At 59.8% G+C, this 112,797-nt stretch carries 101 protein-coding genes and 2 pseudogenes (2 of these 103 running past the window's edge); 50 read left to right on the plus strand and 53 right to left on the minus strand.

The window, feature by feature from the left end; translation table 11 throughout:
• Positions 1-296, plus strand: the 3' portion of a protein-coding gene (locus tag Q8X48_RS08835) for a hypothetical protein (RefSeq protein ID WP_008001428.1). Its footprint begins 13 nt before the window's first position; the window shows 296 of its 309 coding nt (coding positions 14-309); its start codon lies off the left edge, out of view; it ends in the stop codon at positions 294-296.
• 3 nt (positions 297-299) lie between these two features.
• On the opposite strand, the gene greB is transcribed toward Q8X48_RS08835, so the two are convergent.
• The 3 genes from greB to Q8X48_RS08850 are packed head-to-tail and all read right to left on the minus strand — an operon-like array spanning position 300 to position 4,019.
• Positions 300-797 (minus strand): transcription elongation factor GreB, encoded by a 498-nt coding sequence (greB, locus tag Q8X48_RS08840; RefSeq protein WP_407800481.1) that lies wholly within the window; start codon positions 795-797, stop codon positions 300-302.
• 34 nt (positions 798-831) lie between these two features.
• On the minus strand, positions 832-3,336 hold the full coding sequence (locus tag Q8X48_RS08845) for an ABC transporter permease (RefSeq protein WP_407800480.1): 2,505 nt from the start codon (positions 3,334-3,336) through the stop codon (positions 832-834).
• Positions 3,336-4,019 (minus strand): ABC transporter ATP-binding protein, encoded by a 684-nt coding sequence (locus Q8X48_RS08850; RefSeq protein ID WP_407800479.1) that lies wholly within the window; start codon positions 4,017-4,019, stop codon positions 3,336-3,338. Before Q8X48_RS08850 ends, Q8X48_RS08845 begins: the two co-directional genes overlap by 1 nt.
• 10 nt (positions 4,020-4,029) lie before the next feature.
• On the opposite strand from Q8X48_RS08850, the gene Q8X48_RS08855 reads away from it, so the two are divergent.
• The 3 genes from Q8X48_RS08855 to Q8X48_RS08865 all read left to right on the plus strand — a co-directional run bounded on the left by Q8X48_RS08855 (position 4,030) and on the right by Q8X48_RS08865 (position 6,932).
• On the plus strand, positions 4,030-4,635 hold the full coding sequence (locus Q8X48_RS08855) for an arylesterase (protein ID WP_095966393.1): 606 nt from the start codon (positions 4,030-4,032) through the stop codon (positions 4,633-4,635).
• A 56-nt stretch (positions 4,636-4,691) separates the two neighbouring features.
• The gene (locus tag Q8X48_RS08860; RefSeq protein ID WP_003226812.1) at positions 4,692-4,985 is read left to right on the plus strand and encodes a hypothetical protein; all 294 of its coding nucleotides are present in this window, start codon (positions 4,692-4,694) and stop codon (positions 4,983-4,985) included.
• 972 nt (positions 4,986-5,957) lie between these two features.
• Positions 5,958-6,932, plus strand: coding sequence for a L,D-transpeptidase family protein (locus Q8X48_RS08865; RefSeq protein ID WP_095966395.1), 975 nt, complete (start codon positions 5,958-5,960; stop codon positions 6,930-6,932).
• Between the two features lie 123 nt (positions 6,933-7,055).
• Here Q8X48_RS08865 and oprI read toward each other — a convergent pair whose 3' ends face one another.
• Positions 7,056-7,307, minus strand: a complete 252-nt coding sequence (oprI, locus tag Q8X48_RS08870; RefSeq protein WP_003199355.1) for an outer membrane lipoprotei OprI — start codon at positions 7,305-7,307, stop codon at positions 7,056-7,058.
• Positions 7,308-7,948: 641 nt separating this feature from the next.
• Between oprI and Q8X48_RS08875 the strand changes: the two genes are divergently transcribed.
• Positions 7,949-8,236, plus strand: a complete 288-nt coding sequence (locus Q8X48_RS08875; protein ID WP_007973562.1) for a GNAT family N-acetyltransferase — start codon at positions 7,949-7,951, stop codon at positions 8,234-8,236.
• A gap of 85 nt (positions 8,237-8,321) precedes the next feature.
• Here the strand turns inward: Q8X48_RS08875 and Q8X48_RS08880 are convergent, their stop codons facing one another.
• Positions 8,322-9,398 (minus strand): 3-deoxy-7-phosphoheptulonate synthase, encoded by a 1,077-nt coding sequence (locus Q8X48_RS08880; protein WP_007973561.1) that lies wholly within the window; start codon positions 9,396-9,398, stop codon positions 8,322-8,324.
• Positions 9,399-9,585: 187 nt separating this feature from the next.
• Positions 9,586-10,029 carry a PilZ domain-containing protein gene (locus tag Q8X48_RS08885; RefSeq protein ID WP_126049990.1) on the minus strand — a complete coding sequence of 148 codons (444 nt, stop codon included), beginning with the start codon at positions 10,027-10,029 and terminating at the stop codon, positions 9,586-9,588.
• Between Q8X48_RS08885 and Q8X48_RS08890 the strand changes: the two genes are divergently transcribed.
• The 5 genes from Q8X48_RS08890 to cysB all read left to right on the plus strand — a co-directional run bounded on the left by Q8X48_RS08890 (position 10,028) and on the right by cysB (position 13,982).
• Complete coding sequence (locus tag Q8X48_RS08890) at positions 10,028-10,414, plus strand: thioredoxin family protein (protein ID WP_015094026.1); 387 nt, start codon at positions 10,028-10,030, stop codon at positions 10,412-10,414. The genes Q8X48_RS08885 and Q8X48_RS08890 overlap by 2 nt on opposite strands.
• Complete coding sequence (locus Q8X48_RS08895; protein WP_407800478.1) at positions 10,411-11,364, plus strand: putative 2-dehydropantoate 2-reductase; 954 nt, start codon at positions 10,411-10,413, stop codon at positions 11,362-11,364. The genes Q8X48_RS08890 and Q8X48_RS08895 overlap by 4 nt, the downstream gene beginning before the upstream one ends.
• 25 nt (positions 11,365-11,389) lie before the next feature.
• A complete protein-coding gene (locus tag Q8X48_RS08900; RefSeq protein WP_407800477.1) occupies positions 11,390-12,295 on the plus strand; it encodes a 5'-nucleotidase in 906 nt (301 codons plus the stop codon).
• A gap of 95 nt (positions 12,296-12,390) precedes the next feature.
• The gene (locus tag Q8X48_RS08905) at positions 12,391-12,894 is read left to right on the plus strand and encodes a universal stress protein (protein ID WP_407800476.1); all 504 of its coding nucleotides are present in this window, start codon (positions 12,391-12,393) and stop codon (positions 12,892-12,894) included.
• 113 nt (positions 12,895-13,007) lie between these two features.
• The gene (gene cysB, locus Q8X48_RS08910) at positions 13,008-13,982 is read left to right on the plus strand and encodes an HTH-type transcriptional regulator CysB (RefSeq protein WP_046043380.1); all 975 of its coding nucleotides are present in this window, start codon (positions 13,008-13,010) and stop codon (positions 13,980-13,982) included.
• Between the two features lie 6 nt (positions 13,983-13,988).
• On the opposite strand, the gene Q8X48_RS08915 is transcribed toward cysB, so the two are convergent.
• On the minus strand, positions 13,989-14,471 hold the full coding sequence (locus Q8X48_RS08915) for a GreA/GreB family elongation factor (protein WP_015094030.1): 483 nt from the start codon (positions 14,469-14,471) through the stop codon (positions 13,989-13,991).
• Positions 14,472-14,473: 2 nt separating this feature from the next.
• Positions 14,474-14,884, minus strand: a complete 411-nt coding sequence (locus Q8X48_RS08920; RefSeq protein WP_407800475.1) for a hypothetical protein — start codon at positions 14,882-14,884, stop codon at positions 14,474-14,476.
• A 124-nt stretch (positions 14,885-15,008) separates the two neighbouring features.
• On the opposite strand from Q8X48_RS08920, the gene earP reads away from it, so the two are divergent.
• Together earP and Q8X48_RS08930 are read left to right on the plus strand one after the other, a co-directional pair.
• Positions 15,009-16,151 carry an elongation factor P maturation arginine rhamnosyltransferase EarP gene (gene earP, locus Q8X48_RS08925; RefSeq protein WP_126049999.1) on the plus strand — a complete coding sequence of 381 codons (1,143 nt, stop codon included), beginning with the start codon at positions 15,009-15,011 and terminating at the stop codon, positions 16,149-16,151.
• A 48-nt stretch (positions 16,152-16,199) separates the two neighbouring features.
• The gene (locus tag Q8X48_RS08930) at positions 16,200-16,769 is read left to right on the plus strand and encodes an elongation factor P (protein ID WP_007955690.1); all 570 of its coding nucleotides are present in this window, start codon (positions 16,200-16,202) and stop codon (positions 16,767-16,769) included.
• Between the two features lie 173 nt (positions 16,770-16,942).
• Here Q8X48_RS08930 and Q8X48_RS08935 read toward each other — a convergent pair whose 3' ends face one another.
• The 4 genes from Q8X48_RS08935 to Q8X48_RS08950 all read right to left on the minus strand — a co-directional run bounded on the left by Q8X48_RS08935 (position 16,943) and on the right by Q8X48_RS08950 (position 20,228).
• Complete coding sequence (locus tag Q8X48_RS08935; protein WP_407800474.1) at positions 16,943-17,956, minus strand: alpha/beta hydrolase; 1,014 nt, start codon at positions 17,954-17,956, stop codon at positions 16,943-16,945.
• A gap of 34 nt (positions 17,957-17,990) precedes the next feature.
• Positions 17,991-18,410: an organic hydroperoxide resistance protein gene (locus Q8X48_RS08940; protein WP_095966403.1), complete on the minus strand. Its 420-nt coding sequence runs from the start codon at positions 18,408-18,410 to the stop codon at positions 17,991-17,993.
• Between the two features lie 332 nt (positions 18,411-18,742).
• Positions 18,743-19,204, minus strand: a complete 462-nt coding sequence (locus Q8X48_RS08945; RefSeq protein ID WP_095966427.1) for a MarR family winged helix-turn-helix transcriptional regulator — start codon at positions 19,202-19,204, stop codon at positions 18,743-18,745.
• A gap of 67 nt (positions 19,205-19,271) precedes the next feature.
• A complete protein-coding gene (locus Q8X48_RS08950; RefSeq protein ID WP_217837550.1) occupies positions 19,272-20,228 on the minus strand; it encodes a LysR family transcriptional regulator in 957 nt (318 codons plus the stop codon).
• Between the two features lie 125 nt (positions 20,229-20,353).
• On the opposite strand from Q8X48_RS08950, the gene Q8X48_RS08955 reads away from it, so the two are divergent.
• Entirely contained in the window at positions 20,354-21,088 is a 735-nt protein-coding gene (locus Q8X48_RS08955) for a sulfite exporter TauE/SafE family protein (RefSeq protein WP_407800581.1), read from the plus strand.
• On the opposite strand, the gene Q8X48_RS08960 is transcribed toward Q8X48_RS08955, so the two are convergent.
• Complete coding sequence (locus Q8X48_RS08960; RefSeq protein ID WP_116580071.1) at positions 21,078-21,932, minus strand: LysR substrate-binding domain-containing protein; 855 nt, start codon at positions 21,930-21,932, stop codon at positions 21,078-21,080. The two genes, Q8X48_RS08955 and Q8X48_RS08960, sit on opposite strands and share 11 nt — an antisense overlap.
• 95 nt (positions 21,933-22,027) lie before the next feature.
• Between Q8X48_RS08960 and Q8X48_RS08965 the strand changes: the two genes are divergently transcribed.
• Together Q8X48_RS08965 and Q8X48_RS08970 are read left to right on the plus strand one after the other, a co-directional pair.
• A complete protein-coding gene (locus Q8X48_RS08965) occupies positions 22,028-22,243 on the plus strand; it encodes a DUF1127 domain-containing protein (protein ID WP_007973532.1) in 216 nt (71 codons plus the stop codon).
• Between the two features lie 80 nt (positions 22,244-22,323).
• Positions 22,324-23,553 (plus strand): winged helix-turn-helix domain-containing protein, encoded by a 1,230-nt coding sequence (locus Q8X48_RS08970; RefSeq protein WP_407800473.1) that lies wholly within the window; start codon positions 22,324-22,326, stop codon positions 23,551-23,553.
• Positions 23,554-23,640: 87 nt separating this feature from the next.
• Here the strand turns inward: Q8X48_RS08970 and Q8X48_RS08975 are convergent, their stop codons facing one another.
• Positions 23,641-24,987: a class II 3-deoxy-7-phosphoheptulonate synthase gene (locus Q8X48_RS08975; RefSeq protein WP_007973530.1), complete on the minus strand. Its 1,347-nt coding sequence runs from the start codon at positions 24,985-24,987 to the stop codon at positions 23,641-23,643.
• A 150-nt stretch (positions 24,988-25,137) separates the two neighbouring features.
• On the opposite strand from Q8X48_RS08975, the gene Q8X48_RS08980 reads away from it, so the two are divergent.
• Entirely contained in the window at positions 25,138-25,893 is a 756-nt protein-coding gene (locus Q8X48_RS08980; protein ID WP_217837552.1) for a spermidine synthase, read from the plus strand.
• A 124-nt stretch (positions 25,894-26,017) separates the two neighbouring features.
• On the opposite strand, the gene Q8X48_RS08985 is transcribed toward Q8X48_RS08980, so the two are convergent.
• Positions 26,018-26,809, minus strand: coding sequence for a crotonase/enoyl-CoA hydratase family protein (locus Q8X48_RS08985; RefSeq protein WP_407800472.1), 792 nt, complete (start codon positions 26,807-26,809; stop codon positions 26,018-26,020).
• A 423-nt stretch (positions 26,810-27,232) separates the two neighbouring features.
• On the opposite strand from Q8X48_RS08985, the gene Q8X48_RS08990 reads away from it, so the two are divergent.
• The gene (locus tag Q8X48_RS08990; RefSeq protein WP_007973525.1) at positions 27,233-28,906 is read left to right on the plus strand and encodes a DEAD/DEAH box helicase; all 1,674 of its coding nucleotides are present in this window, start codon (positions 27,233-27,235) and stop codon (positions 28,904-28,906) included.
• 89 nt (positions 28,907-28,995) lie between these two features.
• On the opposite strand, the gene Q8X48_RS08995 is transcribed toward Q8X48_RS08990, so the two are convergent.
• On the minus strand, positions 28,996-29,763 hold the full coding sequence (locus Q8X48_RS08995; RefSeq protein ID WP_407800471.1) for a DODA-type extradiol aromatic ring-opening family dioxygenase: 768 nt from the start codon (positions 29,761-29,763) through the stop codon (positions 28,996-28,998).
• Positions 29,764-29,865: 102 nt separating this feature from the next.
• On the opposite strand from Q8X48_RS08995, the gene Q8X48_RS09000 reads away from it, so the two are divergent.
• Complete coding sequence (locus tag Q8X48_RS09000) at positions 29,866-30,522, plus strand: thiopurine S-methyltransferase (RefSeq protein ID WP_126050011.1); 657 nt, start codon at positions 29,866-29,868, stop codon at positions 30,520-30,522.
• Positions 30,523-30,717: 195 nt separating this feature from the next.
• Here the strand turns inward: Q8X48_RS09000 and htpX are convergent, their stop codons facing one another.
• On the minus strand, positions 30,718-31,608 hold the full coding sequence (gene htpX, locus Q8X48_RS09005) for a protease HtpX (protein WP_007973520.1): 891 nt from the start codon (positions 31,606-31,608) through the stop codon (positions 30,718-30,720).
• Between the two features lie 317 nt (positions 31,609-31,925).
• Complete coding sequence (locus tag Q8X48_RS09010; protein WP_007973513.1) at positions 31,926-33,137, minus strand: pyridoxal phosphate-dependent aminotransferase; 1,212 nt, start codon at positions 33,135-33,137, stop codon at positions 31,926-31,928.
• 226 nt (positions 33,138-33,363) lie between these two features.
• Between Q8X48_RS09010 and msrB the strand changes: the two genes are divergently transcribed.
• From msrB to Q8X48_RS09025, 3 genes are all read left to right on the plus strand, one after another.
• On the plus strand, positions 33,364-33,759 hold the full coding sequence (gene msrB, locus Q8X48_RS09015) for a peptide-methionine (R)-S-oxide reductase MsrB (RefSeq protein ID WP_407800470.1): 396 nt from the start codon (positions 33,364-33,366) through the stop codon (positions 33,757-33,759).
• Between the two features lie 195 nt (positions 33,760-33,954).
• Complete coding sequence (locus Q8X48_RS09020; RefSeq protein ID WP_095966413.1) at positions 33,955-34,440, plus strand: glutathione peroxidase; 486 nt, start codon at positions 33,955-33,957, stop codon at positions 34,438-34,440.
• Positions 34,437-34,898, plus strand: coding sequence for a MarR family winged helix-turn-helix transcriptional regulator (locus tag Q8X48_RS09025; protein ID WP_102675394.1), 462 nt, complete (start codon positions 34,437-34,439; stop codon positions 34,896-34,898). The genes Q8X48_RS09020 and Q8X48_RS09025 overlap by 4 nt, the downstream gene beginning before the upstream one ends.
• Here the strand turns inward: Q8X48_RS09025 and Q8X48_RS09030 are convergent.
• Positions 34,882-37,203, minus strand: coding sequence for a hybrid sensor histidine kinase/response regulator (locus tag Q8X48_RS09030; RefSeq protein ID WP_407800469.1), 2,322 nt, complete (start codon positions 37,201-37,203; stop codon positions 34,882-34,884). The genes Q8X48_RS09025 and Q8X48_RS09030 overlap by 17 nt on opposite strands.
• Before the next feature lie 165 nt (positions 37,204-37,368).
• On the opposite strand from Q8X48_RS09030, the gene Q8X48_RS09035 reads away from it, so the two are divergent.
• Both Q8X48_RS09035 and Q8X48_RS09040 read left to right on the plus strand, forming a co-directional pair.
• Positions 37,369-38,259 carry an ATP-binding protein gene (locus tag Q8X48_RS09035; RefSeq protein WP_007973504.1) on the plus strand — a complete coding sequence of 297 codons (891 nt, stop codon included), beginning with the start codon at positions 37,369-37,371 and terminating at the stop codon, positions 38,257-38,259.
• Entirely contained in the window at positions 38,256-38,738 is a 483-nt protein-coding gene (locus Q8X48_RS09040; protein ID WP_095966417.1) for a GAF domain-containing protein, read from the plus strand. The genes Q8X48_RS09035 and Q8X48_RS09040 overlap by 4 nt, the downstream gene beginning before the upstream one ends.
• Here the strand turns inward: Q8X48_RS09040 and Q8X48_RS09045 are convergent, their stop codons facing one another.
• The 8 genes from Q8X48_RS09045 to Q8X48_RS09080 form a co-directional block, all read right to left on the minus strand.
• The gene (locus Q8X48_RS09045) at positions 38,739-41,684 is read right to left on the minus strand and encodes an HD domain-containing phosphohydrolase (RefSeq protein WP_407800468.1); all 2,946 of its coding nucleotides are present in this window, start codon (positions 41,682-41,684) and stop codon (positions 38,739-38,741) included.
• A gap of 49 nt (positions 41,685-41,733) precedes the next feature.
• Entirely contained in the window at positions 41,734-45,375 is a 3,642-nt protein-coding gene (locus tag Q8X48_RS09050) for a transporter substrate-binding domain-containing protein (protein WP_407800467.1), read from the minus strand.
• Between the two features lie 8 nt (positions 45,376-45,383).
• Positions 45,384-46,010, minus strand: coding sequence for a response regulator transcription factor (locus tag Q8X48_RS09055; protein ID WP_007973494.1), 627 nt, complete (start codon positions 46,008-46,010; stop codon positions 45,384-45,386).
• A 247-nt stretch (positions 46,011-46,257) separates the two neighbouring features.
• Positions 46,258-46,650, minus strand: coding sequence for a response regulator (locus tag Q8X48_RS09060; RefSeq protein ID WP_407800466.1), 393 nt, complete (start codon positions 46,648-46,650; stop codon positions 46,258-46,260).
• Positions 46,651-46,826: 176 nt separating this feature from the next.
• The gene (locus tag Q8X48_RS09065) at positions 46,827-48,155 is read right to left on the minus strand and encodes a deoxyguanosinetriphosphate triphosphohydrolase (protein WP_126050016.1); all 1,329 of its coding nucleotides are present in this window, start codon (positions 48,153-48,155) and stop codon (positions 46,827-46,829) included.
• A 216-nt stretch (positions 48,156-48,371) separates the two neighbouring features.
• Positions 48,372-48,716, minus strand: a complete 345-nt coding sequence (locus Q8X48_RS09070; protein ID WP_407800465.1) for a hypothetical protein — start codon at positions 48,714-48,716, stop codon at positions 48,372-48,374.
• Positions 48,713-49,102, minus strand: coding sequence for a phage holin family protein (locus tag Q8X48_RS09075; protein ID WP_015094055.1), 390 nt, complete (start codon positions 49,100-49,102; stop codon positions 48,713-48,715). Before Q8X48_RS09075 ends, Q8X48_RS09070 begins: the two co-directional genes overlap by 4 nt.
• Before the next feature lies 1 nt (position 49,103).
• The gene (locus tag Q8X48_RS09080) at positions 49,104-49,418 is read right to left on the minus strand and encodes a DUF883 family protein (RefSeq protein ID WP_007973485.1); all 315 of its coding nucleotides are present in this window, start codon (positions 49,416-49,418) and stop codon (positions 49,104-49,106) included.
• Between the two features lie 328 nt (positions 49,419-49,746).
• Here Q8X48_RS09080 and Q8X48_RS09085 point away from each other — a divergent pair, with 328 nt between their 5' ends.
• The 4 genes from Q8X48_RS09085 (at position 49,747) to Q8X48_RS09100 (ending at position 52,740) form a co-directional block, all read left to right on the plus strand.
• Complete coding sequence (locus tag Q8X48_RS09085) at positions 49,747-50,955, plus strand: ammonium transporter (protein ID WP_007973484.1); 1,209 nt, start codon at positions 49,747-49,749, stop codon at positions 50,953-50,955.
• A gap of 104 nt (positions 50,956-51,059) precedes the next feature.
• Positions 51,060-51,296: a glutaredoxin family protein gene (locus Q8X48_RS09090; RefSeq protein ID WP_407800464.1), complete on the plus strand. Its 237-nt coding sequence runs from the start codon at positions 51,060-51,062 to the stop codon at positions 51,294-51,296.
• A 172-nt stretch (positions 51,297-51,468) separates the two neighbouring features.
• Positions 51,469-51,786: a hypothetical protein gene (locus Q8X48_RS09095; protein WP_015094058.1), complete on the plus strand. Its 318-nt coding sequence runs from the start codon at positions 51,469-51,471 to the stop codon at positions 51,784-51,786.
• Positions 51,787-51,849: 63 nt separating this feature from the next.
• A complete protein-coding gene (locus tag Q8X48_RS09100; RefSeq protein ID WP_407800463.1) occupies positions 51,850-52,740 on the plus strand; it encodes a pseudouridine synthase in 891 nt (296 codons plus the stop codon).
• Between the two features lie 85 nt (positions 52,741-52,825).
• On the opposite strand, the gene Q8X48_RS09105 is transcribed toward Q8X48_RS09100, so the two are convergent.
• Positions 52,826-53,047, minus strand: a complete 222-nt coding sequence (locus Q8X48_RS09105) for a YgdI/YgdR family lipoprotein (protein WP_007973479.1) — start codon at positions 53,045-53,047, stop codon at positions 52,826-52,828.
• A 76-nt stretch (positions 53,048-53,123) separates the two neighbouring features.
• Entirely contained in the window at positions 53,124-53,738 is a 615-nt protein-coding gene (gene mobA, locus Q8X48_RS09110) for a molybdenum cofactor guanylyltransferase MobA (RefSeq protein ID WP_407800461.1), read from the minus strand.
• 81 nt (positions 53,739-53,819) lie between these two features.
• On the opposite strand from mobA, the gene moaB reads away from it, so the two are divergent.
• Positions 53,820-54,359: a molybdenum cofactor biosynthesis protein B gene (gene moaB, locus Q8X48_RS09115; protein ID WP_015094061.1), complete on the plus strand. Its 540-nt coding sequence runs from the start codon at positions 53,820-53,822 to the stop codon at positions 54,357-54,359.
• Positions 54,360-54,381: 22 nt separating this feature from the next.
• Positions 54,382-55,569: a molybdopterin molybdotransferase MoeA gene (locus Q8X48_RS09120; protein ID WP_407800580.1), complete on the plus strand. Its 1,188-nt coding sequence runs from the start codon at positions 54,382-54,384 to the stop codon at positions 55,567-55,569.
• Positions 55,570-55,634: 65 nt separating this feature from the next.
• Here the strand turns inward: Q8X48_RS09120 and Q8X48_RS09125 are convergent, their stop codons facing one another.
• On the minus strand, positions 55,635-55,940 hold the full coding sequence (locus tag Q8X48_RS09125; RefSeq protein ID WP_407800579.1) for a hypothetical protein: 306 nt from the start codon (positions 55,938-55,940) through the stop codon (positions 55,635-55,637).
• A gap of 155 nt (positions 55,941-56,095) precedes the next feature.
• Here Q8X48_RS09125 and yegS point away from each other — a divergent pair, with 155 nt between their 5' ends.
• The gene (gene yegS / locus Q8X48_RS09130) at positions 56,096-57,013 is read left to right on the plus strand and encodes a lipid kinase YegS (protein ID WP_407800459.1); all 918 of its coding nucleotides are present in this window, start codon (positions 56,096-56,098) and stop codon (positions 57,011-57,013) included.
• Here yegS and Q8X48_RS09135 read toward each other — a convergent pair.
• From Q8X48_RS09135 to Q8X48_RS09145, 3 genes are all read right to left on the minus strand, one after another.
• On the minus strand, positions 56,997-57,656 hold the full coding sequence (locus tag Q8X48_RS09135) for a response regulator (RefSeq protein WP_015094065.1): 660 nt from the start codon (positions 57,654-57,656) through the stop codon (positions 56,997-56,999). The genes yegS and Q8X48_RS09135 overlap by 17 nt on opposite strands.
• Positions 57,653-58,546: a sensor histidine kinase gene (locus tag Q8X48_RS09140; protein ID WP_407800578.1), complete on the minus strand. Its 894-nt coding sequence runs from the start codon at positions 58,544-58,546 to the stop codon at positions 57,653-57,655. The genes Q8X48_RS09135 and Q8X48_RS09140 overlap by 4 nt, the downstream gene beginning before the upstream one ends.
• 445 nt (positions 58,547-58,991) lie before the next feature.
• Positions 58,992-59,462, minus strand: coding sequence for a hypothetical protein (locus tag Q8X48_RS09145; protein WP_218482900.1), 471 nt, complete (start codon positions 59,460-59,462; stop codon positions 58,992-58,994).
• Between the two features lie 449 nt (positions 59,463-59,911).
• On the opposite strand from Q8X48_RS09145, the gene Q8X48_RS09150 reads away from it, so the two are divergent.
• Complete coding sequence (locus Q8X48_RS09150) at positions 59,912-60,847, plus strand: chemotaxis protein CheV (protein ID WP_407800456.1); 936 nt, start codon at positions 59,912-59,914, stop codon at positions 60,845-60,847.
• Between the two features lie 173 nt (positions 60,848-61,020).
• Entirely contained in the window at positions 61,021-61,827 is an 807-nt protein-coding gene (locus Q8X48_RS09155) for an MOSC domain-containing protein (RefSeq protein ID WP_407800454.1), read from the plus strand.
• Between the two features lie 86 nt (positions 61,828-61,913).
• Here the strand turns inward: Q8X48_RS09155 and ppnP are convergent, their stop codons facing one another.
• From ppnP to Q8X48_RS09195, 8 genes are all read right to left on the minus strand, one after another.
• Complete coding sequence (ppnP, locus tag Q8X48_RS09160; protein ID WP_007940055.1) at positions 61,914-62,198, minus strand: pyrimidine/purine nucleoside phosphorylase; 285 nt, start codon at positions 62,196-62,198, stop codon at positions 61,914-61,916.
• Between the two features lie 69 nt (positions 62,199-62,267).
• On the minus strand, positions 62,268-62,810 hold the full coding sequence (locus tag Q8X48_RS09165; RefSeq protein WP_407800451.1) for an exonuclease domain-containing protein: 543 nt from the start codon (positions 62,808-62,810) through the stop codon (positions 62,268-62,270).
• A 71-nt stretch (positions 62,811-62,881) separates the two neighbouring features.
• Positions 62,882-64,843 carry an acetyl/propionyl/methylcrotonyl-CoA carboxylase subunit alpha gene (locus Q8X48_RS09170; RefSeq protein WP_407800449.1) on the minus strand — a complete coding sequence of 654 codons (1,962 nt, stop codon included), beginning with the start codon at positions 64,841-64,843 and terminating at the stop codon, positions 62,882-62,884.
• A 110-nt stretch (positions 64,844-64,953) separates the two neighbouring features.
• Positions 64,954-65,751 carry an enoyl-CoA hydratase/isomerase family protein gene (locus tag Q8X48_RS09175; protein WP_407800447.1) on the minus strand — a complete coding sequence of 266 codons (798 nt, stop codon included), beginning with the start codon at positions 65,749-65,751 and terminating at the stop codon, positions 64,954-64,956.
• The gene (gene atuD, locus Q8X48_RS09180; protein ID WP_015094073.1) at positions 65,748-66,905 is read right to left on the minus strand and encodes a citronellyl-CoA dehydrogenase; all 1,158 of its coding nucleotides are present in this window, start codon (positions 66,903-66,905) and stop codon (positions 65,748-65,750) included. The genes Q8X48_RS09175 and atuD overlap by 4 nt, the downstream gene beginning before the upstream one ends.
• A 24-nt stretch (positions 66,906-66,929) precedes the next feature.
• Positions 66,930-68,546, minus strand: coding sequence for a geranyl-CoA carboxylase subunit beta (gene atuC, locus Q8X48_RS09185; protein ID WP_407800444.1), 1,617 nt, complete (start codon positions 68,544-68,546; stop codon positions 66,930-66,932).
• Between the two features lie 3 nt (positions 68,547-68,549).
• Positions 68,550-69,419 (minus strand): SDR family oxidoreductase, encoded by an 870-nt coding sequence (locus tag Q8X48_RS09190; RefSeq protein ID WP_007973449.1) that lies wholly within the window; start codon positions 69,417-69,419, stop codon positions 68,550-68,552.
• A gap of 12 nt (positions 69,420-69,431) precedes the next feature.
• On the minus strand, positions 69,432-71,234 hold the full coding sequence (locus Q8X48_RS09195) for an acyclic terpene utilization AtuA family protein (protein WP_407800442.1): 1,803 nt from the start codon (positions 71,232-71,234) through the stop codon (positions 69,432-69,434).
• A gap of 178 nt (positions 71,235-71,412) precedes the next feature.
• On the opposite strand from Q8X48_RS09195, the gene Q8X48_RS09200 reads away from it, so the two are divergent.
• The 3 genes from Q8X48_RS09200 (at position 71,413) to Q8X48_RS09210 (ending at position 74,041) form a co-directional block, all read left to right on the plus strand.
• Entirely contained in the window at positions 71,413-72,036 is a 624-nt protein-coding gene (locus Q8X48_RS09200) for a TetR/AcrR family transcriptional regulator (protein ID WP_217837574.1), read from the plus strand.
• A 156-nt stretch (positions 72,037-72,192) separates the two neighbouring features.
• Positions 72,193-72,951: a substrate-binding periplasmic protein gene (locus Q8X48_RS09205; protein WP_407800440.1), complete on the plus strand. Its 759-nt coding sequence runs from the start codon at positions 72,193-72,195 to the stop codon at positions 72,949-72,951.
• Between the two features lie 76 nt (positions 72,952-73,027).
• The gene (locus Q8X48_RS09210) at positions 73,028-74,041 is read left to right on the plus strand and encodes a GNAT family N-acetyltransferase (RefSeq protein ID WP_126050052.1); all 1,014 of its coding nucleotides are present in this window, start codon (positions 73,028-73,030) and stop codon (positions 74,039-74,041) included.
• Positions 74,042-74,167: 126 nt separating this feature from the next.
• On the opposite strand, the gene Q8X48_RS09215 is transcribed toward Q8X48_RS09210, so the two are convergent.
• A complete protein-coding gene (locus Q8X48_RS09215; RefSeq protein ID WP_407800438.1) occupies positions 74,168-74,716 on the minus strand; it encodes an RNA polymerase factor sigma-70 in 549 nt (182 codons plus the stop codon).
• Positions 74,717-75,098: 382 nt separating this feature from the next.
• Here Q8X48_RS09215 and Q8X48_RS09220 point away from each other — a divergent pair, with 382 nt between their 5' ends.
• Complete coding sequence (locus Q8X48_RS09220; protein ID WP_407800436.1) at positions 75,099-88,097, plus strand: non-ribosomal peptide synthetase; 12,999 nt, start codon at positions 75,099-75,101, stop codon at positions 88,095-88,097.
• A 421-nt stretch (positions 88,098-88,518) separates the two neighbouring features.
• Here Q8X48_RS09220 and Q8X48_RS09225 read toward each other — a convergent pair whose 3' ends face one another.
• Positions 88,519-88,863, minus strand: coding sequence for a helix-turn-helix transcriptional regulator (locus Q8X48_RS09225; RefSeq protein ID WP_407800434.1), 345 nt, complete (start codon positions 88,861-88,863; stop codon positions 88,519-88,521).
• A gap of 396 nt (positions 88,864-89,259) precedes the next feature.
• On the opposite strand from Q8X48_RS09225, the gene Q8X48_RS09230 reads away from it, so the two are divergent.
• Positions 89,260-90,108, plus strand: coding sequence for a fibronectin type III domain-containing protein (locus tag Q8X48_RS09230; RefSeq protein ID WP_407800432.1), 849 nt, complete (start codon positions 89,260-89,262; stop codon positions 90,106-90,108).
• 116 nt (positions 90,109-90,224) lie between these two features.
• Here the strand turns inward: Q8X48_RS09230 and Q8X48_RS09235 are convergent, their stop codons facing one another.
• On the minus strand, positions 90,225-90,410 hold the full coding sequence (locus Q8X48_RS09235) for a LuxR C-terminal-related transcriptional regulator (RefSeq protein WP_407802762.1): 186 nt from the start codon (positions 90,408-90,410) through the stop codon (positions 90,225-90,227).
• A 251-nt stretch (positions 90,411-90,661) separates the two neighbouring features.
• Between Q8X48_RS09235 and Q8X48_RS09240 the strand changes: the two genes are divergently transcribed.
• The 9 genes and pseudogenes from Q8X48_RS09240 (at position 90,662) to Q8X48_RS09280 (ending at position 100,010) form a co-directional block, all read left to right on the plus strand.
• Positions 90,662-91,528 carry a fibronectin type III domain-containing protein gene (locus Q8X48_RS09240; protein ID WP_407800429.1) on the plus strand — a complete coding sequence of 289 codons (867 nt, stop codon included), beginning with the start codon at positions 90,662-90,664 and terminating at the stop codon, positions 91,526-91,528.
• Positions 91,529-91,575: 47 nt separating this feature from the next.
• Positions 91,576-91,770, plus strand: a pseudogene (locus Q8X48_RS09245) (hypothetical protein); the annotation flags it as partial.
• A gap of 546 nt (positions 91,771-92,316) precedes the next feature.
• Positions 92,317-92,811, plus strand: coding sequence for a CS1 type fimbrial major subunit (locus Q8X48_RS09250; protein WP_407800427.1), 495 nt, complete (start codon positions 92,317-92,319; stop codon positions 92,809-92,811).
• A gap of 104 nt (positions 92,812-92,915) precedes the next feature.
• Positions 92,916-95,438, plus strand: a pseudogene (locus Q8X48_RS09255) (TcfC E-set like domain-containing protein).
• A gap of 50 nt (positions 95,439-95,488) precedes the next feature.
• On the plus strand, positions 95,489-96,709 hold the full coding sequence (locus Q8X48_RS09260) for a hypothetical protein (protein WP_407800425.1): 1,221 nt from the start codon (positions 95,489-95,491) through the stop codon (positions 96,707-96,709).
• A gap of 58 nt (positions 96,710-96,767) precedes the next feature.
• Positions 96,768-97,505: a molecular chaperone gene (locus tag Q8X48_RS09265; RefSeq protein WP_407800423.1), complete on the plus strand. Its 738-nt coding sequence runs from the start codon at positions 96,768-96,770 to the stop codon at positions 97,503-97,505.
• A gap of 269 nt (positions 97,506-97,774) precedes the next feature.
• Complete coding sequence (locus Q8X48_RS09270; RefSeq protein ID WP_407800422.1) at positions 97,775-98,587, plus strand: alpha/beta fold hydrolase; 813 nt, start codon at positions 97,775-97,777, stop codon at positions 98,585-98,587.
• A gap of 148 nt (positions 98,588-98,735) precedes the next feature.
• The gene (locus Q8X48_RS09275) at positions 98,736-98,942 is read left to right on the plus strand and encodes a hypothetical protein (protein ID WP_407800420.1); all 207 of its coding nucleotides are present in this window, start codon (positions 98,736-98,738) and stop codon (positions 98,940-98,942) included.
• Positions 98,943-99,020: 78 nt separating this feature from the next.
• The gene (locus Q8X48_RS09280) at positions 99,021-100,010 is read left to right on the plus strand and encodes a hypothetical protein (protein ID WP_407800418.1); all 990 of its coding nucleotides are present in this window, start codon (positions 99,021-99,023) and stop codon (positions 100,008-100,010) included.
• A gap of 96 nt (positions 100,011-100,106) precedes the next feature.
• Here the strand turns inward: Q8X48_RS09280 and dsbG are convergent, their stop codons facing one another.
• The 4 genes from dsbG to Q8X48_RS09300 all read right to left on the minus strand — a co-directional run bounded on the left by dsbG (position 100,107) and on the right by Q8X48_RS09300 (position 104,277).
• A complete protein-coding gene (gene dsbG, locus Q8X48_RS09285) occupies positions 100,107-100,874 on the minus strand; it encodes a thiol:disulfide interchange protein DsbG (RefSeq protein ID WP_015094090.1) in 768 nt (255 codons plus the stop codon).
• On the minus strand, positions 100,850-101,704 hold the full coding sequence (locus Q8X48_RS09290) for a prolipoprotein diacylglyceryl transferase family protein (RefSeq protein ID WP_407800416.1): 855 nt from the start codon (positions 101,702-101,704) through the stop codon (positions 100,850-100,852). Before Q8X48_RS09290 ends, dsbG begins: the two co-directional genes overlap by 25 nt.
• Positions 101,704-103,440, minus strand: coding sequence for a protein-disulfide reductase DsbD (dsbD, locus tag Q8X48_RS09295; RefSeq protein WP_407800414.1), 1,737 nt, complete (start codon positions 103,438-103,440; stop codon positions 101,704-101,706). Before dsbD ends, Q8X48_RS09290 begins: the two co-directional genes overlap by 1 nt.
• A 96-nt stretch (positions 103,441-103,536) precedes the next feature.
• Positions 103,537-104,277 (minus strand): hypothetical protein, encoded by a 741-nt coding sequence (locus tag Q8X48_RS09300; RefSeq protein WP_407800413.1) that lies wholly within the window; start codon positions 104,275-104,277, stop codon positions 103,537-103,539.
• A gap of 317 nt (positions 104,278-104,594) precedes the next feature.
• Between Q8X48_RS09300 and Q8X48_RS09305 the strand changes: the two genes are divergently transcribed.
• The 4 genes from Q8X48_RS09305 (at position 104,595) to Q8X48_RS09320 (ending at position 108,504) form a co-directional block, all read left to right on the plus strand.
• Entirely contained in the window at positions 104,595-105,275 is a 681-nt protein-coding gene (locus Q8X48_RS09305; RefSeq protein WP_015094094.1) for a response regulator, read from the plus strand.
• Positions 105,272-106,597 carry an ATP-binding protein gene (locus Q8X48_RS09310; protein WP_126050076.1) on the plus strand — a complete coding sequence of 442 codons (1,326 nt, stop codon included), beginning with the start codon at positions 105,272-105,274 and terminating at the stop codon, positions 106,595-106,597. The genes Q8X48_RS09305 and Q8X48_RS09310 overlap by 4 nt, the downstream gene beginning before the upstream one ends.
• A gap of 197 nt (positions 106,598-106,794) precedes the next feature.
• Positions 106,795-108,195: an aspartate aminotransferase family protein gene (locus tag Q8X48_RS09315; protein WP_407800411.1), complete on the plus strand. Its 1,401-nt coding sequence runs from the start codon at positions 106,795-106,797 to the stop codon at positions 108,193-108,195.
• A gap of 81 nt (positions 108,196-108,276) precedes the next feature.
• Positions 108,277-108,504, plus strand: coding sequence for an MbtH family protein (locus Q8X48_RS09320; RefSeq protein ID WP_015094098.1), 228 nt, complete (start codon positions 108,277-108,279; stop codon positions 108,502-108,504).
• 175 nt (positions 108,505-108,679) lie between these two features.
• On the opposite strand, the gene Q8X48_RS09325 is transcribed toward Q8X48_RS09320, so the two are convergent.
• The 5 genes in view from Q8X48_RS09325 to Q8X48_RS09345 are tightly spaced (at most 35 nt apart) and all read right to left on the minus strand, a layout consistent with a single transcriptional unit that may run on beyond the window.
• Positions 108,680-109,582: a metal ABC transporter substrate-binding protein gene (locus Q8X48_RS09325; RefSeq protein WP_407800410.1), complete on the minus strand. Its 903-nt coding sequence runs from the start codon at positions 109,580-109,582 to the stop codon at positions 108,680-108,682.
• The gene (locus tag Q8X48_RS09330; RefSeq protein WP_126050082.1) at positions 109,583-110,482 is read right to left on the minus strand and encodes a metal ABC transporter permease; all 900 of its coding nucleotides are present in this window, start codon (positions 110,480-110,482) and stop codon (positions 109,583-109,585) included.
• A complete protein-coding gene (locus Q8X48_RS09335) occupies positions 110,482-111,327 on the minus strand; it encodes a metal ABC transporter ATP-binding protein (protein ID WP_407800407.1) in 846 nt (281 codons plus the stop codon). Before Q8X48_RS09335 ends, Q8X48_RS09330 begins: the two co-directional genes overlap by 1 nt.
• A complete protein-coding gene (locus Q8X48_RS09340; RefSeq protein WP_407800405.1) occupies positions 111,324-112,250 on the minus strand; it encodes a metal ABC transporter substrate-binding protein in 927 nt (308 codons plus the stop codon). The genes Q8X48_RS09335 and Q8X48_RS09340 overlap by 4 nt, the downstream gene beginning before the upstream one ends.
• A 35-nt stretch (positions 112,251-112,285) precedes the next feature.
• Positions 112,286-112,797, minus strand: partial view of a DUF6162 family protein gene (locus Q8X48_RS09345; RefSeq protein WP_126053006.1) — the 3' portion only. Its footprint extends 61 nt past the window's final position; only the last 512 of its 573 coding nucleotides appear in the window; the start codon falls outside the window, past its right edge — the gene reads right to left on this strand; the stop codon is at positions 112,286-112,288.

Genomic DNA, 112,797 nt, shown 5'->3' on the forward strand with positions numbered 1-112,797 from the left:
ACCCGGTAGTACGTCCCGCGCCGATCACGGCACATCTCACCCAGCGCAATCCAAAAATCCTGCTTGGCGGCAAACATCAGCCGACGCTCTTGCGTTATCTCGATGGCTGGCCACGTCGTACCGGCGGTCCCGCTGCCTTTCTGATCCAGTTTGTCGAAGACGGTGAGTCGCTCGCCCGTTTCGCCGACGACAGTTTTGATCTGGCAGTGATTCAATCCCCCAGCCTCGAAGACGCTCCCGAAGTGATCAGGCAACTGACCCGCGTTGCCCGGCAAGGGCTGATCACTCGCCGTTGAATTTTACGGGTAGTCGATCGCCACGATATAAACACACTGTTCACCGGTCGGTGTCTGGACCCGGACTTCGGTGTCCAGTGCCTTGCCGATCAGGGCTCGGGCCAATGGCGAGTCAATGCTGATCAGGCCTTGTTTGAGGTCCAGTTCATCCGGCCCGACAATGCGGTAGCGCGACTCCTTGCCATCCTCGTCCTCGATCGTGACCCAGGCGCCGAAATAGACCTTGTTCGGATCGCTGGGCTTTTCGCTGACAACCTTCAGCGCTTCCAGGCGTTTTGTGAGAAAACGCACGCGGCTGTCGATTTCTCGCAGCATCTTTTTGCCGTAGGTGTACTCGGCGTTCTCCGAGCGATCACCCTGTGCCGCGGCTTCGCTGACCGCCTGGGTCACCTGGGGCCGACGCACATGCCACAGCTCATGGAATTCGGCGCGCATCCGCGCTTCACCCTCGGGGGTGATCAACGCGGTGCCGGCGGTGCGGGGAGGGCGGTAACGGCTCATGGCAACTTCTTGTGGTGGAGACGGCTGGAGTCTATCAACCCTCGCGCAGGACTGTCAGTGGGCTGGCGTTCAATGCCCGACGGGTGCCGAACACACCGGCACCGCCGATCAGCACCGCGCCCAGCAGTGGCAGCAGCAACAGCCAGGGATGGGGATGCCACGGCAGGTCAAAGGCATAGCGGTAGAGCACCAGGCTCACCAGTTCCGACCCCAATGCCGCCAGCAAACCGCTGACCGCCCCCAGCAAACCGAACTCGATGCGCCGCGCCTTGACCAGCAATTGCCGTTCGGCCCCCAGCGCGCGCAGCAGCGCGCCCTGGCGAATGCGTTCGTCCAGCGTCGCCTGCAGGCCGGAAAACAGCACAGTCATCCCAGCCGCCAACACAAACAACAATACGTACTCCACCGCCAGGGTGACCTGGGCGAGGATACTGCGCAATTGTTCCAGCAAGGCTTCGACCTGCAGGATCGTCACCGCCGGGAAGGCGCGGGACAGGTCGACAATCTGCTGGTCATGTCCCGCTGCCAGATAGAAGCTGGTCAGGTAAGTCGCTGGCAGATCCTTGAGGGTGCCGGGCTGGAAGATCATGAAAAAGTTCGGCTGGAAGTTATCCCAGTTGATCTCCCGCAGGCTAGTGACTTTCGCCTCGCGATTGACCCCGCCCACGCTGAAAACCAGATGATCGCCGAGCTTGATTTTCAGGCTTTCAGCGACCTTGCCTTCCACCGACACGCCGGGAACATTGTCTGGCGTTTGTTCGTTCCACCAATTGCCCGCCGTGAGCTTGTTGCCCTCCGGCAGGTCCGCCGCCCAGGTCAGGCTCAGGTCACGCTGGATCGCCCGGTCGCCGGCCGATTCCTTGGTGACGATCTGCTGCACCGGTTCGCCGTTGATACTGATCAAGCGCCCAGGCACCACCGGGTACAAGGGTGCCGATTTTGCCGACACGGCGATCAGGTGATCGGTGAAAGCCTGTTTATCCGCAGGCAGGATGTTCAGGGCGAAGTAATTGGGGGCGTTTTTCGGCAGCTGGTTCTGCCAGGTATCCAGCAATTCGCCGCGCAGCAGCGCAATCAGCGCCATCGACAGCAGGATCAGGCCGAACGCCAGGGACTGGCCCGCGGCAGCGAGCGGATGACGTAGCAATTGCCCGAGTCCCAGGCGCCAGGGCAAGGACGCACGCGCGAGCAAGCGCCGCAGGCTCTTCAACAGCAGCAACAACAAACCGCCCAGCACCAGCGCTGCAATCACGCCACCGCCGAGCAGGGCAAAGGTCAGCACCAGGTCCAGGCTCAGGCGCCACATGATCAGGGCGAGGGCGCCCAACGCTGCACCGTAGACCATCCAGGTGCTGGAAGGGATCGGCAGCATGTCCCGGCGCAGCACGCGTAATGGCGGAACCCGGCCCAGAGCCGCCAGCGGCGGCAAGGCGAAACCGGCCAGGGCCACCAGTCCGGTGCCGATCCCGGCGACGGCCGGAAACAGTCCGCCCGCAGGTACGTCGGTCGGCAGCAAGTCGTGCAGCAGGGCAAACAACCCCAGCTGTGCGAGCCAGCCGAGGAGGGCGCCGCTGATGCTGGCCAGCAGCCCGAGCACAGTCAGTTGCAGGCTGAACAACACCATGGTTTCCCGGCGCGATAGTCCGAGGCAGCGCAGCAAGGCACTGGCATCGAAGCGGCGGGTGGCGAAGCGGGTTGCCGACAACGCCACCGCCACGCCGGACAGCAACACCGCCACCAGGCTGGCCATGTTCAGGTAGCGTTCGGCCTTGCCCAAGGCTCCGCCGATCTGCCGGTTGCCATCCCGGGCGTCCTGTAAGCGCTGGTTGGCGGCGAGTCCCGGTTTGATCAGTTGCCGATACATCTCGAGTGCCTGGGCATTGCCTCGCCATAATTCGCGATAGCTGACCCGGCTGCCTGGTTGCACCACGCCGGTTGCCGCAAGGTCGTCGAGATTGATCAGCACCCGCGGCGTCAGGCTGTAGAAATTGCCGGCGCGGTCGGGTTCGTAGGTCAGCACCCGCGCCAGTTTGAGGGTTTTCATGCCGACATCGATGCTATCGCCGATCTTCAGGTCCAGGGCGGTCAGCAGGCGTGCCTCGACCCAGGCTTCACCGGGTTGCGGTCCGCCACCGGCGGTTTCCGTAGCGAATGGGGCGGGTGCGCTTTTCAGTTCGCCGCGAAGCGGGTAGGTGTCATCGGCCGCCTTGATGCTGGACAACTGGATGCCGTTGTCGGTGGCGATAACGCTGGAAAACTCCACCACCTGCGCATGTTGCAGTCCCAACTCTGTGCCGCTTCTTATCTGTTCGGGGCGTGCGGGCGAACTGCCTTCGAGGAGCAGGTCGGCGCCGAGAAACTCAGTGGCGCGCAGCATCATGGCGCCATTCAGGCGGGCGCCGAAATAGCCAATGGCAGTGCTCGCGGCCACGGCCACCAGCAAGGCAAAAAACAATACGCGTAATTCACCGGCGCGGGCGTCGCGCAGCAATTGGCGGATGGCGAGACTGAACAGGCGCAACAGCGGCAGGCGTGCCATCAAGGCTCCAGAGGGGCGACCAGCAGGCCGGCTTCAAGACGGATCAGGCGCCGGCACCGATGGGCCAGGCGTTCATCGTGGGTCACCAGCACCAGGGTCGTGCCGCGTTCCTTGTTGAGTTCGAACAGCAAGTCGCTGATGCGCTCACCGGTGTGACTGTCGAGGTTGCCGGTCGGTTCGTCGGCGAACAGCACATCGGGTTCGGCGGCAAACGCGCGGGCAATCGCCACGCGTTGTTGCTCACCCCCGGAGAGCTGGCGCGGCGAATGCGTCAGGCGCTGGCCGAGTCCAACACGCTGGAGTAATTCGGTGGCGCGTTCGCGGGCGTCCTTGCGGCCATCGAGCTCCAGCGGCAGCATGACGTTTTCCAGGGCATTGAGGCTGTCGAGCAGCTGAAACGATTGAAAGACAAAACCCACGTGCTCGGCGCGGATGCGCGCACGCTGGTCCTCATCGAGGTTGCTCAGGCCTTGCCCGGCGAGGGTGACTTCGCCGCTGCTCGGCAGGTCGAGACCGGCGAGCAGGCCCAGCAGGGTGGATTTGCCGGAACCGGAAGCGCCGACGATGGCAAGGCTGTCGCCCTTGTTCAGTTCCAGGCTGAGTTCGTGCAGGATGGTCAGATCACCTTCCGCGCTGGGAACCACTTTGCTAAGGTCCTTCGCGATGAGAATGCTTGCGCCCATGGAGAGTCCGATGCGTGTCTGGTTTTTGAGTGCTGGCCTGGCCTTGATGTGCATGGCCCAAAACGCAGCGGCGGGTACAGTCCTGATCGTTGGCGATAGTATCAGCGCCGGTTTCGGGCTGGATACCCGGCTGGGGTGGGTGTCGCTGCTTGAACAACGGCTCAGGCGCGAAGGTTTCGACGACAAAGTGATCAATGCGTCCATCAGTGGAGACACCAGTGCCGGAGGTCAGGCGCGCCTGCCCGCGCTGCTTGCAGAGCATAGACCGGAACTGGTGATCCTCGAGTTGGGGGGGAATGATGGCCTGCGCGGGTTGCTGCCAACTCAATTGCAACAAAATCTTGCTTCGATGATCGACAGCTCCCGGGCCAGCGGTGCCAAGGTGCTGTTGCTCGGCATGCAATTGCCACCCAATTACGGTGCGCGTTACACCAAGGCGTTCGCCGAGGTCTACAGCAACCTGGCCGATGAGAAAAAGATCCCGCTGGTGCCGTTTTTCCTCGACGGCGTGGGCGGTCATCCGGAGTTGATGCAGGCCGACGGCATACACCCGGCCGCCGGGGCCCAGGACAAGTTGCTGGAAAATGTCTGGCCTACTCTAAAACCGCTGTTATGACACTTTTCTAGACGCAGGCTTTCGGCTAAGGTGGCGCCCCCGATTTGGAGCCCCCGATGCCGCGTCCCGCCTGGTCACTCTTTGCCTATCAACTGATCGAGCCTGACGAACAGCTGGATCTGTTCGCCTGCCAGGAAGTGCGGGTGCATCTGGTGACCCGTCAGCTGGAGTTGGGCGGCTCGGCTGACCGGACCCTTTGCGGCAGCCTGTTGCCGGCACAACCGCGCTGGTCGAGTGTTGATCGCCGGGTGTTTCAGGATCAGCGGCTGTGTTCGTTGTGCCGGGCCATTCTTGAGTCGCAGAAGCGGGGGACGTCGCCGATCTGGCCTGAATTGCGGTTTGAGCTTTGATCCGTCGGGAATCCAGGCGGCCTGATAGCCGACCTGTGTTTTGTTTACCGTGTACATATCCATTGCTGCGGTAACGGCCACTTATGGTTTCGCCCTGACGGCGAGTCCCTTTTGTCAAACGAACGACACAAAAGGAACCAAAAAGTCTCGCCCCTTACGTACGGCCCCTCGCTGAGGCTCGGGGTTCCTTCGCTCCGGTATTCATCCGGGGGCATTGCCCTCCGGTCGGCTTCGCTTCGACCTGCATGCAATGAGTTCGACTGCGTCGAACGGCGCTGCGCGCCCATCCCCGGATGAACACCTGCGCTCAGCCTGCCGAGGGGGCGGGTGGATCAAGATCACAAGCTGCAGGCGAGCTAACGCTCGGCCTGATGAGTGGTGAGAAGCGGCGCGGTGTGGGCTGTTCTGCTTTTGCTCTTCTGTGGGAGCGGGCTTGCTCGCGAAGGCGGCCTGACAGGCGCAGGTACAATCACAGACGAACGAACCCAGCAAACAGGCCGGTCGGTAGGCCGCCTCGCTTTGCTTTTGCGGTGTACGCCCCTCGTGAGGCTGAGCGCAGGTTCTGCGCAGTGGGCTCTGTAGGAGCGAGCTTGCTCGCGAAAAACCTGAGAGCACCGCGGGGTGCCAGGCTCCCCGCATCATCGTTGACCTCCATCGCGAGCAAGCTCGCTCCTACAGGCCGGGCGCCGTTCCGTTTTTCCAAAGTGCCCCGCTGTAAAAGCGGAACCGCCAGAGGCCGTGACCGCAGCAATTGGATATGTACACCCGTAAAAAGCACATCGCCCAACACAAAGCCTTCGCGAGCAAGCCCGCCACAGGGATCTTTCAGTGGCCAGGGGCCCAATGTGGGAGCGAGGACAATCGCAAAATCGCCTTGCACTGCCTGCAATCGGGCCATCTCCCCGAAATAACGGGCGGCAGTGTACAATCGCGTGCTTATACCCTCTGTTGATCATGCGAAGGATTTTCCGGATGTTGCCGCGCTTTCCTGCCGTCACCCGCTGCCTGACTCTTGCCGCCCTTTTTGTGGCCGGTCCCGTTGCAGCATTGGAGTTGCCCCTGCCACCGCCCGGTGAGGACATCATCGGCCAGGTGCAGGTGATCAAGGCCAAGTACGAAGACACGTTCGCCGATCTTGGTACTGCCTATGACCTGGGCTACACGGAAATGGTCGCGGCCAACCCGGGTGTCGATGCATGGTTGCCGGGCGCCGGCACGGAAATCATTCTGCCGACCCGCTTCATCCTGCCACCAGGCCCGCGTGAAGGCATCGTGATCAACCTGGCCGAGTACCGTCTCTACTACTACCCGAAAGGTAAGAACGTGGTGTACACGTTCCCGCTGGGTATCGGTCGTGAAGGCTGGGGCTCGCCGATTGCCCACACCAGCATCACCGCCAAGACGCCTAACCCGACCTGGACGCCTCCGGCGTCGATCAAGGCCGAGCACGCGGCAGACGGTGACCCGCTGCCCAACGTTGTGCCGGCAGGCCCTGACAACCCGCTGGGCCCGTTCAAGTTCACCCTGGGCACTCCGGGCTACCTGATCCACGGTTCGAACAAGAAGTTCGGTATCGGCATGCGCACCAGCCACGGTTGCTTCCGCATGTTCAACAACAACGTGCTGCAAATGGCGGGCATGGTACCGGTCGGTACCTCGGTACGGATCATCAACGACCCGTACAAGTTCGGCATGAGTGGCGGCAAGGTCTATCTGGAGGCGCACACGCCGCTGGACGACAAGGGCAACCCGTCGGTGGTCGACAAGCACACAGCGGTCATCAATGCGATGCTCAAGCGTGAAGACATCACCAACAACCTGCGCATGAACTGGGATGTGGTGCGGGACGTGGTGGCCGCTGAAGACGGCCTGCCGGTCGAGATCGCTGTGCCGGGCAACGGCATCGCGCCGATGGTGTCGAGCACGCCGATCGATCCGCTGCAGTAACGCGGGTCAAGAGCCCGTCGATGCTGACCGCGTCGACGGGTTTTTTATTGCCTGGAGAAACGCCGGGCAATAAAAAAGCCGACCCAAAAAATGGGTCGGCTTGATAACAATCCCGAGGGATTATTACTTGCGGCTAGCTTTGTCCAGCATGCGCAGAGCACGCTCGTTAGCTTCGTCAGCAGTCTGTTGTGCTTTTTGAGCAGCAGCCAGAGCTTCATCAGCTTTACGGTAAGCTTCGTCTGCACGAGCCTGGGAGCGAGCAGCTGCGTCTTCAGTAGCGGTCAGACGTGCTTCGGTTTCTTTCGATGCGCTGCTGCAACCGGTAGCCAGAACTGCGGCCAGAGCCAGAGCAGAGAATTTCAGAACGTTGTTCATCGTGTTCCCCTTCAAGGACTTTCTATTAAGTAGCTATCTCCTCCGATTGAGGAAATAGCCGGCGTACATACTACCCATTACTTGTAGTAAGTAAAACTGACGTGAAGCAAGAAGCAAAAAAAATTGTAGGCGTTGATTCTTTTTCGAGCAACTTTTAACTGAATTGTTTAAAAAATATCCAGCTGCAAGGCCCGTGGCTGAGCGAACTGCCGAGAAAAAGTTCCTTCGGCACAGCGCTCTTTTTCCCTGGCTGGCTAAAGTCCGCCTATATGGATTCGTCTACACTTTTGTTCGGCTTTTGCGTGGCGCCTCTCACTATCTTTCTCGATGTTCAGGTGACTTTAACAACGGACGCTCGTCTTAAGTCTCAACATCCGGCAATGTTCAGGCTATCGACCCGGAGTGACCTTCGGTCGAGCCATTCCTGCGTGATTACGGAGCAGCACCCGCCAACCGGCATGATGACGAGCGCACCTTGAGCATTTCTGCCAATGGTGCCTACTATTTGTACGTGCTCGGTAGCGCGAGATCGGTGCAGTTCTTCTCGGTGTCCATTCAGGCACGGGGTGGCGTAGATGTTCCTTCGCCGGAAAAACATCGGTAAGGTAGGGGTCGGAATTCCAGACCCGCGAGGAGTAGTGATGAGCGAGGCGTTGTCCATCCACCATGACCAGGCTGGTCATCAGTTCGAGACCAATGTGGACGGTCATCGTGCCTATCTGACCTATATGGATCTGGGGAAACAGACCCTGGATATCTATCGCACCTTCGTGCCCAACGCATTGCGTGGTCGCGGTATTGCGGCAGCCTTGACCGAGAAGGCGCTGGAGTACGCTGACGAAATGGGCTACACCGTCATTCCATCGTGCTCCTACGTCGAGCGCTACATGGAGCGTCACCAGCGGCATGCGGCCAAGCTGAGTCAGTGACTTTCAGTCAAACGAATGCATAAAAAAACGCCGGGTTCTACCCGGCGTTTTTTTGTGTGCGCTTTTTGAACAGGCCGTCAGGCGATCAGCTGCGATCGCGTTTAGGCAGCACATCCTTGAGCTTGGCATGCATGCTGCGCAAGGTGTTTTCGGTCGCGGTCCAGTCGATGCAGGCGTCGGTGATCGACACGCCGTACTGCAGATCGGCGAGGTCTTTCGGGATCGCCTGGGCGCCCCAGTTCAGGTGGCTTTCAACCATCAGGCCGATGATCGACTTGTTGCCTTCGAGGATCTGGTTGGCGACGTTTTCCATCACCAGCGGTTGCAGGGCCGGATCCTTGTTGGAGTTGGCGTGGCTGCAATCGACCATGATGTTGGGCTTGATCTTCGCCTTGTTCAGTGCCTGCTCGCAAAGCGCAACGCTGACCGAATCGTAGTTCGGCTTGCCGTTGCCGCCGCGCAGCACTACGTGACCGTAGGCATTGCCCTTGGTCGTCACGATGGAGACGCCACCTTCCTGGTTGATGCCCAGGAAGCGGTGCGGGCTGGAAACCGACTGCAGGGCGTTGATCGCCACGGTCAGGCCGCCGTCGGTACCGTTCTTGAAGCCGACGGCCGAGGACAGGCCGGACGCCATTTCACGGTGAGTCTGGGATTCGGTGGTGCGCGCGCCGATGGCCGACCAGCTGATCAGGTCCTGCAGGTACTGCGGGGAGATCGGGTCGAGGGCTTCGGTGGCGGTTGGCAGGCCTTTTTCGGCCAGGTCCAGCAGCAACTGGCGACCGATGTGCAAGCCATCCTGGATCTTGAACGAGTCGTCCAGGTACGGGTCGTTGATCAAGCCTTTCCAGCCGACGGTGGTACGTGGCTTCTCGAAATACACGCGCATGACCAGATACAGGGTATCGGACACTTCGGCTGCGAGAACCTTCAGGCGCTCGGCATATTCGTGGGCGGCCTTGATGTCGTGGATCGAGCAAGGCCCGATAACGACGAACAGGCGGTGGTCGGTGCCATCCAGAATGTTGCGAATGACTTCGCGGCCCTTGGTGACGGTGCGCAGTGCGGCGTCGCTCAGGGGAATATCGCGCTTGAGCTGATCGGGAGTGATCAGCGTCTCGTTGGAGGCGACGTTTAGGTCGTTGATCGGTAAATCAGCCATCGTTTACTCGTCAGGTCACGGGTGCCGGCCGCCAGCGAACCCGCGCGGCGGAGCACAGCAAATTAAGCGCGTCGGGGAGCTGAACCTTAGCGCGTTACACCGTGGCTCGACAATGGGCAGACGCCGGTTTGGTGGGCTTTCGCAGTCAGTTTCCCTGCCGTGAGGGGCAAACTGATCAAGTACGCCCCTATTCCGGCACAGGTTGCGCAAAAGCCTTGCGCACCGAATCGTGCGAGAACTCGTCGGCATGCTCCTGGACCCATTCGAGCGCCAGGGCCTGAACATCCTGCAAGTCTTCGTGGGACTCATGCAGGCGGCAGTAGCGTTCGATCTGGCACACCTGCTCACCCATTCGGGCGCTGAACAGCGTTTGTTCGTCGACGAAGGCGATGCCCACCAGATAACCGCGTTTGCGTCGCAGGCACCAGGCGACATAACCCAGGTAGCGCATGTCCGGGTTCACGGTCGGCATGCGTACTTCCAGTGCCGTGCCGTAGCGCCACGCGCGGTGATAATTGCAAGCCATGCCCCCGAGGCTGATAGTGTGCAGCTGCCGTCGCGAAATACACTCAGGTTTGAGCAAGGTTAATTCGACAGGCACATCGTCAGGGTGAGGAATGAATCGTCCCATGAACACAGACTCCATGTGTCGGCCATCTGACATTGTTCTCCCCAGTATAGTGGTCGAATTGGAACTGACCGATTTTGACGCCGACCAACGGCTGCTGGCGATGAACGGTGTTTCGCTGGTTATTTTCACCAGTGTCGGCTGCGCCAGCTGCCGTTTTGCCCGCGAGCAATTGCCGACACTCGATCTGGTCGTCGATCGGCTGTGCTGGATCGATGCCGGCAATAACGGCGGAGTGGTCGAGCGTTATCAGGTCTTTCACTTGCCGGCGCTGTTTGTCGTTCGCGACGGCGAATTCTTCGGAACACTGAAATCGCGCCTGACCGACACAGAGCTCAATCGAGCCGTGCGCCAGGCGTTGAGTCGAACAGCAGAGGAGTTGCCATGATGGGGACAGTTGCCAGGCCGACAATCGGCATTATCGGGACCGGCGCAATCGGCGGGTTCTACGGGGTGATGCTGGCACGTGCCGGTTTTGATGTGCATTTTCTGCTGCGCAGCGAGTTTTGCGCCGTGGCCGAGCACGGGTTGCGAGTCGATAGCGCGCCCCACGGCGCACTGATGCTGAACCCGGTGCAAGCCTATTCGAAGGCTGAAGACATGCCGCCCTGCGACTGGCTGCTGGTGGGCGCGAAAACCACCAGCAACGCAGATCTGGCACCGGCCATCCTGCAGGCGGCGGTACCGAATGCCAAAGTACTGTTGTTGCAAAATGGCCTGGACGTGGAAGACAGCCTGCGCGAGTTGCTCCCCGATTCGCTGCATGTGCTCGGCGGACTCTGCTACATCTGCGTCCATCGCGAGGCGCCGGGCGTCATCACCCATCAGGCGCTGGGCGCGGTACACGTGGGTTATCACAGCGGTCCCGCCGATGGGCCGACACGCACTGCAATAGTCGAGGAGGGCGTCGGCCTGTTCCGCAGCGCCGGGCTCGATTCCCAGGCCATGGCGAATTTGCATCAGGCGCGCTGGCAAAAACTGGTCTGGAATATCCCCTACAACGGTCTCTCGGTTTTGCTCGGGGCGAGCACCACGCCGTTGATGGCCGATGCCGACAGTCGCGAACTGATCAGGGCGCTGATGGCTGAAGTGGTGCAAGGCGCCATCGCCTGCGGGCACGACGTACCGCCAGGGTATGCCGAGCACCTGTTCATGGTGACCGAAAAAATGCCCGACTACTGGCCGAGCATGTACCACGATTTCCTGCACAAGCGGCCGCTGGAGCTGGCGGCGATCTACGCTCGACCACTGGCGGCCGCCAGGGCCGCGGGATGTGAAATGCCACGCATCGAGGCCTTGTATCGCAGCTTGAGTTTCATTGATCGACGCAACACCTGAGTCGACCGACCTGAGGGGGAAGGGCATGCCAAAGGCAATTGACGACAAGCTGGTGCTGGCGATTTCTTCGCGGGCGCTGTTTGATTTGAGTGAAAGCCACAAGGTCTATCTGTCGAGCGGCGTCGAAGCCTACCGGCAATATCAGATCGAACACGAAGACGAAATCCTTTCGCCCGGAGATGCTTTTCCGTTGGTGCAGAAACTCCTGAACCTCAACAATAGCCTGGGTCGCGCCCGGGTCGAGGTGATTCTGGTGTCGCGCAACAGCGCCGACACCGGGCTGCGGGTATTCAATTCGATCGACCACTACGGACTGGCGATTTCCCGTGCGGCATTCGTCGGCGGACGTAGTCCGTATCCCTACCTCAAGGCCTTTGACTGCGATCTGTTTCTCTCGACCCACGCCGAAGACGTACGCAGTGCCCTGGACGCCGGATTCGCCGCGGCGACCATTCTGTCTGGCGGTGCCAGCCGTGCGGCCAGCGACGAGCTGCGCATTGCCTTTGACGGAGACGCGGTGCTGTTTTCCGATGAGTCGGAGCGCATTTATCAGGCCGGTGGTCTGGAGGCGTTCCAGGCCAGCGAGCGTGAGGCCGCTCGCGAGCCGTTGCGCGGTGGGCCGTTCAAGGGCTTTCTCGCGGCCCTGAACCTGTTGCAGCGTGAGTTCCCGGAGGACGCCTGTCCGATTCGTACCGCGCTGGTCACGGCGCGATCGGCGCCCGCCCATGAGCGGGTGATTCGCACGTTGCGCGAATGGGACATCCGTCTTGACGAATCGCTGTTCCTCGGCGGCCTGACCAAGTCCGCCTTTCTCGAAGCATTCGCCGCCGATGTGTTTTTCGACGATCAGGCCGGCCACTGCGAGTTGGCCCGTGAAGTCGTCGCCACCGGTCATGTGCCCCACGGCATAAGCAACGAGCAAAAGGTTTAAGCCCGCCGTTCAATGTGTTGCGCCGGACGTCGTAGTCGCCAAGGCACTGCTAAGCTCAATCAAATGTCCGCCATGTTGGCAGTCGAGGAGGTCATATGATTCGTTCGATGCTGTACGCCACTGACCTTGGCCTGTACGCGCCCGTGGTGATGCAGCATGCCCTGGAGCTGGCCCGCACCTTCAATGCCAATTTGTACGTCGTGCATGCGGTTGAGCCCATGGGGTTGTTTGCCGAATCGGTGCTGCAAAGTTATCTCGATGAACAGGCGCTGAGCGAGTTTCACAGCCAGGGCCTGAATACAGTGATTGCCAGTATCGAGCAGCGGGTGCTCGACAGTTTTCGTGAGGAACTGGGGGATGAAGGGGAGCACGACCTGGAGCGGATTCAGGCAGTCAGGGTGCTGCAGGGCGACCCCTCGCAGGTGATTCTGGACCAGGCGCAGAAACTCTCCGTGGATTTGTTGATCGTAGGAAGTCACAGCCACGGTGCGGGTGCGGAAACGCCTTTGGGCCGGACCGCCGCCCGTGTGTTGCAACTGTCCAAGGTACCGGTCTATCTGGTGCCGCTGGTGCAACGTCGTCGTCAAGGGGACCTCTAGGACCCGAATAATGGCAATCTGATAAAAAAGTTCTAGATTTATTCTTCGAGCCATTAATATAGTTATATATCGTCGCTGATGCCCGTGGCGTCTACCTGCTTTGAGGGATTCATATGAAGCTTCAACAATTGCGCTACATCTGGGAAGTGGCGCACCACGACCTCAACGTTTCCGCTACAGCCCAAAGCCTTTACACCTCTCAACCGGGCATCAGCAAACAGATCCGTCTGCTGGAAGATGAGCTGGGCGTCGAAGTCTTTGCCCGCAGCGGCAAGCACTTGACCCGGGTCACCCCGGCCGGTGAGCGCATCATCACCACCGCTGGCGAGATTCTGCGCAAGGTTGAAAGCATCAAGCAGATCGCCCAGGAATTCTCCAACGAGAAGAAAGGCACACTGTCGATTGCCACCACTCACACCCAGGCGCGTTATGCGTTGCCGCCGGTGATCAGCAATTTCATCAAGCAATATCCGGACGTTGCCCTGCATATGCACCAGGGATCGCCGATGCAAATCGCCGAAATGGCCGCTGACGGCACCGTGGATTTCGCCATTGCCACCGAAGCGCTTGAACTGTTCGGTGATCTGGTGATGATGCCGTGCTACCGCTGGAACCGCTGCGTGGTCGTGCCTCAGGGGCACCCGCTGACCAAACTGTCGAAACTGACCCTCGAAGCGCTGGCCGAATACCCGATCGTCACCTACGTGTTCGGTTTTACCGGCCGTTCGAAACTCGACGAAGCGTTCAGCCATCGAGGCCTGACCCCGAAAGTGGTGTTCACCGCCGCCGACGCCGACGTGATCAAGACCTATGTTCGCCTGGGCCTGGGCGTGGGCATCGTGGCGAAAATGGCCGTCGACAGCAAACTCGACAGCGACCTGGTCGTACTTGATGCCAGCGAACTGTTCGAGTCCAGCGTGACCAAGATCGGCTTCCGTCGCGGCACCTTCCTGCGTGGCTTCATGTGCGACTTCATCGAGAAGTTCGCGCCGCACCTGACCCGCGAAGTCATGGCCAAGGCCATTCAATGCCACAACAAGCAGGAACTGGAAGAGCTGTTCGAAGGTGTCGAACTGCCAGTCCATTAAGCCCGTTTAAACGACCTCGGTGACAGCGAACTGTTGCCGAGCGCCCGCCACCGTAATTTCCACCTCGTCGCCCTCGAACTTGCCCAGCAGGCTTTTGCCCAGCGGTGAGCGCGGGGTGATGACGGTGATCAGTTGCCCCACCAGGTCGACTTTCAACCCGGCTGCATCAGGGGCGAGGAACAGCCATTGTTCGCGCCCCTTTTCGTCTTCGAGCCCGAGCAGCGCGCCGACTTCGATGCCCCGCTGTTCGTCATACGGGCGCAGGGCCAGGTTCTGGCAGAGGCTCAGTGACTGGCGGATTTCCTCGACCCTTTTGGCTTGCCCGGCCGCGAGATAGGACGCTTCGAGCCCCAGGGTGTCGTATTTGTTTTCAGCGATGTTTTCTTCATGGGTCGCCGTTTCGTAGGCGGTTTGCGCGGCCCGTTCGGCGATGTCGAGATCGATCTGCAGCTTGTCGAGAATCAGTTGGTGGACGGTGTGCTTATTCATGATCAATCGCAGAATTGCAGGACGTTGGCGCGACTTTTTTCGCTGGGTGCAGTCCGGTCCTGTTGCAGCCAGAACTGACAGTTCGGGTTGGCCAGGTTGCGAGTGCTGCTGCGCGCCTGATCGAGCCGTTGTGCCTGCTCGCTCTTGCGCAGGTTTTCTTCATATTGCTCGAACAGCGGGCTCTGTGGCGGGATGTCCGGTACAGGTTGAGCCACCACCGGTGGCTTGGCCAATTGCTCCACAGCTGCTGCTACAGGTGCCAATTGTTCGCTGAAAAGCAGGCGTGAAGCGAGCCAGCAGGTCAGCACAATGGCAATGAATCCCAGCCACATGCCGAGGGCGATGCTGCCGGTCAGTTGCAGGGCATTGAGGCTGATCGGGAAGGATCGGCGCGGAGCGAGGCGGTGGGGCATGGTTGCTTCCTGGCGAAAGGTCACTGGCGAGTGGCGATTGTCGCATGAAGAATAATCGTCGTCGGCTCTTCTGCACGGGGTAATTTATGCGGACAATCGGCGCCTTTGCCAACGGGAGCCTGGAATGCCTGAACTGAAAACCCGCTGGGATATTTTTTGCACCGTGGTCGACAACTTCGGCGACATCGGCGTGACCTGGCGACTGGCCCGGCAACTGGTGGCCGAACATGGGCTGGCGGTGCGTCTATGGGTCGATGATCTGCGAGCGTTCGAGCGCCTGTGTCCGCAAATCGATATCCACGCCGCGCAGCAATGGCAGCAAGGCGTAGAAGTGCGCCAATGGCCAGCCGAGTGGCAACGGACTGAAGCCGCCGATGTGGTGATTGCTGCATTCGCCTGCCAATTGCCGAGCGCCTATATGGATGCCATGGTCGAACGGGAAAAGACTCCGCTGTGGATGAACCTCGACTACCTGAGTGCCGAGGACTGGGTGATCGGCTGTCACGGTTTGCCCTCGGTGAAGTACAAAAGCGTTCAGAAGTTCTTTTTCTTCCCGGGTTTCCAGAAGGGCACTGGCGGATTGTTGCGTGAGCGCGGATTGCTTGAGCGTCGTCGGCAATTTCAGCAGGACCCGCAAGCTCAAAGAGAATTCCTGCACGGTTTAGGGATTGATCCTGCACCCGGTGCACAGTTGATCTCATTGTTTGCCTACGAAAACACCGGGTTGGCCAGTTGGCTCGATGCGATGGCTGGCGATTCGACGGCCACTCATCTGCTGGTGCCGGAAGGGCGGATTCTCGGCGACGTCGAGTCTTGGCTCGGTGTTCAGGGGCTGGCGGCCGGTGCCGTGCATGTGCGTGACGCCTTGACTGTGCAAGTGCTGCCATTCGTCCGTCAGGACCAATACGACAGCTTGCTGTGGTGCTGCGATTTCAATGCCGTGCGTGGCGAAGATTCCTTTGTGCGCGCTCAATGGGCGGGCCGGCCATTTCTCTGGCACATCTACCGGCAGGAAGAAGATATCCATCTGGACAAGCTCGATGCTTTCCTCGAACTCTATGTGAAGGGGCTATCGGACCCTGCGCGAGAGGCGATCAGCGGTCTCTGGCGGGCCTGGAACGCCGGTGAAAAAATGCCCGACCACTGGCAATCCACCCGTAAACACTGGCCAGAGCTGGAAAAACACGCCGAGGCGTGGTGTCTGGAACAGGCCTTGCAGGCCGATCTTGCCACGGCGCTGGTACAGTTTTATGGAAATTGGATATGATACGCGGCCTAGATTTTTGTAAATCCCATCCAAATTCGGATATTCGCAATGAAAACTGGTAAAGAACTCAAACCCGGTACCGTGATCCGTATCGACAACGATCCTTGGCTGGTTCAGAAAGCTGAATTCACCAAGTCCGGTCGTAACAGCGCGATCATGAAGACCAAGCTGAAGAACCTGCTGACCGGCTACAAGACCGAAACCGTATACGGTGCGGACGACAAGCTGGACGACGTGATCCTCGACCGTAAGGAAGCGACCCTGTCCTTCATCAGCGGCGACTCCTACACGTTCATGGACACCACCGACTACACCATGTACGAGCTGAACGCCGAAGACATCGAAAGCGTTCTGCCATTCGTGGAAGAAGGCATGACCGACGTTTGCGAAGCCGTGTTCTTCGAAGGCCGTCTGGTTTCCGTAGAGCTGCCGACCACCATCGTGCGTCAGGTTGACTACACCGAAGGTTCCGCTCGCGGCGACACTTCCGGCAAGGTAATGAAGCCTGCCAAACTGAAGAACGGTACCGAGCTGTCGGTTGCTGACTTCATCGAAATCGGCGACATGATCGAGATCGATACCCGCGAAGGCGGTTCCTACAAAGGCCGTGCCAAATAAGCACTGCTTGAGGAATGAAAAAGCCCGACCATTGAGTCGGGCTTTTTTGTGCCTGAAATATTCCACCCTGTAGGAGCGAGCTTGCTCGCGATGGACTTGAAGGCGACGCGTTTCATCGGGTAATACGCGTTATCGTTAACCTCCATCGCGAGCAAGCTCGCTCCTACAGTTTTTTATTTCAGGTGTTGCTTGAGCTCTTCAGACGCCTGCAACATCGCCGAACGCACCGCCGGCACCTGGCTCACCACGTTGAGCAAACCGTAGTCGTGGATCATGCCGTTGTACCGCACCGAGGTCACCGGCACTCCGGCTTCATCGAGTTTGCGGGCGTAGGCTTCGCCTTCGTCGCGCAACACGTCAGCACCGGCGGTCTGTACCAGCGCTGGTGGCAAGCCTTTCAACTGGGCGGTGGTTGCGCGCAGAGGTGAGGCGTAGATCTCGTTACGCTGGTTGGCGTCGGTGGTGTAGTTGTCCCAGAACCACTTCATCGCATTTCTGGTGAGGAAGTACCCTTCGGCAAACTGGTTGTAGGAGGCGGTTTCGAAGTTGGCATCCGTCACCGGCCACAGCAACACCTGGAACTTGATCGCCGGGGTTCCCTTGTCCTTGGCCATCAGTGCAACCACGGCCGCCATGTTGCCGCCGACACTGTTGCCGGCTACCGCCAGGCGCTTGCCATCGACGTTGATCTCCTTACCGTGCTCGGCCACCCATTTTGTCGCGGCGTAAGCCTGGTTGATCGCCACCGGGTAGTGGGCTTCCGGCGACGGCGTGTAGTTCACGAACACCGCCGCTGCCCCAGAACCGGCCACCAGGTCACGCACCAGCCGCTCGTGGGTCGGGAAGTCCCCCAGTACCCAGCCACCGCCGTGGAAGAACATAAACACGGGCAGCTCACCCTTGACCCCGGCCGGCCGGACGATGGTCAGGTTCAGCGGTTGGCCATCGACTTGAATGGTCTTCTGGCTGACATCGGCTTTTGGCAGTGTCAGTTTCACCCCGGCCTGCGCGCCCGTCAGCACGGCGCGGGCGTCTTTCGGGCTGAGTTGTTCAAGCGGCTTGCCGGTACCGGCATTCAGCACATCGAGGAACGCCTGGGTGTTGTGTTCAACCCCATTACTTGCGAACGCACCGTTGATCGACAGAGCGAGAAGGGTACCGGTCAAGACTTTGCTGAAAGTGTTCATGTTCGTTTCCTGTTCGGGCCTGGGTAGTCAGCGCTTAGACGGTTACGTGCAGACGTACATCGACGTTGCCACGGGTGGCATTGGAGTACGGGCAGACCTGGTGGGCGGCGTCGACCAGTGTCTGGGCATCGGCTTGTTCAAGACCTGGCAGGCTGATGTGCAGGTCGATGTCCAGGCCGAAACCGCCAGGGATCTGGCCGATGCCGACATGGGCGGTGATCGACGCGTCGCTCGGGATGCTGCGCTTGGTCTGGCTGGCGACGAATTTCAGGGCGCCGATGAAGCAGGCGGAATAGCCGGCGGCGAACAGTTGCTCAGGGTTGGTGGCTGCGCCGCCGGCACCGCCGAGTTCTTTCGGCGTGGCGAGTTTGACGTCGAGGATGTTGTCGCTGGAAACCGCACGACCGTCACGGCCACCGGTGGAAGTTGCGATTGCGGTGTAGAGAGTTTGCATGGTGAAAGCCTCGTTCAGGGTTTGATTTTTTGCGCTAAATGTTTGCGCGCTAAGTAAGTGCGAAATGAATGTATCGCGCTAATGTTTTGCGCGCAAGATAAATTTTCAAAGAAATTTGAGAAAAAACGAAAGGTTGTGAGGCGGTTTGGGTTGGAAGTATTGAGTTAGAGCTGTCGGTGGGCAGGAGAAGGTGGCTGACCCGGTTCTTCAGTACTGCGCAAAACCAGTGTGGGAGCGAGCCTGCTCGCGATTGCGGTGTGTCAGTCAACATCTATGTTGAATGTGACATTGCATTCGCGAGCAGGCTCGCTCCCACAGAGGGGGGCTTGAAATTACAGGCTGTCTTGCAGGTGGCGACGCAGCGCTTGCAGCTCCGCTTGCAGGTTCTGCAGGCGCTCCAGCGTCATCCCGCTGGCGCCGAGGATGCATTGGGGAATATCACGCGCCTTGTCGCGCAACGCCCGGCCCTGTTCGGTGAGCTCGACGATCACCACGCGTTCATCTTCGCGGCTGCGGGTTCGGCTGAGCAGGCCTTCGGCTTCCAGGCGCTTGAGCAGCGGCGTCAAGGATCCAGGGTCGGTCAGCAATCGCGTGCTGATTTCGCCTACCGTCAAGCCGTCCCTTTCCCACAACACCATCATCGCCAGGTATTGCGGGTAGGTCAGGCCCAGCGCTTGCAGCAAGGGCTTGTAGACCTTGGTCATCATCAGCGAAGTGGAGTGCAGGGCGAAGCAGGCCTGATTATCCAGTAGCAGGTTGTCGCAGTTGTCCGGGGTGTTGCGCTCGGTGCTCATGTCGAAGCCTTGATCTGTGATCATTGGAATCTAGCGGGCGAATCTTTAATGCGCCAGATAATTTTGATCAGTGCCGTTGCAAATGGGTTTGCAACAGCAGATCCCAGGGCGGAACCGGGCTGAAGCGGGTTTTCAGGTACTCCAGCAACAAGCGGCTACGGGGGTTGGGTTGTTGTTCCAGGCGCAAGGCATAGATGCCGGTGTTTTCCGGTTTCGGCAGACCGCTGTCGCAGAACAGCGGCAGCAACTCACCCCGTAACAGGTACTCGCTGGCCAGCCAGGTCGGCAGGTGCGCGATACCCAATCCGGCCAATGCGCCGCATACCAGCGCCTCGGCATTGTTGGCGCTCATGCGCACCCGTGCCGGCCGATGCAACTGCATGTGCCCGTCCCGTTCGAAACGCCAGGCGAAGGGCGGGGCCAGACCATCCCAATCGAGTCCGTCGTGTTCATTCAGCTGTGATGGATCGCTCGGCACGCCGCGTCGTCGCAAATAGTCAGGGCTGGCGCAGGCAATACGCACCATGCTCGCCAGTGGCGTGGCCACCAGCCGGGTGTCGGCCAATTGCCCGGCGCGCAGCACCAGATCGACCTTGCCGAGGTTCTGGCCCTGCATGTCGACGAAACTGTCGATCAGATGCAGTTGCACATCGAGTCCCGGATAGAGCATGAGGAAGTCGGCAATCACCGGTGCCAGGTGCCGGCGCCCAAAGGCTGCTGGCGCATCGATACGAATCAGGCCTTCCGGCGCGCTGCTCAAGGACACCGCCTCGGCCCGGGCCAGGCGCAACTCGGCGACGATCCGCCGTGCTCGCTCGGCGAAGGCCAATCCTGCCGGGGTAGCGCGCACCGCATGCGTGCTGCGGATGAACAGCTGACTGCCGACCGCGTTTTCCAGGCTGTCGATACGCCGTGCCACGGCCGAAGGGGTCATCGGATGACGGCGCGAGGCGGCGGAAAAACTGCCGGTTTCCAGTACATCGAGGAATAAAGCCAGTTGGTCGGTCAATTGGTTGGGATTCATGGCAAGTCTGTGCTTGTGCGAATTTGGCACAGCCATTGTGCGTCGCTGTGCGTTTCCGTGCCATAAGCAACTGCGTAGGATCAATGGCGTGATGTGAGGAGAAATTGGCCGTGATTGAGTTTCTGATGTACCTGGTATTCGGTGCCTTACTGGGCACGCTTGGCGGTTTGTTCGGAATCGGCGGTGGCCTGATTGCCATTCCGCTATTGGGCGTGCTGTTCGGGCTCGATCAGCAGATTGCCCAAGGCACGGCATTGGTGATGGTCGTACCGAACGTGATGCTGGCGCTGTGGCGCTACCATCAGCGCAACCGGATCGAGCGGCAACACGCGTTACCGTTGGCCATCATGGGGTTCTGCTTCGCCTGGCTCGGATCGATCTGGGCGGTGGGCATCGATGCGCGAACCATGCGCATAGGGTTTGTCGCGTTTCTGATCGCACTGTCGGCGTACAACTTCGTTCGCATGTTCGCCTCCCGCACCACGGCGGCGTCACAGATGAACTACTCATGGCCCTGGCTGGGCGTGCTTGGCGCTGCATCCGGCACAATGGGTGGGTTGTTCGGCGTGGGGGGCGCGGTGGTGGCGACACCGGTGTTGACCAGTCTGTTCGGTACCAGTCAGGTGGTTGCGCAGGGGTTATCGTTAGCGCTGGCCTTGCCGAGCACGGGGGTGACGCTGGTGACTTATGCCGTGCACCATCAGGTCAACTGGGGGATCGGCTTACCGTTGGCGGTCGGGGGGTTGATGAGCATCAGTTGGGGTGTGAAGGTTGCCCACGCCTTGCCGGAGCGGCTGCTGCGCGGGCTGTTTTGCGGGTTCCTGGTGTTCTGTGCAGTGACGCTCGCTTTTAAAGTTTGAAGCCATCAATGATGTGTTCGGCCAGGCACTCGGTGATCGGTGACGGGTTATGCAGGTTGCGCACGAGCATGATACTGGCCTCGGGCAGCAACGGCAGATCCTCGGCTTCACCCAGAATGCGCATGTCCGCGGTGATCAGGCTTTCAAGTTGCGCGGTCACTGCCAGGCCGGCGCTGACCACGGCCATGATCGCCGACAGGCTGTCGCTGTTGTACGCCACCCGGTAATCGCGCCCCCGGGCATCCAGGGCATTGCACGCCCACTGGCGGCAGAAGCAATCGCTGTTGAACATCGCCAGCGGTAGCGGCGTCTGTTCGTGGGCGCTGTAGCATTGCGCCTCGGCCCAGACAAAACGTTCCTTGCGCAACAACTGACCGATTTCGCTGCCCGGTTCGCGGGTCACGATGGACAGGTCCAGGTCCTGGCGCATCAACAGCTGTTTCGATGATTCGCAGTGCACTTCGATCTGGATCAACGGATAGGACTGGGCAAACCGGCGCAGAATCCCCGGGAGAAATCGCATCACATAATCGTCCGGCGTACCGATGCGCACCATGCCGACCATGTCGGGTTCACGCAGGGTATTGAAGACCTCGCTGTGCAGCTTGAGGATCCGTCGCGCATAGCCCAGCAGCACCTGGCCTTCGGCCGTCAGCCGCACCTGCCGTCCGTCGCGCTGGAACAGCTGACGCTGCAGCACATCTTCTTCCAGTCGTTTCATCTGCATGCTGACGGCTGACTGGGTGCGGTTGACCATTTCGCCGGCGCGGGTAAAGCCGCCCTGGTCGGCGATGGCGACGAAGGTGCGCAGCACTTCGGTATCGATACTCGGGTAGGCCGACATCCATCAATCTCCGAGATATGTGACATCAGAAACATTCGTTGGATTGATCTTAGACCCGGCGCGAGACTGGAGCCATCCAAACGGAGGGCAACAAGATGAAAGGTCAACATGAGTTCCATGGTGCGGAAAAACACTCGATTCATCTGATATCCGATCTGCTGCACAAGGTCGGCCGCTGGTACGAACTGCATCGCGAGCGCGAACTGCTGGCGAGCTTGAGCGACGAAGCACTCAAGGACATCGGCATGAGTCGTGCGGATGTGGAGAACGAGTCGATCAAACCGTTCTGGAGCGACCCGATGCATAAATGACCCGATCAATAAATGATGAATGCCACGCTACACAAACCCCTTACCGGTGAGGTAGGTTGCGAGCAGACAAGGAGATGCCCATGCCCGCAACATTGTCCTTTACCCTCAAACAGGCTCGGCGTCTGGCGCTGGCCGCCCAAGGGTTCAACGGGCGGCAGTCGCCAGCGGCGATCAAGGCTGTTGCGCTCAACCGACTGATCGAACGGCTGGGCATTTTGCAGATCGATTCGGTCAATGCACTGGTGCGTTCGCACTACCTTCCGCTGTTTTCCCGCCTCGGCCATTATTCCCCGGACTTGCTCGACCAGGCAGCCTGGAGCCAGGGCCGGCGTCGAACACTCTTTGAGTATTGGGGCCATGAAGCCTCGTTGTTACCTCTTTCCCTATACCCGCTGATGCGTTGGCGCATGCAGCGAGCGAGCCGTGGCGAAGACATCTATCAGCAATTGGCGCGTTTTGGGCGTGAGCAGCAAGACACGATTCGTCGCGTGCTGGCATCGGTCGAGCAGCAGGGCGCGCTGGGTGCCGCAAGCCTGTCAACTCGTCAGGAGCGTGCCGGGCCCTGGTGGGACTGGAGTGCGGAAAAGCATGCGCTGGAATGGTTGTTCGCTGCCGGTGAAGTGACCGTTGCCGGACGGCGCGGGTTCGAAAGGCTCTACGATTTGCCGGAACGGGTGATTCCCTCGGCGGTTCTTGCGCAGCCCATCCTGGATGAAAATGACGCCCAGCGCGGCCTGTTACGGCATGCGGCAACGGCCTTGGGTGTCGGTACGGAGAAGGATTTGCGTGACTATTTCCGCCTGAACCCTGCGGACAGTCGTCCACGTTTGGCCGAGTTGGTCGAGGCCGGTCAATTGCTGATCTGCGAAGTCCAGGGCTGGCGACAACCGGCCTATTGTCTGCCTGAGCCGAAGGTGCCGCGCAAAGTCGCGGCCAGTGCCTTGCTCTCGCCGTTCGATTCGCTGATCTGGGAGCGCAGCCGCACGGAGCGGCTGTTTGATTTCCGTTATCGGCTGGAAATCTACACACCGCAGGACAAGCGCGTTTACGGCTATTACGTGCTGCCGTTTCTGCACAACGAACGGATTGCCGCACGGGTCGAGCTGCGTGCCGAGCGGGCGGCGGGTCGTTTGGCTGTGCATGCGGTGCATGAAGAAGAAACGGGGCTGGATGACGAGGGGATGTTGGCGTTGGCGGTCAATCTGCGGCAGATGGCGGATTGGCTGGGGCTGGCGCAGGTTCAGTTGAACTGCCCGCGGGCGAGTGCGGCACGGTTGCGGGTGGCATTGGCACAGATTGATGGTGACTGAACTGGCCCCTTCGCGAGCAGGCTCGCTCCCACAGGGGAACGAGGCCCAATGTGGGAGCGAGCCTGCTCGCGAAGGGCGCGGCGCGATTTAACGCCGAACCTGCTTCAGCGTTTCAGCAATCAAAAACGCCAGTTCCAGCGACTGATCGGCATTCATCCGCGGGTCGCAATGGGTGTGGTAGCGATCCGACAAACCGTCCTCGGTAATGGGCCGCGCACCACCGATGCACTCGGTAACGTTCTGCCCGGTCATTTCGATATGGATACCACCGGCATAACTGCCTTCGGCTTCGTGCACCTGGAAGAACTGCTTCACCTCGCCAAGGATCTGCGCGAAGTCGCGGGTCTTGTAGCCGCTGCTGGCCTTGATGGTGTTGCCGTGCATCGGGTCGGAACTCCACAGCACCTGCTTGCCTTCACGCTGGACGGCACGGATCAGTTGCGGCAAGTGATCGCCGACCTTGTTCGCGCCCATCCGTGCGATCAGGTTCAAGCGGCCGGGATCGTTGTCCGGGTTGAGCACGTCGATCAGGCGAATCAGGTCGTCGGGGTTCATGCTCGGGCCGACCTTGACCCCGATCGGGTTGTTCACCCCGCGCAGGAATTCGACGTGGGCGCCATCGAGCTGGCGGGTACGGTCGCCGATCCACAGCATGTGCGCCGAGCAATCGTAGTAATCGTTGGTCAGGCTGTCGCGCCGCACGAAAGCTTCTTCGTAGTTCAGCAGCAGCGCTTCGTGGGCGGTGAAGAAACTGGTCTCGCGCAGCTGCGGCGAACTGTCCATGCCGCAGGCGCGCATGAACGCCAGGGTTTCATCGATGCGATCGGCCAGGTGGCTGTATTTTTCCGCCAGCGCCGAGTTGGCGATGAAGTCCAGGTTCCACTTGTGCACCTGATGCAGATCGGCAAACCCGCCCTGGGCGAACGCGCGCAGCAGGTTCAGCGTGGCGGTGGACTGGTGATACGACTGCAACAGGCGCTCGGGGTCCGGCACGCGGCTTTTTTCGTCGAAACCGATGCCATTGACGATGTCGCCACGGTAGGCGGGCAGCGTCACGCCATCAATGGTTTCGTCGTTGGCCGAACGCGGCTTGGCGAACTGCCCGGCCATGCGCCCGACCTTGACCACCGGACAGCCGGCGGCAAAAGTCATCACGATGGCCATCTGCAGCAACACCTTGAAGGTGTCACGGATTTTCGCCGCGGAGAATTCGGCGAAGCTTTCGGCGCAGTCGCCACCCTGCAACAGAAACGCGCGGCCCTGGGTCACCTCGGCAAACTGACGGCGCAACTCACGGGCTTCACCGGCAAACACCAGCGGCGGATAGCTGGCCAGGGTCTGCTCGACCTGCTGCAAATGCGCGGCGTCGGGGTATCGGGGTTGTTGCTGGATCGGCAGGGCGCGCCAGCTGTCAGGACTCCAGGGTTGGCTCATCACGGTCTCTAGTGTTTTCGCTCGGACGTCCATGTTATCAGCAAATTAGTGCGTGACCTGTTCCCGTCGCATCGCTGACAATCTCGCCTTTGCCGCTCTCTACACGCGGTGTTATTGCGTTGCCGGCCCCGGTGACGGTCAGGAGATGAAATGACTGAGGAACGCGTCGAGCATCTGCTCGCCGAGGTACAGGACGAGTTCGGTGTGATTCGTGTGCTGGAAGTGGCCGATTACCGTTTTCTCGAGTTCGGTGATGCCATCGAGCAAAGCTGCGTGTTCACCGCCGATCCGAGCTGGCTCGAGTACGACTATACCCGGGCGATGCTGATCGGCGCGTTGTGCCATGAACTGCCCGAAAGCGCACTGTTTCTCGGTCTTGGCGCCGGTACGCTGACCCAGGCCTGCCTCAAGTTCCTGCCGCTGGAAGATGTCGAAGCCATCGAGTTGCGCCCGGACGTGCCGCGCCTGGCCATTGAATATCTGGGGCTGGATGACGATCCACGCCTGTACATCCGCGTTGGCGATGCGCTGGAGTTGCTGGACAGCGCAGAATCGGCGGACCTGATTTTCGTCGACCTTTATACCGATGTCGGCCCGGGTGTCGGGCATCTGGCCTGGAGTTTCCTGGAAAACTGCCAGAAACGATTGAATCCGGGTGGCTGGCTGGTGATCAATCAGTGGGCTACCGACGATGGCAAACCCCTGGGCGCCGCCTTGTTGCGCGGTTTGTATCACCGGCACTATTGGGAGCTGCCAGTGAAGGAGGGCAACGTGATCCTGATCGTGCCTTCTGAGCTGGATCAGGAGCTGGACATGGACGGCCTGGTCGCCCGCGCCGAAACGCTGGCGCCGCGGCTGGGGTATTCGTTGCAGTCGTTGATCAAGGCGATTCGCCCGGCAACCTGATTAATTGATTGTCTGGACGGGCCCCTTCGCGGACAAACCCGCTCCCACAGTGGATCTTTGGAGCTCGCCGGACTCTGTGGGAGCGGGCTTGCCCGCGAAAGGGCCATCAAAGCCAATGTAAAAATCAAAGCCCTTTGAAGACCCCAGGCCGCCGCTCCACCATTGACCGCACACCTTCCTTGACGTCCTCGCTCGCCATCAACTTCTTCACCAGCAGCGGCAACGCCTGTGCCGCTGCGGTTTCCCCTTCGTAGCGGGCCTGTCGCGCAGACATCAATGTCGCTTGAACGCCGAGCGGCGCCTGACGGGCGATCCGTTCGGCCAGTTCAATCGCCCGGGGCAGCAAGTCCTCGCTGGCCATGACCTCCTGCACCAGACCCAGGTGCAAGGCGTCACGGGCGTCGAATTCATCCCCGGTCAACAGCCAGCGCATGGCATTGCCCCAGCCGGCCACTTGATGCAGGCGCAGGGTGGCACCGCCGAACGGGAAGATCCCGCGTTGCACTTCCATCTGCGCGAACCGGGTGTTGCTGGCGCACAGGTTGATGTCGGCGGCCAGCATCAGCTCGATGCCGATGGTCAGGCAATAACCCTGGGCGGCGATAATGACCGGTTTGCTGACCCTGGGGCCGGCGAATACCGCCCAGGGATCACAGCCGCCGGGTGGAACCTGCCAGCCATCTGCCAGTGCGACGCTGGCATTGACCAGGTCGAGCCCGGCGGTAAAGTGCTCGCCATGAGCGAACACCACCGCCACGCGCGCTTCGCTGTCGGCCTCGAATTCGCCATAGGCCAGGCTTAGCGCGTTGAGCAGGTCGAGATCGAAGGCGTTGCGCTTGGCCACCCGATCCAGGCCGATCAGGAACACATGGCCGCGCCGTTCGCGGCTGACTCGACTGGAGCTGGACTGATTCATGGAGCGGTCCTCGGGGGGGGAAAGGCGTGCGGGGACCTGCGGTCTGCACGGTAAAGGGTGAACCGTTTTAGCGCCATCACCCGCAAGGCCGGGCCTTTGAAAAATAGACGGCTGACCGATTATTCGCAAAGCCTGTGACACAACGGTGTATCCGGTGGATTTCCGATAAAAAAAGCTCCCTTTTTTGACGAATTCCGGTATAGTGCGCGCCGGCCTTTAACCGGGCCGCGTTTAGGTAGCGCAATTCCCCGAAGCCAGCTTCGGCTGCACGTCCGCCCAGCGGACTCTTCCTTTACGATTCTTTTCATTCATTCGTTTTCGCAAATCCCCGCCGACAAAGCTGCCAGGGCGACTCTTGAGTCTCAACACGGCATGTGCAGCTTTGGAGCATGGGTCTTTGCGGATGCACTTAGAGGCAGACCCATGACCCAGGAAATCGGCGGCTTCGCCGCTCTTGAACTTCATCCAAATATTGTCGCTGCAGTAGTCGCTACCGGCTATGAAGAGCCTTCGGCCATTCAGCAGCAGTCGATCCCGATCATTCTCGCCGGTCACGATATGATTGGTCAGGCGCAAACCGGTACCGGTAAAACCGCTGCCTTTGCCCTGCCAATTCTGCACCGCATTGATCCGTCCAAGCGCGAGCCGCAAGCTCTGATCCTGGCCCCAACTCGTGAGTTGGCGCTACAAGTTGCAACCGCTTTCGAAACCTACGCCAAGCAAATGCCGGGCGTGACTGTTGTGGCTGTCTACGGCGGCGCGCCGATGGGCCCACAACTGAAAGCAATCCGTAATGGTGCACAAATCGTTGTCGCCACTCCGGGCCGTCTGTGCGACCACCTGCGTCGCGACGAAAAAGTACTGGCGACCGTGAACCACCTGGTTCTCGACGAAGCCGACGAAATGCTCAAGCTGGGCTTCATGGACGACCTGGAAGTCATCTTCAAGGCGATGCCGGAAACCCGTCAGACCGTACTGTTCTCGGCAACCCTGCCTCAGTCGATCCGTGCAATCGCCGAACGCCACCTGCGCGATCCGAAGCACGTCAAGATTCAGAGCAAGACCCAGACCGTTACCGCGATCGAGCAGGCTCACCTGCTGGTTCACGCTGACCAGAAGACTTCGGCCGTTCTCAGCTTGCTGGAAGTGGAAGATTTCGACGCCCTGATCATGTTCGTGCGCACCAAGCAAGCGACCCTGGACCTGGCCAGTGCCCTGGAAGCCAAAGGCTACAAAGCCGCTGCGCTGAACGGTGACATCGCCCAGAACCAGCGTGAGCGCGTGATCGACTCCCTCAAGGATGGCCGTCTGGACATCGTTGTGGCCACCGACGTTGCCGCTCGTGGCCTGGACGTTCCGCGCATCACTCACGTGTTCAACGTTGACATGCCGTACGATCCAGAGTCCTACGTTCACCGTATCGGCCGTACCGGCCGTGCCGGTCGCGAAGGTCGTGCACTGCTGCTGGTGACTCCGCGTGAGCGCCGCATGCTGCAAGTGATCGAGCGTGTAACCGGTCAGAAGGTTGCTGAAGTTCGCCTGCCGGACGCTCAAGCCGTTCTGGATGCGCGCATCAAGAAACTGACCAACAGCCTGTCGCCGCTGGTGGCCGAGGCCGAGTCGACTCACGGTGATCTGCTCGATCGCCTGACCGCTGACATCGGTTGCAGCCCGCGTGCCCTGGCCGCAGCCCTGCTGCGCAAGGCAACCAACGGTCAAGCGCTGAACCTGGCCGCTATCGAGAAAGAGCGTCCACTGGTGCCGAACAATGCACCGCGTGGCGATCGTCCAGAGCGTTCCGGTGATCGTCCTGAGCGTGGCGACCGCGAGCGTCGTGCTCCGATGCCACTGGGCGAAGGCCGTGCACGTTGCCGTACCGCGCTGGGCGCGCGTGACGGTATCGCCGCCAAGAACCTGCTGGGCGCCATCCTCAACGAAGGTGGTCTGGCGCGTGAAGCGATCGGTCGCATCCAGGTGCGTGACAGCTTCAGCCTCGTCGAGCTGCCGGAAGATGGTCTGGAGAAGTTGCTGACCAAGCTGAAGGACACTCGCGTTGCCGGCAAGCAGTTGAAGCTGCGTCGCTACCGCGAAGATTGATCCGCTCTCGGGCTGATTGATCGAACATGAAAAATCCCCGACTGGTTCGGGGATTTTTTTGTCTGTAAAAAAGATCGCAGCCTATTTGGCTAGCCGAAGCGATAGATGTCCATGCCCAGTGCGCCCATGGTGAACCCCTGGTGGGCAATGCTGAACTGCCCACCGGCGGCGCGGGCAAAGTACAGCGGCAACAGGTGTTCGTCGCTGGGGTGGTTGCGCACGGCATGCGGTGCCTGCGCGCGATAGTCATGCAGTGCGGCTTCGTCGTTCGCTGCGAGTTTCTCGATCATCCAGTCGCGAAACGCCAGCGCCCAGGGCTCAACGCTCTCAGGGCCGGCGTGCCAGTCCAGCTCCCGCAGGTTGTGAGTGATGCTGCCGGAGCCGATCAGCAGGACGCCGTGCTCGCGCAGGCTGGCCAGCGCATGGCCAACGCGGGTCTGCAGATCGGGGCCGGAGCGGGTGGGCAGCGAAACCTGGACAATCGGGATGTCTGCTTGCGGGTACATCAGCGATAAAGGCACCCAGACGCCATGGTCGAAAGGCCGATTGCTGTCGATGCGCGCAGGAAAGCCAGCTGTTTTCAGTAGCTCGGTAACCTCTGCAGCGAGTCGTGGGTCGCCGGGTGCCGGGTACTGGACCTCGAACAGGGCTTTGGGGAAGCCACCGAAGTCATGCCAGGTTTCAGGCTGCGGATTGCCGCTGACCAGCAGCTCATTGCTTTCCCAGTGCGCAGACACAATCACGATGGCTTTGGGCCTGGGTATTTCGGCGGCCAGGCGGGCCAGTGCCGGCCCGCTGGCACCGGGTTCCAGGGCGAGCATGGGGGAGCCGTGGGATATGTACAGACTGGGGAACATGAATGAGCTCCTGAGAGTTAAGATGCAACATCTTCAGTCAGATCATTAATCTAAATCTAATATAAGTTTTAGGGTGTTTTGATCGAATTTTCGGGGTTATTTATGCAGCCGGAGTTTTGGCACAAGAAATGGGCGGCGAATCAGATCGGCTTTCACCTGCCGCAGGTGAACCCTTATCTGAAACGGTTCTGGCCAGCGTTAAGCCTTGAAGAGGGGGCACGCGTGTTGGTGCCGTTATGTGGAAAAAGCCTGGATTTGCTTTGGCTCGCCCATCAAGGCCATGAGGTCCTGGGAGTCGAACTGTCGGAAAAAGCCATCGAGGAGTTTTTCAGCGAGCATGGCTTTGATCCGGCCGTCAGTGAACAGGGGCCGTTCAAGGTCTATCGGGCAGGATCCATCGAGCTTTGGTGCGGCGATTTCTTTGAGCTGACGGCCGGTGACACGGCTGATTGCTCCGCGCTCTATGATCGCGCCGCGTTGATTGCGTTGCCGGCGAAGATGCGTGAGCAATATGCGGCGCACCTGAATCGGATTCTGCCGAAAGAGTGTCGCGGATTATTGATCACGCTCGACTATGACCAGGTACAGATGGACGGACCGCCGTTTGCCGTGCTCGATGATGAGGTGCAGCGATTGTTGGGCGCGTCATGGTCGCTGAAGGTTCTGGAGGATCAGGACGTACTGAGTGAGAGCGGGAAGTTCCTGGAGGCGGGTGTGACGCGACTTGAGGAGCGGGTGTATAGGGTTTCCAGTCGATAATATTAGGTGTTAGCGCCGGCCTCTTCGCGGGCAGCCCGCTCCCACATGGGGTTGGGCCAGTCGTAAGGTTCTGGTTTAACCTGGTCAACTGTGGGAGCGGGCTTGCCCGCGAAGAGGCCCTGAAAAACACTGAAGCTTTCGAGCAGAAAAAAAGGCCCGCATCGCTGCGGGCCTTTTCATTTGCGGCGGAGCCTCTTAGCCGCGGCGACGAGCCAGGGCGTCGATACGCTCTTCCAGTGGCGGGTGGCTCATGAACATGCGAGCGAACCCTTGCTTGATGCCACCATTGATGCCGAAGGCGTTCAGGGTGTCGGGCATGTGCACTGGCAGGCCTTGTTCCGCCCGCAGGCGCTGCAGGGCGCCAATCATCGCGGCGGTGCCGGCCAGGTTTGCACCGGCTTCGTCGGCACGGAATTCGCGCTTGCGCGAGAACCACATGACGATGGCGCTGGCCAGGATGCCCAGAACCAGTTCGGCGAAGATGGTCGCCACGTAGTAGGCAATGCCCTGGCCTTCTTCGTTCTTGAAGATCACCTTGTCGACGAAATTGCCGATGATCCGGGCGAAGAACATCACGAAGGTGTTCACCACGCCCTGGATCAGCGCCAGGGTAACCATGTCGCCATTGGCCACGTGGCCGATTTCGTGGGCCAGGACGGCTTTCACTTCATCGGGCGAAAAGCGCTCGAGCAAGCCCTGGCTCACGGCGACCAGTGCGTCGTTCTTGTTCCAGCCGGTGGCGAAGGCGTTCGCCTCGTAGGCGGGGAAAATACCGACTTCGGGCATCTTGATCCCGGCTTCGCGGGACAGTTGCTCGACGGTTTGCAGCAGCCATTGCTCGTGACGGGTGCGTGGCTGGGTGATGATCTGGGTGCTGGTGCTCATCTTCGCCATCCACTTGGAGATGAACAGCGAGAACAGTGAACCGGCGAAACCAAAGACCGCACAGAAAATCAGCAGCTGATTGAGGTTGAGGTCAACCCCATTGGCCGCCATGAACCCGTTGAAGCCGAAAAGGCTCAGGGTGATGCTGGCAATCAGCACGACCGCCAGGTTAGTGGCCAAGAACAGCAGGATGCGCATCATGGTTGTAGAAATCTCCTCATGCTAAAGATGTAGCGTACTGCGGGGTATATAAGGTGCTGCACCGGGGTATTCAACCGGGTGACTATTTCAAACTGTGTCCTACGGCAATAGTTTAGCTGCTTGCAGGGCATTTCCGACGCGAGTGCAGGAAGTGTTTGTCAGTCAATTCATGTCGAACGCCCCGCCTTTGTTAGGCGCGAGCAGGCACGGCGTGGTTCGGCAGCGGGCAAAACGACTGCCAGTGACGCAATGCAAACAAATGTTGCCGGATGAAAATCACCGTGCGACGCGCAGGCGTGTCGCACGGTGCAGGGCGCTTACTGGCGGTAGGACTTGAGGAAGCCGCCGATGCGTCCGATGGCCATCTCCAGGTCATCGACACGTGGCAGGGTCACGACGCGGAAGTGGTCTGGCCATGGCCAGTTGAATGCGGTGCCTTGAACCACCAGCAGCTTTTCGGAGAGCAGCAGGTCGAGGACGAATTTCTCGTCGTTGTGGATCGGGCAGACTTTCGGGTCGATGCGCGGGAATGCGTACAGCGCGCCCATCGGCTTGACGCAGCTCACGCCCGGAATGTCGTTGAGCAATTCCCAGGTGCGGTTACGCTGTTCGAGCAGGCGACCTTGCGGCAGCACCAGGTCATTGATGCTCTGGTAGCCACCCAGGGCGGTCTGGATCGCATGCTGGCTGGGCACGTTGGCGCACAGGCGCATGTTCGCCAGCATGTCGATGCCTTCGATATAGCTCTGGGCGTGGTGTTTCGGACCGGAAATGGCGATCCAGCCGGAACGGAAACCGGCCACGCGATAGGACTTGGACAGACCGTTGAAGGTCAGGCAGAGCAAATCCGGTGCCAGGGAGGCGGTGCAGATGTGCACGGCATCGTCGTAGAGGATCTTGTCGTAGATTTCGTCGGAGAACACCACCAGATTGTGCTGGCGAGCCAGTTCCAGCATGCCCAGCAGCACTTCCTTCGAATACACGGCGCCAGTCGGGTTGTTCGGGTTGATGATCACCAGGGCCTTGGTGTTCGGGGTGATCTTGGCCTTGATGTCGGCCAGGTCCGGCCACCAGTTGGCTTGCTCGTCGCACAGGTAATGCACCGGATTGCCGCCGGACAGGCTCACGGCGGCGGTCCATAGCGGGTAGTCAGGCGCAGGCACCAGCACTTCGTCGCCATTGTTGAGCAGGGCCTGCATCGACATCACGATCAGTTCGGAAACGCCATTGCCCAGGTAGATGTCTTCAATGCCGACGCCTTCTACCTGCTTTTGCTGGTAATACTGCATCACGGCCTTGCGCGCACTGAACAGGCCCTTGGAGTCGCTATAGCCCTGGGCGGTCGGCAGGTTGCGGATCACGTCCTGGAGGATTTCATCCGGCGCTTCGAAACCAAAAGGCGCCGGGTTGCCGATGTTCAGCTTGAGGATGCGATGGCCTTCCTCTTCCAGGCGCTTGGCGTGCTTGAGCACCGGGCCGCGAATGTCGTAGCAGACGTTGGCGAGCTTGTTCGATTTGCTGACCTGCATGGCGATGTGTTCCCGAAAATGAACGATCCAGACGGCGTTTGGACAGCCGTGCTGGGAATCCTGCGTATTCACACAGGCCTGACGCCTTGAGATGCAGCACCCATATTTCCGTTTGAATGCGCGTGGTCTGGCTGCCAGACTGGCGTTTGACGAGGCGCAATCATACGTGCCGCCCGATCCGTGGAAAAGGTACAGATCGGGCTTTTTCAGCCGCTGAGGTGTGATGATGGAAAAGTTGGAAAAAACCCTGGAAGAATGGAAGGCGATGCTCGATCCGGAGCAGTACAACGTGTGCCGCCTCAAAGGCACCGAACGGCCGTTTTCCGGTAAATACAACGCCACCAAAACCGACGGTGTCTACCACTGCATCTGCTGTAGCGAACCGCTGTTCGACTCCAGGACCAAATTCGATTCCGGCTGCGGCTGGCCGAGTTTCTACGCGCCGATCGGCGACAGCGCCATGACCGAGATCCGTGATGTCAGCCACGGCATGATCCGCACCGAAGTGGTCTGCGCCAAATGCGATGCGCACCTGGGGCATGTTTTCCCTGATGGCCCACTGCCGACCGGCCTGCGTTATTGCATTAACTCGGTGTGCCTGAACCTGGTGCCCCGCGAGTAATGCGAGCCCTGTAGGAGCGAGCTTGCTCGCGATGGACCAGAGAGCAACTCGGAGCACCAGGCTTCCCGCGTTATCGTTGACGACCATCGCGAGCGAGCTCGCTCCTACAGTGGATTGGCGTTCGATAATTTAAATTGCACACAATTCAATTGCTCGCTATGTTTGGCTCATCTTCCCGAATCCGGAGCTTTCATCATGAGCGACAACCTGCTGAGCATCCCTTGCACCACGATCAAGGGGGAACAAAAGACCCTGGCGGATTTCGCCGGCAAGGCCGTGCTGGTGGTCAATACGGCCAGCAAGTGCGGTTTCACTCCGCAATACAAAGGCCTGGAAGCGTTGTGGCAGACCTACAAGGACCAAGGCCTGGTGGTGCTCGGTTTTCCCTGCAACCAGTTCGGCAAGCAAGAGCCGGGCAATGAAGGGGCGATCTCCGAATTCTGCGAGCTGAACTTCGGTGTCAGCTTCCCGCTGTTCAAAAAGATCGAAGTCAACGGCGCCGGCGCACACCCTTTGTTCGTGCAGTTGAAAAAGCGTGCTCCGGGTGTGCTGGGTTCCCAGGGCATCAAGTGGAACTTCACCAAGTTCCTGATCGGCAAGGACGGGCAACTGGTCAAGCGCTTCGCCCCGGCGACCAAGCCGCAGGACCTGACCCGCGAGATTGAAGCCCTGCTCAAATGAACACCTTGTCCGTCGATTCCCTGAAGCTCGACAGCCAGCTGTGTTTCAAGCTGTACGCAGCTTCCCGTGCGGTCATTCGCGCCTACAAGCCAATGCTCGATCAGTTGGGCCTGACCTACCCTCAGTACCTGGCGATGCTGGTGCTGTGGGAGTGGCAGGAAGCAGCCCCCGAGCAACCGACCGTGAAGGCATTGGGGGAGCGTCTGGCCCTGGATTCCGGCACGCTGACACCCTTGCTCAAGCGCCTCGAACAAATGCATCTGGTGCAGCGTCAGCGTTCGGCGCGCGATGAGCGTGAAGTGCACCTGAGCCTGTCGCCAGCCGGAACGGCCTTGCGCGATCAGGTCGGGCCACTCAAGGCGCGGTTGTTGTGCGACAGTGGGGTCGACCTGAATCGTCTCAACGACTTGCGCGATGGTCTCGATCACCTGTTGGGGCAGATCAGGACGCTGTCGTAGCGGGGATCCACAAGTCCAGCAGGGCGGCCAGTTCTTCGCGCCGGAAGGGTTTGGCCAGGTAGTCGCTCATGCCCGCGGCACGACAGCGTTCGCGCTCCTCCGACATGGCGTTGGCCGTCAGGGCGACGATGGGCAGCTGGGGCCAGCGTCCGCTGCGGCGGATTTGCCGGCTGGCCTCATAGCCGTCCATCACCGGCATGTTGCAGTCCATTAGCACCAGGTCAAACTCCCGTTGTTCGAGTTGATCCAGGGCCTCGGCCCCATGAGCCGCGGTGGTGACCTCGCAGCCGAGTTTGCCGAGCATGCCCTTGGCCACCAGCTGGTTCACCGGATTGTCTTCCACCAGCAGCACGCGCCCACGGCGTAGCGGGCATTGCGTTTCGAGCCGGACATCGTTGATCGGCTGAGGTTGTGGCTGCAGGATCCGCCGCAAGCTCTGATACAGCGTATTGCGGGCCAGGGGGCGTGCCTGTTGTTGCAGGGGGGCGAGGGCGTTTACCTCTTCGCTGGGCATGAAATTGCCATACGCGGTGATCAACAGGATCGGCGCACTGAGGGCTGGGCGCAAACTGAACAGGCATTCGGGGCAGTCGGTGATGAGTACGTCGGCTGCCAGGCCAAGCAGTGAGTCATCCATGGAACGCCGTTCATAGTCCAGGCCCCAGCCAGGCAACAGGCTGTTCAGCAGTTCGCCCAGCCCGCTGCTGGCGGCCGTGATGGCGACGACTTTGCCATTGAGCGAGGCAGCAGGCATTGCGCGGGTATGGCTGGGTAATGGCAGATCCGCGCAGAACTGACTGCCAAATCCCGCTTCGGAGCTGATCGTCAGGCGCCCTTGCATGGCTTCGCAAAGGTTGCAGGTCAGCGCCAGGCCCAGCCCGGTGCCGCCAAATTGGCGGGTAATACCGGCTCCGGCCTGGGTGAAAGGCTGGAAGATCCTGGCCTGGGCTTCCTGAGGGATGCCGATGCCGGTGTCGCACACTTCGATTCTGACGCCGTCCCCGAACGTTGACAGGCGTACGTCGACACGCCCGAAACGGGTGAACTTGAGGGCGTTGGACAGCAGGTTACTGACGATCTGCCGCACCCGGGTCGGATCGCCGAGCACCAGTGCCGGGAAATGCGGATCGATCAGGCAGGTCAGTTCGACGCTGGGGGCGGCGTTCTGCGACAGCAGGTTGGCGGTGTCCTCGATCAGCGAACCGAGGTCGAAGGGGATGTGTTCGAGTTCGAGTTGACCGGCATCGAACTTCGACAAATCGAGGATATCGTTGAGCAGTTCCACCAGAACCTTGCCCGAGTCATGGGCAATCGACAGCTGTTGCTGTTGTTCGGCATTCAGCGGTCCGTCGAGGGACAGCGCGATCATCCCGAGCAAGCCATTGAGGGGCGTGCGGATTTCATGGCTCATGTTGGCCAGGAACACCGAGCGGGCTTCGGCCATGTCGAGGGCGGTACTGCGCGCGGCTTCCAGTTCCTCGTTGGATTGGCTCAGCCGGGTATTGATTGCCTTGAGTTCGGCGGTGCGGGCCGAGACGATGTTTTCCAGTTGGCCAAGGTATTCGGTCAGGCGGTTTTCCGCGTTGCGCCGCTGCCGGATTTCGGTGGCGATGTTTTTGAATTGCTGGTTGGCAACCTTGACCAGAACACCAATCTCATCGTTGGCGTGCCCGGCAGGACACTCCAGCGACGTCGGTTCGGTGTTGCCCGGGTCGCGACCGCTGAGCTCACGGATCACCCGCACCAGGGGTTTGGTCAGCATCACATAGAAGAGTGCCAGCAGGATGCCGGACAGCAGAAGGCTGCGGGCGAAGCCATTGATCAGGGTCACTTCGGCCCGGCGCAGGAACCGGTTGCCGAAGGCGTAGGTATCGACCTTCAGCCGCAGCGTACCCAGGGATTCGTTGGGTAAATTATCCAGGTAAAGCCGGTCTTCGAACTGTCGGCTGGCACCGAACAGGAAGTCGCTGAACATCCGGTAGCCGTTTTGCACCTCGGGTCGCTTGGCGTTGGCCAGCACGGTGCCGTTGTTGTCGGTCAGTTTCGCGCCGATGATCGCCGGCGAGCGCAGCAGGCCCTGGGTCAGTTCCTTGGCGAGTTCGGCGTCGATGTTGTAGGCGATTCGCGAGGCCGGGTTGTGGCTGATTTCCAGTAATGAAAGGATTTCACGATTGATGGAAGCGTCTTCACTGGCATAATCGATGCCTATTTGCAGCAGGCTGAGCAGCGTGCCCAGAATGAAACCGACCAGCACGGTAAGCCGGGCTTGCTTGAATGACAGCCGGTTGGTGAATTTGATGTCCATGGGGGGGTGAACCACTTCCGTTTCCTTTCGCTGCTCAAGCATAGTCGATCATGCCTGCCTGTTGATGTTCTCGCGAGGCCTGTACTGCGGGGGCAGCCGCTTGTGTGACGCTGTGTTTGGTCGCTGTATCACCATCATTACTGTGAACGTGCCCGAGGAGAAGTCGTGGATTCCCGATTGAATGCTTTTCTTGAACGCGCCGATGCCGTTCTGGCGCGTATCGAGCCGTTGCTGCCGGCACCCCGGCCAGCCATCGACTGGACGCAATGCCTGGCCGCGCGCTGGCAGCGTGAGTCTCGCGGCGGTTATCTGATGCCGTTGCAGGTCAGCCTCGACATGCGGCTGTCGGACCTGATCGGCGTCGACCGGCAAGTTGAGCAGCTTGGGCGCAACACCCAACAGTTCCTCGATGGTATGCCCGCCAACCACGCCTTGCTCTGGGGCTCGCGCGGCACCGGCAAGTCTTCGCTGGTGCGCGCCTTGTTGGCCGAGCACGCTCAAGCCGGTTTGCGTCTGATCGAGATTGAGCGCGATCACCTGGCAGACCTGCCGCGCGTGGTCGAACAGATCGGCAAACTGCCCCAGCGTTTCGTGCTGTTTTGCGATGACCTCTCGTTCGAGTCGGGCGAGGGCGATTACCGAGTGCTCAAAAGTGTACTCGATGGCTCGCTGGAACAGGCGCCGGACAACGTCTTGCTGTACGCCACGTCGAACCGTCGCCACCTGGTGCCGGAAAAGGAAAGTGACAACGAGAACTGGAAGCGGGTCGACGGCGAACTGCATCCGAGCGAGGCGGTGGAAGACAAGATCGCTCTGTCGGACCGCTTCGGCCTGTGGCTATCGTTCTATCCGTTTACCCAGGAACACTTCCTCAACGTCGTCGAACACTGGATCGGCCAGTTGGCCGGCAAAGCCGGACTGGCATGGCAGCGCAGCGAAGAGCTGGACATCCTGGCGGTACGCTGGGCCACAGGCCGAGGCAATCGCAATGGACGTTGCGCTTATCAATTTGCCCGTTACTGGGTCGGGCTGAAACTGTTGGAGCACAAGGCATGATCGATTTACAAAAGAGCGGCCAGGGCCTCGAAGGCTACGGCATGCTGCACGCGCAGCTGGAGTCATTGCTGGCGGACGAGCGGGACTTCATCGCCAATGCCGCGCAGTTCTCGGCGTTTCTGTTCAATCAGCTCGATGACCTGAACTGGGCCGGTTTCTACCTCAACCGCAATGAGGAGCTGGTGCTGGGCCCGTTTCAGGGGCAGATCGCTTGCGTGCGGATTCCGTTCGGACGTGGTGTCTGCGGAACAGCAGCCGCTACCTTGCAGACCCAGTTGGTCGAAGATGTGCACGCGTTCCCCGGTCACATTGCCTGTGACAGCGCCTCGAACAGCGAACTGGTAGTGCCGCTGGTCAAGGATGGCCGATTGATCGGCGTGCTCGACCTCGACAGCCCGAAACTGGCGCGGTTCACCCCGCAGGACCAAGCCGGTATCGAGCAACTGGCGGCGATTTTCCTGCGTCTGACCGACTGCTGATCAAGACGCCAGGCCGGCCTTGGCCAGCAGGTCCGATGCGTCCACCGCGTCGATCTGCGCAGGGTCGAGGAAGCGCCTGGCGTACTGCAAATAGATCTGTGCCCTGATGAACAGCCCGAACAGTTCCGGGTCGATGTGGGCATCACGGCACATGAACGCCATGATGCCCAGCGCCTCGCTCAGGGTCTTGGCTTTTTTGTAAGGGCGGTCGGCGGCCGTCAGCGCTTCGAAAATATCGGCAATCGCCATCATTCGCGCCGGCAGGCTCATGTCTTCTCGCTTCAAGCGTTTCGGATAACCACTGCCGTCCATTTTTTCGTGATGCCCGCCGGCTATTTCCGCGACGCTGCGCAGGTGTCCGGGGAACGGCAGATGGTTGAGCATCAGAATCGTCTGGACGATGTGGTTATTGATGACATAACGCTCCTCGCTCGTCAGGGTGCCCCGGACAATGCTCAGGTTGTACAGCTCACCCCGATTGTATTTGTGGGGCGGAACGTCGAGTTTGAAACCCAGGGGATTGTCTTGCTGTATCACTTCGTTTTCGCTGCGTTCGAACAGGTGCTCGGGCTTGTCCGCCAGTAAGGGTTCGCTGACGGGCAGGGTGGGGGCGGGCGTTCGGGACTGGCGCCGGTTCTCTTCCCAGGACACGCCCAGCCGGTCATCCAGGGTCCGGGTCCAGGTGCGTTCAGCCACGCTGTGCAGGCGTTGCAGATCAGCCTCGGCCATGACTTCGCCACCCAGATTGCAACGGGCAATGAAGGCGAAATCATCATCCAGCCCGGCCAGGCTGGCATCACGCAGTTCTGCCAGCGCTTGCTCGTCACCGCCCAGGGCAATGGCCTGCCAGTAGCTGATCCAGGCATCGCGCTTGAGTACCTCGAAGCGGGTGCGGATTTCGTGGATGCGATCGGTCAGGGTTTCCAGCTTCGTGGCTTTGTCGACGACGTATTCCGGCGTGGTGATCTTGCCGCAATCGTGCAGCCAGGCAGCGATGTGCAGTGCCTCCCATTCATCGTCGGTTGGCCGATAGGCGCTGAAGGCGGGGTCCTGGCTTGCCGCCGCCGCGCGGGCAAGCATCAGGGTCAGTTCCGGCACGCGCTGGCAATGGCCGCCGGTATAGGGGCTTTTGGCGTCGATGGCACCGGCCAGCAGTTGAATGAAGGCGTCCAGCAGCTGTGTTTGCCGGGCCTGCAGGCGCTGGCTTTCAATACACACGGCCGCCGCGCCGGACACCGCCTGGAGAAACGCAATGCGGTCCGGTCGCAGTTTGTCCAGATCGCTGTGCTCGCCGCTGTCGGCCAATAGCAACACCAGCAGGCCCACGGTTTCGTTGTGACGATTATGCAGGCGGATTCCGATCAGATGGACTCGGGGACTTTCCAGCGCGAGCAAGACTTTCTGCAGATCGCCCGCTTGCTCGAACCCCAGGTTACTGACGACGTTGTCGACGTTTGCCAGCTGCTGCAGCCATGGGGGGCTTTGCGGGTTTTCCAGTGAGTGTCCGCGGATGTCGAAGGATTGCAGGTTTTCGGTGGTGTTGTTGATGACCAGTCCGTGGGGTTCCATGTACCCGCCATCACCTTCGCGCAGATAGATCAGGCCGGCCTGGGCCTGACCGATTTTCACGGTTTCAAACAACACGCGTTCCAGCAGCGGGGCGAAACGGGTTTCGGCGCTGAGGCTGTCAGTGATCTGGAAGAAGCTCGCCAGCGTGTCTTTCATCCGTGCCATCGACACGCTCAGTTGGTCGACTTCGAGCACCGGCGAGCGACGGGAAAGCGGAAAATTGAAATCGAAACTGCGAATCGCATCGGCTTCCTGCACCAGCGCACGCAAGGGTTTGACCAGGACTCTGGAGGTCAGCCAACCCAGCGGCACGCATAACAGCAGCGTGGCCAGGGTAATGAGCGCACCTTGCCAGCGCATCCGGTAAGCATCGACGAGCAACTCGTCTTCCGGTACCAGCAGTGCCAGTTGCAGGCCTTGGGGCCCGCCCTCCTGCATGCTGCTGCGGGCCACGATCCACTGCCGGCCGTTGGCATCCAGGCGACTGCCTTGAGAGGGGTTGTTGAGCAGCGCACCCAGGCTGGGGCTCAGGTCCGCGGCCTTGATCAGGCGCGCTGTCTGATCATCGATGATCAGCTTGCGGCTGTCGGGGTAGGCAATGGCATTGCCTTCGGCATCGAACAGCACGATTTCGGTATGGGGGGTCACGACGTGCTTGGCCAGGGTCGCGCTGAGTTCGGCCAGGGTCAGGTCGGCGGCCATGATTGCCTTGTCGCCACTGCGTCGCGCCAGCGTCGTGCCAATGTCATGGGTGGAAAAAAAGATATAGGGTTCGGTCGTGATCTGGTCATTGTCGCTACGGGCGCTGGTAAACCAGGCACGGCTGCGAGGGTCGTAGGTGTCGTTCAGGTTGTCCTGACGACTGACGAGTGCCAGGTCCCGGTCGAAAAACAAAGACTGGGAGCGAGCCTGGTCGCTGCCGTCGCGCTCAATGCTCCAGACCTGGTAAGCCGCCGTGTCCGGGGCCTTGACCAGCGCTTTGACCTGCGGAGTACGCAGCGGGCGGACCATGAAAAAGTCGCCGTTGTCATAGCCCAGGTACAGCGACGCCAGATTGGGGTTGTCCTCGAGTGACTGGCTGAACGGTTCGAGCAGTGCCAGGCGGTGTTCCAGATCAGTGGACTGGCCCGCCGGATTGAGTGCCAGCAGGCTCAACAGGTGGCGAATGGGTTCATAGGTTGCGTGCAGGTCCAGCCGGACATCCTGCTCGATACGGTTGAAGAGTTTTTCACTGCTGGACAGTATGATCTGGGTCGTTTGCCGGTAGTTGAAAAGACCCAGCAGCACTCCGGTCAGCAACAACAGAAAGGTGAACATCACGCTGATATGGACATGCAGTGGAAACCGGCGTGGATCCGTGCGCAGTGGGTCAGGCATTGCGGGTTTCTCCATGAGGGTCAACACACCGCTGAGGGTCCAAGCATAGTTAAGGCTCTGTCATTGCGCCTTCGTCGTATTGCTTGATCTGACGTAGTAACGCCTCCTCCAGCTCAAGCATGGTGCGTTCCATGGATTTGCAGCATCCGGCCACTTTTTCGCAATCGAAATCCTCATGGCAGGCGGCTTCAAGCGCCTCGCAACGGTCGATCAGGGGTGAGGCTTGCACTATCCGGGCAGCGCCTTTGATTTTGTGGGCAATGTCCTGCAGCGCCTGCGTATCCCCGCAGCTGGATAGCGACTGCAGCGTTTGCAGATCCTGGCGGTTGCTGTTGACCAACTCGTTGAGCAATCTGCGGTTCAAAATCGGGTTGCCCCCGGTCAGCAGTTTCAACCCGTGCAGGCTGAACGCCGGGGTTGCATGGGTGGGCTCAATGTTTTCCATCCACTGGCTCAAGGCACCGAGGCTCAGGGGTTTGAACAGGCAGTCATCCATCCCGGCCTGTTTGCAGCGTTGTATTTCTTCCGGTTGGGCGTTGGCGGTAAAACCGAGCACGGTGCAGGGAGGGCGATGGTTTTGTCTTTCGTGCTGACGAATGGCACGGGCCAGCTCGTAACCGTTCATGACCGGCATGTTGCAATCGGCGATCACCAGATCAAACGGTTGGTCTTTCCATGCCTCCAATCCCTCCTGGCCATCGGCCGCGACGGTAAATCGGTGGCCTAGAAACTCCAGTTGCTGGCAGGTGAGCAAGCGATTGGCCGAATGATCGTCGACGACCAGAACATTCAATGGGGTTGTGGCGACGACAATTTGCGTCTCGGCCACCTGGGCAGATTGTTGCAGCGGTAACGTTTCCAGGTGCAGCAATACCTCCACTTGAGTGCCGACACCCGGCTCGCTGCGCAGTTGCAGACTGCCGCCCATCATCTCGCAGAGATTGCGGCTGATGACCAGCCCCAGCCCTGCGCCCCCACTGGCCGATTGAGTGGCGTTGTCGGCCTGGGCGAAGGGCTCGAACAGCCGGTATTGATCCTGTTCGCTGATCCCGATTCCACTGTCGTGAACCTGCACCCGCATTTGCACACGATCAGGCTGCATTGCGGGGTGCAGGTCGACAGTGACCCGGACCTTGCCTTGCTCGGTAAACTTGATGGCATTGCTGATCAGGTTGGACAGCACCTGCTTGAAGCGCAAAGGGTCCAGCAACACATCGAAGGTCGGGTTGGCCGAAGAAAACTCCAGCTGCAGTTCGAGTTCCTTCTGTCGGGCAAGACCATCGAAAATCCGTACGACCGAGGCCACGAGTTCACCCGGATTGACGCGCTCCGGGCTAAGGCTCAAGCGTCCCGATTCGATTCTGGCAATGTCGAGGATGTCGCCAATCAGTTCCAGCAACCCTTTCGCCGAGTTGTACGCTACATCGATGGCCGGACGCTCCGGGTGCCGATGATCAAGACGCTTGAGTGTCAGTTCAAGCATGCCGATGATTGCATTCATCGGCGTGCGGATCTCATGGCTCATCGTGGCCAGAAACGTGCTTTTGGCCCGGTTGGCGTTATCGGCGTGTTCTTTCGCGCAACGCAGATCATCCAGCAGTTGCCGGCGTTCGCTGATGTCGATCCAGCCACCGATAATGCCTTGCACTGTCGCGCTGGAATCGCGGTAGGGAAGAATCCAGTGATAGATCGTCAGCCGCCGGCCACCAATGTGCAGTTCGCGATCGACGATCAACGGTCTGCCCTCGGTCACCACGCGCTGATAGTCAGCCTGGTACTCCCGGGCTTCGAACACATTGCTCATCGCCCCCTGCATGACGCTTTTGCCGATGACATCTTCGCGCCTGGCGCAGAACGCTTGCAGGTAACTGTCGTTGCAACTTTGCAGCAATCCCTGCCGATCACGTACGTAGATGGGATGGGGCGTGCCATTGACCAGCGATCGCATGAACTCGAACTGATCGTTCAATGCACGCTCGGCGGCCTTGCGCTGCTTGATCTGGCGTCGCATGTAGTCGTTCCACGCAATGGAAATCAGCAATAGCGCACCGGCACCAATGACGATTTGGTAGAACAGTCTTTGATAGTTGCGCCAGGTGCTTTGCGAGGACGCCGAATAGCCGCGCCAGCGACTGTTGATGATGCCCAGTTCCTCCGGCGAGATGCTCAGCAGCGCCTTGTTCAGAATGGCGTTCAGCTCTTTGGCGTCCCGTGCAGTGGCCAGCGAGAACGCTGCCTGCTCGGTGCCGATGGTGGTGCTGATTTGCAAGGTGTGTTCGAACAGCCGCGAGGAAATGAAGTAATTGGCAATGACCAGTGAGTTCACCGCGCCCTCGGCCTGACCTTCGTCGAGTAACTCTACGGCGCTGAAGGTATCTGGAGCTTCGATCAACCTGATCCGGGGAAATTCCATGCGCAGGTAATCCATGAGTGGATTGCCGCGGGCAATGGCCAGGCGCTTGTCCTGCAACTGCTCGAGGTTGGTCGGGCTGTCGGCGGCTTTGCGGGTCAGCAGGACGTAGGAGTTTTCCAGGAAGGGGCGGGTAAAGTTCAGTTGGGTTTGACGTTTGGTGCTGGGGAGCAATGCGGCGATCACATCGGCCTGGTTGTTTTTGATCTGTTTGATCATCTCGTCATCGTTTCGACTGCGCTGGATGTCAAAGCGCAAGCCGGTGCGCAGCCTGATCAGCTCAAGCAAATCCGCGCTGATCCCGCGAAAGTTGTCATTGCTATCGAAAAACGTCAGTGGCGCATAGGCTTCGTTGACGACGACGCGCACTGTCGGGTGATGTGCCAGCCAGCGTTCTTCCCGGTCAGTGAGTTGCAGCTTTTGATCGGTCAGCAGAATGTCGCTGCCGGCGCTCCAGCGTTTGGCGATGTTTTCTCGCTCACTGGAGGGAATGGCCCTGATCATCGCGTTGATGATGCCGAGCAGCTCGGGGTTGTTCCTGTTGACGGCAAAGCTGAAGCCATGGGCTTCATGTTTGCCGAAGTTGGCCATCCGGATGTTGTTCAAGTACCCCTTGTTGATCATGTAGTGAGTTGAAATCGTGTCGCCGAGAAACACATCCGCCTGATCGAAGGCAACGGCATTGATCGCATTCTGGTAGGACGGATAGGACGTGATGATCGCCTTTGGGTACAACGCCTTGACTTCCGCCAGCGGCAAATAGTGATACACCATGCTCAGGCGCAATCCGGCCAGGCCATCGGTGAGGGATCGGGTTTCCCCTTCGCGGGTCACCAATACGGGTTGGTCGACGGCATAGGGTATGGACAGGGCAATCTCGGCAATTCCAGCTTCGAATCCATTGGCGCTGCCAAGCAGATCGACATCGCCATTCTGCAGCGCAGCGATCGCGGCCCCTCGGGATTCGAAACGCTGAACCTTGACCGGCAACCCGGTTGCTTTTTCCAGAAGGCCAGCGTAATCGGCGGTAAAGCCTTCATAGTCCTGACCACTGGTGGTCAGGTCGAAAGGGGGGTAGTCCGGGGCCGACGTGCCGAGCGTCAGTTGATTTTTGTTGTTTATCCATTGTTGCTGGGATTGATCCAGTCGAATCTCCAGCGCCCCGACCTTCGCGCGACTGAGCAGCGTGTAGAATTCATCGCCCGGTGCTCCGAACAACGAGGTGCTCACGCATAGACCTGCGGTCACTTGAATCAGATAGACCTTCAAACGGCTGGGCATCCAGGTTCTCACACAAGTGCGTTACGTTTTGCCATCTCGATCAGTTCAACCAGGGATTTGGCTTTGAGTTTCTGCATGAGGCGCTTTTTGTAGGTACTCACGGTCTTGTTGCTCAGAAACATGCCCTTGGCGATTTCCTTGTTTGTGCGACCTTGGGCAAAAAGTTGCAGCACCATCAGTTCCCGGTCGTTTACGGACTTGAACAGTTCCAATTCGATGCAGCGTGTTTCATCTCCGTGGATGGGGTTCAAGGCTTCACTCGGGAAATAGTTGTAACCTGAAAATACCGCTTTTATGGAACTCACCAGTTCACTGATGTCCTCTTGTTTGCAGACATAACCCGAGGCTCCGGATTGCATGCAACGAATACCGAAGAGTGTCGGGCATTGTGCGGTCAGTACCAGTGTTTTAGGTGGATTACTCATTGCGTTGAACCGGGACAGCACTTCCAGGCCATCCAGTTTTGGAATGCTGATATCGAGAATGACCAGGTCCGGCATGCATTCGCGAACCATCTGCATGGCGTCGACCCCATTGTCAGTTTCGCCGACGACTTTGTAACCTTCGTGTTCCAGTAGCATTCGAACGGCAAGGCGGATAACCGGGTGATCGTCGACAATAAAAACGGAGTTCATAATCAAGTCCCATGCGAGCTCAAATAAAGCGCGCACCTTAGCTCAGATACTTGAAGGGACGCATGAACGGACCGGGCTGTAGCAGCAATATAGGAGAAATCCTACAGATTAAAAGGAATTGGACTACGTATTAACTAGGTTTCTTATTAGGAAGTCTGGGGAAGTTTGGTGGTCTGGTGGATTTTTTTTGGAAGTTGTTTGTAGGTTTTACGCTGTGTATTTGTCGGTTCTTATATGTGCTTTTTGTTTATGTTGGTGCCAAGGTCAACAGGTCTCTAAATTCAGATTGTTTCAATGGTTTTATCAGGTAGCCCAATAATGGCAGCCCGTGTTCAGTGGCCGTATTTACAAGTTCATCCAGTTCAGACGTCGTCAGGCTGCTCAGTATGATCGCCTGTCTGATCAGTCCTCGCTGACTGGCGAACCGGACCAGATCGAGCCCTGTCAGCTCGGGCAGGCATTGATCGCATAAAAGGATGTCGAACGGCTGGTCGACCCCGAGCATTTGCTGCATGGCGCTTTTGGCACTGTCGGCGGTAGTCAGTCGGGTGAAGCCATAACTTTCCAACAGGTATTGAGTGGCTATCAGTTGGAAGGGGTGGTCCTCCACCACGAGGATGCGTAGATCGTCTTCGGCCATGGTGCGTACTTCATCTGTCGAACAGAGGGAGGGCGATTGTTTCGCGAGAGTGTCGGACAGGCGATCAGTTCGCTCGCCATGTGTTGTAGGGCGATTCGACGAGACTTGAGTGTTGTTGGAGGTTGATGGGGGATCAGCCAAAACGAACGCCGTAATGGCTGATCAAACGAAGCACCTCAGTGGCTGGCACGGCCGGTCATTTCCAGGGCCATTTCACTGGCATAGCTGTCGGTCATGCCGGCGATGAAATCAATCATGCGCAAAAACGACGTGTGCAACGGGCCGTGAGGATCGGGTGCATTGTTACCCAGCAGATCAAGGATGCGGCGGCTTTTGAATGACGGGGTCCGGCCGTTGTGCTGCTCCAGTGCTGCGCCGCAAAAGGCATTGAGGAGAATTTCCAGGGTGGTGTAGGCGCCGATCTCGTGCAGGGTCTTGCGCTTGTCCTGGAAGATTTTCTTGCGGGCCATGTCCTTGGCGTTCAACACGCAACGCTTGGCGGGCCCGTGCATGTGCTCCACCAGGTCGCCGGGCAATGTGCCGGCCAGCAGTGCGTGCTGTTGTTCGACGAAGGCGCGGGCCGCGGCATTGGTCAAGTGTTCGATGGCCTTGCCGCGCAGGATCGCCAGTTTGCGTCGGCGCGAATCGCCGGGACCGAGCTGGCGGTAGGTCTCCGGCAAGTCGTCGCCTACCAGGTCCAGCAGCAGGGACTCGACTTCGGCGTACTCCAGCAATTCCATTTCCAGACCGTCTTCCAGGTCGATCAGCGCATAGCAGATGTCGTCGGCGGCCTCCATCAGGTACACCAGCGGATGCCGCGCCCAGCGTTGTTCCTCAAGTTGTGGCAGGCCGAGTTTATGGGCGATCTGCTCCAATAGCGGCAGCTCGCTCTGATAACAGCCGAACTTGTGTTTCTTGTAGCCCAGCGAATCGGCGTGCCTGGCCGTCCATGGATACTTCAGGTAGGTGCCCAGGGTTGCATAGGTCAGTCGGGTGCCGCCGTCGAACTGGTGATACTCCAGTTGAGTGAGTACCCGAAAGCCCTGGGCGTTGCCTTCGAAGTTCAGGAAGTCATTGCGCTCGGCTTCACTCATTGCATCCAGCCAGCCACGGCCGGCGGCTTGCTGGAACCAGTGACGGATCGCGTCTTCACCGGAATGGCCGAAAGGCGGGTTGCCGATGTCGTGCGCCAGGCAGGCCGATTGCACCACCATCCCCAGGTCGCTGGGTTCGCACCAGTCGGGCAGGGCGTTGCGGATGGTTTCGCCGACCCGCATGCCCAGCGAGCGCCCCACGCAACTGACTTCTAGCGAGTGGGTCAGGCGCGTATGAATGTGATCATTGCTGGACACCGGATGGACCTGGGTCTTGCGCCCGAGGCGGCGGAAAGCCCCCGAGAAAATGATGCGGTCGTGGTCTTTGTGAAAAGGGCTGCGGCCGAGTTCTTCAGGGCTGTGCAGAGGCTTTCCGAGGCGTTCGCGGGTAAGCAGGGTGTGCCAATCCAAGGCGGGACTCTCCGTCAGGTGACTGATGGCCTAGCTTCCCGTTTCGCGTCATGACCTGCAAGCGGAACTACAACCGGGCGCCGTCGATATCGAGGCCACCTTGCAAGAACTTTTTTCGCCGGGGGGCAATTGACCGGGTAGGCGCACAGGATTGCCCCCCCTCGATAGAGGGGGCATCCCGTCGACACTGCAAGAGCGTAGCCAGAAAGAAACTGATCAGTCTTTGCGCGAAGAGCCCTGCATGATCAGTTTGATCAGCGGCCCCAGTGTGGTGCCGAGGCGGATCAGCCGGGTCAGGCTGCTGAGGCCAGCGCCGTTCTTTGCGCCCTTGCCGGTCAGAAAACCCAGCAAGGTGACGGCGGCCACGCCCCAGAGTGGAGCGTGCTTGATGCCGAAACCGTCCTGCAGGTTCTGCGTCATCCCGCGCACGCGTTGCAACGGTTGCAGCAGTTGCGCGGATTCGTGGCGGATTTCCTGGCGGTGCATTTCCATGCGCAGGCGAATCAGCGCCTTGCGCATTTCCGTGCGTGAGCTGTTGTGTGGCAATTCAGGCAGGTTCATGGCAGCAGGCGCTCCCGATCGTTGGCCAGCTCTTCCAGCGTCCCGTGGAAGGGCGAGGACTCATCGAAAATCGCTGCCCTCAAACGCATCGCGCAGAATATGGCGGCGAGGGTGTAGAACACGCAGAGCCCGATGATGGCGGTCAGGCGATAGGTGTCCCAGAACACGATCAGCACCAGGGTCGACAGCCCTACCAGCAGCAGCAACGCAAACACCAGCGCCAGACCGGCAAACAGCAACAGGCTGACGGTGCGGGCTTTCTGTTCCTGCAACTCGATGCCGAACAGTTCGACATGGCTGTGCAGCAACCCCAGGAAGGCAGCACCCAGGCGCCGCGATGAGGAGCTTGTTCCCGTCGCAGACGGGCCGGATTCACCGATCGACATATCAGCGCCGGCTGGCCAGCAGGCCGATCAGGAAACCCACGCCGGCCGCGATCCCGACCGATTGCCAAGGGTTGGCCTGGACATAGTCTTCGGTGGCGGTGACAGCCGCCTTGCCGCGTTCGCGCAGGGAGTCTTCGGTCAGCTTCAGGGTTTCACGGGCACGCAAGAGACTGTCGTGAATCTGCTCGCGCAACTCGTCGGCCTGGTCGCCGGCCAGGGTCGCGGTGTGCTCCAGCAACCGTTCGGTGTCACTGACCAGTGTCTGAAAATCGTTCATCAGGATTTCTTGAGCAGTCTTTGCCTGGATGCGGGCCATGGTGGATCTCCATAAGTGGCTTTCTGATGCGTTCGAGTATGAGCCTTCTGCGAAGGTTCAGTACAAATGACTGGTACAACTTTTGCTGTGTCGTGGTGCGCCGGTGCGCACCATTGCGCTATAGCCGGGCATGATTTCAGTAAAACCGTAGGACCAACAATCAAAAACTCGCGCAAACGTCCGGGTCACGTTTTTCCCGGACGGTGTCCGTGCACCAAGGCAGTTCAACGAGATCAGTCCTCTGATGCTTCGAAGCTGCAACTTGGTGCGTGGGTGGTCATCGCGAACTGCTTTGGTGCTTTTTTCTGCCATAAGGTCAGCCCATCCCATGGAAAATCTGCAAAGCGCCGTGGACACCCTGGTCCATAGCTCCAACACGCTGTTCATTCTGATCGGTGCGGTCATGGTTCTGGCCATGCACGCCGGTTTTGCCTTTCTCGAAGTCGGAACCGTGCGACAGAAAAACCAGGTCAATGCCTTGTCGAAAATCCTCAGTGACTTCGCCGTATCGACACTGGCTTACTTCTTTATAGGCTATTGGATTTCTTATGGCGTGACCTTCATGCAACCGGCGGCCGTGCTCAATGCCGACCATGGTTATGGACTGGTGAAGTTTTTCTTCCTGCTGACCTTTGCCGCGGCGATCCCCGCGATCATTTCTGGAGGAATCGCCGAGCGCGCCCGGTTTGTCCCGCAGCTGTGTGCAACCGCGTTGATTGTCGCATTCATCTATCCGTTCTTCGAAGGCATGGTCTGGAACGGCAACCTGGGTTTGCAAGCCTGGCTGCTGGAGCGTTTTGGCGCCGGTTTCCATGATTTCGCAGGTTCAGTGGTGGTGCATGCCATGGGCGGTTGGCTGGCACTGGCGGCGGTGCTGTTGCTCGGGCCGCGTAATGGCCGCTATCGCGAAGGTCGGCTGGTCGCGTTCGCACCCTCGAGCATCCCGTTTCTGGCGTTGGGCTCATGGATCCTGATTGTTGGCTGGTTCGGCTTCAACGTCATGAGCGCGCAAACCCTGCAAGGTGTCAGCGGACTGGTGGCGGTGAACTCATTGATGGCCATGGTGGGCGGTACGGTGGCCGCACTGATCGTCGGGCGCAACGACCCCGGCTTTCTGCACAACGGACCGTTGGCGGGACTGGTGGCGATCTGCGCCGGCTCCGACCTGATGCATCCGGTGGGGGCGCTGGTGACCGGCGCCGTCGCGGGGGCGTTGTTTGTCTGGTGCTTTACCGCCGCTCAGGTCAAGTGGCGCATAGACGATGTATTGGGTGTCTGGCCGCTGCATGGCTTGTGCGGCGTGTGGGGCGGTATTGCCTGCGGCATTTTCGGCCAGAGCGCTTTGGGCGGGCTCGGTGGGGTCAGCCTGATCAGCCAGTTGATCGGCACGGCACTGGGCGTCACCGTGGCACTGGCCGGCGGGTTCGCCGTGTATGGCGTGATCAAGGCGCTGCATGGATTGCGTCTGAGTCAGGAGCAGGAGTATTACGGCGCGGACCTTTCGATCCACAAGATCGGCGCCGTCAGCCAGGACTGACACAGGTCTGATCATCGTCGGTGGCATCAGGCAGGAGACTCAATGGCTCGACGGTTTTTCGGAGCAGGCCTAGAATGGTCACTTCATTTTCTGGTTGAGCGCTCATGCTTCCCGTATGTCAGTTGTTCGGCACCCTTGGATGCCATCTCTGTGAAGTAGCCGAAGCCATGTTGATGGAGTTTGTCGAGCGCGGTCTGCTGGTGGAACTGGTGGATATCGCCGACGATGAAACCTGGTTCGCCGCCTACAGCCTGCGTATTCCGGTGTTGCGACGGGTCGACACCGGCGCTGAACTGGGCTGGCCATTCAGTGCCGATGAGGTGGTGGCGTTCTTGCTTTGAGCGGCTTTTGCGCTGGTGGTGTTTCCCGCCTGTCGAACTTTGCGATTGATCCCCTTGGCTTATCCGGTATTGATCGGATACTGTATGCGTATACAGTTATTCGTGGTGCTTGCATGGCCGCTGCTGATTTTCGGCAGTGAGCAGACAAGCCCGGGCGTGAGAGGGATGAGTCGTGGTCAATGTCGAACAGTTGAAGAACAGCGTGAACCGGATGTCCGCAGACGTCGTGAGTGAAGCTGTTCTTGAGTTGCGTCTGGATGGTCTGGTGACCGAGGGCAAGACACCCTTCAACAAAACGCATTTCAATACCTGTTTCGCAGAGATCGAAGCCTTGTTTCAACGCGCGGGTTATCACCGGCAACTCGATGTCGTGGGTTATCAGGGATTGTTGTACGCCCTCTATGACCCCGCTCGCTGGGAGGCGGTCGATGTACTGCGCTGGCTCAAGGAATACACCGAAGCGGCGGCGCGCACACGGATTCCGGCTTGAGGCTAGGTTCATTCCCCGTGCTGTTGGATAATGCCGCTCTGCACTGAGGGTTAGAACTTTCGTATGTCCACTTCTTCTTTTTCCGCGGCACACAGCCAGGCCAGTACGCTGTACTTGCCACCTGGCCCGTGGCAGACCGTTGTCGATTGTCTGTGCGAGCATTTCAGCGCCATCGGTCGTGAACAATGGCTGGACAGAATCGCCCGTGGCCGGGTCCTCGATGGGCGGGGCATGCCGATTACCCTCGATCTGGCCTACAGGGAAGGTTTGCGGATTCATTATTTTCGCGAAGTGCCGGATGAAAAACCGATCCCGGTAATCGAGTCGATTCTGTACGCGGACGAGCATCTGGTGGTGGCCGACAAACCGCACTTTCTGCCGGTGACGCCGGCTGGCGAATACGTCGAACAGACGCTGCTCAGGCGCTTGATCCGTCGCCTGGACAATCCGCATCTGGTGCCATTGCATCGCATCGACCGGCATACCGCAGGGCTGGTACTGTTTTCCGCCAATCCGCAGAGTCGTTCGGCTTATCAGTCGTTGTTTCCAACCCGGCAGATCGAAAAGCGTTATGAGGCCATCGCAGCGGCGTTGCCTGAACTTGCTTTCCCGCGGGTTCATAAAAGCCGGCTGGTCGATGGCGAGCCGTTCTTCCGCATGCAGGAAGGGCCTGGGGCCTGCAACACCGAGACGGCGATCGAAGTCAGGGAGAAACAGGAGAAACTCTGGCGGTATGGTCTTTACCCGGTGACGGGCAAGAAACATCAGTTGCGGGTACACATGGCGGCGTTGGGCGCCGCTATCTGCAACGACCCGTTTTACCCCGAGGTGCTCAAGGATGCACAGGATGACTACGCCAATCCTTTGAAGCTGCTGGCCCAAGGGCTGAGATTCATCGATCCGGTCACAGGCCAGGAGCGAGTGTTCGAGAGTGAAATTACCCTGCAATGGTGATCCTGAACGGCGCCCCTGAAGTGCTGTTCTTCAGGCATGAAAAAGCCCGCATCAAGCGGGCTTTTCTGTATCCGGCGGCACCCGGTTACAGCTCTTTGACGGTACGGACCTGGTCTTTGTTGATGCGGGTCTGTTTGCCATCGAGCTGTTCGAATTCGTAGAAGCCGGAATCCTTGTCGAACTCTGGCGTGTCGACGGCCTGGATTTCGCGACCGTCATTCAAGGTGATCACCGTAGGCGACGCGCAACCGGCGAGGGTGGCGAGGCCCAGTGCGAGCATGAAAGTGGCGAGTGTCCGTTGCATCATGAGTGTGTCTCCGAATATGAATTCTTTGGTTGCTGAACTTGAGACGTGAACCGTCCGCGCAAGTTCCTGATCAATGTCAGTCTGACACAGTGTCGTGACCGCTTACATGACCGCTTAATAGTTCCGGCGTGTTGAGGTTGGCCAGCCGAGGGTCATTGTCGGGGCATTGCAGCGCGGTCGCGCCGAGCTTGCGCATCAACCGGCCAGGGCTGCGCTCACCCTCGTTCCAGGCCTTTTCAAAGGCTGCCCTGTGCAGCACTGGAATCACACACAACAACGGCTCCCAGTGGTCATCGTGCCGCACCATCAACGGCTTGTCCGGATTCAGGTTGGCGGTCTCGAGCATGGTGCCGATCAGCGCCGCATCAATGCCCGGAACGTCACAGGGCAGGACCAGCATATGGGTATGGCGGGCCGCTTCCAGGCCCGCGCGAATTCCCGCCAGGGGCCCGGGGAAGCCACCTTCATCGTCGTGGACCAACTGGTCGGCGTAGGGCGCATACTTCTCCAGGTTGCGATTGCAGGAGATGATCAGGTCATCGGTCAGCGGGCGGGTCTTGCGATGCAAGTGAGCAATCAGCGGTTCGCCTCGCCAGTCCAGCAACCCTTTGTCCCGCCCCCCCATGCGTTGGCCGCGACCGCCCGCCAGGAGCAGAATGGAGCAGGGTGGCAATTGTGAATTCATGGTCATGGCAGGTCTCCATGGGAGCGGCGAAAAAACGGAGCGCTGTGATATAACACCGGGCTGTTTCTCCTACAACTGGACGAGCCTATGAAAGCCAAGGCTGATGTACCTTTCGCACCGCTGAACATTGCAGTGCTGACTGTCAGCGATACCCGCACGCTGGAAACCGACACCTCGGGCCAGCTCTTTGTCGACCGCCTGAGTGCCGCCGGTCATTACCTGGCAGCCCGGGTGTTGCTCAAAGATGACCTCTACAAAATTCGTGCGCAAGTCGCCAACTGGATTGCCGACGATGTCGTGCAGGTGGTGCTGATCACCGGCGGAACCGGTTTTACCGGGCGTGACAGCACACCGGAAGCCGTCAGCTGCCTGCTGGACAAGCAGGTCGATGGATTCGGCGAGCTGTTCCGTCAGATCTCGGTTGCCGATATCGGCACCTCGACCGTCCAGTCCCGGACGTTGGCCGGTCTGGCCAATGGCACGCTGGTTTGCTGCTTGCCGGGTTCGACCAATGCCGTGCGCACCGGTTGGGACGGCATTCTGGCCGAACAGCTGGATTCGCGGCATCGCCCGTGCAATTTCGTGCCCCACCTGAAACAGGCAGCGCCTTGTGAATCCCGTGGGTAAGCCGGGCAAGACCGGCAGCCTGATGCCCGTCGAGGTGGCGTTGGCACGCTTGCTGGAAATGGCCGAGGCCTCGAGGATTGTCGAGCGTGAACGCTTGCCATTGGCGCAGGTGCAGGGGCGTGTACTGGCTGAAGATCTTTTGTCGACCCTTGATCTGCCGCCCTGGCCCAACAGTGCCATGGACGGGTATGCCCTGCGCACGGCTGACTGGACGGGAGAGCCGTTGGTGGTCAGCCAGAAGGTGTTTGCCGGCCAGGCCCCCGATCCGTTGCAGCCTGGAACCTGTGCGCGGATTTTCACCGGAGCGCCTGTTCCCGCCGGTGCCGATTGTGTCGAAATGCAGGAAAACGCCGAGGTCCAGACGGATGAGCGAGTGCGTTTCACGCAAGCCTTGAGCCAGGGCCAGAACATCCGTCCGCAAGGCCAGGAAGCGACCGTCGGCGAGTTGATTCTGCCGGCAGGCACACGCCTGGGGCCGATCGAGCAAGGATTGGCTGCCTCATTGGGCTACGCCGAGCTGGAGGTCGTTCGCAAGGTACGTGTGGCGGTGCTGTCGACCGGCGACGAATTGGTTGAGCCGGGCCAGACGCTGGGTCCGGGACAGATCTACAACAGCAACCGGGTGTTGTTGTGCAGCTGGTTGCAGCGTCTGGGCTGTGAGGTCGTCGACGCGGGCATTCTTCCGGACGATCTGCAAACCACTCGTTCCCGATTGGGTGAGTTGAAGGATGTCGACCTGATCCTCTCGACCGGTGGCGTATCGGTGGGAGAAGCCGATTTTCTGGGTATTGCCTTGCGCGAAGAGGGCGAACTGACGCTGTGGAAACTCGCCATCAAGCCCGGCAAACCGCTGACGTTCGGACATTTTCGCGGTGTGCCCGTGATCGGCTTGCCGGGCAATCCGGCATCGACCCTCGTGACTTTTGCCTTGTTGACCAGGCCCTATCTCCTGCGTCGTCAGGGTGTAAAGGAAGTCGAGCCGCTGAAGGTGCAGGTACCGGCAGGGTTTGACTGGCCCCGACCTGGCAATCGGCGGGAGTATTTGCGTGGACGGCTGGAAAACGGCAGGGCGACGATCTACAAAAACCAGAGTTCCGGTGTACTGCGCAGCGCTGCCTGGGCTGATGGACTGGTAGAAGTCCTGGAAGGTCGCACGCTGGTTCAGGGCGATAGCGTTTTCTTCATTCCGTTGAGCGAAGTACTGAGTTGACCGCTTCAGCGGATTAGCCAGGCAAAAACCCGGTTGATTGAACCGGGTTTTTGCCTGATGGCCATTCAATGTGCCAGAAACAATGAAATGACCTGCTCGAAACGGCTATTGGCGATCCAGCCAAGAAGACCGAGGATCACGACCGTTCCGCAGGCGGAGTAGGCGAGCCTGTGCTTGATGGATTTGACGTCACCGCGGATTTCGTCCAGGTCCCTGCGTATGTGCTTGAGGTGTGTTTCCAGCTCGGTAACGCGAGGTTCCATATCAATTTCTCCCGTGGCTCTTGTGCTGGCCGGTAATCCAGGGTTTTGGCCTTGCTTGGCACGTCCCTGTGGTGTCCTGCTGAAACCCCAAGGTCTACCAATTCGGATTTGCGGTCAATTGAGCAGATTCCTCACGTCTTGTAAGAAAAATCCTGCCGTAGGGGATCAAGTTGCCTGACTGGAAATAATTGGTTTTCTGGCGACCTTTAACAGCGCCTGCGCGGTCAACATCTCCCAGATGCCATTCAAACGGGAGTGAAGTAATGAGCGATCGCAAGGCGCTGTTGATTCTGCATGGCAAACAGGCACTCAACGAGGCGGTTCGTGCCGCCGTCGAAAACCGTCGTGAACAAGGCTGGGAGCTGGCTGTGCGATTGACCTGGGAAGCCGGCGATGCGCAGAGACTGGTGGGCGAAGCGTTGGCGGCCGGTTATCGACACATCATTGCCGGTGGCGGCGATGGCACCTTGCGGGATATCGCCGAGGCCATGGCGGAGCACTCGAAAAAAGCCAGCCTGATACTGATGCCGCTGGGAACCGCCAACGATTTTGCGTGTGCGGCAGGCGTGCCCCTGCAGCCTGATCAGGCGCTGGCGTTGCTTGATACCGCGCCGACCGCCATTGATCTGGGGGAGGTCGACGGGCAGATATTCCTGAACATGGCGACCGGTGGGTTTGGCAGTCATGTCACGGCGAACACCTCGGAGGAGTTGAAGAAAATCCTCGGTGGTGCTGCTTACCTGTTCACCGGCCTGTCACGCTTCAATGAGCTGCATACCGCCTACGGTGAATTGCAGGGACCGGATTTCCACTGGAGCGGCGATCTGCTGGCGCTGGGCATCGGCAATGGCCGACAGGCCGGTGGCGGGCGGGAATTGTGCCCACAGGCCCTGGTCGATGATGGTTTGCTGGATATCAGTATCCTGCCGGCACCGCAGGAGGTGGTCGGTACATTGAAAAACCTGCTGACCGAAGGTTTTGGCATCGACAGCATGTTTGTCCGGGTGCGCCTGCCATGGGTCGAGATCAAGGCCTCGGAAGGGCTCTGCATCAACCTTGATGGTGAGCCGCTGGTCGGAGATAACCTGCGTTTCTCGGTCCGCCCGGCGGCGTTGCTCGTGCATTTGCCTGAAGACTCGCCGTTGCTACGGGCCAGTGAAGTGCCTAGTCATCAAGGCTGATGATTTGTTCACGCACGGCGAACAGCACCAGGCCGGCCACATCGTAGATCTGCAAACGCTTCATGATCTGCGAACGGTGGGTTTCGACGGTCTTGACGCTCAACCCCAGGCCGTTGGCAATCTCTCGGGTGGATTTGCCGCGAACGATCAACCGCAGGATTTCCAGCTGGCGTGCCGTCAGGTTGTGCGAGTCGGCGGGTTCGGGCTGGTGCTTCTGATTTCGGATCAGGGCCTGGGTGATCACCGTGTGGGCAATGGCCGGGCTCAGATAGCGCTCGTTGTTGCGCAAGGCGTCCAGCGCGTGCTCGAGTTCGGTCGCCGTGGTGTCCTTGAGCAGATAGCCGTGGGCTCCGGACTCCAGGGCCTGCATGATGAGGGCCGGGTCGGTGTGCATCGACAGGATCAGCACCTTGCTCTGCGGGTGCACCCGCTTGAGCTGTTGCAAGGCTTCGAGGCCGCCGGTCTGGCGCATCGAAATATCCAGCAGGACAATATCCGGCGACAGATGCCCGACCATTTCGAGCAACTGCGAGCCGTCATTGGCCTCACCGACGACGGCGTAGCCAGGCAGGTCCATTACCAGGGCGCGCACGCCAGCCCTGATTAGCGAGTGGTCATCCACCAGAAGTAAGTTACAAGTCAATGCATAACCTTATTCGAACTGGCCCGTTCGAGCGCACGGGGCGCCCAGGGAAATAGAGCTTCGATTTGAGTGCCTTTGCCCGGCTCACTGGTAACGGTCAACGTGCCGCCCAGTTGATCTATCCGTTCTGACATCCCGGCCATACCGCGTTGCCCTTCGCGCCCTGGGTCCGTTGCGGGTGCGAAGCCCTGGCCATCATCGCTGATCTGCAACCTCAGGCCTTGGGGCAGGCGTTGCAGGCATACCAGCAGGTTCTTGGCCCGGGCATGTCGCAGGATGTTGGTGACCGCTTCCTGGGTAATGCGAAAAGCCGCCACGGCCATTTCCTCCGGTATGCCGGTCAGGCGCTGCTGGCATTCCAGGCTCCAGTGTACCGGCGTGTTGGCCAGGGTCTTGAGCAGGTGTGCCCGCAGACTGGCTTCCAGCCCGAGGCTGGTCAACTGCCGGGGATTGAGAATGGCGGATACGTCACGAACTTTGGCCAGGGTTTCTTCCAGTGTGTCGCACAGGACCGTGCATTGTCCCTGGAGCTCTTCGGGCATCCGGCGTTTGAGCCAGTCACTTTGCAATTTTGCGGCGGTCAGCAATTGACCGATGTCGTCATGCAGTTCGCGGCTCAGTCGGTGACGCTCGTTTTCCTGGACCTGCAATAGCCGGTCGGCCAGCTCCTGAGGCTCGAATTTGATCGATTTGCGCGAGAGGCAGTACTGCACGACAACACTGGTCAGCGCTGCAATGTTGAGCAGCAGCAATGACAAGGGCAACGGAATGGACAAACCATGGACCAGCAAACTGCCGAGGGTCGAGCAGGCGCATAGCAACAGCGTGAATCTGCGAGCATTTTCCCGGGAGGGCGGCCACTTGGCGATTGACTTGAGGCTGGCGTACATAGCGGATGGAGCCAATGGATGTTCGCTGCGGGCTGACCGGTCATGCTGGCTGACAGGCCCCTGTTTTTTATGTGGAGCGCCGACGAGTTCGGCTGCGATCACGCAGCCATTAATTGGCGTCAACTAACAGGCGGCATGGTAGCACTTAAGATACCGTTGGTCGCGTCCGTATGCATGTTCGAAAAGTCAGGAATCCAGTCGTTTCGACAATGCTTCCATAATGGAACAAGTTGGTTGTTGCCATCGCAAAATACCGATAGCCCCAGGGGGCTGTTAATACCAGGCAATACCTGATCAAGGCTGGCGCGCCATTGTCGATAGGCAATAGTGGTTGTTTTAAGAATGTCGCTTATAGCTATGAAATATTCATTTGCGACATATGCGCACTCAATTAACAGTGCGCTACTGATAACCAAACCCCGCCATACGGCATAGTTGGATTAGTTCAGGCCCGTCGTTCCGAATAGGGCACGAGGGTGAGCGGCCTGGAATTGACCGGTGGCTGAAACCGGCTTTGCCCGACCTGAAAGGCAAAGGCTTCGATAAGGGTGACCTGCTCGCTGTCGTCAAGGCTGAGTTGCCCGGTGGTCTGGTCGATGAGTTCGAGTTGCCAGGCAATCAGGGTCAGACAGTCTTTCAGGGCGCTCAGCGCCTCGTCGTGCAGGCTCATGGTGTTCTGTGCGTGGTTCAGCAAACCATGAATATGCAGCGAAAACTCGGACACGGCCGCCAACGCCAGGGCATCGGCCTTGTTGGCCAGCTTGAGTAGCGTGCTGAGCATGCAGTCGATGGCGTCCTTATCATTGCTGATCAACTGTAAATGGCTCAGGCATTCCTCGGTTTTAGCCAGGAGTGTTTCAGCCTCGACGAGAAACTCCGGGAGCCGCTGGGCCCACTCTTTACGATCGTTCGGCATACTTATCTCCACAACGTCATGTCAAATGAGGGGATATCGTGTGTGTCGACGAGGGCGGTCGGAACCCCGGCATTGCCGAGTCGTCGGGCGAACGAACGGCGGCAGGCTGGGGAACACGAGAGGGTGGTTGGCCACTGGCTTGCGATCGCACACAAAAGCCTGACTCCGTTCATGCAATGAGAATGGCGTCACATTAATGGCTATTGGATATTGCGAATATCAGGTTGCACCTGATTGTTGATAGGGGAATCCCTTACGCAACGGAACCTTTCGCAAGAGCCGGGGTCGCGGCGCAGAAGTGCAACAGATGTAATCACAGCGCCAGTAAAGCATGATGTTAATGTGGCATCAATGCCTGTGCGTGGCATTTTAGAGAGGGTCAAGCTTCGGCAAAAACAGCCGATAACCTTCTCTAAGTGAATTCATCCGAACAAGACCAGGAGTCATTGATGGCCGGCATTCTCGACACGGTAGACCAACGCACGCAACTGGTGGGTGAGAATCGCCTGGAGATCCTCATGTTCCGCCTCGCCGGACGGCAATTGTTCGCGATCAACGTCTTCAAAGTACAGGAAGTCCTGCAGTTGCCAAAGTTGACGCTGATGCCGCAGCGCCATCCTTTTGTGTGTGGCGTGGTCAACCTGCGCGGCCAGACCCTGCCGGTGATCGACCTGTCCCAGGCCATCGGCATGCGCCCGCTGGTGCCGGGGCCTGGCAGCACGATTATCGTCACCGAATACAACCGTTCGGTTCAGGCCTTCCTGGTCGGCGGCGTGGACCGGATCGTCAACATGAACTGGGAAGCCATCCTGCCGCCACCGAGCAGCGCCGGCCGCCAGCACTACCTGACGGCAATCAGCAAGGTCGATGATCAACTGGTGGAAATCATCGATGTCGAAAAGGTCCTGGCCGAAATCGTCCCGTACAACGCCAAGGTCTCCCGTGACAAGCTCGAAGATCCGGTACTGGAGCGCGCCCGTGGCCGTGAGGTGCTGCTGGTGGATGACTCGAACGTGGCCCTGGCGCAATTGCGCGATACCCTGGGACAGCTGGGCGTGAAGATGCACATCGCCAGCGACGGGTTGAAGGCCTTGAACATGCTCAAGGCTTGGGCCGACACCGGCGTGGACATGACCGAAAAACTGCTGATGATCTTCACCGATGCGGAAATGCCGGAAATGGATGGCTATCGCCTGACGACCGAAATTCGCAACGATCCGCGTCTGCGCGGCTTGTACGTGGTGCTGCACACCTCTTTGTCCGGCAGCTTCAACGATTCGATGGTGAAAAAGGTCGGCTGCGACAATTTCCTCTCCAAATTCCAACCGGACAAACTCGTCGACGTGGTACGTCAGCGCCTGATGCTTGACGAAGTCACCGTCTAAGCCCTTGTAGGAGCGAGCTCGCTCGCGATGGTCTTGAACGATAACGCGTAAAACCAGATGCCCAGCGGCGTCCTTGGGTTTTTCGCGAGCAAGCTCGCTCCTACAGGTTTTTGCTCTTTGATTCGGCGTTCAAGCTCGTATAGGGTGGCGTTTTGCCTAACAGGGAGCTGGCCATGTTGCGTCTGAGCGCGCTGTATCGTTATCCGTTGAAGTCCGCCAGGGGCGAGGCGCTGCAACGGATCGGTCTCGATAAACTCGGTCTGGACGGCGATCGCCGCTGGATGCTGGTGGATAAAGCCAGCGGTCGTTTCCTGACCCAGCGTGCGGTGGCGCAGATGAGCCAGTTGTCGGCGTTGTGGAATGCCGAAGGCGGCCTGACCCTCAGTGCGCCTGGTCATTCGCCGATCGACGTAGCCTTGCCCGGTCGTGATGCAGAACTGCGTGGCGTGACGATCTGGCGCGATACCTTGCGGGTCCCCGACGCAGGTGATGCAGCCGCAGCCTGGGTCAGCGAATTTATTGGTAAACCGACACGCCTGGTGCAAGTGCCGCTTGATCGGGCGCGGATGACGGAGGCGGGCTACGGCAAGGATGACGACCAGGTGGCGTTCGCTGATGGTTATCCGCTGTTGCTGATTGGCCAGGCCTCCCTCGAGGACTTGTCGAAACGGGTCGGGCGTCCGTTGGAGATGCTGCGTTTCCGGCCCAACCTGGTGATCGAAGGCAGTGAAGCCTTCGCCGAGGACGGCTGGAAGCGTATCCGCATCGGTGATGTCGAGTTCCGCGTGGTCAAGTCTTGCTCACGCTGCATCCTGACCACCATCGACCCGCAAACCGGCGAGCGCAGCGACGACCGCGAACCCCTGGCAACCTTGCAGAAATACCGTTCGCAGGCGGACGGTGCGATGTTTGGCCAGAACCTGGTCAACGACGGCAACGGTCGACTTGAAGTCGGCATGCCGGTGGAGATCCTCGAATAATTTTGCGCAGAACAAAAAAATGCCCGTGTCGAAAAACACGGGCATTTTTATTGCGCTGACCTTTATTTCGGTAAAGCCTCGCGGGTTTAGCCGCGGTATTCACACAGGTAAGCGGTGTCGACGGCCACTTTCAACTGGAACTTGCTGTTGGCCGGCACGTTGAACTGGCTGCCGGCAGCGAAGGTTTCCCAGTCGCTGCTGTCTGGCAGCTTGACGGTCAATGCGCCGCTGACCACGTGCATGATTTCACGCTGGCTGGTGCCGAATTCGTATTCGCCCGGAGCCATGACGCCGATGGTCGCTGGACCTTCTGCGGTGCCAAAGGCGATCGACTTGACGGTGCCGTCGAAGTACTCGTTGACTTTAAACATGGGCGATTCCTCGAAAAGGGCTAAAAAGGGCCGGCCAGTATGCACAAGGCCCCGAGTGTCGTCACCTGTCTAAAGAGGAAGAACCAGTGGCAGCAGGCGTGCGGTATTGCGCGCATCTTCCAGCGCCCGGTGTTGCTGGCCGGTGAACTGCAGGCCGGCCAGTTGCAGGGCGCCGTTGAGCCCCAGCGGGCGTTCCAGACGCCTGGCCTTGGCAAAGCGCTGTTTGAGGTTCATGTGGGGCACGTTGGCCAGGGCACTGGCAAGTCCCAGTTGCTGCCAATCCTGAAGCAGCTGTTTGCGATCGTAGTCGCCCCAACTGGCCCAGCCTTCAAGTCGCGCGTGGTGTTGGCCGAGCCAGCGCTCAAATGCCGGCCAGACTTCGCCCAGCGGTTGCGCCGCATCGATGTTGGCTTGGGTGATGTGCGTCAGCTCGCGGCAAAATGGCGTCAGCAACGGCCGCCGCAAGGGGCGGACGAAGCGCTGGAACTGGTCCAGTTCGCGTCCCTTGCGGTCCACCAGGGTGGCGCCGATTTCAATGATTTCCATATCCGTTACTGGCCATCCACCCTCATCGGTGGTGGCCTCCAGATCAATGACCAGCCAATGAGGCATTGCAGGGTTCCTGGTATCCGCGTCCTGATAGGCTTTGAGCGTAGCCAAACCCGGCGGTTCCGCCTAGCGCCTTATTCGACCTCCAACAGTATCTGCCGGTTTTTCACCTGATCCCCGACTTTGACTTGCAAGCGTTTCAGGACACCGTCGATGCCTGATTTCAAGGGGTGCTCCATTTTCATCGCTTCCAGTACCACCAGCAGCTGGCCCTTGGTGACCGGGCTGCCTTCATTGACCAGGACGTCGACAATCGCACCGTCCATCGGGGCCTTGAGGGTGCCGCAACTGACACTGGCCCGGCTGGAAACCTGCGCCTGAGTGCGATCGGCAAACTGCAAGCTGCCCGGCCGGGTAAACAGCCAGAGTTGCCCTGCCTCCAGGCGATAGGCGTGGCGCTGGCGGATGCCATCGATCTCGAGGGTGGCCCGGCGCCCATCGTAGTGGAGGACCTTCAGCTCGAGACAGCGTTCGGCGACCTGAATGCGCAATGGTTCACCCGGGATTGCCTGCAACGTCACCACCCAGTCTTGATCCTCAAGGCCGATGCGATAGTGCAGGGGCACGCTGGCATTGTTGCGCCAACCGCCCAGCGGGGCGGGATGAGGCTGTGCCGACGCCAGGTAGAAGAGGGCGGTGGCGATGGCCAGGTGTTGCGCGCCCGGGGCATGGGACTGCAGGCAGGCAGGGTCGGCAAAGTGCTGCGCGATGAATCCGGTACTGAAGTCACCGCTGGCGAACTGCGGGTGCTCCAGCAGGCTGGCGAGCAAACGCTGATTGCTTTGCACCCCCAGCAGCACGCTGTCCTGTACCGCCCGCAGCAATTTGCGGCGGGCCTCCTCGCGGGTGGCGCCGTGGGCGATGAGCTTGCCGATCATCGGGTCGTAGAAGGGGCTGATGAGCTGACCTTCGATCAGGCCGTGGTCGATCCGCACGCCCTCCTGCAATCCCGGTTCCCAGGCCACGACGCGCCCGGTTTGCGGCAGGAAACCCTGGGCCGGGTCCTCGGCATACAGGCGTACTTCCATGGCGTGGCCCGTGAGTTGCACCTGCTCCTGGCGCAAGGGCAGGGGTTGCCCTTCGGCGATGTTCAATTGCCAGGCCACCAGATCCAGCCCTGTGATCAATTCGGTCACCGGGTGCTCGACTTGCAGTCGGGTGTTCATCTCCAGGAAATAGAATTGCCCGCTGGCATCCAGCAGAAACTCCACGGTGCCCGCGCCGACGTAATGCACTGCCCGGCCGGCCTTGAGCGCAGCTTCGCCCATGGCCTGGCGCAGTTCAGAGGTCATCACCGGGCAGGGTGCTTCCTCGATGACTTTTTGATGCCGGCGCTGCACCGAACAATCGCGCTCGCCGAGGTAAATCAGGTTGCCATGCCGGTCACCGAACAGCTGAACCTCGACATGACGGGGTTCGATCAGTGCCTGTTCGAGAATCAGTTCACCGCTGCCAAATCCGTTCAGGGCTTCGGAGCGTGCCGTGCGAATCTGTTCCAGCAGGTTGCCGGCTTCGTGCACCAGGCGCATGCCGCGTCCACCGCCGCCAGCGCTGGCCTTGATCATCAACGGATAGCCGATGCGCTCGGCTTCGCGGCTCAGGGTGGCGTCGTTCTGTTCGGCGCCTTGATAGCCTTTGATGCAGGGCACACCGGCTTCGATCATGGCGATCTTCGACAGGCGCTTGCTGCCCATCAGTTCGATGGCCTCGGGGCTGGGGCCGATGAAGGTGATGCCGGCATCCTGGCACGCGCGGGCAAACCCGGCGTTTTCCGAGAGGAAACCGTAGCCCGGATGGATCGCATCCGCGCCCGTGCGCCGGGCAGCGTCGAGAATGGCCGGGATGTTCAAATAAGACTGTTGCACCGCGGCCGGACCGATGTTGACTGCTTCGTCGGCCATCTGTACATGCAGGGCATCGGCGTCGGCATCGCTGAACACGGCGACCGTGCGATAGCCCAGCGCCTGGGCCGTGCGCTGGATGCGGCAGGCGATTTCACTGCGGTTGGCGATGAGGATTTTTTTCAGTCCGGGCATGGGTTGGCTCTCTGGATTTTGCGGTGTTTGTTCGGGCCTCTTCGCGAGCAAGCCCGCTCCCACATTTGAAATGCATTCCAGTGTGGGAGCTGGCTTGCCAGCGAAGATTTTCAGGAGGCCCAGCCCGGTTTGCGTTTTTGCACGAAGGCCATCGTTCCCTCGACGCCTTCTGCCCCGGTCACCGCTTCGCTGAACCATTCGGCAGCCTGATCAAGCAACTCATCCGACGGCTGACCCGCACTCGCCAGCAAGAGTTTCTTGGTCGCCGCATTCGCCCCCGGCGCACAACACAAGACATGGGCCAACACCTCATCGAGACGCTCGGCCAGGGCCTGCGGATCATGTTCGACAAAGTGCACCAGCCCCATGCGCCGTGCCTGGTGACCATCAAACCGGGCCGCGGTCAGGGCCAGGCGCCGGGCTTGGGTCAAGCCGATGCGTTGCACCACGAATGGCGCAATTTGCGCCGGCAGCAGACCCAGGCTGGTTTCCGGCAGGCCGAATTGCGCCTGGTGATCAGCCAGGGCGATATCGCTGACGCAGGCCAGGCCGAGACCACCGCCGAGTACCGCGCCTTGCAGCACCGTGATCACCACTTGCGGTGCGTGTTGCACCTCTTGCAGCAGTGCGCCGAACACCCGGTTCAGGTCCCGGTGCGCAGTGGGGCCCTGAGCGCGGGCGTTGGCCATGTCCTTGATGTCGCCGCCAGCACAGAAGTGCCCGCCGACGCCACCGATCACCAGCGCGCGAACCCCTGGCTTATCGCGTACCGCCGCCAGCACCGAGCGCAACTCAGCGACCATCTGCAAGCTCATCGCATTGCGGCATTCCGGGCGGTTGAGGGTGACATGCAACACGCCGTTGTGCAGTTCCAGCAGCAAGGTCTGGCAAACCGGCAGGTTGTTCATTTCTTCTTCCCCGGCAGGATGCCCATCAACTTGCAGATGATCCCCAGCATGATTTCGTCGGCGCCGCCGCCAATCGACACCAGCCGCACGTCGCGGTAAGCGCGGGCCACCGGGTTGTCCCACATGAAGCCCATGCCACCCCAATACTGCAGGCAGCTGTCGCTGACTTCGCGGCCCAGCCGCCCGGCCTTGAGCTTGGCCATCGAAGCCAGGCGCGTGACATCCTGGCCTTTGACGTATTGCTCGGTGGCCTGATAAACCAGCGCCCGCAGGCATTCGATCTCGGTTTGCAGCTCAGCGAGACGGAAGTGGATGACCTGATTGTCGATCAGCGCATTGCCGAAGGTTTTGCGCTCCTTGCAGTATTCGATGGTGCTGTCGACACAATATTCCAGGCCCTTGATCATGTTGGCCGCGCCGAACAGGCGCTCTTCCTGGAACTGCAGCATCTGCATCATGAACCCCGCGCCTTCATGGCCGATGCGGTTGCGCTGCGGCACGCGCACGTTGTCGAAAAACACCTGGGCGGTTTCCGAGCTGCGCATGCCGAGCTTGTCCAGGTGCGAACTCAAGCTGATGCCCGGCGTATTCATCGGCACCATGATCAGCGACTTGTTGATGTGCGGCTTGTCGTCCGAGGTGTTGGCCAGCAGGCAGATGAAGTCGGCGCTCGGTGAGTTGGTGATCCACATCTTGCTGCCGTTGATCACATAGTCGTCGCCGTCCTTGCGCGCGGTGGTTTTCAATCCGGCGACGTCGGAACCGGCACCGACTTCGGAAACACCGATGCAGCCGACCTGCTCACCGCTGATGGCCGGGCGCAGGAATTCCTCGCGCAATTCATCGGAGCCGAAACGGGCCAGTGCCGGCGTGCACATGTCGGTCTGCACGCCGATGGACATCGGGATGCCGCCGCAATGAATGGTGCCGAATTCTTCGGCGGCGACGATCGAATAGCTGTAGTCGAGCCCCATGCCGCCGAATTTTTCCGGTTTCGAAATGCCCAGCAAGCCGAGATCGCCGGCCTTGCGGAAGATGTCATGGATGGGGAAGCGCCCGGCCTTTTCCCATTCCTCGACGTGCGGGTTGATCTCGTGCTCGACGAATTGGCGCACGGTGCGGCGCAGTGCTTCGTGTTCCTGGGTGAAGATCATTTTTATTGTTCTCCTTGAGCCGGCCTAGAGCCGGGCTACGCCAAAACTGTTGGCTTGCAATGGCCGCACCTGGGCCTCGTGACAAATGTCCAGCAAGTAACCGAGCAAGGTCCGGGTATCGCGCGGGTCGATCAAACCGTCGTCCCACAGATTGGCGCTGCCGTAGAGCGCGGTGGACTGGCTGTCGAGTTTCTGCGCGGTGACCTGTTCGAGCATGTCGAGCATTTTCGGATCGGGCACCAGGCCGTCCTTGGCCTGTTTCGCCTCGGTGACAATGCGCAGCACCTTGCCCGCTTGCGCACCGCCCATCACGGCGGTGCGGCTGTTGGGCCAGGCGAAGATGAAACGCGGGTCGAGGCCGCGCCCGCACATTGCATAGTTGCCGGCACCGTAGGAGCCGCCGACGACTATGGTCAGCTTCGGCACCCGGGCGTTGGCCACCGCTTGAATCATCTTCGCGCCGTGCTTGATCACCCCCTGCTGTTCCGATTCGGTGCCGACCATGAACCCGGTGGTGTTGTGGAAAAACAGCAACGGCGTCTGGCTCTGGTCGCACAGCTGGATGAACTGCGCGGCCTTGCTCGCGCCCTTGGGCGTGATCGGGCCGTTGTTGCCGATGAAGCCACAGGCGCGTCCCTGAACTTTCAGGTGACCGCAGACGGTCTGCTGATCGAATTCGCCCTTGAACTCGAGAAAGTTCGAGGCGTCGGCAAGCCTGGCGATGATTTCGCGCACGTCGTAGGGTTTTTTCGGGTCATCCGGGATCAGGCCGAGCAGTTCGTCGATAGGGTACAGCGGCTCCTCCCAGCGACGTTCGGGCGATGGGGGCAACTGCTCGTTCCACGGCAGCAGGTTGACGATCTCGCGTACCTGGCGCACACCATCGGCGTCGTTTTCAGCCAGGTATTCGGCGGTGCCGGCGATTTGTGCGTGCATCTCGGCGCCGCCCAGTTCTTCATCGGTCGCGACTTCGCCGGTGGCGGCCTTGAGCAGTGGGGGACCTGCGAGAAACAGCTTGGCCTTGCCGCGCACCACCACCACGTAATCAGACAGCCCCGGCTGATAGGCACCGCCCGCCGTGGCCGAGCCGTGCACCACCGTCACCTGCGGCAAACCCATGGCCGACATCCGCGCCTGATTGGCAAAGCTGCGCGCGCCTTCGACGAAAATCTCCGCCGCGTAATTGAGGTTGGCGCCGCCGCTTTCGGCGAGGGTGATCACCGGCAGTTTGTTTTCCATGGCGATCTGTTGCAGGCGCAGGGATTTCTTCAAGCCGCTGGGGGAGATGGTCCCGCCCCTGATCGCACTGTTGTTCGCCACCACCAGCACGCGCACGCCAGACACATAGCCGATACCGGCGATCAGGCCGCCACCGGCGCAGCTGCCGTCCTTGTCGTCGTGCAGCTTGTAGCCGGCCAGGCTCGCCAGTTCGAGAAACGGAGCGCCGGGGTCGAGCAGCAGATTGAGGCGCTCGCGGGGCAATAACTGACCGCGTTTTTCGAACCTGGGTTTGGCTTCGGCGGCCTTGTCCAGCAGGTTCTGTTCGAGCACGCGGACTTGTTCGATGGCGCTCAGCATTGCCGTACGGTTCCGGGCGAACGGCTCGCTGTGGGGATCGAGTTGCGACTGAATCACCGGCATGGGTTATTCCTTGTCCTTCAACACATCGGGTATGTAGGCGCGGTGGAAACCGTTGTACGACTCACTGTTGGTCGCTTTATGGATCGGCCAGGCGCGCCCGCCGAGGCTGGCGGCGCCGTCGATGCGCAGGGTGCTGCCGCTGACGAACGCCGCTGCCGGGCTGAGGAGGAAAACGATCGCCGCGCTGACTTCCGATTCGGTGCCGATGCGCTTGAGCGGTACGTGTTCGCGCAGGGTCGGGATCACGGCCTTGAAGGCGCCTTCGTAGGTGTCCATGCCGCTGGAGGCAACCCAGCCCGGCGCCACGGCGTTGACCCGCACGCCGGCATGACCCCACTCGTACGCGGCGGTCTTGGTCAGGTTGTCCATGCCCGAGCGTGCCGCGCCGGAATGCCCCATGCCGGGCATACCGCCCCACATGTCGGCGAGCATGTTGACGATGGCGCCGCCGTGCTGGCTCATGGATTGGTTGAACACTTCCCGGGCCATCAGGAAGCCGCCCACCAGATTGGTGCGCATCACGGTTTCGAAACCCTTCTGGTTGATCGAGGCCAAGGGCGACGGGTACTGCCCGCCGGCATTGTTGACCAGGCCATGGATCGGGCCGTGCTTGCGAATCAGTTCGCTGACCAGATGCGTCACCGCTTCTTCCTCGCGGATATCGCAAACGGCCCAGTCGGCCTTGCCGCCGTCCTCGGCGATTTCCGCTGCAACGGTTTTGAGCTTGTCGGCCTTGCGCCCGACCAGCAGCACATGGGCGCCGAGGGCCGCCAGTTCGTGGGCGGTGCAGCGGCCGATGCCGCTGCCGCCACCGGTGACGATGATGTTTTGGCCGGCAAACAAATCGGCTTTGAAAATCGAATCGTAGGCCATGGCGACAATCCTCTAGTTGAACTGGTCGGCGATGCGCTGCGGCACCGGGATCTGGATTTCCAGCAGTTGCTGGGCGAAGGCTTTGCCTTGCGGGTCGATGCGCAGGCTGGCGACACCGCCGCCGCCGAGGGCGTTTTCCAGCAGGAAATTCAGGCTGTGGCTGGCGGGCAAGTACCAGCGTTCGACCCGCCCGTGGATGGGATCGAGGACGTGGCCCATCCAGTCGACGATCACTTCAGGGGTCAGGGCCTCAGCGATCCATGGCAGGAATTCGGGCTCGCGGGCCATGACGCCGATGTTGCTGTGGTTGCCCTTGTCGCCGGAGCGGGCGACCGCCAACTTGACCAGGGCCACGCTGGCGTCGGCCTGGCCGGTCGGCTTCGGCGCAGCGAACGGGGCTGGCAGGTCAAGCGGGTCGAGCGTATCGAGGGCGGGCAGGGCACAGGGGTGGCGCCGGCCCATGAAATCAATGTCCAGCGTGCAGGCGGTTTTGTCGATGAGGAACGAGAACAGTCGGATCAGCGGATACACCGTCGGCCGGCCACCGACAATGCCGGTCAGCCCCGGCGCCATGCCGGTGGCAGCCTGGGCAATCTCCCGGGAGAACACGATCAAGGCCTGCTTGTCCGGATGGCGCACGGCGAGTTTGATCACCACTTCGCGGCTGTCCTGCCGCTGGCCGTGAGGGCCATAGGTGGCCTCGCTGCCCAGCAACTCGATATTCACCTCGCTGTACGGCGCCCAGCCGCGCTGGCTGAACATTTCCGAGGTCTTGTTGATGATCGCCGCGCTGACTCGCCGCGCCTTGTCGACGGCATCGATGCCGGCAATCAGGCAACTGGCGGTACAACGAAAGCCATCGGGGTACGTGGCGCTGACCTTGTATTGAGCCGTCGGCGGCAGGCCTTTGGCGCCGTGCACCTGCACCGCGTTCTTGCCTTGTTGCAGCAGTTTGACCTGAGTGAAGTCGCACACCACGTCGGGCAGCAGATACGCGCGCGGATCACCGATTTCATACAGCATCTGTTCGCCCACCGTCAGCGGTGTGACCAGCCCGCCGGTACCTTGCGGTTTGCTGACGATGAACTGGCTGTCGGCGCTGACTTCAACGATGGGAAAACCGATGTGTTCGTAGTCGGGCACGTCGCGCCAATCGGTGAAGTTGCCGCCCGTGCACTGGGCGCCACATTCGATGATGTGCCCGGCCAATGCGGCCTGGGCGAGCTTGTCGTAGTCGTGCCACGACCAGCCGAACTCATGCACCAGCGCGGCGCTGACTACCGCACTGTCGACCACGCGCCCGGTGATCACGATGTCCGCGCCCAGACGCAGGGCTTCGACGATGCCGGGTGCGCCGAGGTAGGCATTGGTCGAGACGCACCTCGATGGCAGGGGTGCACCGCTGAACATTTCATGAATGCCTTGGCTGCCCAGCTGCTTGAATTGCGGTTGCAGGTCGTCACCCAGCAGCACGGCGATTTTCAACGTCACCCCGGCCTTGTCGCAGGCCGCTTGCAGGGCGGCGGCGCAGGCTTGGGGATTGACCCCGCCGGCATTGCTGATGACCCGGATGTTGTGCTGTGCGAGCTGCGGCAGCAAGGGCGCGAGCACTTCGATGAAGTCGCCCGCATACCCGGCCTGGGGATCTTTCATCCGTGCGCCGGCCATGATCGACAGGGTGATTTCGGCCAGGTAATCGAAGACCAGATAGTCCAGATGCCCGTGTTCCACCAGTTGCGCGGCAGCGGTCGAGGTATCGCCCCAGAACGCGCTGGCGCAACCGATGCGAATTGATTTTGGCGCAGTCCGTTCCATAGCCACCTCCAACCCAAGTGTGTCGACATTACCAAGCAAGCGCTTGGTTTGTAAATGACTGGATTATCTTCTTCCCAAGCGCTTGCTTGGTTGCACCCATGAGCTTAAATTGCCCGCGCAACCCCGCTGTTTTCGGGGGGATCGGCGTTATTGATTGATCGACTGTAGGAGAGAACGGGTGGACGAGCAAAAAGCCCTGAGGGTCATGCGTGAATTGGTGGACGACGGCCAATTGACCGACCCGGACAGCGCCCGTGGCAAGCTGCTGCAAGTGGCGGCCCACCTGTTCCGCAATAAAGGCTATGAGCGCACGACAGTGCGCGATCTGGCCGGTGCCGTGGGCATTCAGTCCGGGAGTATTTTCCACCACTTCAAAAGCAAGGACGAAATCCTGCGCGCCGTGATGGAGGAAACCATCCGCTACAACACCGCGTTGATGCGTGCGGCCATCGCCGAGGCCGGCAATGTGCGCGAACGGGTGCTGGCGCTGATCCGCTGTGAATTGCAGTCGATCATGGGTGGCAGCGGCGAGGCCATGGCCGTGCTGGTCTACGAATGGCGCTCGCTGTCCGAAGAAGGCCAGGCCAAGGTCCTGGCGCTGCGCGAAATCTACGAAGACATCTGGCTGCAAGTACTGGGCGAAGCCAAGACCGCCGGGTTTATCCGCGGCGATGTGTTCATTACCCGCCGCTTCCTGACCGGCGCATTGTCCTGGACCACCACCTGGTTTCGCGCCGGCGGTAGCATGAGTCTTGATCAGTTGGCCGATGAAGCGTTGATTCTGGTGCTGGAAGACCGGTAATAAACTTGTGTTGGCCAGCATTAAACTGGCTAACTTGAAGAAAACGCCTAGCTTGAAGTCATTGATGCCGTTTTATTGGGGAGTGAGCTTGTTTTGAGGGGGTCGCCAATTCGGACAGCTTCGCAGCTTTTGCTCGCGACGCTTGCGGCATTAACAATGCTGCCATCCCAGGCTGCGCAACTGGTGCGCATTGGTGCCGCGCATTTTCCGCCCTACACCGTGCGCCCGGAATCCGGGGCCGATACCGGGTTGCTGCCGCAGCTGGTCGAGGCCTTGAACGCTGCGCAAAGTGACTATCAGTTTGTCCTGGTGCCCACGTCCATTCCACGGCGTTTCGGTGACTTGAAGCAGGGCCGGGTCGACATGGCCATCTTCGAAAATCCGGCCTGGGGTTGGGAGGACACTCCCCATACCGCCGTCGACATGGGGCTGGAAGACGCCGAGATTTTTGTCGCGCAACGCCTGCCTGATCGGCAGCAAAGCTATTTTGCCGACCTGAGCGGCAAGCGCCTGGCACTCTTCAGCGGTTATCACTACGAGTTCGCCAACTTCAATGCCGAGCCCCAGTACCTGGCGAAAAACTACAACGCCACGCTGACCTATTCCCATGACAGCAATCTGCTGATGGTGTTACGCGGTCGCGCCGACATCGCCCTGGTCACGCGCTCTTACCTGAACGACTACTTTTTGCGCAATCCAAAGGTCGCCAAGGAGTTGTTGGCGTCCGATCGCATCGATCAGGTCTATCACCATTACGCCATCCTGCGCCCGGCGGCCCCCATCAGCGGCGAGGTCTTCGGCAAATTGTTGCAAGGCTTGCGGGACGGTGGCCAGATGCTGAAGATTTTCGATCCGTACAAGATTGCGGTGGTGCCGGTCCCGCACAAAGAACCGCTACCTCAAGTCGTCAATTGACGTTCTTTTCCTAAATTTCCCTCCGTGGCTGACGTCACCTCGTTGAACTGTCGACGATTATCGTGAGCCCGCCCCCATGTCCAATCTGAATGACCTGACTGCCCTGTGCCTGCCGACCGGCAGTCGTCTTGCCGCTGATGAAACACAAAGCCGCCTGAGTCTCAGCCTGGAAGGGCAGCCGTTGCTCACCCTGCGGCTCAATCGTGGCCCCGAGTTGCACGTGCAATTGCTGGAGCACTTCAGTCACCCCGAAGGGCAAGCGATATGGGCGGCCTGTTACTGGCTGTTCGCCCGTGACCCCGACTGTCAGCGCCTGGTCTGGCAACTGCAAGACGTGCCGCACGAAGCTGTGCTCAGTGGTTTGCTGATTCCGACTTCCGTCAATGGCCAGTATTGCTGCGAGCGCACCTTGTTCTGGCAGTTGCCGCAGCCATGGCTGGGGCGTTCCCTGACCGGCAGCTACCCACAGCAAATGGTCATCACCGGTGGCAAGCGTCATCCGCTGCGAGCGGTGAAACCCCAGGGTGAGGTGTATCGACGATTCGATGCGCGGCTGGGCGCCTGGGTTTCCCTGCGTACCCTGGAAATCGAGCAAGACCTGGCGCGTTTCAACCGTTGGCAGAACAGTCCGCGCGTCGCCAGCTTCTGGCAGGAGGAGGGCAGCCTCGAACAGCATCGCCAATACCTGAGCAAACTCGAGGCCGATCCGCACACCCTGACGCTGATCGGGTGTTTCGACGATCAGCCGTTCGCTTACTTCGAAGCCTACTGGGCCAAGGAGGATCGCATCGCCCCCTTCTATGATGCCGGCGATTACGACCGCGGCATTCACATGCTGGTGGGGGAGGAAAATCATCGCGGTCCGCACAAGGTGGCGAGCTGGTTATCGGCGCTGGTGCATTACCTGTTTCTCGATGATCCGCGCACGCAGCGCGTGGTGGCCGAGCCGCGTGCCGATAACGCGAAGATGATCGGGTACATGCACAACCAGTGCTTTCACTGCGATAAGGAGTTCGACTTCCCGCACAAGCGCGCGGCCTTGATGGTATTGGGGCGGGAGCGGTTTTTCGATCGGTGCGCACTGGCCTGAGAGGTAAGGCTCAAGCCCTGTATTGACCTTGAGTCCACTATCGCGAGCAAGCTCGCTCCCACAGGGTGTGCGCTGAACTTGTGGGAGCGAGCTTGCTCGCGATGGGCGCGATGCAGATCTCGGATCTTATTGGCGAGTAGCCATATCGCCACGTTTGCCCGACACCTTGCGGCAGTGCACCAGCGCATCGCGAATCATGAAGTTCACCAGGGTCGGCGAGACGCCGAGTTCCTTGGCGATGTCTTTTTGCGGTACGCCGTGCAGGCGATACATCTCGAAGGCGTAGCGGGTGCGGCTCGGCAACTCGGTCAACGCATCGGCAATGTGCTCCAGCGTCGAGAAATTGATGTGCGAAGTTTCCGGTGACGCACCCTGGATCACCACATTCAGCCCTTCCTCTTCAGGGCCGGAGTACTTCTGCTCCAGCGCCTGCTTGCGGTAGTGGTCGATCGCCAGGTTGCGCACGATCTGGAACAGGTAGCTGAGCTGGGCCTTGATCGAACTGGTGATGGGCGGGGCCGATTGCAACCGGAAGAACGCGTCCTGCACAACATCTTCGGCACGTGAGCGGCAACCGGTAATACGGGCTGCAATCTTCACCAGAATCAGTCGATTATCGACGAATGCCTGAAGTAGCGGTGTATCGCACCTGCTTGTGGATACTGGTTCCATCATGGAAATCACCTTGCTGCCAAAAGGTTAGTGGGACGGGGATAAACCGGGGGGCCGTCCTGCACAATCGAGCGACAAACTAGGCTTAATGATAATGATTGTCAAATGAGAAAAAGAATTACTGCGCACCAAAGGTGCAGAGTGCGAACTGCGACACGTTGTCTCACTTCAGTCCGCTTTGCGTTCCAGCCTGGCGACTAATTATTTCCAGACGTCATCCGTTCTCATTGGTGAATTGCACAGCGCAACCCTCATCACCCCGTAGGAGCGAGCTCGCTCGCGATGGTCGTCAACGATGACGATGGGCGCCTGACACCCCGCGGTGTTCTCCGGATTTTCGCGAGCAGGCTCGCTCCTACCAAGCCGAAATCAGGCAGGAAACCTCATGACCGACGCGTTCGAACTCCCCAGCACAATGGTCCAAGCCCTTCAGCGCCGCGCGGCCCTGACGCCGGATCGGGTGGCCCTGCGTTTTCTTGCCGAGACCCCGGATCAGGCTGTGGTGCTCAGTTATCGCGAGCTGGATCAGCGGGCGCGGACGATTGCCGGCGCCTTGCAGGCTCAAGCGGATGTTGGCGACCGCGCCGTGTTGTTGTTCCCCAGCGGCCCGGATTACGTCGCGGCGTTCTTCGGTTGCCTGTACGCCGGGGTGATCGCGGTCCCGGCCTACCCACCGGAGTCGACGCGCCGTCATCACCAGGAACGCCTGCTGTCGATCATCAGCGATGCCCAGCCGCGCCTGCTGCTGACCAGCGCCGGGCTGCGCGATGCATTGCAGCAAATCGAAGGGGCGCCGCCGTTGCTGTGTGTCGACACCCTCGACGGTGCACTGGCCGAATGCTGGGTCGCGGCGGATTTGCAGGACGATCACATCGCTTTCCTGCAATACACTTCCGGCTCCACCGCACTGCCCAAGGGCGTGCAGGTCAGCCACGGCAATCTGGTGGCCAACGAATTGCTGATTCGTCACGGCTTCGGCATCGACCTCAACCCCGACGACGTGATCGTCAGCTGGCTGCCGCTGTACCACGACATGGGCCTGATCGGCGGCTTGCTGCAGCCGATTTTCAGCGGCGTGCCTTGCGTGTTGATGTCACCGGCGTACTTCCTCGGTCGGCCGTTGCGCTGGCTGGAAGCGATCAGCGAATACGGCGGCACCATCAGCGGCGGGCCGGATTTTGCTTATCGCCTGTGCAGCGAGCGGGTCAGCGAATCGGCCCTGGAACGGCTGGACCTGAGTGGCTGGCGCGTGGCGTATTCCGGTTCCGAGCCGATTCGCCTCGACACCCTGGAACGCTTCGCCGAGAAGTTCGCGACCTGCGGTTTCACCGCGGACAGCTTCATGGCCTCTTACGGTCTGGCCGAAGCCACCTTGTTTGTGGCCGGCACAGTGCGCGGCGAAGGCATCGGCAACCTGCAGGTGGACGATCAGGCTCTGGCGCAGAACCGGGTGGAAGTGGGCGAGGGCAGCCCGATCATGAGTTGTGGCATCAGCCAGCCGGCTCACGCCGTGCTGATCGTCGACCCGGTCTCGCTCAGCGAACAGGCCGACAACGCCGTCGGCGAAGTCTGGGCCAGCGGGCCGAGCATCGCCCTCGGTTATTGGCGCAACCCCGAGGCGTCAGCCAAAACGTTCGTCCGGCACGCCGGCCAGACCTGGCTGCGAACCGGTGACCTGGGTTTCATGCGCAACGGCGAGCTGTTCATCACCGGCCGCCTGAAGGACATGCTGATCGTGCGCGGGCACAACCTGTACCCGCAGGACATCGAACAGACCGTCGAGCGTGAAGTGGAAGTGGTGCGCAAGGGCCGTGTTGCCGCCTTTGCCGTCACGGTCGATGGTCAGGAGGGCATCGGCATCGCCGCCGAAATCAGCCGCAGCGTGCAGAAAATCCTGCCGCCCGAGGCGCTGATCAAAGCCATTCGCCAGGCCGTCGCCGAGGCATATCAGGAAGCACCGAGCGTGGTGGTGTTGCTCAATCCGGGTGCGCTGCCCAAAACGTCCAGCGGTAAATTGCAACGCTCGGCGTGCCGCAGTCGACTGGCGGACGGCAGCCTCGACAGCTACGCGGTGTTTCCGTCGGCCAGCACCGCAAGTGCAAGCCAGGTCGAGTCGGGCTCTGAGCTGCAAAACCTGATCGGCCGTATCTGGTGCGAGCAATTGCAGGTCGGGCAGGTGGGCGCCGACGATCATTTCTTCCTGCTCGGCGGCAACTCCATTGCAGCGACGCAAGTGGTGGCGCGTCTGCGTGAAGCGCTGGGGCTGGAGTTGAACCTGCGCCTGCTGTTCGAGGCCCCGACCCTCGGCGCCTTCGCCGATGTCGTGGCCCGTTCGCAACAGGACGGTGGCCTGGCCCAAGGCGCGATCACGGCGCTGTCGCGCCAGCAACCGATGCCGCAATCGCTGGCACAAAACCGTTTGTGGATCACCTGGCAACTCGACCCCCACAGCAGCGCCTACAACATTCCGGGTGCCTTGCGCCTGCGTGGCGAGCTGGACGAGAACGCATTGCGCGCCAGTTTCCAGCAGTTGATCGAGCGCCACGAATCCTTGCGCACGCGCTTCTTCGAGCGTGATGGCGTGGCGTTGCAACAGGTCGTTGCGGCCTCCGGGTTTAACCTGCAAATGATCGACATCAGCGATCTGCCTGCTGGCGAGCGTGAAGCCCGCGCGCAGCAAATCCGCGAGGATGAAGCGCGGACCCGGTTCGACCTGGAGAAAGGCCCGCTGTTGTGGGTGACGCTGGTGCGCCTCGACGACGAAGACCATCAGTTGTTGGTGACGATGCATCACATCATCGCGGACGGCTGGTCGCTGAATGTGCTGATCGACGAGTTCTCGCGCCTGTATGCGGCGGCCTCCCAAGGCCAGCAAGCGCTCCTGGCGCCATTGCCGACGCAGTACGCCGATTACGCCAGCTGGCAGCGCCAATGGCTGGCGCAAGGGGAGGGCGAGCGGCAACTGGCCTACTGGAAAGCCCGTTTGGGCGATGAGCATCCGACCCTGAGCCTGGCCACCGATCATCCACGCTGCGCACAACAACTGCACAGCGCTTCCCGCCATACCGTGCGTCTGGGTGCGACCCTCAGTGATGCGATTCGCCAGACCGCCCAGGCCCACGAATCGACCTCCTTCATGCTGCTGCTCGCCGCGTTCCAGGCCTTGCTGCATCGCTACAGCGGTCAGCGTGACATCCGAATCGGCGTACCGAACGCCAACCGTCCGCGCCTGGAAACCCAGGGCCTGATCGGCTTTTTCATCAACACCCAGGTCCTGCGCGCCGAGGTGGATTCACGGCTGCCGTTCACTGAGCTGCTTGGGCAAACCCGTCAGGCAGCGCTGGGTGCGCAAGCGCATCAGGACTTGCCGTTCGAGCAGTTGCTTGAAGCTTTTCCGCAGGCCCGTGAACAGGGTTTGTTCCAGGTCATGTTCAACCACCAGCAGCGCGACCTCAGTGCCTTGAAACGCCTGCCGGGGTTGCTGGCCGAAGAGCTGCCGTGGCACAGCCGGCAAGCCAAGTTCGACCTTCAATTGCACAGTGAAGAAGATCGCAACGGGCGCTTGAGCCTGTCCTTCGACTATGCCAGCGAGTTGTTCGATGCGGCGACCATCGAGCGCCTGTCCGAGCATTACGCCAACCTGTTGCGTGAAGTCTGCGAGCGTCCGCAAACGGCCCTCGGCGATCTGCAACTGCTTACTGAGCCTGAGCACAACCAGCAAGCAAACTGGTCCGTTGCACCCTGTACACCGGCCAGTCAATGGCTGCCGGAACGGCTTGACGAACAAGCCCGGCGGACCCCGCAGCGCACGGCGTTGCTGTGGGACGGCGGTCAGTTGGACTTCGCCGGACTGCATACCCAGGCCAACCGCCTGGCCCATTACCTGCGCGACAAGGGCGTCGGCCCGGACGTCTGCGTGGCCATTGCCTGCGAGCGTTCGCCGCAACTGCTGATTGGCCTGCTGGCGATCATCAAGGCCGGTGGTGCTTATGTACCGCTGGATCCGGACTACCCGGCCGAGCGCCTGTCCTACATGCTCAGCGACAGCGGTGTCGAACTGCTGCTGACGCAAACCTGCTTGCTCGATCGCTTGCCGGCCAGCCAGGGCGTCAGTGTGATCGCCATGGATACCTTGCACCTGGACAGCTGGCCAAGCCAGGCGCCGGGCCTGCATCTGCAGGGCGACAACCTCGCCTATGTGATTTACACCTCGGGATCGACCGGTCAACCAAAAGGCGTCGGCAACACCCACGCGGCGCTGGCCGAGCGCCTGCAATGGATGCAGCAAACCTATCAGTTGAACGAAACCGACGTGCTGATGCAAAAGGCGCCGATCAGTTTCGACGTGTCGGTGTGGGAGTGCTTCTGGCCGCTGATCACCGGCAGTCGCCTGTTGCTTGCCGGCCCCGGCGAACACCGTGATCCCCATCGCATCGCGCAGCTTGTGCAAGCGTACGGCGTGACCACGCTGCACTTCGTACCGCCGCTGCTTTCGTTGTTCATCGACGAACCGCTCAGCGCGCAATGTACGAGCCTGCGCCGCGTATTCTCCGGTGGCGAAGCCTTGCCAGCGGAGTTGCGCAACCGCGTGCTGGCGCAACTGCCGGCCGTACAGTTGCACAACCGCTACGGTCCGACCGAAACCGCAATCAACGTCACCCATTGGCAGTGTTCCAGCGCCGATGGCGAACGTTCGCCGATTGGCCGGCCACTGGGCAATGTGATCTGCCGCGTGCTCGACAGCGAGCTCAATCCGGTTCCGGCCGGTGTACCGGGTGAGTTGTGCATCAGTGGCAGCGGCCTGGCGCGTGGCTATCTGGGCCGTCCGGGCCTGACGGCGGAACGCTTTGTCGTCGATCCATTGGGCGAGCACGGCGCGCGTCTGTACCGCACCGGTGATCGTGCACGCTGGGCTGGCGATGGCGTGATCGAGTATCTCGGTCGCCTCGATCAGCAGGTCAAGCTGCGCGGTTTCCGCGTCGAGCCACAGGAAATCGAAGCCCGTCTGCTGGCGCAGGAGGGTGTCGCCCAAGCGGTGGTGCTGGTGCGCGAAACGGCGGCGGGTGGACAACTGGTTGGTTACTTCACCACCACCGATACATCTGAATCCATCGATGCGCAAACGACTCGCCTTAAAGCGGCGCTGACGGCGCAGCTGCCGGAATACATGGTCCCGGCTCAGCTGATGCGGCTGGACCAAATGCCCCTCGGCCCGAGCGGCAAACTCGACCGTCGCGCCTTGCCGGAACCGCAGTGGCAGGTTCGCGAACACGTCGAGCCCGTGACCGAACTGGAGCAACAGATCGCCGGCATCTGGCGCGAAGTGCTGGGCCTGACGCCAGTCGGCCTGCGCGATGATTTCTTTGCCCTCGGCGGCCACTCGCTGCTGGCCACGCAAATCATCTCCCGCACCCGCCAGGCCTGTGACGTCGAGTTGCCGCTGCGGACGCTGTTCGAACACAGCGAACTGGGTGCATTTGCCGAACAGGTCCGCTTGATCCAGGCCAGCGGCAGCACCAACAAACAGCCGCCGATTGAAACAGTCGACCGTCGTCAGGCGGTGCCGCTGTCCTATTCCCAGCAGCGCATGTGGTTCCTCTGGCAGATGGAACCGGACAGCCCGGCGTACAACGTCGGCGGCATGGCGCGGTTACGTGGCGTGCTGGATGTCGCGCGTTTCGAAGCGGCGCTGCAAGCCTTGATCATGCGCCATGAAACCCTGCGCACGACGTTCCCGAGCGTTGACGGCGTCGCTCGCCAACAGGTGCACATGGAGACCGGCGTGCGCATGGCGTGGAAGGATTTCTCCGCGCTGGATGCCGAAGGCCGCGAGTGGCAGGTCCAGCAACTGGCCGACGACGAAGCGCACCAGCCGTTTGATCTGGAAACCGGACCGCTGTTGCGTGCGTGCCTGGTCAAGACTGCCGAGCAGGAACACTACTTCGTTCTGACCTTGCACCACATCGTTACCGAAGGCTGGGCGATGGACATCTTTGCCCGGGAACTCAGCGCGCTGTACGAAGCCTTTGTCGACGACCGTGAGTCGCCGCTGGCGCCGTTGCCGGTGCAGTACCTGGATTACAGCGTGTGGCAACGGCAGTGGCTGGAGTCGGGCGAGCGTCAGCGTCAGCTCGATTACTGGACCACGCAACTGGGCCATGAGCATCCGCTGCTGGAGTTGCCGGCTGACCGTCCGCGTCCGCCGGTACAAAGCCATCAGGGTGAGCTGTATCGCTTTGACCTGAGCGACGAGCTCGCGGCACGGGTCCGTGCCTTCAATGCACAACACGGCCTGACCCTGTTCATGACCATGACCGCCACACTGGCGACCCTGCTGTACCGCTATAGCGGCCAGACTGATTTGCGCATCGGCGCGCCTGTGGCCAACCGCATTCGTCCGGAAAGCGAGGGGCTGATCGGCGCATTCCTCAACACCCAGGTGCTGCGCTGCCAGCTCGACGGACAGATGTCTGTCGGCGAGCTGTTCGAGCAGGTGCGCCATACGGTGATCGAAGGCCAGTCCCATCAGGACCTGCCGTTCGATCATCTGGTGGAAGCCTTGCAACCGCCACGCAGTGCGGCCTACAACCCGTTGTTCCAGGTGATGTGCAACGTGCAGCGCTGGGAGTTCCAGCAAAGCCGCACCCTGGCCGGCATGACGGTCGAGTACCTGGCCAACGATGCCCGCGCGACCAAGTTCGACCTCAACCTGGAAGTCACCGACCTCGATCATCGACTGGGCTGCTGCCTGACCTACAGCACCGATCTGTTCGACGAACCGCGCATCGCCCGCATGGCCGGGCATTGGCGCAACCTGCTGGAGGCGCTGATTACCGATCCGCAACAACGCTTGAGCGAACTGCCGCTGCTGGCATCCGGCGAGCAACAGCTACTGCTCGACAGCCTCGGTGTCGAGGCGGGCGAACATCGGCTGGATCAGTGCATCCATCACCTGTTCGCCGAGCAGGCCCTGATGCGCCAGGACGCGCCGGCCCTGACCTTCGCCGGGCAGACCCTGAGCTACGCCGAACTCGATAGCCGCGCCAACCGCCTGGCCTGGATGCTGCGCGAGCGTGGCGTCGGACCGCAGGTTCGCGTGGGCCTGGCACTTGAGCGTTCGCTGGAAATGGTGGTCGGCCTGTTGGCGATCCTCAAGGCGGGCGGTGCCTATGTGCCGCTGGATCCGGAATACCCGCTGGACCGCTTGCACTACATGATCGAAGACAGCGGCATCGGTTTGCTGCTCAGTGATGCGGCGATGTTCAAGGCCCTGGGCGAGTTACCGGCGACCGTCGGCCGCTGGTGTCTTGAAGAAGACGCCGCTGCGCTGGCCCATTTCCCGGCCACCGAACTGCCGCCGATCAGTCTGGCGCAGCATCACGCCTACCTGATCTACACCTCGGGCTCGACCGGCAAACCGAAAGGCGTGGTGGTGTCCCACGGTGAAATCGCCATGCATTGCCGCGCGGTAATCGAGCGTTTCGGCATGCGCCCCGACGACTGCGAGCTGCATTTCTATTCGATCAACTTCGACGCCGCCACCGAGCGTTTGCTGGTGCCGCTGCTCAGCGGCGCGCACGTGGTGTTGCGCGCGCAAGGGCAATGGGACGCGGAAGAAATCTGCGGCCTGATCCGTCGTCATCAGATCAACGTACTCGGTTTCACGCCGAGCTACGGCAGCCAGTTGGCGCAATGGCTGGCGACCCAGGACCTGACCCTGCCGGTGCGCATGATCATCACCGGCGGCGAAGCGCTGACCGGTGAGCACCTGGCGCGTATTCGTGCAGCGTTCAAGCCGAGCCGGTTCTTCAACGCCTACGGCCCGACCGAGACCGTGGTCATGCCGCTGGCCAGTCTTGCTCCGCAAGTGCTGGAAGAGGGCGCCGGCAGCGTGCCGATCGGCAGTGTGATCGGCGACCGCGTGGCCTACATTCTCGACACCGACCTGGCGTTGGTGCCGCAAGGCGCGACGGGCGAGTTGTATGTCGGTGGCGCGGGTCTGGCCCAGGGTTATCACCAGCGTCCGGGCATGACGGCGGAGCGCTTTGTGGCCGATCCGTTTGCCGCCGATGGCGGGCGTATCTACCGCACCGGTGACCTGGTGCGCCAGGGTGCCGATGGCCTGGTGGAGTACCTTGGGCGCATCGACCATCAAGTGAAGATTCGCGGATTCCGCATCGAGCTCGGTGAAATCGAAACCCGCCTGCTGGACCATGATTCAGTCCGTGAGGCGGTCGTGCTGGCGCTTGACGCACCGAGCGGCAAGCAACTGGTCGGCTATCTGGTGACGGATGTCGCCGAACAGGACGAAGCGCAGCAATCGATGTTGCGCGAGGCCCTCAAGGCGCATCTGAAATCGCAACTGCCGGATTACATGGTGCCCACGCACCTGATCCTGCTGGCGAGCATGCCGTTGACCGGCAACGGTAAGCTCGACCGCCGCGCGCTCCCGGCACCGGACCCGGAGCTGAATCGCCAACACTACGTGGCGCCGGGCAGCGAGCTTGAAGTCACGCTGGCGCAGATCTGGTGCGACGTGCTGAACGTCGAGCAGGTCGGTCTCAACGACAATTTCTTCGAACTGGGCGGCGACTCGATCCTGTCGATCCAGGTGGTCAGCCGGGCGCGGCAGCAGGGCATTCACTTCAGCCCTCGCGACCTGTTCCAGCACCAGACCGTGCAGACCCTCGCCGCCGTGGCCACCCGCAGCGAGCAGGTCAAAGCCGAGCAGGGCTTGATCATGGGCGAGTCGCGCCTGACACCCATCCAGCACTGGTTCTTCGACACCGATATCGCGCAACGCCAACACTGGAACCAGGCGCTGTTGTTGCAACCGACGGTGGTGCTGGAATCTCATCGCCTGGAGCAAGCGTTGCTGGCGGTGATCGAACAGCACGACGCCTTGCGCCTGCGCTTTGGCCAGGTTGCCGGCCAGTGGCAGGCCTTGCACCAGCCGATTTCCGATGCGCCGGTGTTGTGGCAAGTGCGTGTTTCGTCCATGGATAAATGCGCGGCCTTGTTCGCCGATGCCCAGCGCAGTCTCGACCTTGAACAGGGACCGTTGCTGCGCGTGTTGCTGGTCGATGGCCCTGAAGGCCAGCAACGCTTGTTTATCGTCATTCACCACCTGGTGGTGGACGGTGTGTCGTGGCGGGTGCTGCTCGATGACCTGCAAACCCTGTATCGCCAACTGGAAGCACGGCAGTCGGTGAAACTGCCGGCGAAAACCAGCGCCTTCAAGGACTGGGCCGCACGCTTGCAAGCCTACGCCGGCAGCGAGTCCCTGCGCGAAGAGCTGGGCTGGTGGCAGGCGCAACTGGCCGGGCCAAGTGCCGATTTGCCCTGCGATCACCCTGAAGGCGGACGGCAAAACCGTCATGCGCAAACCGTCAGCGTGCGTCTCGACAGCGAGCGTACGCGGCAGTTGCTGCAACAGGCGCCAAGTGCCTATCGCACTCAGGTCAACGACTTGTTGTTGACTGCTTTGGCCCGCGTTTTGTGCCGCTGGAGCGGTCAGCCATCGGCGCTGATCCAGCTGGAAGGCCACGGCCGCGAAGCGCTGTTCGACGACATCGACCTGACCCGCACGGTGGGCTGGTTCACCAGTGCCTACCCGTTGCGCCTGACGCCGTCGAACATCGAAGAAGCCGCCGGGCAGGGGGCCTCGATCAAGGCGATCAAGGAGCAGCTGCGTGCCGTGCCGCACAAGGGTCTGGGTTATGGCGTGCTGCGTTACCTCGCCGATGAGCCGAGTCGCCGCAGCATGGCGACGTTGCCGCAGGCACCGATTACCTTCAACTACCTCGGCCAGTTCGACCAGAGCTTCGGCGCGGACGCGCTGTTCCATCCACTGGATGAAGCCGTCGGCGCGGCCCACGATGCCTATGCACCGTTGCCCAACGAGCTGAGCGTCGACAGTCAGGTGTATGGCGGTGAACTGGTATTGCGCTGGACGTTCAGCGCCGAACGCTTCGATCCGTCCACCATCGGCGAGTTGGCCGATGCCTACCTCGGTGAGCTGAGCAGTCTGATCGAGCATTGCCTGCGCGACGACGCCGGTGGCCTGACGCCGTCGGACTTCCCGCTGGCGCAGCTCAATCAGACGCAACTGGATGCGTTGCCGGTGCCGGCCGCCGTTATCGAAGACGTCTACCCATTGACCCCGATGCAGGAAGGCATGCTGTTGCACACCTTGCTGGAGCCAGGCACCGGCCTGTACTTCATGCAGGACCGCTACCGCATCAACAGCGAGCTGGATCCGCAGCGTTTTGCCCAGGCCTGGCAAGCCGTAGTCGCCCGCCACGAAGCGTTGCGCGCGTCGTTCTGCTGGAACGTCGGTGAGGACATGCTGCAGGTGATCCACAAACCGGGCAGCACACCGATCGAGTACCTCGACTGGCGTGATATCGCCGAAGCCGAGCAAGAGCCGAAGCTGCAAACCTTGCTCAAGACCGAACGCGAAGCCGGGTTCGATCTGCTCAACCAGGCGCCGTTCCACTTGCGCCTGATCCGTGTGGACGCGGCGCGCTACTGGTTCATGATGAGCAACCACCACATCCTCATCGATGCCTGGTGCCGCTCGCTGCTGATGAACGATTTCTTCGAGATCTACAGCGCCCTCGGCGAAGGCCGGGAAGCGCAGCTTGGGCCTGTGTCGCGTTATCGCGACTACATTGGCTGGCTGCAACGCCAGAGCCTGGACGAAGCGCGGCAATGGTGGAAAACCAACCTGCGAGGGTTTGAGCGGACCACGCCGATCCCGAGCGACCGGCCGTTCCTGCGTGAGCATGCCGGCGACAGTGGCGGCATGATCGTCGGCGACCGCTACACCCGGCTCGATGCCCGGGACGGTGCGCAATTGCGCGAACTGGCCCAGGCCCATCAGTTGACCATCAACACCTTCGCCCAGGCGGCGTGGGCGCTGGTGCTGCGACGCTTGAGCGGTGATCGCGACGTGCTGTTCGGCGTCACCGTGGCCGGGCGTCCGGTGGAGATGCCGCAGATGCAGCGCACCGTCGGCCTGTTCATCAACAGCATCGCGCTGCGGGTGAAGATGCCCGAGGACGGTCAGCGATGCAGCGTGCGCCAGTGGCTCAGCGGTCTGCTCGACAGCAACATGCAACTGCGTGAATACGAATACCTGCCCCTGGTGAACATCCAGGAGCAAAGCGAGCTGCCCAAAGGCCAGCCGCTGTTCGACAGCCTGTTCGTGTTCGAAAACGCCCCGGTGGAAGTCTCGGTGCTGAACCGTGCGCAGAGCCTCAACGCGACCTCGGATTCGGGCCGGACCCACACCAACTTCCCACTGACGGCCGTGTGCTATCCGGGGGATGATCTGGGCTTGCACCTGTCCTACGACCAGCGCTATTTCGATGAAGCCACGGTCGAGCGCATGCTCGGCGAGTTCAAGCGTTTGCTGCTGGCGCTGGTGGAAGGTTTCCACGGCGACATGGCCGACCTGCCGTTGCTGGGGGCCGAGGAGCAGGACTTCCTCCTCCATGGCTGCAACCAGAGCGAACACGAATATCCACTGCAGCAGAGCTACGTTTCATTGTTTGAAACGCAGGTGGCCCGACACCCGCAGCGGATTGCCGCCAGCTGTCTTGACCGGCAGTACAGTTATCTGGAGCTGAACCAGCGCAGTAACCGTCTCGGTCATGCATTGATCGCCGCCGGTGTCGGGTGCGATCAACCGGTGGCATTGCTGGCCGAACGCAGTCTCGATCTGCTGGGTATGATCATCGGCAGCTTCAAGGCCGGCGCGGGGTACCTGCCGCTGGACCCGGGCCTGCCGAGCCAGCGTCTGAGCCGGATCATCGAGCTGAGCCGAACGCCACTGCTGGTGTGCACGCAAGCGTGCCGTGAACAGGCGCAGGCCTTGCTTGACGAGTTCGGCTGCGCCAGCCGGCCACGGCTGCTGGTCTGGGAGGAGGTCCAGGCCCTTGCGCTGTCGGCGGACAATCCCGGCATCTACAGCAGTGCGGACAACCTGGCCTATGTGATCTACACCTCCGGTTCCACCGGTTTGCCCAAAGGCGTGATGGTCGAGCAGCGCGGCATGCTCAACAACCAGCTGAGCAAAGTGCCGTACCTGAACCTGAGCGACGCCGACGTGATCGCCCAGACCGCCTCGCAAAGCTTCGACATTTCCGTGTGGCAGTTCCTCGCCGCGCCGCTGTTCGGTGCACGGGTGGACATCGTGCCGAACACCATCGCCCATGATCCGCAGGGTTTGCTGGCGCATGTTGCGGCCCAGGGCATCACCGTGCTGGAAAGCGTGCCATCGCTGATCCAGGGCATGCTCGCCGAGGAGCGCATGAGCCTCGACGGCCTGCGCTGGATGCTGCCGACCGGTGAAGCGATGCCGCCGGAACTGGCGCACCAATGGTTGCTGCGTTATCCGCAGATCGGCCTGGTGAATGCCTACGGTCCGGCGGAGTGTTCGGACGACGTGGCGTTCTTCCGTGTCGACCTGGCCTCGACCCGCGGCAGCTATTTGCCGATCGGTACGCCGACCGACAATAACCTGTTGTATGTGCTCGATGGCGCACTGGAACTGGTGCCGCTGGGTGCCGTGGGTGAACTGTGCGTCGCCGGCACCGGGGTCGGGCGCGGTTATGTCAGCGACCCGCTGCGCACGGCCCCGGTGTTTGTGCCGAACCCGTTCGGCGCGCCCGGCGAGCGTCTGTATCGCACCGGCGACCTGGCGCGCCGTCGCAGTGACGGCGTGTTGGAGTACGTGGGGCGCATCGACCATCAGGTGAAGATTCGCGGCTACCGCATCGAGCTGGGTGAAATCGAGGCTCGCCTGCATGAACAACCGGAAGTCCGCGATGCGGCGGTGGGTGTGCAGGAAGGGGCGAACGGCAAGCATCTGGTGGGCTATCTGGTGGCGGCGCAGGTGGCGTTGAGTCCGGCCGAGGGATTGGAGCGGATCAAGCAACGCCTGCGCGCCGAACTGCCGGAATACATGGTGCCGCTGCACTGGCTGTGGCTGGACAAGCTGCCGCTGAACGCCAACGGCAAACTGGACCGCAAGGCCCTGCCGGCGCTGGAGATCGGCCAGATGCAGAGCCAGGATTACCAGGCGCCGCGCAATGACCTGGAGCAGACCCTGGCGGACATCTGGGCTGAAGTGTTGAAGGTCGAGAAGGTCGGCGTTCGCGACAACTTCTTCGAACTGGGCGGGCATTCGCTGCTGGCCACGCAGATCGCCTCACGGGTGCAGAAAACCCTGCAACGGGACGTGCCGCTGCGGGCGATGTTCGAGTGCAGCACGGTGCAGGAGTTGGCCGGTTACATCGACGGATTGGCGGCCAGCGAGATCACCGAGGAGAAGGTGGATCGCTTGAATGACCTGATGGCGGAGCTGGAGGGGCTGTAATCTCCAGCGGCTGTACTGGCTTCATCGCGGGCAAGCCCGCTCCCACAGGTTCCGTGGTGTACTCATGATGTATGAACACCTGAATCCCTGTGGGAGCAACTGTCTTCCCCATACCGCTCGTCACCGCCATTCGGTGCCGTCCCGCAACATGGCAGGATCCGCATGCAGGCGTTGGCGCAACAGTATCGTGTGATAGCAGAGGCTGGGCATATTTCCAATCTGGAAAATTCAGTGCTCGTCACCGCTGCTTTGCTGGAGTTCCTGGCTGCGAGAACCTGGTCAAACCTGTAGAAATCCCTGCAATGGAATATGCCAGTGCAGGCGATAATCGAGTGCAGCCCAGTGGAGGAACTGGCCGGGGTCAACCACGGGTTCGTGGCGAACCGGACTTTACCGAGTCAATCCTGTGCACGTTGGCGCGCTACAAACTTTTCGACGCTAATCGGGTTATCTGCACAACCGTTGGATGAAGTTCTGTCTCTCCCTCCAAATGGATCAATCCCATTTCCAGTGCTTTGATCAGCGCCAGCCAGCGCGAGCTGACGCGGAATTTTCGACGAATATTGCAGAAGTGATAATTCACTCCCGCCTCAGTGCAATTGAGGATCCGTCCGATCTCCCAGGACGATTTGCCAATGGCACACCACTTCAGGATTTCCTGCTCTTTGGCAGAGAGATTCGGGGGGATATGAGGTGTATCCACATAGCTGTGGGGCTTGGTGCGTAGCGTGTTGGGTTGGAACTGGATTGGGCTCGCAGTGTGCATGGCTGGTCTCCCGGGGTAGGGGCGCCTCGGAGGGCGGTGAGTAACTCCAGGACTCTGTTATAGCGCGATTCAGCGTCGTTGGAACCTGTAAGAAATAACAGGTCGGTGGGCTGTATTCGCAGGCTGGTTGCGAGTGCAAGTTCAGGGGGGACTGAGTTGATAGCGTTTTTTCGGGAGTGTATGCGTGTTGCAGCGATTGGGTTTGTTAAAGCGAATGGGACGGTAAGTGTTAAGTTTTTGAAAAGTTGAAGTTTTTCGCGGGTTGGAGGTGTTTTTTATCGAGTACTAGCAGTTCTGCTAGTTTGTGGGTGGCTTTTTTTATGGGTTAATGCAGGTGCGGAGTGTTTTTATGAAGAAAGCACTGTGGTTGTAAAATTTTTCTTGTGGAGATGGTAAATGAATATGCCCGTTTTCAATAAGCTAAAGTTCGACGACTCATTACTTTCCTGGAAAGTTGTAGGTGTGACAAGAAATACTATAGAACTGTCGTGGGAGAGGCGCGATGATATAGTGGAATACCGTCTTGTTATTGCTAGTGTGGGCGAAGACGCAGGTCAAGTGATTTATCAAGGGGCAGATACAGCGTTTACTGTTGATTCGCTTAAGTCAAATACCCGATATATTTATTCTCTTACTGGGCGCAGTGCTGACGGGACGAGGACTAGGCCGGCCTTGGTCTCCGGAAAGACGGCAGTTAGAGAAACTCCGGTTGCACCAGGATTTCTTAAGGAGGAGTTTAAAACGATCGATGCAGTACTATTGGTGTGGGATCTCGGGGCAGTAGATGGTGGTGTGCCTCGTTATCATGTAAAGCGAGACGGGGAAACGTTCGATATAGTTGGAAATAATGCCATTTTCGATACAGTTCCTCTGCAGGGAAGGAGCCATGTTTACTGCGTATCTACCCTTGATGATGAGTTTTATGAATCTGAACCTATCTGTATAGAGGTCTCCTTCGACGACATTACCGCACCTACAAATCCTGAGAATATGCATGTCGAAGAGGTTCTGGTGAAAGTGAGATGGACCCCAGTGTACGACAGTTCCGGTAGGGTTACTTATCACCTTGATCAGGGCCTCGGTAATCGAGTGGGGACGACACCGGAACCGTGGTATCTGTTTACCGGGTTGCAACCGGGGAGACCATATGAAATGGGAGTGACGGCCTTCGATGAAAGCGGTAATCAGTCGGAGAGGGTGGTCATTCACTATCCGGCACAGGGTATTCCTCCTCAGAGGAAATAGTCGTTTCCCTGTGTTGCTGACTATGTCTGTATAAAAAGTCCCGATGCCAGTGCATCGGGATTTTTTTGTGCGTGAACTGACGCCGAATTTTCGCAGGATATTGCCGATGTGATAGTTCACCCCGCCTCGGACCGCGCAAGAGTCTGCGCGATCTTCCAAGATGACTTGCCCATGGCGCACCACTTCAGAATTTCGAGCTCTTTGGTGGACAGTTGCGGCGAGATAGGTGATGTGTCCGCACAGCTGTGGGGAGCGCCGCGTGGCGTTGTGGATTGGAACTGCGTCGAACTCGCAATGTGCATGGCTGTTCTCCCGAGCTTTCGGCGGTGCTGAAAAGGTCATGGGTGTTTTATTGCACGACTCTAGGCGGTTGGAACCTGTTAGAAATAACAGGTGGCGCGGATTTTTTTGGTAGCTGGAACGAATCTGTAGTGCATGGTTTAAGTGTTTTTAACTAGTAAATTTGTCTGTTTTTGGTTACCTGGATTTGATGCTTGAATGGTGCTGCGGTTAAAAACTTAATGCGAATTCGGTAATCTATAAGGTGATTTTCATGAATGGTTCTGTTTCTGGTTTAGTGTCGCCTGGTCGGGATGCTAGTGCTAATGAGATTCCTAAAGGTGAAATTAGGCTTGATAGTGTAGGTAGGAGAGAGTTCACGTTTACTGTGAATTTTTTTATCCCGGGGAATGGTACTGCTGTGTTTTTGCATCAGCCTTCAGGTGCAGCTCGTCAGCTGGGGGTTGCTTGGTACGGTAGTTCAAGTTGGACGGTTACTGATTTGCTTCCTCTCCAAACGTACAAAATTTCCCTTGGTCCGGGGATCGTTCCACCTATAGAAATTAATGTCACCACATTAGGAGCTAATCCTACTCCTCCGAATCATTTCACTCCTTTCTTTCAGGCGGAGAATGAAGTTTACTTCTTTTGGGATGGAGGCAAGGTCGACACTGGCGAGCCGCGTTATGAAATACGGCGAGACGGAGTGCTACTCGAGATAGTAGATAAACCTCCCTATAGGGATAACACTCCAATGCAAGGGCGTGATCACCAGTATTGCATTCGAACTGTTGATGAGGAATTTCTTTATTCGGACCCTCTTTGTGTTACCGTAAAATTTAAAGACGTCACAGCACCCACAGTCCCTTCGGACTTACGCATCAGTAATCTTGGTCTGATATTGAGTTGGGAGCCGTCGCAGGACAGTTCTCCAGTTGTTAATTATAGAATTTATCAAATTGAGCAGGATGGAGGAGAAATTGTATTGGATACGACAGTGGAAACGGAGTTTGCTGTTACCAAATTGCAACCGGGGCGTCGATATGTATTTGGAATAACGGCCTTCGATAACTCCGGTAATGAGTCGGAGAGGGCGACCATTCAGTATCCGGCGCAGGGTATTTCTCTTCAGAGGAAATAGTCGTTTCCCTATGTCGCTGACTATGCATGTATAAAAAATCCCGATGCCTGTGCATCGGGATTTTTTTGTGGGTGCGCCAGGCATGGCGCGTTGCGCGCAACCAGCGTGCGTATAAACGCGTGGTCAGCGATGAGGGCACACCGGGTACCGATGGCATGACGGTCGACCAGTTGGCGGACTACTTGAAACAGTATTGGCCGATCCTCAAGACTCGGTTGCTGGCCGGCGAGTACCACCCGCAAGGCGGCCCGCTCTCGCCGCTGCTGTCGAACATCCAGCTCAACGAACTCGGCCGCGAGTGGGAACGGCGGAGCCATCGTTTCGTACGTTATGCCCGAACACAAAATTTCCACACCCCCCGGTGGTGTGAGAGGACGGCGGATGTAAATCCGCCTCATACTCGATTGCAGGTAAGCACGTCCGTTGGACTTTCACATAAAAGACCTCTTTCAGCCAGGTACGCCCCCGGGATCTACTGCCCTGCCTCCTTGATGAACACTTCCCGACATCCCTGAAGAGCTTCAATACACTCTCCGACAACACTTGCGCAACGGGCCAGCGGCACTCGGGCCTCTTTCATTATTCGCGCGCGAAGGGTTTTCAAGTGCAGGGATTTGTCCTACAGAATGTTCGGATAGGTCTTGCATACCGGTCCTACGGAAAACGAGAAGATGCGCGCCGTTGAAACGCAACATCATATTTACTGGTGTTGATCAATAACCCGGTGCCTGACTTTTGTCGCTTGGCCGAAGCACGCACTATTAATCAGATACTTAAAGGTAATTCCAATGTTCAAGAAAATTGCAATTTCTGCCCCGGTGCTTGCTTTGGCTTTTGTTTCTTCGGCTGCCATGGCTGTTCCAATTGATCACACCGTTGAAGTCTACGCTGATATTCCGAGCAGCGACTTCTATGTGCAGCCATCCAAGCTCGATACTGTACAACAACCTCAGCAATTGGCCTGGGATATGGACAATTCCGAGCTGAAAGGCATCAGCCGCAACTTCAGGGCGAAAAGCAGCGTTGAGTCTGGCACAGGCAATGCCATCAAGGCATCTCTGACGGCCCCGGCGTTCATCACCTCTGGCGAAGACGATATTGAGTTGACCGTCAAGTTCAATGATGTTGCTTTGTCTGTTGGCAGCGATGCAGAAGTTATCGCTGCTGGTGAAGCGCAAAATGAAGTTATCGCTGCCCTGAGCATTGAGCCAGTCGCACCTGACGAGGGTTATCAGGTAGGTAAATACACCGGATTCGTTCGTATGCAATTCGACGCGCCTTGATAATTGTTGGTTAAGTTCCAGCTAACAGTGTGTCCTTTATGTGGCCGGCGCAGCCGGCCGCATTCTTTCTTGCACGTGCAAGCGCTAACTTGAGATATTGATCAATGTTTCCGATGACTCCTATCGCAGGAGCGCTTGCGCTAATTATTTGCGCAGGCGCGCTTGCCAGTGAAAGCCAGCCTGCGAACAAGTCCGTAAGTTTGCTGCAGCAGGCTGAAGGTTTGCCTGCAGAGTTTCATGAATTCTTTTTTGATGTTCCATTGGCTGTTCGAGTCGAAGTCGATCGACAGTTCCTGGGTGAAGCCATGATCCTGTTGACCCGCGATGAGCGAGTGACGCTGATCAACTTTACGGATACACGCAACAGTGACCTTGCTTCGAGCGAGCGTGATGAGTGGGCCGCTTTCCTGACGCAGGGCGCGACGTTGGGCGCCTGTAAAAGTGGCTGCCCTCGGCAATTGCAGTCGGTTTACTACAGTCTGGAAGACTCGATGGTGTCGTTGGTGACGGAGAACGCCGAGCGCGATCCGCAAATCCGACAGTTTCATGATCAGCCTGAAGGCGGCAGCCACGGTATGATTGTGCGCAATCAACTGAACATCAGCGGCGGTCAGCAGCAGAATATCGCCGGCCGTTATGGCCTGGAGGCAACCGCGAGCCTGGGCAACTGGACGAACACGTTCAATGCTCAACTGTCGCGCATGTCAGGAACCGATACGGGCATCAAGCATGCTGTCCATGAGTTGCATACCCAGCGGGAACTGGAGGGCAACTTCATTCGTGCCGGGTATTTCACGCCCAGTGCCCAAGGTCTGACGCGGTCTGTGCGCACCATCGGGCGAGGTCCCGACACGGTAATGGGCCTGATGTACGGCAGTTCCGACAGCCTGGCGATCGACAACGCCAACCCCAGTATCTATCCCATTACGGTGACCGCCAACCGCTAGGCGATGGTGGAAATCTATCGCAACGGAGTGCTGATCAACAGTCAGCAGGTGGCGAGCGGTCTGCAGGCGCTCGATACACGTCCGCTGCCCGGCGGAATCTACGAAGTGGAAGTACGGGTGGTCGAAGACGGTCAAGTGATTACCACCACTTCAGAGCTTATTTACAAGCCCACTAACTGGCGCAACCCGGAAAATCGCTGGCGCTACAACCTGTTCGCCGGTCGCGAGAGCAAACTGCTCAGCAATTGGCAGGAGCGCGATGACGGCGAACTGACAGCAGGCGCTGCCTTTAACTTCTTGCTGCATCCGCGAGTTGTCCTGGGGCTTTCCGCCCGTCAGGTCAAGGAGCAGATGCAGTTGGGCACCTCTGCCGACTGGACGGTGGGCGAGAAAACGTCCCTTTACACCAGCCTTTCCCAGACCAAGGGCGAAGGCACGGGGATGGAGGTGCAAGGTGTGCATCGCTACAACGGCGGCAGTCTGGTGTTGCGCCATCAGCGCAGCTGGCTGGACACCCGTAATACTTACGAAGTGCTGCCGGACGGGACACACATCCGTCAACGCAACACCTACAACGGACAAACCAGCAATACATCGCTATCGGTGAGTCAGCGCTTGAACAGCAAGAGCTCGGTCAGCGCGCAAGTCTCCCAAAGCCAGGGTTATTCCGAAGGCGTGGGCATCGACCTGAGCTGGACCCGCAACGCACAGTTGTTCGGCAACCGCGCCGACTGGCGCGTGGCGGTGTTCGATCGACCAGGCACGGTTGGCACTGCCGACCAGCGAAACCGCGGGATCGATATCAGCCTGCGCATGGCACTGGGTTCCGACGGTCACCAGGTGAGCGGTAGCGTCGGTCAACGTACATCGCGTGACGGTGGACGCGATCCGAACGCTTCCGTCACCTATCGTCGCGACCTCGAGGATCACGTCCTGCAAAGTGTTTCTGCAACCGTCAGCAGGGATGTGTACGGGACAGGCCAGGCGGGCACGGCTGATTTCAAGACTGACCAGGTCAGCGGTTCGATGCATGCGCAACGTTCCTCCTACAACGGTCAGATCAGCGGCGGTTTGAATCTGGACAGTACTTTGGCGGTCAGTGGCAAAAAACTCGTATTGAGTAGCCAGGCCTCGACCGGAGAGGCGGGAATGATCGTCGATGTCGAGAGCGATCTCGATGATATCGAGCTGCGGGCCGACGACTTCGCCGGTACCCACGCCACGTTGCGGCCGGGGCGCAATTTCATTCCCGTTTCGGCGTACAAGAACGGCACGGTGAATTTTGATTTCAAGGGCACCGATGTTCCCGCGGCGGCAATCCAGCCTGCGCGCACCACCTATCACTTGAACAAGGGAGGGGTGGATTATCGCCAGGTGCGCATTCTGAAGACCGTGACCGTGATGGGGCGTCTGTTGGATGCCGGTGGAAAACCGTTGAAAGGGCATCACGTCATCAACCATGCCAGTCGTGGTGTCAGCGAAGTCGATGGGTTCTTTTCCATGGAACTTAGCGAGAATTCTCCTACACTCGAAGTGCGGCACGACAGTCAGTTGTTATGCCAGTTCAGGCTCGATCCAGCCTCCCAGCGTCGAGAGAATGATGTGCTGATGGTAGGGGATCTGCGGTGTCATCCGGACACCTTGGCCGAAGCTGCTTATAAGTCTGAGAAGGCCAGTTGATGGGCACTTATACAAAAGCAGTCAGAACATGGCGTACACAGGACAGTCAAATGAACAAGTTAATCAACCGTCTGGTGCTGGGATCGGCACTTTGCGGGTTTGCAAGTTTAGCCAATGCCGCTGCATTGGAGGTGCAAGCCGAGATCAGGCCGGATCCGCTTAATCCGGGAAACGCGGAGATTGTCAATAACACACTTGAAAGTGGGTACTGTACGGAATTTCCGAATAATTGCAGAGGTAAGGGAATTCGAAGTGACAGCTTTCCTATTGTTTTTACGGCGTCAGGGGGCATTCCCAAGGGTCATGAGATCCCCTTTGCTTTTCCGGTGACATGGAAAACATTTACTGTCGAACATACGAGTGTTCCTGGCGAAACGGCGGAGATTCAAATTCGCATTGCCGGAGTGGGAACCCGTTATCGCTTGAGTGCTACAGCGCAATCGATAACCAATGGAGCGGAGGGGCAGCGTCCGATTTTCTATCACGCCCTTCTCTGGCAACCCTCGTGGGCTCTGCCAACTGGTAGTTGCCAACAAGTAAACGATACTTCCCATGGGGCGACGACAGATGGATTCGGGTTCAGCACGTTCTGGTTGACACCTGAAAACGTCACCACTTGCCCAAGGACTCCGGAATTCAACATTCCCGGCATGACCTTGCAAAGTCTCGATGTACATTATGAGTTGCGGGCTGTTCGACCGGAACAATTGATAAGTGGTAACTATCATGGGGAGTATACCTACTCCACCAGCGGCGATTTCAATTTTGGTACCTTGACCCCCAATGACGGTGCAATGACATTCAATTTGAACCTGGCGGTAAAGCAGGACGTCAACATCAAAATGCCCGCCGACAGTATTGCCCTGGCACCCAAGGGCGGCTGGATGGAGTGGATCACCCATGGAAGACGACCCGAGAAAATACTGGGTGACTTGCGGTTTTTCATCTTGACGTCTACGCCGTTTAAAATGGATCTCAGCTGCAGTCAACCGGGAGCTGGAACCTGTCTGATAAGCAACGGTACCCACGAAGTACCTGTCGATATCAGTGTCAGCCTGCCAAATCCTTGGATGGACGATGCAGGCCAGTCGGTAGCACGGCGTCCGCTGAAGATAGGCGGTGCCGGCCTGGAGCATCTGAAGCCAGCAGGTTTGCCCACTCGACAACCCAGTCTGCTGCATTTTGAAGTGCAGCAAGATTCAGTTGCAACAATGCACGACGCTAGCAATTATCGAGGAACCGTTAATATAACTTTTGATTCCGATATCTAATCGCAGTAGCAAAGCCTGAGGCTTACTCAGGCTGTTGTCCCAGTACGAGGCTTATCTCATGAAATCCATTTATATGTTGTTGTGCACATTTTTCTTCAGTCTGTGCGCGCACGCCGGCCCCAGCCTGCAAATTGGTAGCTTCTATGACTTTATGAAGGGCGATCAAAGTACCTATCTGAAACGTATTCATAACGGTGGTACTTCAACGGCGTTCGTCAAGATCGAGATCAAGGAGATTTTTTATCAGCAGAATGGAAACTCCCGTGAAGAGCCCTTGAAGAGTGTTGATGGCAGTACCCGTGACGGTCTGGTCGCCAGCCCGGCCAGGCTAATCGTACCGGCCAAAGGAACTCAGGGTACCCGCCTGCTGTATACCGGCGATCGGAGTAAAGAGCGCTATTTTCGCGTTCGTTTTCTACCCGTTGTTCCCGAAAAAGAAGACAAGTTCGCCGTCTCGGACACTGAGCGTGAAACGTATGAAAAGGAAATGTCAGCCGGTTTTAACGTAATGGCCGGTTATGGCATGGTGTTCTTTGTTCGACCGAGCAATACCCGTTTTGATACCAAAATCGATAACACTGCCAATGCTTATCAAGTGAAAAACAATGGCAATAGTGTAGTTGTCATCGATTCCTTCAAGGATTGTTCGGCGAAGAACGAAGATGATTGCAAACCGACCAGAAAAGTTCACTTGATTCCAGGTCATGATTTCGCGTTCGACAAACAAGCGGGTCGAGTCTATCGCTATAACCTGATCGAGGACGAAAAGAAGACACCTGTGCAAGTGAAGGGATAGTTCGGTTTGCGCGGCCACTGTCATTTTGACTATGGCCGCGCTTGCTTTCGGGGGCTGATTACCCATTCATGTGGTATTAGTCATGTTGGCCCGAAAATATTCGACAATTGTCCGGTGACACTGCAACTCGCCCTTGCCGGCGGTTTGGTGATCCTGGCTCGCAAGCTCGCTCGCGAAGGCGGGGGCACAAATGCACACACTCCAGCGATTGACGAGGGACTGTCAGCCACTCAGTCTTCTGGCTCCATTTTTACTCGCGGAGACAGTCGATGCCCTACGTAACGATAGATGGACAACCCCTTCACTACATCGATCAAGGCAGCGGCCCGACGGTACTGCTGGCCGGTAGTTACCTGTGGGACCAGGCCATGTGGGCACCGCAGATCGCCGCGCTGTCGCAACAGTATCGTGTGATAGCCCTGGACCTGTGGGGACACGGCCAATCCGGGCCATTGCCTGTCGGTACGACTTCACTGGATGACATTGCGCGTCAGGCTCTGGTCTTGCTCGATCATCTGGACATCGAGCGGGTCACCCTGGTCGGCCTGTCGGTCGGCGGCATGTGGGGCGTGCGCCTGGCGCTGTCGGCAGCGCACCGGCTCAATGGCCTGGTGTTGATGGACACCTACCTCGGCGTCGAACCGGAACCGACTCGCCAGTACTACTTTTCACTGTTGAAGCAGATCGAAGAGGCGGGTGTCATCACTCCAGCGCTGCTGGATATCATAGTGCCGATCTTCTTTCGCCCCGGCATCGACCCGCAGTCGCCTCTGTACCAGAACTTCCGTGCGGCGCTGGCGGCTTTGCCCACCGATCGCCTGCGTGAAAGCATCGTGCCGATGGGGCGCATTACCTTTGGCCGCGAGGATCTCATGGGCCGACTGGGTGAGCTCGACGGTGCCAGCACTCTGGTAATGTGCGGTGATCAGGACGTCCCGCGTCCGCCGGAGGAAGCCCGTGAAATGGCCGAGTTGATTGGCTGCCCGTGTGTGCTGGTGCCAGAAGCTGGGCATATTTCCAATCTGGAAAATTCAGGTTTCGTCACCGCTACTCTGCTGCAATTCCTGACAGCGAGAACTTAGTGTCTTTGGTCGAGTCATTACTTTTTAGTCTAATGAACTGTCATTTCCTACAGTTGCTGCATCTTCCATTCAGATGTTTAGTTTATCGCGGCCTTTGAACTTCCTGTTCAGGTCTGACGGTTTTAGTCACTGTCTGGGAGGGCAAATCATGTCTAAACAAAAAAAACCAGGTAACGGCACCAATAGATTGCCGATTGCAATCATAAAGCATGCGCAAGGCAACCGCTTATTGGACCCCATGGATGCCATTGAAGGCTCAGTTGCGACCATCACTTTTGAGGGGATGGAAGAAACGACGATCACGCTGAATTGGGAAATCAAAGGCCAGGATGAGCCCAGGTTCCTGCCCATTTAAAAAAAGGGCAGTGTCAGCGGAACTGTCGAGATCGATATTCCCTGGCAACGGATAGGGACCTGTATTGGGCACACCGTATTGATCTGGTACACGGCTAAAGTAGGCGGCCAGCACAGGTCATCAGAGATCCTGGAGTTGGGCATTCAGGGTCTCAAGAATGAGGACTTCAAGAGCTCACTGCCTGTCTTTGCTCACGCCGCAATTTCCGAATTCCATTGGCAATTGAAAATGCACGACTTCATTGGCGATGAAACGGTCAGGGTGAAGGCGTGGCCTTTTATCCAGGCGGAGCAGCGATTGTTTGTCTACGTTACTGGTCAGGCGTCCGAGTCTTCGGAGGTACTCACTTGGTTGGCCTATGATCATGTCGTCACCGAGGTGGAAGCCCATGACGGGTATTTGTTTGAATTCACACTTTCCCGAAACTGGATGGCGGCATTGAACGACCGATCACAGTTGTCCGCCAATTGCGGGGTTATCTTTGACGGCTCCGATCCAGTGCCTGCAATCCCGGCCCCGATCGCAACTTCATTGCCAGAAAACGCTCATGAATTTAAGCCTGGGACCGCGGTAATGCTGAGGGTGGACCCGGTGCGAAGCGAGTCAGATAACTTTGATTCATACCCCACCAGTGAGTTTCAGCTGCCAGGTAAAGTTATCGACACGCGTCTCCTGACACTTCAAGCCGCCGGTAATTCAGCTTCGCGCATAGGACTTCATCTCGTCAGAACAGAAGGCGAGTTGGAGCCAGGTATGGTAGAGGGTAAGTCACTGGCTGTGGTTTGTGGTGGTGGGACGGGAACACCTCAATCCGCATTCATACGTTTGAAGTGGAAGTGCACACGAGTCAAGTTCGCTAGCTCAAGCCATGGTGATAACAGTGTCAGCTTCACCTTCTTTGATGAGCACGGTAAGCGGCTCGGGGAACGCGAAGTTAACTCCTCAGCATGGGTCGAATTCGAAGCGGTCAAGGGCGATTTCATTACTCGAATTGATATCCGTAGCACCAGGCACAGTTCTATTGATTCTTTGACAATTTGGCACCTTGGGGTGCCCAACACGATTTAACAGGGAGGTTTGGATGAGTGCTAAGTGCACCTGCTTTTCCGGGGTGCACTCACTTGTTTCTATTGCATCCGTACATCACCCTGCGATCGCTTGAAGTCACTTTGGTCCAAGGATTTTCACCAGCTTGTCCGGTGACGGCGCGCCTTGCTGCTGTTGCAACTCACCTTTGGCATCCATGTAGAAAATCGCCGGGGTCGCCTGCAGCTCCAGCTCTTCCATCAATTGCATGTTGGCCGCAAGTTTTGCCTGAACCGCTGGCGGCACTTCCTTCAAGGCCTTGAGCGAGCTGCCCTTGCCGGCGGCTTCGTGGTCCTGCAGGGCTTTTTCCGGGTCTTTGGCGGCGAGCAGTGCAGCGGATTTCCCCGGGCTGTCTTCGCGGATGATACCCACCATGATGTGGCGCAACTGCACCTTGCCGGCCTTGACCCACGGCCGGGCCTGTTCCCAGAACATGTTGCAGTACGGGCAGTTCGGGTCACTGAACAGGTACACCACGCGCGGCGCATCCTTCTTGCCGTCACCGATCCAGTTGCTGGTTTCGAACTTGGCCCAGACTTCCTTGGCCATCGGCGCATACACCAGTTTCTGCAATGGCGCGCTGCTCAGGTCATTGCCCTCGGCGTCGTACAGGTTGCCCAGTAGCACGTGTTTACCGTCCGGTGTCAGGTACAGCGCCATGCCGCGGCCCTGGTATTGCGCGGCATACCCGCGCAAGCCGTCAGGGGCGTCGAACTGGCCGACGATTTTCGCGCCCTTGGCCTCGATTTTCCTGATCGCATCGGGCAACTCTTCGGCCTGTACCGATGGCAGGTGCAAGAGGGCGACACCGAGGCTCAGGGTCAGCAGGTGGCGGAGGCGGGGCATGGCAGTTTCCTTGAAGAGGTGGCGGGTACGGTGTCGAAGTTTTCCAGTGCGCGAGCCAGGCTGGCGTTTGACAGCTCACCCAGATGGCTGCCCAGCAGGCGACCTTCGGGGCTGTAGAACAGCGTAGTCGGTAATGCCATGGAACCGACGGCCTGGCTCAGTCGCCCGCCGCCGTCGAACAGCACGTTGGACAGGCTCAGGCCCTGGGTTTCCAGAAAGGTCGCGACGCTTTGCATGCTTTCCGCCTGATTGACGAACAGGAACGTCAGGTCCGGACGTTGTTGTTGGGCGCTTTCCAGCACCGGCATTTCCCGGCGGCACGGCGGGCACCAGGTTGCCCAGAGATTGATGACCAACGGGCCGCCCTTGTAGTCGGCCAGTTGCACGGTTTCGCCAGCGGCGTTGCGCAGGGCGATTTCCGGCAGGCGCGTGCCTTGTTCATAAATCGACAGGGAGAACGTTGCCAACAACCAGAACGCCAGGCCGCTGGCCGCGCCAAAGCCCAGTGGGCGGCGCAACCCCGGGCGACGCCAGCCGCGATACAGCGTGGCGAGCAGCACGACAATCACCCCCGGCCAGGCGAGAAAACCGCCATCGCGCAGGTCGATGATCTGCCACGGATCATTGTGGTAGTGCGCCCAATAGACCGCCACGAAACCGATCCGGGCCGCCAGCATACCCAGCAGGAACAGACTGAACAGCGCGGACTCGGGGTTTTCTCCGCCGCGCTTGGCCACCCGCCAGCCGACAAAAGTGGCCAGCGCCAACGCGCTGATCAGCAGCAGGTGATTGAGCGCGATGGCAAAGGTGCCGAGGGTGAAGGTCAGCATCAACGGGCGTCTCGGGTGGTGATCCAGCGTTGCAGGAAAGTGTCGGCATCGACCTCGCCGGTGATGCGCTGGCTGCGCCGTTCTTCACCGTCAGCGCCAATCCACAACAGGCTCGGTGGTCCAGGCACTTTGTAACGGCCGAGCAACTCGCGGCTGGCGGCATTGTCGGCGGTGACGTCCAGGCGGAGCAAGCGCACATCGCTCAAGGCTTCAAGCACATGGGGTTTGCCGAAGACCTGCTTTTCCATGACCTTGCACGACACACACCAGTCGGCGTAGTAATCCAGCAACACCCACTGGCCCTGAGCCTGCGCCACATCGAGCTCCCTTTGCAGCGCACCCGGGTCCTTGATCGTAGTGAAGGCGTCGTGGCCGGTCGGCATGGCAGCGACGGCGGAATTGGACGCGCGGAAGACCTGTAACGGCTTGAGCAGATCATCACTGCCGCCGGCCGCACCGATCATCAACAGACTGCCCCACAAGCCGAGCAGCAACGAGCTGGCACCGAACAGGTGAGCAGTGCGACCGAAGCCATCCGACTGTTTCCAGGCACTGTACGCCGCAATCAGCAACAACGCCCCGCACAGGCCGACCCACAACGAGTCATCCAGCACCGGACGCAACATCAGCAGCGCCGTGGCGAGGAACAGGAAGCCGAAAATGCCTTTGACCAGGTTCATCCACGCACCCGGCTTGGGCATGAAGCGATTGCCAACGGTCACCAGCAACAGCAGCGGCACACCGATGCCGATGCCCAGGGCGAACAGAATCAATCCGCCATGCAACGCGTTACCGCTTTGCGCGATGTACAGCAGCGCGCCGGCCAGTGGTGCGGTCATGCAGGGCCCGACCAACAGACCGGACAGGGCGCCCAGCACCCCGGCGCCGATCAGGCTGCCGCCGCGCTGATTACGCGAAACGTTTTCCAGTCGATCCCGCACGGCCACCGGCAATTGCAGCTCGAAGTAGCCGAACATCGGCAGGGCCAGCAACACGAAAATCACCGCGAAACTGCCCAGCAGCCAGGGGTTCTGCAACCAGGCTTGCAGGTTCGCCCCCAGGGAGGCGGCCAGGACACCCATCGCCGCATACACCAGCGCCATGCTGACCACGTAACTGCCGGCCAGGGCGAAACCACGCTTGGGCGAGGCGCCGCTGCCGACGATCAGCCCGGCCAGAATCGGCAGCATCGGCAGTGAGCAAGGGGTGAAGGCCAGCAGCAGGCCCAGACCGAAGAACACCAGCAGGCTCCAGCCCAGCGCCCGTTTTTGCAGGTCGCTGGCCAAGGCCTGGTCCGGCGCTTCGTTGGCTGAATTGACTGTGGCACTGTCGCCCAGGTTTACGACCTGGGTTTGCGGTGGATAGCACAAACCGGCATCCGCACAGCCCTGGAAGCCCACCTTGATCTGGCCACTGGCCCCGGCAGGGATTTTCAGTTCCAGGCCTTGTCGATAAACCTGCTGCTCACCGAAAAACTCGTCGCTGTGGGCTTCGCCCTCCGGTAGCACGGGTTTGTGCTGTTCCGGCAGGCCATCGAATTTCAGGCGCTTCTGATACAGGTAGTAGCCGTCGGCAATCTGCCAGAACAGCTGGGTTTCACCGGATTCCAGGCGTTCGGAAGTAAAAATGAAGGCTTTGCCGACCGGAAGAAAGTCAGGTTGGGTTTCGAACGGATTGGTTCCCGCCTGGGCCAGACCCGAGATCAAGAGAACAAAAAACAAAAACAGTCGACGCATGGAAAAACCTTGGCTCAGTGCAGGTGAGGTGCACAATGTGCGGCGGCGATTAACCGATGATTAACCGCCGCGCAGATCCGCCACTGGCCCTGCAGCTCAGTCGCGTAACAGTCCTGGCCAAGTGACGTCGTTGACTTCGTATGGACCGTATTCGACTTTGTTTTCTTGAATGTTGTAGGTGATGTATTCGTTATCAGTCAGGAAGATATAGAGATGGCTGTCGGCAAGCGTTCGATCGTTTTGTACGGCCGTCATGATCCGATGTTTGTAAGGTTCCAGACCAGGCCATGTCGCATCGGTGATGGGTTCAAGTTTCAACTCGTGTATCCCCTCGTTAAAATGCGGGGGGCGTTGCGGTAGATTCCAATCCAGCAGCAGTGAATTACCATCGTTCATGAGAAAGCGAAACTTCCCGCTATTTCCCGGGGCAAAAGTACGCCACCATGTGCCTGCGACGATACGATCGAAATAGGGAAGTATCTTGCGCCATTCCGAATCTGCAACGCGGTAATTCCTTATGACCTTGTCATCGTCTTGATCGTATTTGCAAACCATTGGTGTATGGCCTTCGTAATAGAAAAGCCACAGGAAGTCTTCGTCGATACTCCACTGGCTTTCACTCAGCAGATTGGTAGTGGTGAACCCGAACCGCAGGTTCTTGGCATTGGAGTGAAAACTGTCCCAATTGCTGGGCTTGACTTCTGTGGGATAATCGTCAGGGACTTTGTTGTCGCCAATATCAAATCGAGTGTATGTGTTGCTGTCTTTGAAGAAGAAATAGAAGCGGTCTTTTCCGGAGCGCCAATCAACGGCAATAAACTCTTTTGGTTTTGACATGGTCTGATTCCTTTCAGATATTTGGGGTTTTAAAGTGGTTAAGGTTTTATGTGCGTTCTTATCTGGGTAAGCGTGAAGTTAGCTTGTTTTGAAGAGGGTTTAAATGTGTATTTGGTGGCTGTTTATTTCCTCTTTAAATAATGCCGTTAGATAAGTTTGAGGCAGTGCTGCCAAAATTGTTGTATCACGAAATACGCTGTCATCTAGGGCTGGGCTCGATCGAAATCACTCCCATGCTGTTCGTCAGCCAATGCCCTTGCCATAATTGCACCTTAATCCACCGCTGTTTGACTCATGTTTTTACCCATGGAGCTGTCATGCACGTACTGGTTTGCGAAGACGATGAGCTGATCGCCAGCGGCATCGTTGCCGGCCTGACCGCCCAGGGCTTGACCGTGGAGCATGTGGCCACGGCGTCCGCTGCCCGGGCCATGCTCAGGGTCGCGGAATTCGATGTCATGGTGCTCGACCTTGGGCTGCCGGACGAAGATGGCCTCAAGCTGCTGCAGCAGTTGCGCCATCAGGGCCTGGAGTTGCCGGTTTTGATCCTGACCGCGCGGGATTCGGTCACCGACCGCGTCGATGGCCTGCAAGCCGGTGCCGATGATTACCTGCTCAAGCCCTTCGACCTGCGCGAACTCGCTGCGCGCCTGCACACGCTGTTGCGACGGGTGGCGGGGCGCAGCGTCAACCTGATCGAACACGGCGCCCTGACCTACGATCCGAGCAGCCGCGAAACCAAACTCGCCGGCCAGCCGGTGGATCTCTCGCGTCGCGAGCAGTCGCTGCTGCAAGCCTTGTTGCATAACCGTGGCCGGGTGCTGTCCACCGAGCAACTGAAGGACAGCGTCTACGGTTTCAACGACGAGCTGGAAAGCAATGCCCTCAACGTTCATATCCATCACCTGCGGCGCAAGCTCGGCAATGGCATTGTCGAGACCGTGCGCGGTCTGGGCTATCGCCTGGGGCCAGCTGATGGCGGAGAAGAATCGAAGTGATGAGTCTGCGTTTGCGCCTGAGCCTGACGCTCGGCGCCGCTTTTGCGCTGATCTGGGCCCTGGCCGCGGCCTGGATGCTCAGCGATTTGCGCAATCAAATGATGTTTTCCCTCGACCAGCGCCTGGTGGCGTCGGCACGCATGGTCGCTGGCCTGATGGAGCAACTGCCACCCCTGCCGAGCAAGGGCGAGGGCACCCATTTCAGCGCCGAACAACTGAACATACCGGGTGGCATGGCGTGCCAGGTCAGCTCGCTGCGCGGTGAAATCCTTGCCCGCAGCCACACCGATCCGCAGCAGACTCTGGAGGCCGAGAAGCTGGGTTTTCACGATCAGATGATCGACGGTGCGCCGTGGCGCAGTTTCACACTGGCCCGGGGCGATCTGCGCATTACCACTGCCGACCGGCAGATTGAGCGTGAGGCGTTGAACATGTCGATCCTGCTGGCAGCTTCGGTACCGGTGGGCGTGGCACTGCTCGGTTGCCTGTGCCTGCTCTGGCTGGGCATCGGCCAGGGGCTGGCGCCGCTCAACCGCATGCGCGACGCCTTGATGCGCCGCAGCGCCGACTCCCTGGAACCCTTGCAGATCCAGCCATTGCCCAGCGAGCTGCAACCCTTGCTGGAAACCCAGAACCAGTTGCTCCAGCGTATCGGCAAGGCCATCGAGCGCGAACGTCGCCTGACCGGTGACGCGGCCCACGAGTTGCGCAGCCCGCTGACCGCCATCAAGACCCACCTGCAAGTGGCGCGCATGACCGACGGTAGCGCCCGGGACCAATCCCTGGCGCGCGCCGAAGAAGGGGCGGATCGCATGCACCGCACCCTCGAGCAATTGCTGTTGCTGGCGCGGGTCGAGGGCAGCCTGTCGTTTGACGACGGTGTGCAGTGCAACGCCGAGCAAGTGGCAAAACTGGCGATCCAGGATGCGGCGAGCGGTGATCGCCAGCGCATCAGGTTTCAGGCGCCGGGCAAGGTCTCCGCTGCGCCAGTACAAATGCCCGCCGTGCTGTCGATCGCCGCGCTGCGCAACTTGCTCGACAACGCACTGCGCCACACTCCCGCCGACAAAGCGGTGGAGTTGAGCCTGGAAACTACCGGCAATCGTGTGCAGTTCGTGGTGCGCGACCATGGGCCGGGGATTGCCGAAGAGGATTTGCAACACTTGACCCAACGCTTCTGGCGCAACGGCCATAGCACGGGTTGCGGCCTGGGGCTGGCGATCGTCCAGGCGATCGTTCAGCGTTGCGGTTGTACGCTGCATTTCGATAGCCGACCGGACGGCTTGCGGGTTGAGCTGACGATGCCGCTGCAACCAGCCTGAAAAACAGCACACCCCCTGTAGGAGCGAGCTTGCTCGCGATGGTCGATAACGATAACGCGTGCTTTCTGAATGCACGCGGTGTTCTTGAGTCCATCGCGAGCAGAGCTCGCTCCTACAAAGGTTTCCGTGTTACCGCCTAAATCCCTCAAGCGCTGATGCGTTTCCAGAACAGGAAAACCGTATTGAGGGGTCGAGAGATGTCAGTCGCTACCAGCCTTATCGAAGATCAGCCGGCGACGTCCGCCGAGACGCTTTATCAATTCAATGAATCGCCATTGCTGGCCCGACAGAGCCAGCAGGAATCAAACGCCCGCAGCTATCCGCGACGCATTCCCCTGGCGCTCAAGCGCGCCAAGGGGATTTATGTCGAAGACGTCGAAGGCCGCACGTTCATCGATTGCCTGGCCGGTGCCGGGACCCTGGCCCTGGGGCACAACCACCCGGTGGTGATCCAGGCCATCCAGCAAGTGCTGACCGATGAACTGCCGCTGCACACCCTGGACCTGACCACCCCGGTCAAGGATCAGTTCGTCCAGGACCTGTTCGGCCTGTTGCCGCCTGCCCTGGCCGCTGAAGCGAAGATCCAGTTCTGCGGTCCCACGGGCACCGATGCCGTGGAAGCCGCCCTGAAGCTGGTGCGTACCGCCACTGGCCGCAGCACTGTGATCTCGTTTCAGGGCGGGTATCACGGCATGAGCCAGGGCGCGCTGAGCCTGATGGGCAACCTCGGGCCGAAAAAGCCGCTGGGCGCCTTGCTCGGCAGCGGCGTGCAGTTCATGCCGTACCCTTATGATTATCGCTGCCCGTTCGGGCTGGGCGGTGCGCAAGGGGTGAAAGCCAACCTGAGTTATCTGGAAAACCTGCTCAACGACCCCGAGGCCGGTGTGCAGTTGCCGGCGGCGGTAATCGTGGAAGTGGTGCAGGGCGAGGGTGGGGTGATCCCGGCCGACCTGGACTGGTTGCGCGGTGTGCGGCGGATCACCGAAAAGGCGGGCGTCGCACTGATCGTCGATGAAATCCAGAGCGGGTTTGCCCGTACCGGCAAGATGTTTGCTTTCGAGCACGCCGGGATCATTCCCGATGTCGTGGTGATGTCCAAGGCCATCGGCGGCAGCCTGCCGCTGGCGGTGGTGGTCTACCGCGAGTGGCTCGACACCTGGCTGCCGGGCGCCCACGCCGGGACCTTCCGTGGCAACCAGATGGCCATGGCCGCCGGTTCAGCAGTGATGCGCTATCTGGTCGAACACAAAGTCTGTGAGCATGCCGCCGCCATGGGCGAGCGCCTGGCCGAGCACCTGCGCATTCTGCAACGGGACTTCCCGCAACTGGGTGATATTCGTGGGCGTGGCTTGATGCTCGGTGTCGAACTGGTCGATCCGACGGGCGCACTGGATGCCCAGGGTCATCCGCCGGCGTTCGCCCGCCTGGCCCCCCTGGTACAGCGCGAATGCCTCACGCGTGGCTTGATTCTGGAACTCGGTGGCCGCCATGGCGCGGTGGTGCGCTTCCTGCCGCCACTAGTGATCAGCGCTGCGGAAATCGATCAGGTGGCCGGGATTTTCGGCCGGGCCCTGGTTGCTGCCACCCGCGATCTGTAAATTTTTCGCGCTGCGTAACGTTCATTCTACATAACGGCTGCGCACACGGCGCAACCCGCCCAACATCGATGGAGAGACAGCATGACTTCAGTATTCGACCGCGAGGACATCCTCTTTCAGGTCGTGGTCAACCATGAAGAGCAATACTCGATCTGGCCCGATTACAAAGCCGTACCTCAGGGCTGGCGCACCGTGGGTAAAAGCGGGCTGAAAAAGGAATGCCTGGCCTATATCGAAGAGACCTGGACTGACATGCGTCCGTTGAGCCTGCGCCAGAAGATGGATGAGCAGGCGGCTGTGGCGAACTGATCCGTCACCCATAAAAGAGCCCGCTGAGCCGGTAAGGTCAGCGGGCTTTTTCATATCGGGATTTTGTGTTGTCTGTCAGGCCGCCTTCGCGAGCAAGCCCGCTCCCACAGGGGACCGCATTTCCAATGTGGGAGCGGGCTTGCTCGCGAAGAACGATAACGCGGTCCTACTGAGGTTACACACCACTAAGCCCCTTGATGACCAGACCCACATTCCCCTCCAGCTCTGCCACCGGATCCCCCGCATCGGTACTCAACACCACTAACCGGCTACCCGATTCGGTAATCACCGCTTTTACAGCATCCGCAGGCTGCCGGTGATGCAACACCACCGCCACGTCATTGTCCTTGAGCATCGCGCTCAACGCCTTGAGCGCTTCCGGCGTCCATTGCGCATCCGGTCGCGCATCCAGCCCCACCAGCTCCAGATTGAGCCCACCGATCAGGTAGCCGAAATGTTCGCTGAGGCTCATCACACTGAGGTTATCGGCCGTCGCCAGCTGTGCTTCGCTGTCAGCACTGAGCTTGAGCAAGCGTTGCTTGAGGGCTGCCAGGTTGGCGTCGATCTTCGGCTTGGCCTCGGGGGCCAGGCGTACCAGGTCCGCCGCCATCACGTCGGCCATGCGGCCCATGTTGTTACTGGAAAACCACGGCTGGCTGTTGAGGCCGTCGACCCTGTTGCCCGGCTGCACGGCGATGCCCGGCAGGGCGCCGTCCACCGGGCGGGCGGCATCGACTTCGACGATACGGATATTGCTGCGCCGGGAGATCGGGTACAGCGGGTCATCCGGCCATAGTGAACGCAGGCCGATCACCGCATCGGCATCCTTCGCCAGTTGGGCCAGCGCCGAGGCACCTCGGCCGGTGAAGTAGGCGGTCTGGCGGCTGCCGGGCAGATTGGCCGGCGCGGCGCGTTCGAGGCTGACATCGGTGCCTTTGAGCAACACTTCACCCAGACCATAAGTGATCGGCAAAGAGGCCAGCACGCGCAGAGGTTTGCCGTTGTCTGCGGCGAAGGTCGTGGCGGTCAGCCCGCACAGGACCACCGCGAGGGTCAGTTGGCGCAGAGTAAAAATCATTTATCCAAGGTTCCCTTTCAGGCTGGGGACGATGCCGCGCGCAATGGCGGCCAGGGCGAAGGCGATACCGGCCACGAGGATGATCGCGGCACCGGACGGAATCGGCAGGTCGAAGATGATCGGCGCGAGAATCCCGCACAGCGTGCTGACGGTGGCGATCAACACCGAACACCAGAAAAAGCCCTTCAGCGATTGGCTGAGCAAACGCGCCGCCGCTGCCGGAATCACCAGCAGCGCGCCGACCAGAATCGCCCCGATGACCTTCACCGCGGCGACGGTGATCAGCGTCACTAGAATCACGAACAGATAATCCAGGGCCTTCACCGCCACCCCGCGCACCGCTGCCAGTTGCGGATTGAAGCTGGCGAGCATGATGCGGTTGTACAAGGGCAAAGCCAGGGCCATCACCAGCGAACCGACGATGGCCAGCACCAGCAGGTCATTGCCGTTGACCGTCAGCACCGAACCGAACAGCACGTTTTCCAGGATGTGCACGTTGATCTTGCCCGCCAGAATCAACAGCAGGCTGGCGCCCAGGGCGAGCGACACCGAGAGGAACACGCCGATCAAGGTGTCCGGTGCCAGGCCGGTGCGGTTGCGCAGGTAGTTGAGCAGAATGCCGAACAGCAGGCAGTAGCCGAACAGACTGCCATAGGGACCGGTGTAGGGTTCGCCGAGCAAAATGCCGATGGCCACGCCGGTCAACGCGGCATGGCCGACGGCTTCGGAGAAAAACGCGAAGCGCTTGACCACCACCAGCGTACCCAGGCCGCCCAGCACCGGGCCGATCAGCAGCCCGGCGAGCAGCGCATTGACCACAAATCCATAGGCCAGCGCCTCGGGCAGATAACCCGACGATGCCCAACCCTGGACCATCAGGCGAAAAGCTTCGTAACTCATCAGGCAAGGCTCCGTGGGTGAGTCGAGAACAGCGTCAGCAGGCGCTCCGGCGTCAGTGCCTGTTGCGGCGTGGCGTCGAACAGCACGCGGCGATTGAGGCCGGTGACGTGATCGGCCAGGCGCCCGACCGCTTCCAGGTCGTGCTCGATCCACAGCACGGTGATGCCCGCCGCTCGCCAGTCGCCGAGCAGACGCTCGAACACCTGGATCCCGGCCTCATCGAGGGCCGACATCGGCTCGTCGAGTACCAGCAGTTGCGGAGGCGGAATCAGCCCCTGGGCCAGCAACACCCGCTGGCGTTCGCCGCCGGACAACGCACCCATGCGGCGCTTGCGCTTGTCCTGCATGCCGACCCGTTCAAGGGCCTCGCCAATCGCCGCCGCGTAATGTTTGCTCAAGCCGAGAAAGGCCGGGCGACGCTGGCACATGGCAGCCATGAAATCGTCGACGGTCATCGGCAAACCCCGGTCGAACTCCAGCGCCTGTGGCACGTAGCCAATGGTTCCCGGCTCGCCCGACCACTGCAGGCTCAAGCGGCCCTGATGCGGCATTTGCCCGAGCAGGGTCTTGATCAGCGAACTCTTGCCGCCGCCGTTGGGGCCAACCAGCGCATGTACGCTGCCAGGGCGGACCTGGAAGGTCACCTTGTCGAGGATCGTCGTGCGGCCCAGCGTCAGGCTGACGTCGGCAAAATCCAGGGTCGGTCCCAAAACCTGTGGGAGCGAGCTTGCTCGCGATAGCGGTGTGTCATTCAACGATGATGCTGACTGACCGGACGCCTTCGCGAGCAGGCTCGCTCCCACAGGGGACTCTGTATCGGCCGGGATGGTTTCTTTCGATGTCATGCCCCCGACTCCTGAATCGCCCGCACCACGGTGTTGAGGTTGCCGGTCATTTCCTTTTCGTACTTGTCGGCGGTGTATTCGCCGTAGGAAATATGCGACAGCGGATACAGCTTCACGCCGGATTCGCGCTGGATGGTGTCGACGTAAGTGGAGGGAAAATCCATCTCCGAGAAGATCACCTTCACGTCCAGCTCACGCAGTTGGTCGATGGTCTTTTTCAACTGGCTCGGGCTCGGCTCGATGCCGTGGGCCGGCTCGACCACGGCTGTCACTTCCAGGCCGAATTCGCGCAGCAGGTAGTCGTAAGCGGCGTGTACCGTGGCCACGCGCAACTCGGCGTTCGGCGCCTGGGTCAGTTTGGCCAGGGCATCGGCGCGCATCTTGCGCAGGCGCTTGCCGTAGGCGCGGGCGTTCTCGGTGTAGGTTTTGGCATTGGCCGGATCGAGCTTGCCCAGCTCCCGGGCGATGTTGTTGACCTGGGCGATCGAAGCGCTGATGGACAGGAAGGTGTGCGGGTTCACCACCTTGCCGGCACCGCGGGCGGCAACGCCGGTGGCGGCGAGCAGCGGCACGTTTTCATTGGCTTCGATCACCGGCACGTTGGGGGTTTCGCTGGCGGCGATCATGCGGTCGGCGAAATCATCATGGCCTACGCCGTTGAGCACGATCACGTCCAGCCCGCTGATGCGCTTGATGTCTTCGGCGCGGGGTTCGTAGGCATGCGGGTTGAAACCGGCCGGAATCAGCGGCACCACTTCGGCCTTGTCACCGACGATGTTCGCCACGTAGCTGTAATACGGGTGCAGGGTGATGCCGATGCGCAGGCGCTTGGCTGCGTCGGCACTGGCGAAGGATGGCAGCAGGCAGGCCAGCAGGCCGATCAGCAGCACGCGCAAGATAGAACGTTGAGATGAAATGGGCATGGGAAAGCGGTCTTCTCTCGGGTGAGGGCGAGGGTTCAATGCCGGTGCTGGCGGGTCACGCCGGCATCGAATTGCGCGACGATCTGTTGCCAGCCGGCGCTTTCGAGCGCGCTGTCGCTGAGGTCGGCCGGAGCGGTGAGCGTGCCGGCGCGGTTGAGCCAGATGTCCGGAGCGTCATCGGTGGCGGTCAGGCGCATCAGGAACGAACCGGCGACCGTCGGCGTCTGGCTCTGGCCGAAGTAGGCCTTGGCGTTGAGCAATTGCCAGGCATGGCTGCCACGGCTGACGGAACTGGCATCCTGGGCAAACGGGGCAAAACCCTCGTCGGCGAGGGCCTCGGGGGGCGGCAGGGTTTGCTGTTCCTGGCGCAGCAAATGAATCTCGTCCAGCGTCACCCGCAAATCGGCGTAGATGCCTTGCTCGGCAGCGCTGAGGTCGCGGCGCGCATCCAGTTGGTGGCTGTTGATGCTGCTCACCTCATGGGATTCCCCGCGCCAGAGCACCACCGAACCTGCGACCGCAAGGATCATCAGGCACAGCAGCAGGA

The sequence above is a fragment of the Pseudomonas sp. QLc11A genome (assembly GCF_052112305.1).
Classification (GTDB): Bacteria; Pseudomonadota; Gammaproteobacteria; order Pseudomonadales; family Pseudomonadaceae; genus Aquipseudomonas; species Aquipseudomonas laurylsulfatiphila.

Excerpts from the sequence above, each read along its gene's own strand:
- greB (WP_407800481.1), bottom strand. The coding sequence starts at position 797 with ATGAGCCGTTACCGCCCTCCCCGCACCGCCGGCACCGCGTTGATCACC.
- Q8X48_RS08845 (WP_407800480.1), bottom strand. The coding sequence starts at position 3,336 with ATGGCACGCCTGCCGCTGTTGCGCCTGTTCAGTCTCGCCATCCGCCAA.
- Q8X48_RS08850 (WP_407800479.1), bottom strand. The coding sequence starts at position 4,019 with ATGGGCGCAAGCATTCTCATCGCGAAGGACCTTAGCAAAGTGGTTCCC.
- Q8X48_RS08855 (WP_095966393.1), top strand. The coding sequence starts at position 4,030 with ATGCGTGTCTGGTTTTTGAGTGCTGGCCTGGCCTTGATGTGCATGGCC.
- Q8X48_RS08860 (WP_003226812.1), top strand. The coding sequence starts at position 4,692 with ATGCCGCGTCCCGCCTGGTCACTCTTTGCCTATCAACTGATCGAGCCT.
- Q8X48_RS08865 (WP_095966395.1), top strand. The coding sequence starts at position 5,958 with ATGTTGCCGCGCTTTCCTGCCGTCACCCGCTGCCTGACTCTTGCCGCC.
- oprI (WP_003199355.1), bottom strand. The coding sequence starts at position 7,307 with ATGAACAACGTTCTGAAATTCTCTGCTCTGGCTCTGGCCGCAGTTCTG.
- Q8X48_RS08875 (WP_007973562.1), top strand. The coding sequence starts at position 7,949 with ATGAGCGAGGCGTTGTCCATCCACCATGACCAGGCTGGTCATCAGTTC.
- Q8X48_RS08880 (WP_007973561.1), bottom strand. The coding sequence starts at position 9,398 with ATGGCTGATTTACCGATCAACGACCTAAACGTCGCCTCCAACGAGACG.
- Q8X48_RS08890 (WP_015094026.1), top strand. The coding sequence starts at position 10,028 with ATGAACACAGACTCCATGTGTCGGCCATCTGACATTGTTCTCCCCAGT.
- Q8X48_RS08885 (WP_126049990.1), bottom strand. The coding sequence starts at position 10,029 with ATGGGACGATTCATTCCTCACCCTGACGATGTGCCTGTCGAATTAACC.
- Q8X48_RS08895 (WP_407800478.1), top strand. The coding sequence starts at position 10,411 with ATGATGGGGACAGTTGCCAGGCCGACAATCGGCATTATCGGGACCGGC.
- Q8X48_RS08900 (WP_407800477.1), top strand. The coding sequence starts at position 11,390 with ATGCCAAAGGCAATTGACGACAAGCTGGTGCTGGCGATTTCTTCGCGG.
- Q8X48_RS08905 (WP_407800476.1), top strand. The coding sequence starts at position 12,391 with ATGATTCGTTCGATGCTGTACGCCACTGACCTTGGCCTGTACGCGCCC.
- cysB (WP_046043380.1), top strand. The coding sequence starts at position 13,008 with ATGAAGCTTCAACAATTGCGCTACATCTGGGAAGTGGCGCACCACGAC.
- Q8X48_RS08915 (WP_015094030.1), bottom strand. The coding sequence starts at position 14,471 with ATGAATAAGCACACCGTCCACCAACTGATTCTCGACAAGCTGCAGATC.
- Q8X48_RS08920 (WP_407800475.1), bottom strand. The coding sequence starts at position 14,884 with ATGCCCCACCGCCTCGCTCCGCGCCGATCCTTCCCGATCAGCCTCAAT.
- earP (WP_126049999.1), top strand. The coding sequence starts at position 15,009 with ATGCCTGAACTGAAAACCCGCTGGGATATTTTTTGCACCGTGGTCGAC.
- Q8X48_RS08930 (WP_007955690.1), top strand. The coding sequence starts at position 16,200 with ATGAAAACTGGTAAAGAACTCAAACCCGGTACCGTGATCCGTATCGAC.
- Q8X48_RS08935 (WP_407800474.1), bottom strand. The coding sequence starts at position 17,956 with ATGAACACTTTCAGCAAAGTCTTGACCGGTACCCTTCTCGCTCTGTCG.
- Q8X48_RS08940 (WP_095966403.1), bottom strand. The coding sequence starts at position 18,410 with ATGCAAACTCTCTACACCGCAATCGCAACTTCCACCGGTGGCCGTGAC.
- Q8X48_RS08945 (WP_095966427.1), bottom strand. The coding sequence starts at position 19,204 with ATGAGCACCGAGCGCAACACCCCGGACAACTGCGACAACCTGCTACTG.
- Q8X48_RS08950 (WP_217837550.1), bottom strand. The coding sequence starts at position 20,228 with ATGAATCCCAACCAATTGACCGACCAACTGGCTTTATTCCTCGATGTA.
- Q8X48_RS08955 (WP_407800581.1), top strand. The coding sequence starts at position 20,354 with ATGTACCTGGTATTCGGTGCCTTACTGGGCACGCTTGGCGGTTTGTTC.
- Q8X48_RS08960 (WP_116580071.1), bottom strand. The coding sequence starts at position 21,932 with ATGTCGGCCTACCCGAGTATCGATACCGAAGTGCTGCGCACCTTCGTC.
- Q8X48_RS08965 (WP_007973532.1), top strand. The coding sequence starts at position 22,028 with ATGAAAGGTCAACATGAGTTCCATGGTGCGGAAAAACACTCGATTCAT.
- Q8X48_RS08970 (WP_407800473.1), top strand. The coding sequence starts at position 22,324 with ATGCCCGCAACATTGTCCTTTACCCTCAAACAGGCTCGGCGTCTGGCG.
- Q8X48_RS08975 (WP_007973530.1), bottom strand. The coding sequence starts at position 24,987 with ATGAGCCAACCCTGGAGTCCTGACAGCTGGCGCGCCCTGCCGATCCAG.
- Q8X48_RS08980 (WP_217837552.1), top strand. The coding sequence starts at position 25,138 with ATGACTGAGGAACGCGTCGAGCATCTGCTCGCCGAGGTACAGGACGAG.
- Q8X48_RS08985 (WP_407800472.1), bottom strand. The coding sequence starts at position 26,809 with ATGAATCAGTCCAGCTCCAGTCGAGTCAGCCGCGAACGGCGCGGCCAT.
- Q8X48_RS08990 (WP_007973525.1), top strand. The coding sequence starts at position 27,233 with ATGACCCAGGAAATCGGCGGCTTCGCCGCTCTTGAACTTCATCCAAAT.
- Q8X48_RS08995 (WP_407800471.1), bottom strand. The coding sequence starts at position 29,763 with ATGTTCCCCAGTCTGTACATATCCCACGGCTCCCCCATGCTCGCCCTG.
- Q8X48_RS09000 (WP_126050011.1), top strand. The coding sequence starts at position 29,866 with ATGCAGCCGGAGTTTTGGCACAAGAAATGGGCGGCGAATCAGATCGGC.
- htpX (WP_007973520.1), bottom strand. The coding sequence starts at position 31,608 with ATGATGCGCATCCTGCTGTTCTTGGCCACTAACCTGGCGGTCGTGCTG.
- Q8X48_RS09010 (WP_007973513.1), bottom strand. The coding sequence starts at position 33,137 with ATGCAGGTCAGCAAATCGAACAAGCTCGCCAACGTCTGCTACGACATT.
- msrB (WP_407800470.1), top strand. The coding sequence starts at position 33,364 with ATGGAAAAGTTGGAAAAAACCCTGGAAGAATGGAAGGCGATGCTCGAT.
- Q8X48_RS09020 (WP_095966413.1), top strand. The coding sequence starts at position 33,955 with ATGAGCGACAACCTGCTGAGCATCCCTTGCACCACGATCAAGGGGGAA.
- Q8X48_RS09025 (WP_102675394.1), top strand. The coding sequence starts at position 34,437 with ATGAACACCTTGTCCGTCGATTCCCTGAAGCTCGACAGCCAGCTGTGT.
- Q8X48_RS09030 (WP_407800469.1), bottom strand. The coding sequence starts at position 37,203 with ATGGACATCAAATTCACCAACCGGCTGTCATTCAAGCAAGCCCGGCTT.
- Q8X48_RS09040 (WP_095966417.1), top strand. The coding sequence starts at position 38,256 with ATGATCGATTTACAAAAGAGCGGCCAGGGCCTCGAAGGCTACGGCATG.
- Q8X48_RS09045 (WP_407800468.1), bottom strand. The coding sequence starts at position 41,684 with ATGCCTGACCCACTGCGCACGGATCCACGCCGGTTTCCACTGCATGTC.
- Q8X48_RS09050 (WP_407800467.1), bottom strand. The coding sequence starts at position 45,375 with ATGCCCAGCCGTTTGAAGGTCTATCTGATTCAAGTGACCGCAGGTCTA.
- Q8X48_RS09055 (WP_007973494.1), bottom strand. The coding sequence starts at position 46,010 with ATGAACTCCGTTTTTATTGTCGACGATCACCCGGTTATCCGCCTTGCC.
- Q8X48_RS09060 (WP_407800466.1), bottom strand. The coding sequence starts at position 46,650 with ATGGCCGAAGACGATCTACGCATCCTCGTGGTGGAGGACCACCCCTTC.
- Q8X48_RS09070 (WP_407800465.1), bottom strand. The coding sequence starts at position 48,716 with ATGAACCTGCCTGAATTGCCACACAACAGCTCACGCACGGAAATGCGC.
- Q8X48_RS09075 (WP_015094055.1), bottom strand. The coding sequence starts at position 49,102 with ATGTCGATCGGTGAATCCGGCCCGTCTGCGACGGGAACAAGCTCCTCA.
- Q8X48_RS09080 (WP_007973485.1), bottom strand. The coding sequence starts at position 49,418 with ATGGCCCGCATCCAGGCAAAGACTGCTCAAGAAATCCTGATGAACGAT.
- Q8X48_RS09085 (WP_007973484.1), top strand. The coding sequence starts at position 49,747 with ATGGAAAATCTGCAAAGCGCCGTGGACACCCTGGTCCATAGCTCCAAC.
- Q8X48_RS09090 (WP_407800464.1), top strand. The coding sequence starts at position 51,060 with ATGCTTCCCGTATGTCAGTTGTTCGGCACCCTTGGATGCCATCTCTGT.
- Q8X48_RS09100 (WP_407800463.1), top strand. The coding sequence starts at position 51,850 with ATGTCCACTTCTTCTTTTTCCGCGGCACACAGCCAGGCCAGTACGCTG.
- Q8X48_RS09105 (WP_007973479.1), bottom strand. The coding sequence starts at position 53,047 with ATGATGCAACGGACACTCGCCACTTTCATGCTCGCACTGGGCCTCGCC.
- mobA (WP_407800461.1), bottom strand. The coding sequence starts at position 53,738 with ATGACCATGAATTCACAATTGCCACCCTGCTCCATTCTGCTCCTGGCG.
- moaB (WP_015094061.1), top strand. The coding sequence starts at position 53,820 with ATGAAAGCCAAGGCTGATGTACCTTTCGCACCGCTGAACATTGCAGTG.
- Q8X48_RS09120 (WP_407800580.1), top strand. The coding sequence starts at position 54,382 with ATGCCCGTCGAGGTGGCGTTGGCACGCTTGCTGGAAATGGCCGAGGCC.
- yegS (WP_407800459.1), top strand. The coding sequence starts at position 56,096 with ATGAGCGATCGCAAGGCGCTGTTGATTCTGCATGGCAAACAGGCACTC.
- Q8X48_RS09140 (WP_407800578.1), bottom strand. The coding sequence starts at position 58,546 with ATGTACGCCAGCCTCAAGTCAATCGCCAAGTGGCCGCCCTCCCGGGAA.
- Q8X48_RS09145 (WP_218482900.1), bottom strand. The coding sequence starts at position 59,462 with ATGCCGAACGATCGTAAAGAGTGGGCCCAGCGGCTCCCGGAGTTTCTC.
- Q8X48_RS09150 (WP_407800456.1), top strand. The coding sequence starts at position 59,912 with ATGGCCGGCATTCTCGACACGGTAGACCAACGCACGCAACTGGTGGGT.
- Q8X48_RS09155 (WP_407800454.1), top strand. The coding sequence starts at position 61,021 with ATGTTGCGTCTGAGCGCGCTGTATCGTTATCCGTTGAAGTCCGCCAGG.
- ppnP (WP_007940055.1), bottom strand. The coding sequence starts at position 62,198 with ATGTTTAAAGTCAACGAGTACTTCGACGGCACCGTCAAGTCGATCGCC.
- Q8X48_RS09165 (WP_407800451.1), bottom strand. The coding sequence starts at position 62,810 with ATGCCTCATTGGCTGGTCATTGATCTGGAGGCCACCACCGATGAGGGT.
- Q8X48_RS09170 (WP_407800449.1), bottom strand. The coding sequence starts at position 64,843 with ATGCCCGGACTGAAAAAAATCCTCATCGCCAACCGCAGTGAAATCGCC.
- Q8X48_RS09175 (WP_407800447.1), bottom strand. The coding sequence starts at position 65,751 with ATGAACAACCTGCCGGTTTGCCAGACCTTGCTGCTGGAACTGCACAAC.
- atuD (WP_015094073.1), bottom strand. The coding sequence starts at position 66,905 with ATGATCTTCACCCAGGAACACGAAGCACTGCGCCGCACCGTGCGCCAA.
- atuC (WP_407800444.1), bottom strand. The coding sequence starts at position 68,546 with ATGCCGGTGATTCAGTCGCAACTCGATCCCCACAGCGAGCCGTTCGCC.
- Q8X48_RS09190 (WP_007973449.1), bottom strand. The coding sequence starts at position 69,419 with ATGGCCTACGATTCGATTTTCAAAGCCGATTTGTTTGCCGGCCAAAAC.
- Q8X48_RS09195 (WP_407800442.1), bottom strand. The coding sequence starts at position 71,234 with ATGGAACGGACTGCGCCAAAATCAATTCGCATCGGTTGCGCCAGCGCG.
- Q8X48_RS09205 (WP_407800440.1), top strand. The coding sequence starts at position 72,193 with ATGCTGCCATCCCAGGCTGCGCAACTGGTGCGCATTGGTGCCGCGCAT.
- Q8X48_RS09210 (WP_126050052.1), top strand. The coding sequence starts at position 73,028 with ATGTCCAATCTGAATGACCTGACTGCCCTGTGCCTGCCGACCGGCAGT.
- Q8X48_RS09215 (WP_407800438.1), bottom strand. The coding sequence starts at position 74,716 with ATGATGGAACCAGTATCCACAAGCAGGTGCGATACACCGCTACTTCAG.
- Q8X48_RS09220 (WP_407800436.1), top strand. The coding sequence starts at position 75,099 with ATGACCGACGCGTTCGAACTCCCCAGCACAATGGTCCAAGCCCTTCAG.
- Q8X48_RS09225 (WP_407800434.1), bottom strand. The coding sequence starts at position 88,863 with ATGCACACTGCGAGCCCAATCCAGTTCCAACCCAACACGCTACGCACC.
- Q8X48_RS09230 (WP_407800432.1), top strand. The coding sequence starts at position 89,260 with ATGAATATGCCCGTTTTCAATAAGCTAAAGTTCGACGACTCATTACTT.
- Q8X48_RS09235 (WP_407802762.1), bottom strand. The coding sequence starts at position 90,410 with ATGCACATTGCGAGTTCGACGCAGTTCCAATCCACAACGCCACGCGGC.
- Q8X48_RS09240 (WP_407800429.1), top strand. The coding sequence starts at position 90,662 with ATGAATGGTTCTGTTTCTGGTTTAGTGTCGCCTGGTCGGGATGCTAGT.
- Q8X48_RS09250 (WP_407800427.1), top strand. The coding sequence starts at position 92,317 with ATGTTCAAGAAAATTGCAATTTCTGCCCCGGTGCTTGCTTTGGCTTTT.
- Q8X48_RS09260 (WP_407800425.1), top strand. The coding sequence starts at position 95,489 with ATGAACAAGTTAATCAACCGTCTGGTGCTGGGATCGGCACTTTGCGGG.
- Q8X48_RS09265 (WP_407800423.1), top strand. The coding sequence starts at position 96,768 with ATGAAATCCATTTATATGTTGTTGTGCACATTTTTCTTCAGTCTGTGC.
- Q8X48_RS09270 (WP_407800422.1), top strand. The coding sequence starts at position 97,775 with ATGCCCTACGTAACGATAGATGGACAACCCCTTCACTACATCGATCAA.
- Q8X48_RS09275 (WP_407800420.1), top strand. The coding sequence starts at position 98,736 with ATGTCTAAACAAAAAAAACCAGGTAACGGCACCAATAGATTGCCGATT.
- dsbG (WP_015094090.1), bottom strand. The coding sequence starts at position 100,874 with ATGCCCCGCCTCCGCCACCTGCTGACCCTGAGCCTCGGTGTCGCCCTC.
- Q8X48_RS09290 (WP_407800416.1), bottom strand. The coding sequence starts at position 101,704 with ATGCTGACCTTCACCCTCGGCACCTTTGCCATCGCGCTCAATCACCTG.
- dsbD (WP_407800414.1), bottom strand. The coding sequence starts at position 103,440 with ATGCGTCGACTGTTTTTGTTTTTTGTTCTCTTGATCTCGGGTCTGGCC.
- Q8X48_RS09300 (WP_407800413.1), bottom strand. The coding sequence starts at position 104,277 with ATGTCAAAACCAAAAGAGTTTATTGCCGTTGATTGGCGCTCCGGAAAA.
- Q8X48_RS09305 (WP_015094094.1), top strand. The coding sequence starts at position 104,595 with ATGCACGTACTGGTTTGCGAAGACGATGAGCTGATCGCCAGCGGCATC.
- Q8X48_RS09315 (WP_407800411.1), top strand. The coding sequence starts at position 106,795 with ATGTCAGTCGCTACCAGCCTTATCGAAGATCAGCCGGCGACGTCCGCC.
- Q8X48_RS09320 (WP_015094098.1), top strand. The coding sequence starts at position 108,277 with ATGACTTCAGTATTCGACCGCGAGGACATCCTCTTTCAGGTCGTGGTC.
- Q8X48_RS09325 (WP_407800410.1), bottom strand. The coding sequence starts at position 109,582 with ATGATTTTTACTCTGCGCCAACTGACCCTCGCGGTGGTCCTGTGCGGG.
- Q8X48_RS09330 (WP_126050082.1), bottom strand. The coding sequence starts at position 110,482 with ATGAGTTACGAAGCTTTTCGCCTGATGGTCCAGGGTTGGGCATCGTCG.
- Q8X48_RS09335 (WP_407800407.1), bottom strand. The coding sequence starts at position 111,327 with ATGACATCGAAAGAAACCATCCCGGCCGATACAGAGTCCCCTGTGGGA.
- Q8X48_RS09340 (WP_407800405.1), bottom strand. The coding sequence starts at position 112,250 with ATGCCCATTTCATCTCAACGTTCTATCTTGCGCGTGCTGCTGATCGGC.